The organism is Alcaligenes sp. LTN-3 (genome assembly GCF_059735605.1).
The window spans coordinates 857,872-973,214 of record NZ_JCAPDN010000002.1 but is presented as its reverse complement, the minus strand read 5'-3'; the positions used below and the strand labels follow the sequence as shown (position 1 = coordinate 973,214).

96 protein-coding genes and 3 tRNA genes (1 of these 99 running past the window's edge) are annotated in these 115,343 nt (G+C 56.4%); 37 read left to right on the top strand and 62 right to left on the bottom strand.

Features of this window, described 5'->3' with window-relative positions:
- The 11 genes from AC6I6N_RS12735 to AC6I6N_RS12685 form a co-directional block, all read right to left on the bottom strand.
- Window positions 1-1,136, bottom strand: partial view of a replicative DNA helicase gene (locus tag AC6I6N_RS12735; protein WP_094196007.1) — the 5' portion only. 235 nt of this gene lie to the left of the window's left edge; 1,136 of the gene's 1,371 nt are visible here — the first part of the coding sequence; its start codon is at window positions 1,134-1,136; its stop codon lies beyond the left edge, outside the window.
- A gap of 270 nt (window positions 1,137-1,406) precedes the next feature.
- A complete protein-coding gene (rplI, locus tag AC6I6N_RS12730) occupies window positions 1,407-1,862 on the bottom strand; it encodes a 50S ribosomal protein L9 (RefSeq protein WP_094196006.1) in 456 nt (151 codons plus the stop codon).
- Between the two features lie 18 nt (window positions 1,863-1,880).
- Complete coding sequence (gene rpsR, locus AC6I6N_RS12725) at window positions 1,881-2,153, bottom strand: 30S ribosomal protein S18 (RefSeq protein ID WP_003802444.1); 273 nt, start codon at window positions 2,151-2,153, stop codon at window positions 1,881-1,883.
- Between the two features lie 89 nt (window positions 2,154-2,242).
- A complete protein-coding gene (gene priB, locus AC6I6N_RS12720) occupies window positions 2,243-2,560 on the bottom strand; it encodes a primosomal replication protein N (RefSeq protein WP_094196005.1) in 318 nt (105 codons plus the stop codon).
- Window positions 2,561-2,573: 13 nt separating this feature from the next.
- Complete coding sequence (rpsF, locus tag AC6I6N_RS12715) at window positions 2,574-2,972, bottom strand: 30S ribosomal protein S6 (RefSeq protein WP_003802446.1); 399 nt, start codon at window positions 2,970-2,972, stop codon at window positions 2,574-2,576.
- 143 nt (window positions 2,973-3,115) lie between these two features.
- Window positions 3,116-3,919: a GTP cyclohydrolase FolE2 gene (gene folE2 / locus AC6I6N_RS12710; protein ID WP_094198287.1), complete on the bottom strand. Its 804-nt coding sequence runs from the start codon at window positions 3,917-3,919 to the stop codon at window positions 3,116-3,118.
- Window positions 3,920-4,068: 149 nt separating this feature from the next.
- Entirely contained in the window at window positions 4,069-5,934 is a 1,866-nt protein-coding gene (dxs, locus tag AC6I6N_RS12705) for a 1-deoxy-D-xylulose-5-phosphate synthase (RefSeq protein WP_094196004.1), read from the bottom strand.
- Window positions 5,935-6,047: 113 nt separating this feature from the next.
- On the bottom strand, window positions 6,048-6,956 hold the full coding sequence (locus AC6I6N_RS12700; protein ID WP_108727901.1) for a polyprenyl synthetase family protein: 909 nt from the start codon (window positions 6,954-6,956) through the stop codon (window positions 6,048-6,050).
- Window position 6,957: 1 nt separating this feature from the next.
- Window positions 6,958-7,224, bottom strand: a complete 267-nt coding sequence (locus tag AC6I6N_RS12695) for an exodeoxyribonuclease VII small subunit (RefSeq protein WP_094196002.1) — start codon at window positions 7,222-7,224, stop codon at window positions 6,958-6,960.
- 194 nt (window positions 7,225-7,418) lie between these two features.
- A complete protein-coding gene (locus AC6I6N_RS12690) occupies window positions 7,419-8,270 on the bottom strand; it encodes a sulfurtransferase (RefSeq protein ID WP_094196001.1) in 852 nt (283 codons plus the stop codon).
- The gene (locus tag AC6I6N_RS12685; protein ID WP_094196000.1) at window positions 8,263-9,171 is read right to left on the bottom strand and encodes a DMT family transporter; all 909 of its coding nucleotides are present in this window, start codon (window positions 9,169-9,171) and stop codon (window positions 8,263-8,265) included. Before AC6I6N_RS12685 ends, AC6I6N_RS12690 begins: the two co-directional genes overlap by 8 nt.
- A gap of 245 nt (window positions 9,172-9,416) precedes the next feature.
- Here AC6I6N_RS12685 and htpX point away from each other — a divergent pair, with 245 nt between their 5' ends.
- Together htpX and AC6I6N_RS12675 are read left to right on the top strand one after the other, a co-directional pair.
- Window positions 9,417-10,298, top strand: coding sequence for a protease HtpX (htpX, locus tag AC6I6N_RS12680; protein ID WP_094195999.1), 882 nt, complete (start codon window positions 9,417-9,419; stop codon window positions 10,296-10,298).
- 243 nt (window positions 10,299-10,541) lie between these two features.
- Window positions 10,542-12,206 carry a Na/Pi cotransporter family protein gene (locus tag AC6I6N_RS12675; protein WP_094195998.1) on the top strand — a complete coding sequence of 555 codons (1,665 nt, stop codon included), beginning with the start codon at window positions 10,542-10,544 and terminating at the stop codon, window positions 12,204-12,206.
- Between the two features lie 104 nt (window positions 12,207-12,310).
- Here AC6I6N_RS12675 and polA read toward each other — a convergent pair whose 3' ends face one another.
- The gene (gene polA, locus AC6I6N_RS12670; RefSeq protein ID WP_497943552.1) at window positions 12,311-15,028 is read right to left on the bottom strand and encodes a DNA polymerase I; all 2,718 of its coding nucleotides are present in this window, start codon (window positions 15,026-15,028) and stop codon (window positions 12,311-12,313) included.
- Here polA and AC6I6N_RS12665 point away from each other — a divergent pair.
- From AC6I6N_RS12665 to hisM, 4 genes are all read left to right on the top strand, one after another.
- Window positions 15,027-15,695 (top strand): LOG family protein, encoded by a 669-nt coding sequence (locus AC6I6N_RS12665; RefSeq protein WP_094195996.1) that lies wholly within the window; start codon window positions 15,027-15,029, stop codon window positions 15,693-15,695. The genes polA and AC6I6N_RS12665 overlap by 2 nt on opposite strands.
- A 102-nt stretch (window positions 15,696-15,797) precedes the next feature.
- On the top strand, window positions 15,798-16,592 hold the full coding sequence (locus tag AC6I6N_RS12660) for an ABC transporter substrate-binding protein (protein WP_094195995.1): 795 nt from the start codon (window positions 15,798-15,800) through the stop codon (window positions 16,590-16,592).
- Window positions 16,593-16,608: 16 nt separating this feature from the next.
- Window positions 16,609-17,298: an ABC transporter permease gene (locus tag AC6I6N_RS12655; protein ID WP_042484236.1), complete on the top strand. Its 690-nt coding sequence runs from the start codon at window positions 16,609-16,611 to the stop codon at window positions 17,296-17,298.
- On the top strand, window positions 17,298-17,999 hold the full coding sequence (hisM, locus tag AC6I6N_RS12650; RefSeq protein WP_094195994.1) for a histidine ABC transporter permease HisM: 702 nt from the start codon (window positions 17,298-17,300) through the stop codon (window positions 17,997-17,999). Before AC6I6N_RS12655 ends, hisM begins: the two co-directional genes overlap by 1 nt.
- 83 nt (window positions 18,000-18,082) lie before the next feature.
- On the opposite strand, the gene AC6I6N_RS12645 is transcribed toward hisM, so the two are convergent.
- From AC6I6N_RS12645 to scpB, 10 genes are all read right to left on the bottom strand, one after another.
- Window positions 18,083-18,541: a DUF1641 domain-containing protein gene (locus tag AC6I6N_RS12645; RefSeq protein ID WP_203226718.1), complete on the bottom strand. Its 459-nt coding sequence runs from the start codon at window positions 18,539-18,541 to the stop codon at window positions 18,083-18,085.
- A 14-nt stretch (window positions 18,542-18,555) separates the two neighbouring features.
- Window positions 18,556-19,746, bottom strand: a complete 1,191-nt coding sequence (locus AC6I6N_RS12640; RefSeq protein ID WP_094195993.1) for an NAD(P)/FAD-dependent oxidoreductase — start codon at window positions 19,744-19,746, stop codon at window positions 18,556-18,558.
- A 363-nt stretch (window positions 19,747-20,109) separates the two neighbouring features.
- The gene (gene typA / locus AC6I6N_RS12635) at window positions 20,110-21,927 is read right to left on the bottom strand and encodes a translational GTPase TypA (RefSeq protein WP_094195992.1); all 1,818 of its coding nucleotides are present in this window, start codon (window positions 21,925-21,927) and stop codon (window positions 20,110-20,112) included.
- A gap of 3 nt (window positions 21,928-21,930) precedes the next feature.
- A complete protein-coding gene (gene truB, locus AC6I6N_RS12630; protein WP_022983561.1) occupies window positions 21,931-22,683 on the bottom strand; it encodes a tRNA pseudouridine(55) synthase TruB in 753 nt (250 codons plus the stop codon).
- A gap of 33 nt (window positions 22,684-22,716) precedes the next feature.
- On the bottom strand, window positions 22,717-23,130 hold the full coding sequence (gene rbfA / locus AC6I6N_RS12625) for a 30S ribosome-binding factor RbfA (RefSeq protein ID WP_094195991.1): 414 nt from the start codon (window positions 23,128-23,130) through the stop codon (window positions 22,717-22,719).
- Between the two features lie 3 nt (window positions 23,131-23,133).
- The gene (infB, locus tag AC6I6N_RS12620; protein ID WP_108727905.1) at window positions 23,134-26,190 is read right to left on the bottom strand and encodes a translation initiation factor IF-2; all 3,057 of its coding nucleotides are present in this window, start codon (window positions 26,188-26,190) and stop codon (window positions 23,134-23,136) included.
- Window positions 26,191-26,257: 67 nt separating this feature from the next.
- The gene (gene nusA / locus AC6I6N_RS12615; protein ID WP_108727906.1) at window positions 26,258-27,742 is read right to left on the bottom strand and encodes a transcription termination factor NusA; all 1,485 of its coding nucleotides are present in this window, start codon (window positions 27,740-27,742) and stop codon (window positions 26,258-26,260) included.
- Window positions 27,739-28,230 carry a ribosome maturation factor RimP gene (rimP, locus tag AC6I6N_RS12610; RefSeq protein WP_094195988.1) on the bottom strand — a complete coding sequence of 164 codons (492 nt, stop codon included), beginning with the start codon at window positions 28,228-28,230 and terminating at the stop codon, window positions 27,739-27,741. The genes nusA and rimP overlap by 4 nt, the downstream gene beginning before the upstream one ends.
- 324 nt (window positions 28,231-28,554) lie before the next feature.
- The gene (gene rluB, locus AC6I6N_RS12605) at window positions 28,555-30,381 is read right to left on the bottom strand and encodes a 23S rRNA pseudouridine(2605) synthase RluB (RefSeq protein WP_125278005.1); all 1,827 of its coding nucleotides are present in this window, start codon (window positions 30,379-30,381) and stop codon (window positions 28,555-28,557) included.
- Between the two features lie 2 nt (window positions 30,382-30,383).
- Entirely contained in the window at window positions 30,384-31,313 is a 930-nt protein-coding gene (gene scpB, locus AC6I6N_RS12600) for an SMC-Scp complex subunit ScpB (RefSeq protein ID WP_497943551.1), read from the bottom strand.
- A 132-nt stretch (window positions 31,314-31,445) separates the two neighbouring features.
- Between scpB and AC6I6N_RS12595 the strand changes: the two genes are divergently transcribed.
- Both AC6I6N_RS12595 and AC6I6N_RS12590 read left to right on the top strand, forming a co-directional pair.
- Window positions 31,446-31,522 (top strand) — tRNA-Met (locus tag AC6I6N_RS12595).
- A gap of 796 nt (window positions 31,523-32,318) precedes the next feature.
- Window positions 32,319-32,395: transfer RNA gene (locus AC6I6N_RS12590), tRNA-Met, on the top strand.
- A 216-nt stretch (window positions 32,396-32,611) separates the two neighbouring features.
- On the opposite strand, the gene AC6I6N_RS12585 is transcribed toward AC6I6N_RS12590, so the two are convergent.
- The gene (locus tag AC6I6N_RS12585) at window positions 32,612-33,577 is read right to left on the bottom strand and encodes a hypothetical protein (protein WP_497943550.1); all 966 of its coding nucleotides are present in this window, start codon (window positions 33,575-33,577) and stop codon (window positions 32,612-32,614) included.
- 129 nt (window positions 33,578-33,706) lie between these two features.
- Between AC6I6N_RS12585 and AC6I6N_RS12580 the strand changes: the two genes are divergently transcribed.
- Window positions 33,707-34,849 (top strand): GNAT family N-acetyltransferase, encoded by a 1,143-nt coding sequence (locus tag AC6I6N_RS12580; protein ID WP_346549125.1) that lies wholly within the window; start codon window positions 33,707-33,709, stop codon window positions 34,847-34,849.
- Between the two features lie 5 nt (window positions 34,850-34,854).
- On the opposite strand, the gene phaR is transcribed toward AC6I6N_RS12580, so the two are convergent.
- The 5 genes from phaR to AC6I6N_RS12555 all read right to left on the bottom strand — a co-directional run bounded on the left by phaR (window position 34,855) and on the right by AC6I6N_RS12555 (window position 39,810).
- Window positions 34,855-35,397 carry a polyhydroxyalkanoate synthesis repressor PhaR gene (gene phaR, locus AC6I6N_RS12575; protein WP_094195972.1) on the bottom strand — a complete coding sequence of 181 codons (543 nt, stop codon included), beginning with the start codon at window positions 35,395-35,397 and terminating at the stop codon, window positions 34,855-34,857.
- A gap of 59 nt (window positions 35,398-35,456) precedes the next feature.
- The gene (phbB, locus tag AC6I6N_RS12570; protein WP_009457629.1) at window positions 35,457-36,194 is read right to left on the bottom strand and encodes an acetoacetyl-CoA reductase; all 738 of its coding nucleotides are present in this window, start codon (window positions 36,192-36,194) and stop codon (window positions 35,457-35,459) included.
- Between the two features lie 126 nt (window positions 36,195-36,320).
- On the bottom strand, window positions 36,321-37,952 hold the full coding sequence (locus AC6I6N_RS12565) for a PHA/PHB synthase family protein (RefSeq protein WP_108727909.1): 1,632 nt from the start codon (window positions 37,950-37,952) through the stop codon (window positions 36,321-36,323).
- Window positions 37,953-38,095: 143 nt separating this feature from the next.
- The gene (gene pgeF, locus AC6I6N_RS12560; protein WP_230019156.1) at window positions 38,096-38,863 is read right to left on the bottom strand and encodes a peptidoglycan editing factor PgeF; all 768 of its coding nucleotides are present in this window, start codon (window positions 38,861-38,863) and stop codon (window positions 38,096-38,098) included.
- A complete protein-coding gene (locus AC6I6N_RS12555) occupies window positions 38,845-39,810 on the bottom strand; it encodes an RluA family pseudouridine synthase (protein WP_497943549.1) in 966 nt (321 codons plus the stop codon). Before AC6I6N_RS12555 ends, pgeF begins: the two co-directional genes overlap by 19 nt.
- Window positions 39,811-39,905: 95 nt before the next feature.
- Here AC6I6N_RS12555 and AC6I6N_RS12550 point away from each other — a divergent pair, with 95 nt between their 5' ends.
- On the top strand, window positions 39,906-40,703 hold the full coding sequence (locus tag AC6I6N_RS12550; RefSeq protein WP_199827906.1) for an outer membrane protein assembly factor BamD: 798 nt from the start codon (window positions 39,906-39,908) through the stop codon (window positions 40,701-40,703).
- A 253-nt stretch (window positions 40,704-40,956) separates the two neighbouring features.
- On the opposite strand, the gene AC6I6N_RS12545 is transcribed toward AC6I6N_RS12550, so the two are convergent.
- From AC6I6N_RS12545 to yoaA, 8 genes are all read right to left on the bottom strand, one after another.
- The gene (locus AC6I6N_RS12545) at window positions 40,957-41,640 is read right to left on the bottom strand and encodes a TetR/AcrR family transcriptional regulator (protein ID WP_108727911.1); all 684 of its coding nucleotides are present in this window, start codon (window positions 41,638-41,640) and stop codon (window positions 40,957-40,959) included.
- 51 nt (window positions 41,641-41,691) lie between these two features.
- The gene (locus AC6I6N_RS12540) at window positions 41,692-42,987 is read right to left on the bottom strand and encodes a TRAP transporter large permease (protein WP_429646269.1); all 1,296 of its coding nucleotides are present in this window, start codon (window positions 42,985-42,987) and stop codon (window positions 41,692-41,694) included.
- Window positions 42,988-42,989: 2 nt separating this feature from the next.
- The gene (locus AC6I6N_RS12535) at window positions 42,990-43,496 is read right to left on the bottom strand and encodes a TRAP transporter small permease (RefSeq protein ID WP_497943548.1); all 507 of its coding nucleotides are present in this window, start codon (window positions 43,494-43,496) and stop codon (window positions 42,990-42,992) included.
- A gap of 20 nt (window positions 43,497-43,516) precedes the next feature.
- Window positions 43,517-44,509, bottom strand: a complete 993-nt coding sequence (gene dctP / locus AC6I6N_RS12530; RefSeq protein ID WP_094195964.1) for a TRAP transporter substrate-binding protein DctP — start codon at window positions 44,507-44,509, stop codon at window positions 43,517-43,519.
- A gap of 48 nt (window positions 44,510-44,557) precedes the next feature.
- Complete coding sequence (locus AC6I6N_RS12525) at window positions 44,558-45,883, bottom strand: NAD(P)/FAD-dependent oxidoreductase (protein WP_497943547.1); 1,326 nt, start codon at window positions 45,881-45,883, stop codon at window positions 44,558-44,560.
- A complete protein-coding gene (locus AC6I6N_RS12520; RefSeq protein WP_230019153.1) occupies window positions 45,880-46,245 on the bottom strand; it encodes a EutQ-related cupin domain-containing protein in 366 nt (121 codons plus the stop codon). The genes AC6I6N_RS12525 and AC6I6N_RS12520 overlap by 4 nt, the downstream gene beginning before the upstream one ends.
- A gap of 263 nt (window positions 46,246-46,508) precedes the next feature.
- A complete protein-coding gene (locus AC6I6N_RS12515; protein WP_094195962.1) occupies window positions 46,509-47,990 on the bottom strand; it encodes a SulP family inorganic anion transporter in 1,482 nt (493 codons plus the stop codon).
- Window positions 47,991-48,364: 374 nt separating this feature from the next.
- Window positions 48,365-50,419, bottom strand: a complete 2,055-nt coding sequence (yoaA, locus tag AC6I6N_RS12510; RefSeq protein ID WP_108727915.1) for a DNA repair helicase YoaA — start codon at window positions 50,417-50,419, stop codon at window positions 48,365-48,367.
- A gap of 160 nt (window positions 50,420-50,579) precedes the next feature.
- Here yoaA and AC6I6N_RS12505 point away from each other — a divergent pair, with 160 nt between their 5' ends.
- The 3 genes from AC6I6N_RS12505 (at window position 50,580) to AC6I6N_RS12495 (ending at window position 54,331) form a co-directional block, all read left to right on the top strand.
- A complete protein-coding gene (locus AC6I6N_RS12505; RefSeq protein ID WP_094195960.1) occupies window positions 50,580-52,928 on the top strand; it encodes a Tex family protein in 2,349 nt (782 codons plus the stop codon).
- A 3-nt stretch (window positions 52,929-52,931) separates the two neighbouring features.
- The gene (locus tag AC6I6N_RS12500; protein WP_094195959.1) at window positions 52,932-53,444 is read left to right on the top strand and encodes a hypothetical protein; all 513 of its coding nucleotides are present in this window, start codon (window positions 52,932-52,934) and stop codon (window positions 53,442-53,444) included.
- Between the two features lie 236 nt (window positions 53,445-53,680).
- Entirely contained in the window at window positions 53,681-54,331 is a 651-nt protein-coding gene (locus tag AC6I6N_RS12495) for a CatB-related O-acetyltransferase (RefSeq protein WP_094195958.1), read from the top strand.
- Window positions 54,332-54,620: 289 nt separating this feature from the next.
- On the opposite strand, the gene AC6I6N_RS12490 is transcribed toward AC6I6N_RS12495, so the two are convergent.
- From AC6I6N_RS12490 to AC6I6N_RS12470, 5 genes are all read right to left on the bottom strand, one after another.
- Window positions 54,621-55,943, bottom strand: coding sequence for a tryptophan--tRNA ligase (locus tag AC6I6N_RS12490; RefSeq protein WP_230019149.1), 1,323 nt, complete (start codon window positions 55,941-55,943; stop codon window positions 54,621-54,623).
- Window positions 55,944-56,018: 75 nt separating this feature from the next.
- Window positions 56,019-57,110, bottom strand: coding sequence for a cell division protein ZapE (gene zapE / locus AC6I6N_RS12485; RefSeq protein WP_162496938.1), 1,092 nt, complete (start codon window positions 57,108-57,110; stop codon window positions 56,019-56,021).
- Between the two features lie 217 nt (window positions 57,111-57,327).
- Window positions 57,328-58,755, bottom strand: a complete 1,428-nt coding sequence (gene lpdA / locus AC6I6N_RS12480; protein ID WP_094195955.1) for a dihydrolipoyl dehydrogenase — start codon at window positions 58,753-58,755, stop codon at window positions 57,328-57,330.
- A 161-nt stretch (window positions 58,756-58,916) separates the two neighbouring features.
- Window positions 58,917-60,134, bottom strand: a complete 1,218-nt coding sequence (gene odhB, locus AC6I6N_RS12475) for a 2-oxoglutarate dehydrogenase complex dihydrolipoyllysine-residue succinyltransferase (protein ID WP_094195954.1) — start codon at window positions 60,132-60,134, stop codon at window positions 58,917-58,919.
- A gap of 34 nt (window positions 60,135-60,168) precedes the next feature.
- A complete protein-coding gene (locus AC6I6N_RS12470) occupies window positions 60,169-63,036 on the bottom strand; it encodes a 2-oxoglutarate dehydrogenase E1 component (protein WP_108727918.1) in 2,868 nt (955 codons plus the stop codon).
- 520 nt (window positions 63,037-63,556) lie between these two features.
- Here AC6I6N_RS12470 and AC6I6N_RS12465 point away from each other — a divergent pair.
- Window positions 63,557-65,851, top strand: a complete 2,295-nt coding sequence (locus AC6I6N_RS12465) for an NADP-dependent malic enzyme (protein WP_108727919.1) — start codon at window positions 63,557-63,559, stop codon at window positions 65,849-65,851.
- A gap of 95 nt (window positions 65,852-65,946) precedes the next feature.
- On the opposite strand, the gene AC6I6N_RS12460 is transcribed toward AC6I6N_RS12465, so the two are convergent.
- The gene (locus AC6I6N_RS12460) at window positions 65,947-67,710 is read right to left on the bottom strand and encodes an L-lactate permease (RefSeq protein ID WP_094195951.1); all 1,764 of its coding nucleotides are present in this window, start codon (window positions 67,708-67,710) and stop codon (window positions 65,947-65,949) included.
- A 220-nt stretch (window positions 67,711-67,930) separates the two neighbouring features.
- On the opposite strand from AC6I6N_RS12460, the gene lldR reads away from it, so the two are divergent.
- A complete protein-coding gene (gene lldR / locus AC6I6N_RS12455) occupies window positions 67,931-68,710 on the top strand; it encodes a transcriptional regulator LldR (RefSeq protein ID WP_094195950.1) in 780 nt (259 codons plus the stop codon).
- 178 nt (window positions 68,711-68,888) lie between these two features.
- Here lldR and gltA read toward each other — a convergent pair whose 3' ends face one another.
- The 7 genes from gltA to AC6I6N_RS12420 form a co-directional block, all read right to left on the bottom strand.
- A complete protein-coding gene (gene gltA / locus AC6I6N_RS12450) occupies window positions 68,889-70,193 on the bottom strand; it encodes a citrate synthase (RefSeq protein ID WP_094195949.1) in 1,305 nt (434 codons plus the stop codon).
- Window positions 70,194-70,211: 18 nt separating this feature from the next.
- Window positions 70,212-70,472 (bottom strand): FAD assembly factor SdhE, encoded by a 261-nt coding sequence (locus AC6I6N_RS12445; RefSeq protein ID WP_003802528.1) that lies wholly within the window; start codon window positions 70,470-70,472, stop codon window positions 70,212-70,214.
- Between the two features lie 18 nt (window positions 70,473-70,490).
- The gene (locus tag AC6I6N_RS12440; protein WP_094195948.1) at window positions 70,491-71,207 is read right to left on the bottom strand and encodes a succinate dehydrogenase iron-sulfur subunit; all 717 of its coding nucleotides are present in this window, start codon (window positions 71,205-71,207) and stop codon (window positions 70,491-70,493) included.
- A gap of 13 nt (window positions 71,208-71,220) precedes the next feature.
- Window positions 71,221-72,999 carry a succinate dehydrogenase flavoprotein subunit gene (gene sdhA / locus AC6I6N_RS12435; RefSeq protein WP_094195947.1) on the bottom strand — a complete coding sequence of 593 codons (1,779 nt, stop codon included), beginning with the start codon at window positions 72,997-72,999 and terminating at the stop codon, window positions 71,221-71,223.
- 3 nt (window positions 73,000-73,002) lie between these two features.
- Window positions 73,003-73,386 carry a succinate dehydrogenase, hydrophobic membrane anchor protein gene (gene sdhD / locus AC6I6N_RS12430; RefSeq protein WP_094195946.1) on the bottom strand — a complete coding sequence of 128 codons (384 nt, stop codon included), beginning with the start codon at window positions 73,384-73,386 and terminating at the stop codon, window positions 73,003-73,005.
- The gene (gene sdhC, locus AC6I6N_RS12425; RefSeq protein WP_094195945.1) at window positions 73,386-73,799 is read right to left on the bottom strand and encodes a succinate dehydrogenase, cytochrome b556 subunit; all 414 of its coding nucleotides are present in this window, start codon (window positions 73,797-73,799) and stop codon (window positions 73,386-73,388) included. Before sdhC ends, sdhD begins: the two co-directional genes overlap by 1 nt.
- Before the next feature lie 102 nt (window positions 73,800-73,901).
- On the bottom strand, window positions 73,902-74,672 hold the full coding sequence (locus AC6I6N_RS12420; protein WP_094198283.1) for a GntR family transcriptional regulator: 771 nt from the start codon (window positions 74,670-74,672) through the stop codon (window positions 73,902-73,904).
- A gap of 289 nt (window positions 74,673-74,961) precedes the next feature.
- On the opposite strand from AC6I6N_RS12420, the gene AC6I6N_RS12415 reads away from it, so the two are divergent.
- Complete coding sequence (locus AC6I6N_RS12415; protein WP_022983546.1) at window positions 74,962-75,951, top strand: malate dehydrogenase; 990 nt, start codon at window positions 74,962-74,964, stop codon at window positions 75,949-75,951.
- Window positions 75,952-76,151: 200 nt separating this feature from the next.
- On the opposite strand, the gene AC6I6N_RS12410 is transcribed toward AC6I6N_RS12415, so the two are convergent.
- Window positions 76,152-76,967 (bottom strand): helix-turn-helix transcriptional regulator, encoded by an 816-nt coding sequence (locus AC6I6N_RS12410; RefSeq protein WP_094198282.1) that lies wholly within the window; start codon window positions 76,965-76,967, stop codon window positions 76,152-76,154.
- A 100-nt stretch (window positions 76,968-77,067) separates the two neighbouring features.
- Between AC6I6N_RS12410 and AC6I6N_RS12405 the strand changes: the two genes are divergently transcribed.
- Complete coding sequence (locus tag AC6I6N_RS12405; RefSeq protein WP_497943546.1) at window positions 77,068-78,528, top strand: MFS transporter; 1,461 nt, start codon at window positions 77,068-77,070, stop codon at window positions 78,526-78,528.
- 44 nt (window positions 78,529-78,572) lie between these two features.
- On the opposite strand, the gene prpR is transcribed toward AC6I6N_RS12405, so the two are convergent.
- Window positions 78,573-80,486, bottom strand: coding sequence for a propionate catabolism operon regulatory protein PrpR (gene prpR, locus AC6I6N_RS12400; protein ID WP_497943545.1), 1,914 nt, complete (start codon window positions 80,484-80,486; stop codon window positions 78,573-78,575).
- A 254-nt stretch (window positions 80,487-80,740) separates the two neighbouring features.
- Here prpR and prpB point away from each other — a divergent pair, with 254 nt between their 5' ends.
- The 11 genes from prpB (at window position 80,741) to efp (ending at window position 93,719) form a co-directional block, all read left to right on the top strand.
- Window positions 80,741-81,640, top strand: coding sequence for a methylisocitrate lyase (gene prpB / locus AC6I6N_RS12395; protein WP_026484284.1), 900 nt, complete (start codon window positions 80,741-80,743; stop codon window positions 81,638-81,640).
- 104 nt (window positions 81,641-81,744) lie between these two features.
- Window positions 81,745-82,908 (top strand): bifunctional 2-methylcitrate synthase/citrate synthase, encoded by a 1,164-nt coding sequence (gene prpC / locus AC6I6N_RS12390; RefSeq protein WP_094195942.1) that lies wholly within the window; start codon window positions 81,745-81,747, stop codon window positions 82,906-82,908.
- An 88-nt stretch (window positions 82,909-82,996) separates the two neighbouring features.
- Window positions 82,997-83,398 carry a hypothetical protein gene (locus tag AC6I6N_RS12385; RefSeq protein ID WP_094195941.1) on the top strand — a complete coding sequence of 134 codons (402 nt, stop codon included), beginning with the start codon at window positions 82,997-82,999 and terminating at the stop codon, window positions 83,396-83,398.
- Between the two features lie 11 nt (window positions 83,399-83,409).
- Entirely contained in the window at window positions 83,410-83,685 is a 276-nt protein-coding gene (locus AC6I6N_RS12380) for a GNAT family N-acetyltransferase (RefSeq protein WP_094198281.1), read from the top strand.
- 139 nt (window positions 83,686-83,824) lie between these two features.
- Entirely contained in the window at window positions 83,825-86,410 is a 2,586-nt protein-coding gene (gene acnB, locus AC6I6N_RS12375; protein WP_094195940.1) for a bifunctional aconitate hydratase 2/2-methylisocitrate dehydratase, read from the top strand.
- A 316-nt stretch (window positions 86,411-86,726) separates the two neighbouring features.
- Window positions 86,727-87,887: a TRAP transporter substrate-binding protein gene (locus AC6I6N_RS12370; protein WP_094195939.1), complete on the top strand. Its 1,161-nt coding sequence runs from the start codon at window positions 86,727-86,729 to the stop codon at window positions 87,885-87,887.
- A 144-nt stretch (window positions 87,888-88,031) separates the two neighbouring features.
- Window positions 88,032-88,664 (top strand): TRAP transporter small permease subunit, encoded by a 633-nt coding sequence (locus AC6I6N_RS12365; protein WP_094195938.1) that lies wholly within the window; start codon window positions 88,032-88,034, stop codon window positions 88,662-88,664.
- Complete coding sequence (locus AC6I6N_RS12360; RefSeq protein WP_346549118.1) at window positions 88,661-90,583, top strand: TRAP transporter large permease; 1,923 nt, start codon at window positions 88,661-88,663, stop codon at window positions 90,581-90,583. Before AC6I6N_RS12365 ends, AC6I6N_RS12360 begins: the two co-directional genes overlap by 4 nt.
- A 153-nt stretch (window positions 90,584-90,736) precedes the next feature.
- Window positions 90,737-91,948 (top strand): DUF2863 family protein, encoded by a 1,212-nt coding sequence (locus tag AC6I6N_RS12355; RefSeq protein WP_230019144.1) that lies wholly within the window; start codon window positions 90,737-90,739, stop codon window positions 91,946-91,948.
- Between the two features lies 1 nt (window position 91,949).
- Entirely contained in the window at window positions 91,950-93,089 is a 1,140-nt protein-coding gene (gene earP / locus AC6I6N_RS12350; RefSeq protein ID WP_264672572.1) for an elongation factor P maturation arginine rhamnosyltransferase EarP, read from the top strand.
- A gap of 72 nt (window positions 93,090-93,161) precedes the next feature.
- Window positions 93,162-93,719 carry an elongation factor P gene (efp, locus tag AC6I6N_RS12345; protein WP_003802564.1) on the top strand — a complete coding sequence of 186 codons (558 nt, stop codon included), beginning with the start codon at window positions 93,162-93,164 and terminating at the stop codon, window positions 93,717-93,719.
- Window positions 93,720-93,881: 162 nt separating this feature from the next.
- Here the strand turns inward: efp and AC6I6N_RS12340 are convergent, their stop codons facing one another.
- Window positions 93,882-95,030 carry an iron-containing alcohol dehydrogenase gene (locus AC6I6N_RS12340; RefSeq protein ID WP_125276948.1) on the bottom strand — a complete coding sequence of 383 codons (1,149 nt, stop codon included), beginning with the start codon at window positions 95,028-95,030 and terminating at the stop codon, window positions 93,882-93,884.
- Between the two features lie 134 nt (window positions 95,031-95,164).
- Window positions 95,165-96,691 carry an acetaldehyde dehydrogenase ExaC gene (gene exaC / locus AC6I6N_RS12335; RefSeq protein WP_094195934.1) on the bottom strand — a complete coding sequence of 509 codons (1,527 nt, stop codon included), beginning with the start codon at window positions 96,689-96,691 and terminating at the stop codon, window positions 95,165-95,167.
- Window positions 96,692-96,933: 242 nt separating this feature from the next.
- Here exaC and AC6I6N_RS12330 point away from each other — a divergent pair, with 242 nt between their 5' ends.
- The gene (locus tag AC6I6N_RS12330) at window positions 96,934-98,811 is read left to right on the top strand and encodes a sigma-54-dependent Fis family transcriptional regulator (RefSeq protein WP_497943544.1); all 1,878 of its coding nucleotides are present in this window, start codon (window positions 96,934-96,936) and stop codon (window positions 98,809-98,811) included.
- On the opposite strand, the gene AC6I6N_RS12325 is transcribed toward AC6I6N_RS12330, so the two are convergent.
- The 8 genes from AC6I6N_RS12325 to AC6I6N_RS12290 all read right to left on the bottom strand — a co-directional run bounded on the left by AC6I6N_RS12325 (window position 98,762) and on the right by AC6I6N_RS12290 (window position 108,946).
- Complete coding sequence (locus AC6I6N_RS12325; RefSeq protein ID WP_108727927.1) at window positions 98,762-99,238, bottom strand: DUF1178 family protein; 477 nt, start codon at window positions 99,236-99,238, stop codon at window positions 98,762-98,764. The two genes, AC6I6N_RS12330 and AC6I6N_RS12325, sit on opposite strands and share 50 nt — an antisense overlap.
- 84 nt (window positions 99,239-99,322) lie before the next feature.
- A complete protein-coding gene (locus AC6I6N_RS12320; RefSeq protein WP_321268111.1) occupies window positions 99,323-101,008 on the bottom strand; it encodes an ABC transporter ATP-binding protein in 1,686 nt (561 codons plus the stop codon).
- Window positions 101,005-102,459: an ABC transporter permease gene (locus tag AC6I6N_RS12315; RefSeq protein ID WP_094195930.1), complete on the bottom strand. Its 1,455-nt coding sequence runs from the start codon at window positions 102,457-102,459 to the stop codon at window positions 101,005-101,007. The genes AC6I6N_RS12320 and AC6I6N_RS12315 overlap by 4 nt, the downstream gene beginning before the upstream one ends.
- Before the next feature lie 7 nt (window positions 102,460-102,466).
- Window positions 102,467-103,444 (bottom strand): ABC transporter permease, encoded by a 978-nt coding sequence (locus AC6I6N_RS12310; RefSeq protein WP_497943543.1) that lies wholly within the window; start codon window positions 103,442-103,444, stop codon window positions 102,467-102,469.
- Window positions 103,444-105,630 carry an ABC transporter substrate-binding protein gene (locus AC6I6N_RS12305; protein WP_427954837.1) on the bottom strand — a complete coding sequence of 729 codons (2,187 nt, stop codon included), beginning with the start codon at window positions 105,628-105,630 and terminating at the stop codon, window positions 103,444-103,446. Before AC6I6N_RS12305 ends, AC6I6N_RS12310 begins: the two co-directional genes overlap by 1 nt.
- Window positions 105,624-106,196, bottom strand: coding sequence for a thermonuclease family protein (locus AC6I6N_RS12300; protein ID WP_497943542.1), 573 nt, complete (start codon window positions 106,194-106,196; stop codon window positions 105,624-105,626). The genes AC6I6N_RS12305 and AC6I6N_RS12300 overlap by 7 nt, the downstream gene beginning before the upstream one ends.
- 102 nt (window positions 106,197-106,298) lie before the next feature.
- Complete coding sequence (locus AC6I6N_RS12295) at window positions 106,299-107,900, bottom strand: acyl-CoA dehydrogenase family protein (RefSeq protein WP_321268106.1); 1,602 nt, start codon at window positions 107,898-107,900, stop codon at window positions 106,299-106,301.
- Between the two features lie 41 nt (window positions 107,901-107,941).
- The gene (locus AC6I6N_RS12290) at window positions 107,942-108,946 is read right to left on the bottom strand and encodes a magnesium and cobalt transport protein CorA (protein WP_094195926.1); all 1,005 of its coding nucleotides are present in this window, start codon (window positions 108,944-108,946) and stop codon (window positions 107,942-107,944) included.
- Window positions 108,947-109,038: 92 nt separating this feature from the next.
- Between AC6I6N_RS12290 and AC6I6N_RS12285 the strand changes: the two genes are divergently transcribed.
- The 7 genes from AC6I6N_RS12285 to AC6I6N_RS12255 all read left to right on the top strand — a co-directional run bounded on the left by AC6I6N_RS12285 (window position 109,039) and on the right by AC6I6N_RS12255 (window position 113,719).
- Entirely contained in the window at window positions 109,039-109,419 is a 381-nt protein-coding gene (locus AC6I6N_RS12285) for a DUF423 domain-containing protein (RefSeq protein WP_497943541.1), read from the top strand.
- 58 nt (window positions 109,420-109,477) lie between these two features.
- The gene (locus AC6I6N_RS12280; RefSeq protein WP_497943540.1) at window positions 109,478-110,515 is read left to right on the top strand and encodes an adenosine deaminase; all 1,038 of its coding nucleotides are present in this window, start codon (window positions 109,478-109,480) and stop codon (window positions 110,513-110,515) included.
- Window positions 110,508-111,125 (top strand): DNA-3-methyladenine glycosylase, encoded by a 618-nt coding sequence (locus AC6I6N_RS12275; RefSeq protein ID WP_108727935.1) that lies wholly within the window; start codon window positions 110,508-110,510, stop codon window positions 111,123-111,125. Before AC6I6N_RS12280 ends, AC6I6N_RS12275 begins: the two co-directional genes overlap by 8 nt.
- 58 nt (window positions 111,126-111,183) lie before the next feature.
- Complete coding sequence (locus AC6I6N_RS12270; RefSeq protein WP_094195922.1) at window positions 111,184-111,498, top strand: I78 family peptidase inhibitor; 315 nt, start codon at window positions 111,184-111,186, stop codon at window positions 111,496-111,498.
- A gap of 6 nt (window positions 111,499-111,504) precedes the next feature.
- Window positions 111,505-111,912, top strand: a complete 408-nt coding sequence (locus AC6I6N_RS12265) for a PaaI family thioesterase (protein WP_108727936.1) — start codon at window positions 111,505-111,507, stop codon at window positions 111,910-111,912.
- 179 nt (window positions 111,913-112,091) lie between these two features.
- A complete protein-coding gene (wrbA, locus tag AC6I6N_RS12260) occupies window positions 112,092-112,691 on the top strand; it encodes an NAD(P)H:quinone oxidoreductase (protein WP_094195920.1) in 600 nt (199 codons plus the stop codon).
- A gap of 14 nt (window positions 112,692-112,705) precedes the next feature.
- The gene (locus tag AC6I6N_RS12255) at window positions 112,706-113,719 is read left to right on the top strand and encodes a glutathione S-transferase family protein (RefSeq protein WP_230019133.1); all 1,014 of its coding nucleotides are present in this window, start codon (window positions 112,706-112,708) and stop codon (window positions 113,717-113,719) included.
- On the opposite strand, the gene AC6I6N_RS12250 is transcribed toward AC6I6N_RS12255, so the two are convergent.
- The gene (locus tag AC6I6N_RS12250; protein WP_094195918.1) at window positions 113,713-114,882 is read right to left on the bottom strand and encodes an alpha-hydroxy acid oxidase; all 1,170 of its coding nucleotides are present in this window, start codon (window positions 114,880-114,882) and stop codon (window positions 113,713-113,715) included. The two genes, AC6I6N_RS12255 and AC6I6N_RS12250, sit on opposite strands and share 7 nt — an antisense overlap.
- Window positions 114,883-115,150: 268 nt before the next feature.
- Between AC6I6N_RS12250 and AC6I6N_RS12245 the strand changes: the two genes are divergently transcribed.
- Window positions 115,151-115,227 (top strand) — tRNA-Arg (locus tag AC6I6N_RS12245).
- Window positions 115,228-115,343: the final 116 nt, after the last annotated feature.

The window sequence follows — 115,343 nt, the reverse complement described above, 5'->3', positions numbered from 1 at the left end:
AGACTTCGGTTCAACTGCGACAAGGCAATCAAGGGACAGTTCAGCTCTTTGGCCAAGCCTTTCAAGGAACGACTGATTTCAGAAATTTCCGTTGCCCGGTTTTCGCCACCGCTTGAGGACATCAGCTGCAAATAGTCGATGATGATCAAGCCAAGCTGGCCACACTGCCGCGCCAATCGTCGAGCCCGCGCCCGCACTTCCATGGAGGACAGACCGGGCGTTTCATCAATGTAAATCTGGGCTTCCTGCACCTGCTGCACCGCGTGCGTCAAGCGCGGCCAATCATCGGCAGTCAGCTTGCCGGTACGCATGCGGTGCTGGTCCAGCAAACCGACCGAGCCCACCATACGCATAGCCAACTGCACCGCGCCCATTTCCATGGAAAACACGGCCACCGGCAAACCCTGGGCAATGGCTACGTGTTCGCCAATGTTCATGGAGAACGAGGTTTTACCCATGGAAGGACGACCCGCCACAATCACCAGGTCACCGGCTTGCAGGCCCGAGGTCATCTTGTCCAGATCCACAAAACCCGTAGGCACCCCGGTCACTTCCGAGTCGCCTTCACGATGGTAGAGCTCGTCAATACGCTCTACCACTTGGCTGAGCAAAGGCTGGATTTCCAGAAAACCCTGAGAGCCGCGCGCCCCTTCCTGAGCGATCTGAAACACGCGGGTTTCCGCTTCATCCAGAATCTGGCGGGCTTCCTTGCCCTGAGGGTTAAACGCAGCTGAGGAAATATCATCAGCTACTGTGACCAGCTTGCGCAGCGTGGAGCGCTCGCGCACGATTTCGGCGTAGCGACGAATGTTGGCAGCCGATGGCGTGTTGTGGGCCAGGGCATTCAGATACGCCAGGCCGCCCACCTCTTCCTGCTTGCCCGCAACCGACAGGGACTCGAACACCGTGACCACGTCGGCAGGACGAGCCAGACCAATCAAACGGGTAATGTGTTGCCAGATCAGCTTGTGATCAAAACGATAAAAGTCCTCGTCGGTGACAATGTCGGCCACTCGGTCAAACGCGGCATTATCGAGCAACAAGCCACCGAGCACCGACTGCTCCGCCTCAATGGAATGAGGCGGGACCCTCAGGTAATCCAATGTTGAATCGGATTTGGCTGACTTGCTTTCCATGCATATACCTTCAAATCAAGGAAAAAAATCGACGCCGCAGCCAACAGGATCTGTTGTGCGGTCTTAAACGTGTATCTGGGGGCAGAACAGTCAGGCTCAACAGCGTAGTGGGCTGACAAGACCGAAGACGAGGACACAGCCACGCGGCAGGCGTGCTGGCGCTACTCGGACTGAACGAAGAGAAAACAAAAAAGCCGGCTTGCACCGGCTTTTTCTTAGCTTGGCAGATACACCCCATGAAGGAATGTACCATGCGTCAACGCACTAGTCTTAGGCTACGTCGCCTTGAACCACAACGTTGATTTCAGCAGTCACGTCAGGGTGCAGAGCAACCTGAACGGAGTACTCGCCAACGGCTTTCAGGTGGCCGTCGGGCAGACGAACCTGAGTCTTGACCAGGTCGGCAAAGCCCGCATTTTGCAATGCATTGGCGATGTCCATGGTGGTCACGGAACCGAACAGACGACCGTCCACGCCGGCTTTTTGAACCAGGGTGAAAGTTTGGCCGTTCAGCTTTTCGTTTTGAGCCTGAGCAGCGGCCAGCTTTTCAGCTTGCAGCTTCTCCAGTTCGGCACGACGTGCTTCGAACTCTTGCAGAGCAGCAGCCGTAGCACGGCGGGCAACTTTGCGTGGCAGCAGGAAATTACGGGCGTAACCATCACGTACGCGCACAACGTCACCCAGATTACCCAGGTTGGCGACTTTTTCGAGCAAAATAACTTGCATGACTAAGGTTCCTCTGGATTATTTGTGGTTGTCGGTGTACGGCAACAGAGCCAGGAAACGAGCGCGCTTGACAGCGGTGTCCAGCTGACGCTGGTAGTGGGCTTTGGTGCCCGTCAAACGTGCAGGGATGATCTTGCCATTTTCCTGGATGAAATCACGCAGGGTGTCCAGATCTTTGTAATCAATTTCTTCAACGCCAGCGACGGTGAAGCGGCAGAACTTGCGGCGTTTGAACAGTGGGTTCTGTTGTGCAAATTTGCGTTTTTTGTCTTTGCCTCTACGGAAAGCCATTTTGTGCCTCGTTAGTAACCGGGCTATACCCGGAAGAATTCAGTGTGAAGCGAGGTGTTGAACACTTCGCGACGATCGAGCCAGACCAGTCAAACCGTAACAGAGCCTTGTCCCGGAAAGTGGCGCTGGTAGTGCTGTATATGCAGCACCAGACGCGTCGAGCCTTTACGGGCGGGGGCAATAAAACCTTGTAGTTGCAAACGGGCTCCCAAAGGAGTGTCTGCCAGACCCAATGCATTATTTCCCAGAGCCACTGCCTGCATCGTCAAAGCGATTTGCCGGGAGTGACCGGCTTCCATTACGGAAGATTCGTGTTCCAGAACCAACTCCAGAGCTGGGACACCCGCCGGCGTATAACGCAAGGGCTTGATGTCGATAAGCTGACCGGCAAGAGAGAACTGGTTCACGCAGTCGGAGCTATTACTCTTCAGCTTGAGCTTCAGCGTCAGCGGCTGCAGGAGCGCTGGCTTCAGTACTTGCTTTACGTGCTTCTTCGCGTTCGACGGACTTCATCATGACCGAAGCGCCTTCAGGGGCTTTCTTCGTGCCAGCGACGAGGTAACGCAAGATAGCGTCGTTGTAGCGGAAGGAATGCTCCAGTTCGTCCAAGGTGGACTGACCGCATTCGATGTTCAGGCACACGTAGTGAGCCTTGACCAGTTTCTGGATTGGGTAAGCCAGTTGACGGCGGCCCCAGTCTTCCAGACGATGAATAGCACCGCCTTCGGAAGTAACAATCGCCGAATAGCGCTCGATCATGGCGGGCACTTGCTCGCTTTGATCGGGATGCACAATGAACACTACTTCGTAGTGACGCATGGAACAACTCCTTGTGGATATCGCCTACTACCTACTGCAAACACAGTCAGGCACCAAGCGCGACAGCCCGCCCATTCAATCCGGGTCGAGCAAGAAACCATAGATATTAGCACCAAGAAAGGCTGGCTGACAAGCCAAAAGCCTTAACCCTGCACGCTTGCGTAGGCAGAGTGATTATGAATCGACTCAAAATTCTCGGCTTCGATGCTATAACGCAACACTCCGGGCAGGCTACGCACACTGACGGCCACATCACGCACCAGGTCTTCGACAAACTTAGGATTGTCGTAAGCGTATTCGGTGACGTATTTTTCGTCAGTGCGCTTGAGCAAGCCCCACAGCTGACAGGACGCCTGTTCTTCAACCGACTTGATCAGCGTAGGCAAATCCAGCGCAGCCGGATCCGCAAACACGGCCTGCACAGTGACGTGCGAGCGTTGATTATGGGCACCGTACTCTGAAATTGCCTTGGAGCACGGGCACAGGCTGGTGACGGGAACCAGCACAGATAATTCAAATTCGGGCTGGGCATCCACACCGACGCGCGCCGTCCAGCTAACGGTGTAATCCATCAGGCTGGCTACTCCCGATACGGGCGCCACTTTTTCCAGAAACACGGGGAAGGTGGCCGTCATGTCACCACGCCCGGCACCGAGCAAGGGCAACATGGTCTGGGCCATCTGCACAAAACCGGCAGGCGTCATGGCTTGACGACGATACTCTTCCAGCAAAGCCACAAAGCGCGACATATGGGTGCCTTTTTCTTCGGGCGGCAAGGCCACCGTCAACTCCCATTGCGCCACGGTGGGCACGGCCTGCCCCTGCAGGTCCAGCATCATCGGATGCCGCACCCCGCGCACACCCACGCGCTGAATCGCAACACGGCGTGTATCCATGCTGCTTTGCACATCTGGCATGGCCAAAGGCGATTCCGACACTGTATTCATATCCATCAGGTTCAGCCACGACAAAGCCGCAACCGCAAATAAAAACAATAATGAATTATTATCTTACGCTTATAGCAAGCGAGCTTCGATAACCTTAGCAAGAACACGCATATTGGGGTATTTAACACCTCAAATACGTCGCAATTGCCTTACACCTCAAACAAACTTGAGAAACGCTCACGAATTGAACGCTCGATGCCTGCGGCATCCAGACCCAGATCCTGAGCTATTTTCTTCTGATCACCGTGGTCAATGAACTCGTCAGGGTAGCCCAGTTGCAGCACGGGCATCACCAGCGCATCACGGCTGACAAACTCCAGTACCGCGCTGCCTGCGCCACCCATCAAACAGCCTTCTTCCACCGTCACAAAAGCCTGATGGCTTTGTGCCAGCTCTTGCAGCAAGGCTTCGTCCATGGGTTTCACAAAACGCATATCCACCACGGTAGCGTCCAGAACCTCGGCCGCTTTCAGGGCCTCGTGCAACACGGGTCCGAAAGCCAAAATGGCCAGATTCTTGCCTTGGCGACGCAAATTGGCCTTGCCCAGCGGCACAGTGTTCAGCGCCTGGTCTACTTCAGCACCGATACCTGCTCCACGAGGATAGCGCACCGAGCTGGGGCCTGGATGCTGGTAGCAACAGGTCAGCAACAAGCGGGTTTCGTTCTCGTCCGACGGGGCGGCGACCACCATGTTTGGAATGCAGCGCAAAAAGGCGATGTCGTAATTACCGGCGTGCGTTGCCCCGTCTGCGCCCACAATACCGGCACGGTCCAACGCAAACGTAACATCCAGATTCTGCAAAGCCACGTCGTGAATCAGTTGATCGTAGCCACGCTGCAAGAAAGTGGAGTAAATCGCCACAACAGGTTTTTGTCCTTCACAGGCCAAGCCACCCGCAAACGTAACGGCGTGCTGTTCGGCGATACCCACATCAAAATAACGACGGGGAAACTGCTGCTCGAACTCCACCATGCCACTGCCTTCACGCATGGCAGGGGTAATACCGTATAGGCGCTGGTCCTGCTTGGCCATATCGCACAACCACTGGCCAAAGATCTGCGTAAACGTCGGGCGCGGCTTGGTCGTTGGCTTAACCAAACCCACCGAAGGATCGAACTTGCCAGGGCCGTGGTAGAGCACCGGGTCTGCCTCGGCCAGCTTGTAACCCTGCCCTTTACGGGTCACCACATGCAGGAACTGCAAACCACCCAGATCACGCAGATTGCTCAAGGTAGAGACCAGCGCGTCCAGATCATGGCCGTCAATCGGGCCTACGTAATTAAAGCCCAGCTCTTCAAATAGCGTGGCCGGAGACAAAATCCCCTTGGCATGGCCTTCAAACTTGCGAGCCAGATCCAGAACGGGCGGCACATGCTGCAAGACAGCACGGCCCACATTCTTGGCAGCGGCGTAAAAGCGGCCCGACATCAGGCGAGCCAGATAATGGTTCAGGGCACCTACCGGCGGGGAGATCGACATGTCATTGTCGTTCAGCACCACCAGCACATTCACATCGGGGGTGACACCGGCATTGTTCAGGGCTTCAAAGGCCATGCCAGCGGTCATCGCCCCATCGCCGATCACGGCAATGTGCTGACGCTCGATCCCGGCATTGCGCGAGGCCACGGCCATACCCAATACCGCGGAAATCGAGGTCGAGGAATGTGCGGTGCCAAAGTCGTCGTACTCAGACTCGGAACGCTTGGGGAAACCGGAGATGCCATCTTGCTGACGCAAGCTTCCCATCTGATCGCGCCGGCCAGTCAGAATCTTGTGCGGATAGGACTGATGACCCACATCCCACACGATACGGTCATGGGGCGTCTCGAACACATAGTGCAAGGCGGTGGTCAATTCAACCGTGCCCAGATTGGACGACAAATGCCCACCGGTTTTGGATACGGACTGCAGAACAAACTCGCGCAGTTGTCGTGCCAGCTCGGGAAGATCACGTTGATCAAGCTGGCGCAAGTCGGCGGGAGACTGAATCTGCTCTAGGGAAACGGTTGTCATACTAAAGACGTCTATCCGGGCAAATAAGTGAAACGACTGTCCAAAGACAATCGCCAATCGGCTATTGTAAAACGCTTCGCGGCCTGTGCCAAAGTAGCACAGGCCCACGTCGCTTAATGATTGCGGCCCACGATATAGTCAGCCAGTTGCATCAGGCGCGCAGCGGCAGGCCCCAAGGGACGCAAAGCCAACTGAGCCTGCTCATTCAGGGCACCGAGCAACTCGCGCGATCCGTCCATACCCAGGATGGAGACATAGGTAGGCTTGTTATCGGCCGCATCTTTACCGGCTGTCTTGCCCAGCGTGGCGGTATCGGCTGTCACATCCAGAATATCGTCCACGACCTGGAAAGCCAGACCGACGGCCTGGGCATACTCTTCCAAACCATTACGTACAGTGGATGAGGCACCCGCCACAATACCACCCAACAACACGCTGGCCTGCAACATGGCGCCGGTTTTCATGCTGTGCATTTCTTGCAGTTGATCGCGGTCCAGGGCAATGCCCACGCTTTCACAATCAATCGCCTGACCACCAGCCATGCCGGCACTGCCCGCAGCCTGAGCCAATTGGGTAATGGCTTGCACGATCAAGGCAGGGGCAATCGGCATTTGCGCCAACAGCTCGAAGGCCAAGGGCTGTAAGGCATCGCCTGCCAGCATGGCGCAGGCTTCATCAAACTGGACATGGGTAGTTGGGCGACCACGACGCAATTTATCGTCGTCCATGCAAGGCAAATCATCATGAACCAGCGAGTAGGCGTGAATCAACTCCACCGCCGCCGCAGCCAGCTCCAATGCTTTCAGTTGGGCAGCCGCCATAGGCTTGCCTTGCAGGGCGGCCTCGCCTGCGGCATAGACCAAGGCAGCACGCACACGCTTGCCACCACCCAGCACACTATAGCGCATGGCTTCGTGCAAACGAGCAGGTTCCTGGCTGACAGGGGGCAAGGACTGATCCAGTACGGTCTCAGTTTGCTCAACCCGCGCCTGCAGCCAATCAGAAAAACTGGTAGAACTCATCTTAACTATCTCCAACAGCCTCATCCCCCGACAAGGGACGCAGCAGATTGCCCTGCAATACACTGACCTGTTCCTGGGCAAGGTCTAGTTTGCGCTGACACAATTGGGCTAACTCCACACCCTGCTCGTAAGCCTGCAAAGCCTGCTCCAGCGGCAGCGCCCCGCTTTCCATGCGAGCGACCAGCGCTTCCAATTGCGCCAGAGCGGACTCAAAATCCTGCTGGTCTGGCGCCTGGGCACTTTGATTATCATCGCGAGATTTAACCATAACTATTCCTGATCAATGAGGGCCGTCCGGACTACCTGAGGCCACAATTGGATGTGGCATTGTACGGGAGCCTGTGGCTTGCCGCCCTCCCACGAGGACGCTTTTTACCGGGGGCGCCGAGCCTTAGAGTCACCTGACAGTAAAAAAGCCGCTTTGGGGCGGCTTTCTCAGCACCAGAAGTCTCTTGCCTTTGACTAGCTGCGCGCAACAGGCCGGCTGGCGTCACTGACCCATTCACTCCAGGAGCCTGGATAAATGCGAGAGCCAGACAGCCCTGCCAATTCCATGGCAAAAAGATTGTGACAAGCCGTAATACCCGAACCACACTGATGGACCACCATCTCTGCCGAAATCGTCCCCAGCAAGTCCTGATACTCCTGACGTAGCTGCTCAGCCGGCTTGAAGCGCCCTTGTTCATCCAGATTATTAAGGTGCGAACGGTTCAACGCGTCGGGGATATGACCCGCGACCGGGTCCATCGGTTCCACATCTCCGCGATATCGTTCGGCAGCGCGCGCATCCAGCACGGTGAAAATAGGTTTGGACAGGTTCTTCAGTACCTGATCCGTTTGCACGGTAGGCATGGCCGCCTGTTCAGGGATGCTCAATTCAGCCGCTGCCGGGGCGGGCCTAGCCGGGCCGCTTTCTTGGGCTCCGCCCAGTTGTTGCCAGGCCTGCCAGCCACCATCCAGAATGGCGACCTGGGGATGCCCCAACCAACGCAGCATCCACCACATATGGCTGGCAAACAAGGAACCCTGGGCATCGTAGACCACAACCTGCATGCCGTCACGCAAGCCGCTTTGCTGCAAAAGCTGGGCCAGCACCTGACGACTGGGCAAAGGATGACGGCCATTCAGCCCGGTCTTGGGAGCAGCCAGATCAACCTCGTGATCCAGAAACACCGCACCTGGAATATGCCCCTGCTCATAAGCGCGTCGTCCTGCTTGATGGTCGATCAAGTCATGGCGTACATCCAGAATCAAGCACTCTGAGTTATTCAGATTGGCCTGGACTTGTTCTGCGCTAATCAGAAATTCAAACACGTTCTGCCTCCTTGACGGGAGCCCGCTCGGCTGCCGCGGCCTGACCTCGCAAGATACGATCCTCGCTGTAGGTGCGCCAGGCTGACAACAGGCCAGACCCGATAATCAATGCCATACCTGCCCAGGCTACCCCGTCAGGCACATCCCCCCAGAAAGCGATACCAATCAGGGCGGCGAAAATAATGGTGGTGTATTGCAAGGCTGCGGTCAACAAGGCCGAACCCAGTCCAAAAGCACGCGTCATGGTCAGTTGCCCAAACAAACCAGACAAGCCTACGCCCAACAGGGACAGCCAGGCGCGCCAGCTCAGTTCGCGCCAACCTTCCCACAAAAGGCCAACCAGACTGGAGCATACGACAAAACAGGAAAACAGCAGCACGGTGCGCCATTCAGGCTCACCTGAACGTCCTAGAGCACGTACCTGCATCATGGCCACCGCGCTCAAAGCGCCGGCGCATAGGCCCAGCATGGCAGCCCACCATTGATCGGGCGTAATACTGGGACGCAGCACACCGATCACACCCAAAAAACCCAAGAGCACCGCAATCAGACGCACAGGGTCGCGCTGGGTGCCACCCCAGGCCAGCATCCAGAAAGCAATAAATAAGGGAGCGGTGTAATTCAGGCTGACGGCCGTGGACAAGGGCAGATTTGCCAGGGCCAGAAAACCCAACCACATGGAACTGACCCCGGAAACGTTACGCCGGATATGCAGCTTCCAACTTTGAGGGGCCAGCCGCAAACCACGGCTCTTGGCCCAGAACACTAACAGCAGGACCGAGGGCACACCCCGGAACAAAACGATTTGTGCCATCGACGCCCCAGCATCGGCGGACACTTTGACACAGGCCCCCATAATGGCAAACATGGCGCAGGCTACCAGCATCCACAATGACTGCATGTGATCAGACCAAATCAGTAATAAGGGAAAGCCACTACTATACTCTCCGCCTTGCAAAAGTGGCTCGGTAACCCCATATCCAGACCAGTTAGACCACAGCTTGAAAGACAGCTCAAGAAACTATCTTGATCAAAAGCTGACTAAAGGCTGAATCTTTTATTATCACGCCTGGAATCAAGGCTAAAATTCGGGCCGATCGTCTTTCCACGGTCACGATTTCTTTTGTCATACCGGAATCCGCATTCATGAAACGAATTGTCCTTTTTTTAATAACCAACTTGGCCGTCATGCTGGTGCTCAGCGCCTCCATGAATATTTTGGGTGTGGGACGTTACCTGAACGCGCAAGGTCTGGATCTGACTCAATTGCTGATTTTCTCGGCCTTGGTCGGTTTCACCGGCGCCATCATTTCCTTGCTGATGAGCAAGTGGATGGCCAAGCAAAGCGTGAACGCGCGTGTCATTGATCCCAACGCCCCCGCCAACGCGGAAGAAGCGTGGCTGGTCGATACCGTGCACCAACTGGCGGACCGCGCCGGTATTGGCCGCCCAGAAGTGGCTATTTACGACGGCGAGCCCAACGCGTTTGCCACTGGCGCCTTCAAGAACGATGCTCTGGTCGCCGTGTCCACAGGCTTGTTGCGCGGCATGACCGAAGAAGAAGTCATGGCGGTGCTCGGTCATGAGGTTGCCCACATTGCCAACGGCGACATGGTCACCCTGACCTTGATCCAGGGCGTGGTGAATACCTTTGTGATCTTCCTGGCCCGTCTGGCTGGCTACTTTGTGGACCGCGTGCTGTTGCGCAACGATCGCGACGTGGGCATGGGTTACTACGCCTCGGTTTTTGTGTTTGAGCTGATTTTTGGCGTGCTGGCCTCCATCATCGTGGCCTGGTTCTCCCGTCAGCGTGAATACCGCGCCGATGCCGGTTCCGCCCAGTTGCTGGGTTCGCGCCAGCCCATGATCCATGCTCTGGCCCGTCTGGGTGGCATGGCTCCTGGTGAGCTGCCCAAGAACTTTGAGGCCTCCGGTATTTCGGGTGGTCGTTCGATCAGCGCGATCTTTGCATCCCACCCTCCTATCGCGGCACGTATCCAGGCTTTGCAAAACGCCCAATCGGTCTAAGCACACCGGCAGCCTGAACGGCACAACCCAACAAAACGCCCCAAAAGCACATAGGCTTTTGGGGCGTTTTCATTTCTTAGTGCAAACTGCCTCCTTGCCATGCATAGCTCCCCTGAAAATATTAGACCAACCAGAGTCGGCCAGCCCCTACAGTCCAAGCGCGGCATAAGCCCCAAGACCTGAGTGTGCTCCCCCTAATTCTGAGACTCACGCTTGTAAGATGCGCTGGGCTATTATTTAGCCATGAAAGAAATCTTCGCACTTCTCGATTTCGGGGGATATATCGCTTTGCTCCTGTGGGGTATCCACATGGTGCAAAGCGGTGTGCAACGCGCCTTCGGTGCCGAACTGGGCATCTGGATGGGTCACGCATTGGGTCGCCCCCGTCGCGCCTTTTTTGCGGGTGCGGCCATTACCGCCGCCATTCAAAGCAGTACCGCCACCGGTCTGATGATTACCAGCTTTGCCGCCACCGGCATGGTTGCCCTGGTTCCGGCCCTGGCCGCCATGTTGGGCGCCAATGTGGGCACGACGCTGATCGTGCAACTGCTGTCCTTCAAGATGACCGCGCTGGCTCCTGCCCTGATTCTTCTGGGTGTTTGGTTGTTCCGCTCGCAAGAGCCTGGACGCCGACGCGACCTGGGCCGCGTCTTTATTGGCCTGGGCCTTTTGCTGCTGTCCTTGCATGAGTTAGTGGGCCTGTTCTCGCCCATTCAGGACGCCCCCCTGCTGCAAACCATTCTGGAAGCTCTGGCAGGCAGTCCCATGACGGGTATGTTGCTGGCGGCACTGCTGACCTGGGCCGCGCACTCCAGTGTGGCTATTGTGGTGCTGATCATCTCGCTGGCCAGCCATCAGCATATGGACCCGCAGCTAACCTACGCGCTGGTGCTGGGTGCTAACGTGGGTACCGCCATCAACCCGATTCTGGAAGGGGCTGGCAGCACGAAAGACCCAGCCAACAAACGTGTGCCCATAGGCAACTTAGGCACACGTGTGTTTGGCTGTCTGATTGGCATGATTGTGTTGCCCTGGATTCCGGATTTGATGAGCTGGTTCACCGATGAACCCGCCCGTGCCGTGGCCAACTTCCACACCTTCTTCAATCTGGCCGTGGCGGCCTTGTTCCTGCCTTTGCTCAAACCCTATTCGCGCCTGCTGAGCCGTTATCTGCCCCGTCGCACCGACCCGGATGATCCTGGCCTGCCTTTGTATCTGGACCAATCTGCCCAGGAAGTCCCTGCGGTGGCCCTGGGCAATGCGGCGCGGGAAGCACTGCGCCTGTCTGATATGTTGCAAGAGATCCTGGACACGGCCCGCCAGAACATGCTGAGCAATAGTGCCCAAAGCATTAACCATGCGCGCTATATCAGCAATGCCGTCAACCGTCTGGAGCCATTGATCACTACATATCTGGCCAGCATGGATCAGGAAAACCTGAACAAGAAAGATACGCGTCGCCTGAACGATATTCTGACTTTTTCCACCAATATCTCGCACGCCGCCACCATCAGCGTCAATGGCTTGCTCAGCCATACGGCCAAGCTGCGCAAACAGGGCTGGATACTGCAAACGGAAGAGCAAGCCGAGATCGGCAAGGTCATGGACAGGCTAATTCGCAACCAACGTCAGGCCGCAGCCCTGTTTGTAGCCGAGGACGTCAAAACGGCCCGCTTCCTGGCGTTTGAAAAAGACTTTTTCCGCGAACTGGAAGTTGCAGCTGCGGACCGTCATCTTCGCCAGATCAAGGCCGGTCAGTTGGACGTTGCCGAGCAAGGCTCCTTGTATCTGGAGATCTTGCGTGACGTGCGCACCATTAACTCCTATCTGGTCAGCGCGGCAGCCTATCCGATTCTAGCCAAGCACGACGAGCTGCTTCCCAACCGGGTACGCTCCAACGAGGACTAGATACATCATCAAAGCGTGCCACACCCGGCCCGCGAAACTCCAGCGACTCGAAAACAAGCAAGGCGACCATCAGGTCGCCTTGCTGTTGAGTCCATAAGAAGCCTTTAGTGCGCCTGTTCCCAGTTATCGCCCACCCCCACCTCGGCAACCAGTGGGACATCCAGCTTGGCCACATTGCACATCAGGCCAGGCAGGTTTTCACGCAAAATATCCAGCTCGTCCTCAGGTACATCGAATACCAGTTCGTCATGGACCTGCATCACCATCTGCGTGCGCAGGCCCTTTTCTTCCAGCCAACGCTGCACAGCCACCATGGCCATCTTGATCAGGTCAGCCGACGTGCCCTGCATCGGTGCATTAATGGCGGCACGCTCTGCACCGGCCATGCGCGGCCCTTTTGCACCTTTCAGTTCCGGCAGCCATAGGCGGCGACCAAACACGGTTTCCACATAACCTTGCTCATGAGCCTGGGCTTTGATGCGAGTCATATAGCTGGCCACGCCAGGATAGCGAGCGAAGTAGCGATCAATATAAGCACGGGCAGCATCACGGGTAATGCCCAGGTTGCTGGCCAGACCAAACTCACCCATGCCGTAGATCAGACCAAAGTTAATCGCCTTGGCGGCACGGCGCTGGTCAGAGCTAACATCTTTGGCATCCACACCAAAAATCTCGGCAGCGGTCGCTGTGTGCACGTCCCCACCCTGCTCAAAGACCTGCTGCAAATTGGCGTCACCCGATACATGCGCCATCACACGCAATTCGATCTGGGAATAGTCAGCCGAGACCACTTTGCCCAACTCGGACACGAAGGCGGCACGAACACGACGCCCTTCTGCCGTACGCACCGGAATGTTCTGCAAGTTAGGATCGGAGGAGGCCAGACGCCCGGTTATCACGGCAGCCTGTGCATAACGGGTATGCACACGGCCACTGTCCGGATTCACCATTTTGGGCAGCTTGTCCGTATAAGTGGACTTGAGCTTGGCCAGACCACGGTACTCCAGCAGCACCTGCGGCAAGGGGTAATCCTGAGCCAAGCGGGTCAAGACGTCCTCGTCAGTAGACGGAGCACCACTGGCCGTTTTACGAACCACCGGAATACCGAGCTTGCCGAACAGAATCTCGCCCACTTGCTTGGGGGAGTTCATGTTGAAAGGCTGGTCGGCCAACTCGTAAGCCTTGTTTTCCAGCTCCAGCATTTTTTGGCCCAGCTCGTGGCTTTGACGCGCCAAGGTAGGCACATCAATCTTGACGCCATTGCGCTCCACAATCGTCAGCACATCCGAAGCCTGCACTTCCAGCAAATAAATACGCTCCAGACCTTCTTGCTTGGCCACTTGAGGACGCAGGCACTGATGCAAACGCAAGGTGTAGTCCGCATCTTCACAGGCATAGTGAGACGCAACAGGGATGTCCACCTCGTCAAAACCGATCTGCTTGGCACCCTTGCCGCAAATATCCTCGTAAGACGTGCCTTTCAAACCCAGCCATTGCAAGGCCAGCTCATCCATGCTGACGCGCTTGTGCGACTGCAAGACATACGCCTGCAACATGGTGTCCTCGCGGATACCGCGCAAGCTGACTTTTTCATTGAGCAGGACATGCGTATCGTATTTGGCATTGTGCAGGACCTTGGCCGCCTCTGCGTTTTCCAGCCAGGGACGTAGAGTTTCCAGCACATCGTCTTTATTCAACTGCTCTACATCCAGCGAACCACGGTGAGCAACCGGCACATAAAAAGCCTGACCCGCCTTGACCGATACAGACAAGCCCACCAGACGCGCCATCAAAGGGTCCAAGGACGTGGTTTCCGTATCCAGCGCCACCAGCTCGGCCTTCTCCAGCAGGCTTAGCAAGGACTGCAATTGCTCTTTCGTCGTGACGGTCTGATAATCCAGCTCAGCGGGTGCCGCAGGCGTTTCAGCCTGGACGCGGGCATCCTGGGCAGGCACGCGCTTGGGATCATCCGTCAATTCACGCAACCAGCTGCGGAAACCATAGGTTTCATAGATATCCTGCAACACAGCATTGTCACGGGGCTCCGGCTCCAGCGCACCGAAGTCACCCGTAAAACCAGGCACCTCACAATCGAGCTTGACCGTCACCAGCTTGCGCGTCATTTCAAAGTTAGCGCTGAAATCGCGCAGATTCTGGCCAGCCACACCCTTGATTTTGTCGGCATGCTGCAACAACTCATCCAGGCTGCCATATTCACCTAACCACTTGGCGGCTGTCTTGGGGCCCACCTTGGGTACGCCCGGAATATTGTCCGAGGTGTCGCCAATCAGCATCAAATAATCGATAATCTGATCTGGGCGTACTCCGTACTTATTGGTGACCCCCTCTATATCCAGCTTTTCGTTACTCATGGTGTTGACCAGCTGCACATGCTCATTGACCAGCTGGGCCAGGTCCTTATCTCCGGTAGAGACTACCGTCTCGATACCGTTTTCGGCCGCCAGACGAGAAAGTGTGCCGATGATATCGTCAGCCTCCACGCCGGACTGACAAATCAGATGCCAGCCCATGGCGCGTACCGCTTTGTGAATAGGCTCTATTTGCTCCGCCATATCTTCGGGCATGGGGGGCCGGTTAGCCTTGTATTGATCGTACAGATCGTCCCGGAAGGTGCGGCCCTTGGCATCGAAAACGCATACCATATAGTCGGCCTGATAATCCTGTAGCAGGCGGCGCAACATATTGATGACCCCGTACAAGGCGCCTGTAGGCTGGCCTTGCGCGTTTCGCAGATCAGGCATCGCATGGTACGCTCGGTACAGATAGCTGGAACCATCAACGAGCAACAAGGTTTTTTTCATGTCTAACAATAAAATCGTCCGTTTACCGGCCTCTGAGCAGATTCCTACCATCATGAAGGAGCTGCAAACTGCGGTCGATACATTAAAAGAAATGGGTGCTGGCGTAAGTGTTTTCGGCAGCGCACGCATCAAACCCGGCCATCCTTACTACGAACTGGCCCAGAAACTGGGCCGTCGGCTGGCCGAAGCGGGCGTCACCCTGATTGCGGGCGGCGGCCCTGGCCTGATGGAAGCCGCCAATAAAGGCGCATACGAAGCAGGCGGGCAAAGTGTTGGCCTGAATATACGCTTGCCCCACGAAACCACCAACAATCCTTACCAGACGCACAGTCTTCAGTTCGAATACTTCTACTCGCGCAAGGCGACCTTTTTCATGCACAGCTGGGCCTACATTGCCCTGCCTGGCGGCTTTGGCACCCTGGACGAGCTGTTTGAAGTCATGACCCTGGTTCAAACAGGCAAAGTCCCACCCGCCCCCATTGTACTGATCGGCACTTCCTTTTGGTCCGGCCTGATCGACTGGATTGGTGAGCATTTAATGGAGATGGGGCTGATTGGCCCCAAAGACCTGAATTTACTGGTCCTGACCGACGATTTGGACGAGGTCATGGGCTACATCAACCAATGCTGCGTGCTGCCTAGGGCGGAACCCGCATTGCCCCAGTAAGGCGTACGGGTTAAATTTGCAGTCTTTCTTCGGCCCTCCATCAGCAGGGCCGAATTTGTATTGAATGCCACAAGCTAGTCGATATTTGCCGGAGTCCTTCACATGAACAAAATGCTTGCCCGCCTCCTGATGGTGGCTTTTTGCAGTGCTTTAGTACCCGCTGCCGCTCACGCAGACGAACCATCCGAAATCCGTTTTGCCACGGAAGCGGGCTATCCCCCTTTCGAGTTTCTGGACCCCAGTGGCGAGCTGCAAGGCTTTGATATCGATATCGGCAACGAAATCTGTAAACGCCTGCAGGCCAAGTGCGTGTGGATCGACCAGTCTTTTGACAGCTTGATCCCCGGCCTGCAAGCCCGCAAGTTCGATCTGGCCAACTCCACCATGACAGCTACAGAGGCGCGCGCCAGGGTCATCGACTTTAGCGAGCCCATGTACATCGTGCCGGTGCGCCTGGCCGCACGCAAAGGCAGCGGCCTGGAGCCCACCGCCGAATCCCTGAAAGGCAAGCGTGTGGGCGTGCAGCAAGGCACCACCATGGAAACCTATGCGCGCCAGAACTGGGCCAATAACGGTGTCACCATTGTGGCTTACCCCAGCTATACCGATGCCTTCAATGACCTGGCCGGCGGCCGTGTTGACGCCACTTTCCAGGAAGCCCAGAACGCCATCGAAGGCTTTTTGAGCAAACCGGCCGGCGCCGATTTTGAGCTGACCGGCAGTACCGTGGACGACAGCCCCATTTTGAACGAACCCATTGCTATGGGCATTCGCAAAGGCAACAAAAAACTCAAGAAAACCATTGATGAAGTTCTGCGCGAAATGAAGGCCGATGGCACCATGCAGACCTTTGCCGACAAATACTTCCAAAAAGAAAACATTCGCATTGCGCCCTGACCTGGATACCTGAACCATGTTGCTTTACGGTTATGGGCCACAGTTGCTGGTCGGCACCTGGGAAACCATCAAACTGGCTGTGCTCTCGCTGCTGGTTTCCCTGGTGCTCGGTCTGGTCGCTGCCCTGATGAAACTGTCTCGCGCTTCGCTGCTGCGTTGGGTGGGCGGTTTGTATACCACCTTGATTCGGGGCGTCCCGGACCTGGTGCTCTTGATGTTGTTCTTTTTCAGCCTGCAAATCTGGTTGAACGAACTGACAGACTGGCTGGAATGGGACATGATCGAGATCGATCCCTTCGGTGCCGGTGTGGTCACCCTGGGCTTTATTTATGGTGCCTACTTTGCCGAGACCTTTCGCGGTGCCCTGATGGCCATCCCCAAAGGCCAGATGGAGGCGGGCAAAGCCTGTGGCTGGAGCGCCTGGCAAGTTCTGCACCGCATCCAGATCCCGCAAATGATGCGCTACGCGCTGCCCGGACTGGGCAATAACTGGCAAATCCTGCTCAAATCCACCGCACTGGTGTCCTTGATCGGCCTGAGCGATGTGGTCAAGATTGCCCAAAACGCGGGGAACGCGACCTTCAATTCCTTCTTGTTTGTGGGTATCACCGCCCTGATCTATCTGGGCCTGACCGCTGTGAGCAATATCGGGCTGGGCTACCTGGAACGACGCTACAACATTGGCGTGAAAGGAGCGCAGTTCTAATGGATGTTCTGAACGAATTCTGGCGCGCCTATCTGTACCAAAGCAATGGTCAGCTCTCGGGCCTGGCCATGACCCTGTGGCTGCTGGTGATTTCAGTCGTGATCGGCTTTTTCCTGTCGATTTTCATGGCCATTGGCCGCGTTTCCGGTAAAGCCTGGCTGTCGCGCCCTATCGGTGCCTTCACTTATTTTTTCCGTGGTACGCCCTTGTATGTGCAGATCCTGCTGATCTACACCGCCATGTACAAGCTGGCCATTGTCAAATCGGTGCCTGCACTGGAAGCTTTCTTCATGAGCGGCTTTAACTGCATGATTCTGGCGCTGACCTTGAATACAGTCGGCTACACCACCGAAATTTTTGCCGGTGCCATCCGCTCCATGCCTTCTGGTGAAGTCGAGTCGGCCCGTGCCTATGGCATGTCCGGCTGGACCTTGTACCGCCGCGTGATCTTGCCGCAAGCCCTGCGTCGTGTCCTACCGGCTTACAGCAATGAAGTGGTCCTGATGCTGCATGCCACCTCACTGGCCTTTACCGCCACGGTTCCCGACCTGCTCAAGATCGCGCGTGATGCCAATGCAGCCACCTATCAGACCTTCACCTCCTACGGGATTGCCGCATTGATTTACCTGTGCGTGTCTTTCATTCTGGTCGGTGCATTCCGAATTGTGGAAAAACGCCAAATGGCGTTCCTGAATCACTAAACGCTGAGGTGCTGAGGTGCTGAGCAAAAAAATGGGCCGCTTGCAAAAGCGGCCCATTTTTCTTTAGCGACACAAGCGCCCTGTCAATCGCCCGTATGATCCAGGTTCTGATAGCGCATCTGACGTCCCATCACACCGGCCATCATCAAAAAGAAAGTCAGACCGCGACGCACTTCTGGCTCCTTGGCCAGGCGTATCAGGCCCATCAGAGTCGGGGTCGTCTCCGTGGCTCGCACTTGATCCGCAGCCATACGGGCCGCGTTTCCAACTGACCAGGCGGCTCCTACGCCCTCCTCAAAGCCCTTCATGAGCTTCTCAAGCATATAGTCGTCCGTCATATCCACCAGATCGGCCAGCAGGGACACGGCATCCACCACCCGATTCAAACGACCACCGGCCAATAAGGGTTCTATCTTGCCGATCAACTCATCCAGACCCTTGATGCCCGGATCCTCTCCAAGCAGGCTTTCCAGGGCAGAGGGGGACTTCTGAGCCGCACCCGCATCGCCGGGGTTCAAGGATTTATCCGATACCGAATTCATCTGTCTCTCCTGACTTAGACCAAGCCACGGGCCACGGCCCAGTAAATACCCCGATTAAAGCCCTTGCGCAGCAGGCCACCCAGCTTGGTGGGCGGCGTAGGATGCACATCCTCCTTGTAGTCATACCAGAGCGGCATCCCCCCCTCCAGACCCATTTGGGCTACCGCCACCACACGGCCGTCGTATTCGTCACAAGTACGCCCGAATCGCAGCTCGGAGGCCAGATTATTGACCACCACAGGCGACTGGTTGTGACATGAGCCACCTGCTTTACTGATGGGCAGGTCCACCGTGTCACCCAGCACGTACACATTGTCCAGGCCCAGCACCTTCATGGTTTGATGATCGGTGGGGACCCAGCCCTCGTTGTCGGCGGCTTGAGAGATCCCCGAATCACGAACCGCTGCAACTGCCGTAATTGGCGGTGTTGCCATCAAAAGGTCAAATGGCTCTTCTGCCCCTTCCTCGGAATACGCAATCTTGCGTTCAGGGTCCACTCGGCTCAAGGTAAAACCACGTTGATGCTTGATATCCCTATCCTCAAAAATTGGCGGCAAGACCTGGCAAACCTCGTTCTGCATGAACAGGCAATTACGCAGGAGCTGGGAGGTGGTGGGATAGGTATAGGCAATCTCCACCTTGTCCCGTACGCCACGACGACGCAGGTATTCATCCAGCATCAAGGTAGTTTCTACCGGCGCGATGCCGCACTGATGCGGAACATTATGGGTTTTGGGGAAGGTGACGGTAACCAGCACGCGGCCTTTCTCCAGCCTGCTCAGGCGGTCAGCCAACTGACGGGCAGGGGCGTGCTGATAGAAATGATCACCGCCCTCTTTCAGGCCCTCAATTTTTTCCGGCGATGGCACGCAACCCGTAGACAGCACCAGATAGTCGTAATCGATCTTCTTACCGCTGGCGCAGTGCAAACGGCTGGCTGAGAAATCAAAGCCACTGACCTCCTCCAGCTGGAAATCAATTTCAGGGCGTAAAAGGGAAATTTGCGGTCGCCGCAGCTCGTCCCGAAAAAAGGCATCAAAAGCCACATACATAAAAGCGGGCTTGTAATAATGCCAGGGGGAATTGGACAACAGAGTAACGCGGACTTTGCCCGAACGAATTTCCGGGTATAGCTTGGTCACCAGATGATTGGCGGTCATCGTACCGCCAATACCACCACCTACAATCACAATATGCTGCACCATCAGTATTCTCCTTAATGGGGGAAACTGTGAAGCGCACCCTGATTCACAAAAAAATCAAGCAAAAACAGGATGGTACACAGCAATCACTAAGACTATGCAAAGCGAGCTTGGTAATGTGTCCAGCCAATTTGTATCAAATAAGTATTAAGCAGAAATTAAAACGGCCGTTTCTTTTTTGATGAGTTATCCAATCAAATTTATTTATCTCACACCCTTTGCCGATTTAAAAAACAAGCCGGGGCGATTATGCATACACCCCAGCCTCTTAATAACTTTCTCACATATGGCCCAACCCTGCCAATATAGAATAAAAAAAACGCCTGCATCAAGCAGGCGTTTTCTCCTATCGCAAAACCCGAAGAATTAACTTTCGCGTTGACTGCGACGACGCTCGTGTTCTTTCAGGTAACGCTTGCGCAGGCGAATGGACTTGGGAGTCACTTCAACCAGCTCATCGTCATCCAGGAAGTCCACGGCGTATTCCAGGCTCAAGCGGATAGGTGGAACCAGATCAATGTGCTCGTCCTTGCCGGAAGCACGCACGTTGGTCAGTTTCTTTTCCTTGATGGGGTTAACCACCAGGTCGTTGTCGCGGCTGTGAATACCAATGATCATGCCTTCGTACAGGGCATCACCGGGAGACACAAACATGCGACCGCGATCCTGCAGTTTCCACAAGGCGTAGGCCACGGCATCACCGTCGTCCTGGCTGATCAGCACGCCGTTACGACGCTCGCCAACCGCGCCTTCACGCATGGGGCGGAACTCGTCAAAGGTGTGGCTCATCAGGCCAGTACCACGTGTCAGCGTCATGAACTCGCCCTGAAAGCCAATCAGGCCACGAGCAGGAATACGGTACTCCAGACGGGTACGACCACGGCCATCGGCAACCATATCCTGCAAGTCACCACGACGGCGACCCAGCTCTTCCATCACGCCACCTTGGTGGCCGTCTTCGACGTCCACGGTCAGTTGCTCGTAGGGCTCCATCTTGACGCCGTTTTCTTCACGAATCAGCACGCGTGGACGCGATACGGCCATTTCGTAGCCTTCACGACGCATGTTTTCGATCAGAATGGTCAGGTGCAACTCACCACGACCGCACACTTCAAACACGGTATCGTCGTCGGTTTCGTTAACGCGCAGCGCCACGTTGGATTTCAGCTCGCGATCCAGACGGTCGCGCAGCTGACGGCTGGTCACGAACTTGCCTTCACGGCCAGCCAATGGCGAGGTGTTCACCATGAAATTCATGGTCAGGGTAGGCTCGTCAATGCGCAGCAAAGGCAAGGCGTCCTGGTGAGCAGGATCGGTTACCGTGCAACCAATGCCCAACTCTTCAATACCGTTGATCAGCACGATGTCACCGGCTTCGGCTTCATCTACCGACACACGCTCCAGACCCTTGAACTTCAGAACCTGGTTGATGCGGCCCTTGATGACTTCGCCATCAGGACCAAATTTCACGACTACATCCTGAGCAGCGCGCACACGGCCACGGTTCACACGGCCTACACCGATCTTGCCCACGTAGGAGCTGTAATCCAGGGAACAGATCTGCAGTTGCAGGGGTGCGTTGACGTCGTCTTCACGTTGGGGCACGTGTTCCAAAATAGCGTCGAACAAAGGACGCATATCGCCTTCGCGCACGTCTTCGGTCAAACCGGCGTAGCCCGACAGACCCGATGCGTAAATGATGGGGAAGTCCAGCTGTTCGTCGGTAGCGCCCAATTTGTCGAACAAATCAAAGGTGGCGTTGATCGCGAAGTCAGGACGGGCGCCAGGGCGGTCAACTTTGTTGACCACCACAATCGGACGCAAACCCAGTTCCAGCGCTTTACGAGTCACGAAACGGGTTTGAGGCATAGGGCCTTCCACCGCGTCCACCAGCAACAGCACGCCATCAACCATGGACAGCACGCGCTCGACCTCACCACCGAAGTCAGCGTGACCGGGGGTGTCGATAATGTTGATGTGGGTGCCTTCGTATTCGACGGCACAGTTCTTCGCCAGAATGGTAATACCGCGTTCTTTCTCGATATCGCCCGAGTCCATGACACGTTCGGAGATATGTTCGTTGTCACGGAACGTACCTGCCTGTCTCAACAATTGATCGACCAGGGTGGTCTTCCCGTGGTCAACGTGGGCAATAATGGCCACATTGCGCAATGCGCGTCTCATAACTCATCCTTCTGATTGAAGTTTTTTGGGCAAAATCTCGGTAGGCAAGCTCTCGATGGCCAGCAAGGCCGACATCGGGTCTTCCATCGCCTGCAACCCATCCAGGGTGTAGGCGTCGTCGATATGAAAAGGTCCTAATTCTGTCCGGCGCAAGGCCGTCAGATGGGCAAAACACCCCAGAGCACGTCCAATGTCTTGCGCCAGGGTCCGGATATAGGTTCCCTTGCTGCAACGTACAAACAAACGCGCCGATTGCGGCGTAAAGTCTTGCACCTGCAAATCGTGAATCACGAGATGTCGTGCCTCACGTTCCAGCTCTATACCCTGACGGGCATATTCATACAGGGGCTTGCCATCGCGCTTGAGCGCGGAATACATGGGCGGCACCTGCGTAATGGGTCCTCGGAAAGCAGGCAATACTGCTTCCAGCGCCTCGAGGGTGACGCCGGCAAAATCTGCCGGAGCCTGAGACACCACATTGCCGGTCAAGTCGCCTGAATCGGTTTCTTGTCCAAACTGCAAGGTAGCTTCATAGGCTTTGTCTGCTTCCAGCATCGTGGCAGAAATTTTGGTAGCCCGGCCAAAACAGCAAACCAGCAGACCCGTCGCAAACGGGTCCAAGGTTCCGGTATGGCCAGCTTTGCGGGCATCCAGAGTGCGGCGGGCACGCTGCAAAGCGTGGTTGCTGGACATTCCGTCGGACTTGTCCAGTAGCAGCACACCATCAATCAACTGCCCGCGTTTTCGCGTAGCCATTGTGTGTCAATCCGTGAAGAAACAACAGCCGCGTCAGGGCTGTTCGTCTGGTTCGTCCGACTTGGACGCGGAGCCAGTCAATTGGCTATCGGCCTGGTTGGCGCTGTCGATGAGCTTGGAGAGCTCCATGCCGCGTTCCAACTGTCGGTCGTGATGAAAATGCAAAGTTGGAACGGTATGGATGTGCAGCAGCTTGAACAGCAGCGAGTGCAACCAACCGGCCTTCTCGGTCAAAGCCGCCTGAGCGACTTCGGGCTCGGCGCCCAGCACCGAGTAATACACTTTGGCGTGTGCGTAGTCAGGAGACAGCTCCACGCCGGTCAAGGTAATCAAACCAGCGCGGGTCATGTCGATCTCGCGCTGGATCAGGACCGCCAGATCCTTCTGGATCTGGTCGGCCAGGCGCAGGTTGCGCCCTGGGTTTGGTTTGGACTTGTGTCGTGCCATAAATTACAGTGTCCGGGCGATCTCTTTGATCTCGAAGATCTCAAGCTGGTCGCCCACTTGGATGTCGTTGTTGCCACGCAGTGTGATACCGCAATCGAAGCCGGAACGCACTTCCTTGACATCGTCCTTGAAGCGGCGCAGGGAATCCAGGTAGCCACTCCAATGCACCACGTTGTTGCGCAGCAAGCGAACTTGCGAGTCGCGACGGACCACGCCTTCGGTAACCATACACCCGGCGATGTTACCAATACGTGACACGTTGTAGACTTCGCGAATTTCAACCATGCCGATGACTTCTTCGCGCTGCTCGGGAGCCAGCATGCCGGACAGAGCCGCTTTGACCTCGTCCACCGCATCGTAAATGATGTTGTAGTAACGCAGATCAATGCCGTTGGCTTCGGCCAGTTTCTTGGCGCTTTGCTCGGCACGGACGTTAAAGCCGATTACCACCGCGTTCGATGCAATAGCCAGGTTGACGTCGCTCTCGGAGATGCCACCCACAGCCGCGTGTACCACCACCACGCGCACTTCGTCGGTAGACAACTTGACCAGCGACTGCACCAGAGCTTCTTGCGAACCTTGCACGTCGGTTTTGATGATCAGCGACAGGGTTTGCGTACCTTCACCCAGGTTGTCGAACATGGACTCCAGCTTGGCGGCCTGTTGACGCGACAGTTTCACATCACGGAACTTGCCTTGACGGAACAGGGCGATCTCACGGGCCTTACGCTCGTCAGCCATCACAACCAGTTCGTCACCCGCTGCTGGCACTTCGGTCAGACCCTGGATTTCCACTGGAATCGATGGGCCAGCCGAGTTCAGCGACTTGCCGGTTTCGTTCAACATGGCGCGAACGCGACCAAAGGAAGCGCCAACCAGTACGCTGTCACCGCGGTTCAAGGTACCGCTTTGCACCAGAATGGTGGCCACTGGACCGCGACCCTTGTCCAGACGGGCCTCGATCACTGTACCCTTGGCAGGCGCATCAATCGGAGCCTTCAACTCCAGCATTTCCGCTTGCAACAGGACGTTTTCCAGCAACTCGTCGATGCCCTGGCCGCTCTTGGCCGACACAGGAATAAAGGGCACATCGCCACCGTATTCTTCGGGCACCACTTCCTCGGCTACCAGCTCTTGCTTGACGCGCTCTGGGTTAGCTTCGGGCTTGTCGATCTTGTTGATCGCCACCACCAGTGGCACGCCAGCGGCGCGAGCGTGGTGAATGGCTTCACGAGTCTGAGGCATCACGCCGTCATCTGCAGCCACCACCAAAATCACGATGTCCGTAGCCTTGGTACCGCGAGCACGCATGGCCGTAAAGGCTTCGTGACCGGGGGTATCCAGGAAAGTGGCGGTGCCGCGATCCGTTTTCACGTTGTAAGCACCGATGTGCTGCGTAATACCACCGGCTTCGCCCGACGCGATCTTGGCGCGACGGATGTAGTCCAGCAGCGACGTTTTACCGTGGTCAACGTGACCCATCACGGTTACCACTGGAGCACGAGGCTTCAGTTCAGCATCGTTTTGGGCATCCGTATCCACCAGGAAGGCTTCAGGATCGTCCAGCTTGGCGGCAATGGCCTTGTGACCCAGCTCTTCGACCAAAATCATGGCCGTTTCCTGATCCAGCACCTGGTTGATGGTGACCATCTGACCCAGTTTCATCAGGTGCTTGATCACCTCGGCTGCCTTGACGGCCATACGGTGAGCCAGGTCGCTGACCGAAATGGTTTCAGGCACGTGTACTTCACGGGCAATGAATTCTGCCACTTGTGGTTCGCGACGCTCGGCCTGAGCATTGCGGCCACCACGGCCACCCTTGCCACGGCCTGCCTTGGCGTTGGCTTTCCAGCCTTCACGACCACCACCGGCACCGGCGGAGGCCACATCAGCCTTGGAAGGCTGCTTCTTACGGCTGGCATCGCTGGTCCAGCCAGGCGTACTGTCAGTCTTGACGGGTTTGCCTGGAACCTTCTCAGCCTTGGCGCCTTTGACCTCTTTTTTCTGAGCGCCCTTGGCACCTGCCTTGCTGTCAGCCTCTGGCTCGGGAGCACGCAAGACTTTACGAGGACGGTTCAACATATCGCGCAACGCAGCGGCTTCCGCCTCTGCTGCCTTACGGGCGCGATCACGATCCTGGTCTTGCTCCACATCGGCGGCAACAGGAGGAATCACCGGGCCACGCACGGCACGGCGCTGGCTATTGGTGGCCATATCCCGAGGTTTTCCAGTCGAAGTGGGCGTTTTTGTCCCTTGAGGGTGCTGATTTTTATTCACAGAGTTAGCTTGACGGGCGTCGTTCACAGATTTAGTAGGTTCCACAGGCTTTTCTTGGGCCGTAGGAGAGGGAGCCGATTCGACCCTTTCCTGAACAGGCTCTGCAGCGGCTTCGGAGGGTTCCGATGCCGCAGGGGCGTGTTCCTGAGGCTGGGGCTCGGGTTGGCTTGGGTTTTCCTGCGCAGCCACAACGGGCTCTGCAGGAGCAGCAGGTTCGGGCGCGGGCTCAACAACAGGAGTCGGCTCAGGAGCGGCGACCACCTCGGGCTCAGGCTCTGGCTTGGGCTCAGGCTTAGACTCAACAGGGGCTTGCTCTTGCACAGGAGTCTCGGGAGCGGCGGCCACAGGAGCCACGGGCTCGCTGACAGGCGCGGCGGGCGCCTGTTCAACAGCCGGCTTTTCCTGACTGGCCGCTTGGGCCTGAGCAGCTTGCTCCTTTGCATTTTCCTGTGCCAATGCCGCATTGGCTTCTGCCACCAGCTCGGAGGGATCACGCTTTACAAACACACGTTTTTTGCGTGTTTCCACCTGAATCGTGCGGGAACGACCCGACCCGTCATCCTGACGGATCTCCGATGTTTGACGACGAGTCAGGGTGATCTTCTGACCTTCCTGACTGCCGTGCGAGCGGCGCAACGATTCAAGCAGCTTCGCCTTATCCGAATCAGTGATGGCGTCATCAACTGATTTGAGCTCAATACCTGCGCTACGCAACTGCTCCAGCAGAACATTCGCAGGCATTTTCAGTTCTTGAGCGAACTGGGCGACAGTGTTACTCGACATTCGACTCTCTCTTGCTTTACTACAACTATTCTTAATGAATACAACGCGCGGGACCTAGCTAGACATATCAGGCCTCGTCGTCAAACCAGTGGGCACGGGCACGCATGATCAGGTCGCTGGCTGCATCTTGCGCCAGGCCGGTCATCTCGGACAGTTCGTCTGTTGCCAGTTCCGCCAGTTCATCCAGCGTTGTAATCTCGTTTTCAGCCAGTACGGCGATCAGCTCGGGCGTCATGCCCTCGATTCCTGCCAGTTCCTTGACCGCGGTCTGTACCAATTCTTCCTTGGCAATGGCCTCGCTCAGCAGTGCATTGCGGGCGCGGGCACGCAGCTCGTTGACGGTTTCCTCGTCAAAGGCCTCGATATCCTGCAATTCCTGCATAGGCACGTAAGCGATTTCCTCCAAACCGGTAAACCCTTCGTCGATCAGAATATCGGCCACGGCTTCGTCCACATCCAGACGGGACATGAACATGGCGCGCAATTCTTCGCGCTCTTCGTCCTGTCGGTTGCGGCTTTCTTCCGGTGTCATGATGTTGATCTGCCAGCCGGTCAACTCCGATGCCAGACGCACGTTCTGACCACGCGAACCAATCGCCTTGGGCAGATTTTCTTCGTCTACCACCACGTCCATGGCGTGTTTGTCTTCGTCCACCAAAATGGATTCGACATGTGCCGGAGCCAAGGCACCGATCACAAACTCGGCCGGATCATCGGCCCACAACACGATATCGACCTGTTCGCCGCCCAGCTCGTTACGCACGGCAGTAACGCGCGAACCTCGCATGCCCACGCAAGTACCGATAGGATCGATACGCTTGTCGTAAGCAATAACGGCGATCTTGGCACGCACACCCGCATCACGGGCAGCGGCCTTGATTTCCAGCAGACCCTGTTCGATCTCGGGTACTTCGTTCTCGAACAGTTCTTTAATAAAGTCAGGAGCGGTACGCGACAAGATGACCTGTTGGCCACGAGCGGCGTAATCCACTTTCTGTACCCAGGCACGAACGCGATCGCCCACACGGATATTTTCCTTGGGGATCATTTCCGAACGAGGCAAACGCGCCTCGATCTTGCCCATTTCGATAATGGCATCGCCCTTATCCATGCGCTTGACCGTACCGGAAACAATCGTTTCACCGCGCTCCAGGAAGTCGTTCAGAACCTGCTCGCGCTCGGCGTCGCGGATTTTTTGCAAAATGGCCTGTTTGGCCGCCTGGGCACCGATACGACCGAACTCGATAGGTTCGAGCGGCTCTTCGATGTAATCGTCCACTTGCAGCTCGGGATCGATTTCCTGGGCGTCCGACAACATTTCCTGTTTATCGGGCTCTTGCAGGCCGGCCTCGTCGGGCACGACCAACCAACGCCGGAACCCTTCGTGGGCGCCGGTCTCCCTGTCGATTTCCACACGGATATCGACATCCTCTTTGAAGCGCTTTTTCATGGCCGAGGCCAGGGCGCTTTCGAGCGCGGTGAACACGACATCACGCGCTACGGATTTTTCACGCGCCAGCGCATCGACCAGCAATAGAATTTCGCGACTCATCGCTTCTTACCCTTGAAATCAAGAACGGGATCCAATTTGGCACGATCCACCTGGTCATAGGTGAATTCGACCTGCGTCAGCTTGCCCGATGCTTCGTCCAGTTCCAGCCTAAAAACGGTATCCAGCGGAACACTAGTCGGTAGCGCCCCTTCAGGAGCGTGGAGCGTACCCACAAACACTTTCCGATTATCGAGTGCTTCGTGCAGGCGCACCTGCACCCGACTGCCCGCAAAACGCACGTAATCACCAATGCGCAGCAAGGGGCGATCTATCCCCGGCGAAGTCACTTCCATGCGGTTATAGTCCACGTTTTCCACTTCGAAAACGCGCGATAATTGTTTAGACACCCATTCACAGTGTTCGATACGCACCCCTTCCGGGTGATCAATGACGATGCGTAACAAGCCTAGCGGCGCACGCTCCACGTCCACCAGTTCGTACTCGGTACCCGCCAGGGTCTCTTGTGCCAAAGCCAGAATGTCTGCCATAAAATCCAAAAAAAATGGGCTGTACGCCAGCCCATGGTCACCATGCTCACTTGAGGGTCAAGCGGGCCCTGGTCTTGCGCATTGCCAACGTCAAACTCGGGATAGTTGCAGGCGCAACCGAACCGGATGATCCACGCGGTCTTTTCTTTGAAAGACCGCCCTATTCGCTGGCGCGCAGCATCAAAAAAGACCCAGCCGACACAAACGTCTCTGAGCCAAGTTCTATATTCTACCAGAAAACCGGAAAATACGTGCATTCACACGGCCTTACAGGCCCAAACCGCAGGGTTTGGGCCACAAACTCAAAGTCCGCGCGACTTGGCTTTACCGACGCCCGCGTCCCAGGTGGGACTCATGAGCGGCCGAGCCGGCTGGCTGCCAGTCATCATCACGACGGCTGACACGGCGCACCACTGTTGTTTTCTTCACATGTGCCTTAGGCGCTTGCCCGGCACCGGCGCGATCGGAAGCACTGCGGCGGGCCGAAGGCGCACGCCCCTCCTGGCCTCCACGAGCCTGGCCACGGGCTTGCTCATTACGCCCCGGTTCACCGCGCGCCTGATCGCCACGCGCTGGGCGGCGGCCATTGTGTACGCGCGCACCTTCCTGCGAACGCCCCTCGCGACCGCGGCCTTCGTGTGTACGCCCCTCTGAAGAGCGCCCTTCTGCCGAACGACCGCGCTGCTGACCACGAACACCCTGCCCGCTGCGCGCAGTACCACGCCCTTGACCACCGTGCTCACGACGACCACCATCGGGATGGCCATTGGCCAAACCACCGCTGATGAACAAGGCGCCGCTGACGGACTCATTCACACGTACATTGTTCGAGGAGCGACCGCGACCTGCCACACGACCACCACGGCCCATGCGGGCACCGCTCAGGCCGTTATGCTCCAGCGTACCGAAGCCGGGGGGCAAGGCACTGTCATGAGACAGAGGCTGACGCTCACGACGCTGGTGACCACCCTCGTCATCCGATTCTTTCACCAAACCCAGACGCAGCATAAATGCCATCACCACATCAGCGTCCAGCTCCTCCCAACGACCACGGCGCAAGTTCTTAGGCAGGCCCACATCACCAAAACGTGTCCGGATCAAACGGCTAACCGTCACACCCATCGCCTCAAACATACGGCGCACTTCGCGGTTACGACCTTCGTGGATCGTGACGCGATACCAACGATTGCTGCCCTCGCCTCCCAGGAACTCGATCAGGCCGAACTTGGCCACGCCGTCTTCCAACTGCACGCCATCGCGCATGGACTGCATTTGCTCTTCGCTGAGTTCGCCCAGAACACGTACTGCGTATTCACGTTCGGCGCCGTAGCGTGGATGCATCATGCGGTTAGCAATATCGCCCGAGGTAGTAAAAATCAACAAACCCTCAGTATTCAGATCCAGACGACCGACGGACAACCACTTGCCCACTTTCAGAGACGGCAGGCGACCGAACACCGTGGCGCGACCTTCGGGATCATCGTGCGTCACGATTTCCCCAGCAGGCTTGTGATACAGAATCACGCGTGGGGGGCGCTTGGTGTTGGCACGATTGATCAACTGACCATTAATACGCACTTTGTCGTCTGCGCTGACACGTTGCCCGATATGAGCAGGCTCGCCATTGACAGAGACACGGCCCGCAACAATCAGCTCTTCCATATCGCGGCGCGAACCGATACCAGCCTCAGCCAGCACTTTGTGCAATTTGGGCTGCACCAAATCGCTACCCATGTATTTACCCAGACGCTGCGACAGACGATTTTGCTTGTCCAGGTGGCTGAATGCGATGTCATCATCACCATCCAGAATCACAACTGGTGCCTCGTCAGCCGCGTTTGAATAGCGAGCATCCTGAGCGCTGCCAGGGCGCTTGCCGGCGCCACCGCGTGCATCTTGGCGACGACCCGCCGGCGCAGGTTTGCGTCGATTATTCTGTGGGCGGGCAGGACGGGCTTTGGCCTCGTCAGGAGCGGCAGCCAAAGCCTGTTCATTCTGGCGAGGGGCCGACTCTTGTGCAGCATCGCCACGACGGCGGCGAAACGGGGTGCGCAACTTACGCCCTTGGCCTTTCGCGCGGGGATTCTTGGGGTCGGCCGCGCCTGAGGCGTCCGACGTAGAGGCTGTGTTCGTCTCGTGCGAATCAGTCATTTTTAATCATTTACTCCAGAGTTTTTTATTTCATCCGGTACCTGTACATCCGATAGGCCAGCCGCAGCCTGGGCCTCATCCACGGGGTCCGGTGTCGTATTCACTTCAGCTTGTTCAATTTGTGGCAGCTCCGCTTCTGAAACTGCCCCAAGCAAATTGTCCTGACTGCCTGACTTGGAATCCGCTTCGGACCCCAGCTCAAGCTGAGCAACAGAAGCCTGCAGCGGCTCCATGCCCACTTCCAAAGCAGCGTCTTGTTCTGCTTCTTGTTCTATTTCTTGCCCTGCCTCAGAACCAGCCTGCTGCGTTGCCACAGATGCAAACGCTTGCTCTGCAGCCTGCTGTGCCGCCTGCTCCCGGCTCTGATCCTGATGATCTTCACCCTGCTGATGACCCAGCCCTTGATCCGATGCATTGCCCTGCTCTGCCGACGCAGCCGCTTGCTCGCTGGGCAAGGACGACAGCACATCCAGGGAATCCAGAGCTTCAACTGCGGGCAACTCATCCAAAGAACGCAGCCCCAGATCATTCAAAAACTGACGGGTCGTTCCCAGCAATGCCGGGCGTCCGGGTGCGTCACGATAGCCAAGAACTTCAATCCAGCCCCGATCTTCCAGGGTACGCACAATTTGAGTCGACACACTAACACCACGTATGTCCTCAATGTCCCCACGGGTAACAGGTTGCCGCCAAGCAATAATCGCCAAGGTTTCCAGCACGGCCCGCGAATACTTGGGCGCGCGCTCCAGACTAAGACGGGACAAAAATACTTGCATGGCCGGGCGACTTTGAAAGCGCCAACCCGAGGCAACCTGAACCAATTCCAGGCCACGCTCTTTCCAATCCAATTGCAAGATAGCCAGATAACGGCGCAGATCATCCGCGCTCAGCGGCGGGGAGACAAACATTTTGCGCAACTCGGCGCTGTTCATGGGCTGCTGCGCACACAGCAAAGCCGTCTCCAGGACTCGGATTATTTCACTTTCAGTCACTACTGGGAAGCCTCACTTTCTGGCGATACTTGCATAAAACAAAAATTCCATGTTAGTATTTATCTTTTCCGGCGCGGGGTGGAGCAGCATGGTAGCTCGTCGGGCTCATAACCCGAAGGTCGTAGGTTCAAATCCTGCCCCCGCAACCATCATCCGGAACTGCTTAGCAGAATCAAACAAGCCAGCCAATTCGCGCTGGCTTTTTTGTTGCCCGCCGTTTTGGTCTTCAATCTTGCGCTCGGCGCAGTCCAGCGCCAGAACACGCAGACCAGCCTTCAACACCGTAGCAAAAATCACAAACACTGCATGCATCCGAATCGCCACCGAGCTTTGTACCGGAGCGGACGCGCACGCAAACACACCGCCCTGGCCAACGCCAGAAACAGCAGCATTAAACGCAATTAAAAATTTTGTGTAAGCACACATGCTGATGATGAGTATGTCCGCAAGCCCTATCGGACTGGATTTGAATTGGCGCTTCTGAGATTTACAGGGCGCGAAAACAGCACAACAACATTTGGGGCAATAACTGATCGGGGCAATGCAGGTCTATAGTGTCAAATGCCAACATCAAGGCACCAACAGACCACCGCAGGGGTTATCGATTGCCTAAACCTGAAGCAAAGCCAGAAACAGAGAAATTCGTTTTGCCGGGACATCCCGCCTAGTAGGGGAGCCGACTGCTATCACAGCTAGATGCCAGCCAATACGAGCTGGTCGCTATACAGGGAGCCGCTTGCGCGTTTGAGCTTTTAGAAATGCCAGTCCGGCTGAACCTGTAAGCACAGTCTGTATTACACCATTGCGACCGGCAAGACGCAAGAAAATTGAGGGCCGTTTTATCCTGCCCTCATGCCCTTCCCAGTAGCCATCGACAAATATTAATGAAATAAACACGCCACACTATGTACATAATCAAAAACTATGTTATAGTTACTTTTCTGACGCGGGGTGGAGCAGCATGGTAGCTCGTCGGGCTCATAACCCGAAGGTCGTAGGTTCAAATCCTGCCCCCGCAACCAAATTTAAAAAACCGTCGCTTATGCGGCGGTTTTTTTTCGTCCTGCTCCAAGGTGCTCGCCTTATCAGGCGTTGCTGCTTGCGACACGTTAAGCGACATGGCCTGGATACGTTCAGTCCTCCCAAGCCATACCTATAGCTTGAACAGCGCTCACACGGCTAATCACAAAAGCCGGAAGAGAACCTCCGGCCCCTAAAAACCCCGTGCTTGACGTCAACTAATTCGATGCCTCTGCTCGGCCAAGGCTGAACAAATGCAAACCATAGCGCAAATGATCACGCAACCAGACATAGGCTGCAGGAACCTGTCCTGTATCAAATCTGGCTTGCAAGCTCAGGCCAGCTAATAATTTACGCGCTTGATCAACAGACACGCCAGGCTCCAGGCGTACCACTGGCCAGGAGGGATCCATGTTCATCTCCAACGACAAGCGCCCATGGGGTGCGGGCAGTTGGGCGATGAATGCCAGCAAGGCATCACGACTGTCTCGATCCGCCACCGAATCGGGCATCAGTTGTACCGCACTGCGTGCTGCCAACAAGGCCTTTTCAATAGCGGGGCGCGGGTCCTCGTGCATACTCATGCTCAAGACCACTGCGGGCATGACCATGGACTGGATCAGATTTTGATTATCCAGATACAGATTCAGGCTTTTAAGCTCCGCCTGTTCAAGATCGTCTGCCCCCAAGGCGCGCCCTACTGCGGACTCAACACCAAACTGAGCCTGAACACGAACCTCCCTAAGGTGCTGGCTACGCAATCGCGCTTGCTCCAGAGACAATTGCGCCGACGCTGAGTCCCACTTGTAGGCAAGGGAGAAATCCATCGGCTTTGCCTGTAGACGCATAATGTAATCTTGCCCCGGCAGCAGCCCGGTCAGAACATAGATCCCGCTTATTCTTAAATCCATGGAGTCAGGAATCTCTTGCTGCTCAGAATAGGAGGTCAATCCCTCATCGCGCAACACCAGCTCGTCAAAAGCCAACAGCATGGACGAAAAACCAGCCGACCACTGCCCATTCTGAACTCGACAAGCTCCATCCTCATCCTGCATCTGCAACTCATCACCAGATTGCGGCTGCAAAGCGACATAATTACGCAAATACTCACAAGCCGGCCCCGCTTGAACCGAACTGGCCAGCACCATCGCGCTGCCCAACATCAAGGCAATCTTTTTCTTCATGAACCCCTCGTAGCGGGCAAGCGCCGGCAACCCTGCCAAACAAGCCTTCCCTTTGCATGAAACGCTGGCTAGTATACAAAGCCGTCAGGGCCTATGCCCTACCCCTGTTTCAAGATAGGCCCCACTGCTATGGTCAGCACTGAACCGATCCAGTTTTCACTTTGCACCCAACTGAACAAGCTCGACTCAGCAAGCTGGGATGCGCTATCGGGTCATCACCTCTTGCTCCGCCATGCCTTTCTAAGGTCGTTGGACGACGCTGGCTGCGTTACCCCACAAACAGGCTGGTCACCGCATTACCTGTTGATGCATCGTGGACAGACGCTGTGTGGCGCCGTGCCCCTGTATCTGAAACACCATTCCCGGGGAGAATATGTGTTTGACCAAGGCTGGGCTCAGGCCTATCAACGTCACGGCCTGGACTATTACCCCAAGCTCTTGTGCGCCATCCCTTTTACGCCCGTCAGCGGCCCGCGTCTTTTGGCTCACTCTCATGAAGATCGGGTTCTGCTGGCCCGACAACTGATTCAACTGACACAGAGCAATCAGTTGTCCTCCGTACATGTGCTCTTTCCCAATCCGGACGACAGGCAAGCTCTGGAGCAGGCTGGCTTCATGATTCGCCATGATGTGCAATTTCACTGGCAGAACCAGGACTACGCCAGCTACGAGGACTTTCTGGCTTCGCTGACCCAGCAAAAGCGAAAAAAAATGCGACAGGACAGCCGCAAGGTTTACGAACAAGGCCTGTCCTTTGAACACAAGCAGGGTCAAGAAATTAGCGAACAAAATCTGGACTACTTTTACCAGTGCTACGCCAACACCTACCAAGAGCGCGGGCAACATCCTTATCTAAACCGGGATTTCTTTGCCCGCCTGCACGAGCAGTTGCCCGAATCCCTGGTATTGATTCTGGCACAACAACATGGACAAGAAGTCGCCTGCGCCCTGTCGCTACAAGACGGACACACGCTTTATGGACGTTACTGGGGCTGTACCCGCTACGTGCCTGGCCTGCACTTTGAGACCTGCTACAACCAGGCAATCCAGTTTTGCATTGCACAGCAACTGCGTGTTTTTGAAGGTGGCGCTCAAGGCGAGCACAAGCTCTCGCGTGGCTTGTTGCCCACGCCCACCAGCTCGGCACACTGGATTGCAGATCCTCGCTTTGCCCACGCCATTGAAGCGTTTGTGCATGAAGAAGCGGGCCATGTGGCCCGCTATCAGGAAACTCTCAGCAGCCATACCCCGTTTAAAACGCTGGCAGGCTAAAAAAATCAGTCTTTCTTGTCTTTGCCCGGTGGCACAAAGGGAAAGACCGAGAACATCTGCCGAGTCTGATCCTGCATCTGGTCCTGCATTTGCACGAACAGATTCTTGCTTTGGTCGATGTAGCTGTTCATGACGGTTTGCATCACAGGGGCCTGTAGGCTCATGAATTGCGCCCAGGCCTCGGGGCCGAACTGCCCGCCATACACGCCCTTGGACTGTTCGGTCATGCGCTCCTGAATTTCCATGAAAGCCTGAATGTTTTTTTCCAGATACGAGCCCATGACCCCCTGCATGGCATTGCCATAAAAGCGGATGATCTGCATCAGCACCGGAGTGGAAAACATCGGGATACCCCCGCTTTCTTCCTCAAGAATGATCTGCAGCAAAATACTGCGCGTCAGGTCCTCGCCGCTTTTGGCATCGACGACCGCGAACTCCTCGCCTGACAGAACCAGTTGCTTGACATCGACCATCGTGATGTAAGCACTGGCCTGTGTATCGTACAAGCGACGATTGGGGTATTTCTTGATGAGTCGAGGGGATCCCATGCTGGTGCTTACTTCCTAATCAATAAAACAAAAACACGCGCTATACACTGCAACAAGCCTTAGCTCATGTGCAAGCCACCGTTCAGGGAGAAATCCGCGCCAGTGGCAAAGCCGGAATCACCCGAGGCCAGCCAAGCGACCATAGACCCGATTTCATCGGGCGTGCCCAAGCGCCCCACCGGAATGGTAGCCACGATTTTCTCCAGCACATCGGGACGAATCGCGCGGACCATGTCCGTACCAATATAACCGGGGGAAATAGTATTGACCGTCACCCCCTTATTGGCAACCTCCTGAGCCAGGGCCATGGTAAAGCCGTGGATCCCGGCTTTGGCCGTCGAGTAGTTGGTCTGGCCAAATTGCCCTTTTTGCCCGTTCACCGAACTGATGTTGATGATGCGGCCCCATTGGCGCTCTACCATGCCATCAATCACTTGTTTGGTCACGTTGAACAAGCTATTCAGGTTGGTGTCGATCACTGCGCGCCAATCTTCCTGGCTCATTTTACGGAAGGTTCCGTCGCGTGTAATCCCGGCATTATTGACCAGCACATCGACACGGCCAAAATCGGCAAATACTTTCTTAAAGGTCTCGACGGTCGAATCCCAGTCTGCCACGTTGCCCACCGAAGCATGAAATGTGTAGCCCAGCTCGGCTTGCTCGCCCAACCATTTCTGAAAATCACGGTTGGGGCCACAACCTGCAATTACGGTAAACCCGTCTTTGGCCAGGCGCTGACAAATGACTGTCCCTATCCCTCCCATACCACCAGTTACGTAAGCTACTTTGCTGCTCATATCCATCTCCTGAAAGGGGTGACAACGCTCGAATCCCTGTGCCGGCCCGGGCAATGAAAAAGCCTGGCGTCGGGATCAAGGAAGCAGGCTGATTACCCTGCTCCCGAAACCTGAAAAACTGAAGAATTAACTGGCGCGCACTTTCACATAACTGCCGGGCGCCTCTTCCAGCACGGGATAACGCGCATGGCCCAATCGACGTTTTGCGCGACGCCGTGAGCCCGACAAGGGCGCAAGCCAAGCAATCCAGTCCGACCACCAGCTACCGGGTACGGACTGAGCCCGTTCCATATACTGCTGGGCATCCAGCGTGGCGACCGGCTCGCCGTCTTGCAGCACCCAATAATTACGACGCTGCTTGGCAGGCGGATTGATCACGCCCGCAATATGGCCAGACGCTCCCAACACAAACCGATGCTGGGCCGCCGGCAATGCCCGCAAGGACGCATAGGCAGACTGCCAGGGCACGATATGGTCATCTTTGGAGCCATACAGGTACACAGGCAAATCGAGCTGACTCAGATCGGCACGGTGCTCTCCCACGGGGACGCCCCCCTTCTGAATCAGGCGATTTTCCAGATAGGTATTACGCAAATACCAGGTAAAGAAAGGACCGGGCAAATGGGTGCCGTCGGAATTCCAGTACAGCAGATCAAATGCAGGCGGTTTTTTGCCCTGCAAGTAATTGCTGTTCACATAGTTCCAAACCAGCTCGGCGGGGCGCAAGAAAGAAAAGGTACTGGCCAGTTCGCGGGCATTGAGCAAACCGCCCTGCCCCAACTGCCACTCCCGAAACGCGACCTGTGCCTCGTCGATGAAGACGTTCAGCATACCCACGTCAGTAAAGTCCAACATGGTGGTCAACAAGGTCATGGAAGCGGCCGGATCCTGGCCTTTATTGCGCGCCAGTGCCAAGGCACTGGCCAGCAAGGTGCCGCCAATACAAAAGCCCAGCGTATTGATTTTTTCCTGTCCCGACAGTTCCTGGCTGACGCGAATCGCCTCCAGCACGCCTTGCTCCAGATAGTCCTGCCAGCTCAGGGCATGGATATGGGCTGCATCGTTCGGCTGGGGATTGCGCCAGGACATCAGATACACCGTCAGCCCCTGATCCAGGGCATGGCGTACGAACGAGTTCTCGGGTTGCAAGTCCAGAATGTAGAACTTGTTAATACACGGGGGCACGATCAGCAAAGGCACGGCATGCACCATGCTGGTGGTGGGTGAGTACTGAATCAGCTGGAAAATATCATTCTGGAACACCACGGCACCTGCAGTGGTGCCCACGTTTTGCCCCAACTGAAACTGGCTTTCATCCGTTTGGGTCATGCGCCCCTTTTGCCAGTCATCCATAAAGTTGGACATGCCTTCCAGCACCGACTGGCCGCCCGTGTCCATCATGGTTTGTAGAGCCTGGGGGTTGAGCATCAAGTAATTGCTGGGCGACATGGCCTCGGCCCACTGCATCATGGAAAAGCTCAGACGCTCCCGCTGTGCGGTGTCCAGCTCCATCAGGTCCAGCATCTCGTTCATGGCCTGAACGCTAAGCTGCCAGACATGGGCATTGAACAAGGCGGTAGGATTACGCTGCCAGGCGGCATCCGCAAACCGACGATCCTGCGGGGCAGGCAAGGCTCCCCGTTGAGCCTGGTCCCACAGCTCCTGCCACTGCTGCATGTAACGAGCCTGGAGTTCAGCACAGCCGGTAGCATCCATCGGTTTGCCAAAACCTTGAAAAGCACTGTTATTACTCGACATCTGCCACCTGTAAACGAATTGCAAATACGCTTAGAGCATGACGTTCGTCACAAAGGCAGTCAATTGGGGTAATTAATTAGGCTGGCGCGCCAATAGACGGAATTAAAAATTCCATATGGTATTTAAAAACGAGCAAAAAACCGTTAACGCGGGTTCAGGCGAGCAATCGTGGCTTGTCGGCCAGTCAAGGGCGAGCGCCGATAAGAATAAAACAAATCATTATCTTGAAACGTGCACAGGCCACTTAAATGCACAGTTATTTTTCCGAGGCTCAATTTTTCCAATCGGTGGCGTGCAATACCGGGCAAATCCGCCTGCCATTTTCCAGGGCGCTTTCCCCGAATAAAAAAGGCGGCCAATTCAGGCTCGTCCAGAACATAGGCATCAAAGACCTCCTGCCCGACCTCGAAGTGCTCCTGGCTAATCGCCGGCCCAATCCAGGCTTGCCAGGATTGCGCTTGGGGACAACGGGCGGCCATCGCCTGCCAGGTATTTTCCAAGACTCCGGCTTGCAGCCCACGCCAACCGGCATGGGCCACACCGAGCACCTGGGCATGCTCATCCCAAATGACAACCGGCAGGCAATCCGCCGTCAAGATGGCCAAAGTGCGATCCCGGCGCGTGGTGATAGCGGCATCAAACTGCCTGGGCACAGCAGGCAGGACCTCCTGATCCGCATCCAGCACGTCTGTACCATGTACCTGTGCCAACCAGATGGGCTCCGCACTCAAAAAGTCCGCAAGCCGCTGCCGATTGACCTGCACCCGCTGCGGATCGTCGCCGGTATTCAAGCCCAGGTTCAGGCTGTCGCGCTCGTCCTGACTGACGCCACCGGCCCGAGTCGTACAAAAATAAAGCAGCCCCGCTTGTGCGGGGCCGCTAACCGTAGAAATCAACGTTGAGTGTGCCATTCAATAGACTCTACAACAGACTGATAATCAGCCGGTGGCTCTGCCGAGAAGCTGCGGCGCTCGCCCGTATCGGGATCGTCAAACTCCAGCACGTGCGCATGCAGCATTTGACGCTGTGCCCCCGCAACGACGCGGCCACCATAGAGGGTATCGGCCAGCAGGGGATGCTTGATCGAACTGAGATGGACACGAATCTGGTGGGTACGCCCTGTCTCCAGTCGGCAAGCCACTTCGGTCACCGCTTCTTCACCCACATAACCCTGACGCAACATTTGATAATGCGTTACGGCATGCTTGGGGGCAACGGATGGTCCAGTGCTCATGCGCACTGGCACGCGCAAATCGCGTCCAATTGGCTCATCTACCGAGCCCTGGCCCGGCAAGACACCATGGACCAACGCCAGATACTGGCGTCCCATGCTACGCTCTTGCAGTTGTCGGACAAAGTGAGTTTGTGCGACTTCTGTGCGAGCCACCACCAGCAAGCCGGAAGTGTCTTTGTCCAGCCGGTGTACAACACCGGCACGGGGCACCTGTCGCAAAGTGGGAAAGCGAAACAGCAAACCATTGAGCAAGGTGCCGCGCCAGTTACCCGCGCCAGGGTGCGTGACCAGACCGACTGGCTTGTTTACCACCAGCCAGGAGTCACTTTGAGCCACAATCTCGAAGTCCACGTCATCGGGCTCAAAAGCCATGTCTTCTGGGGCCTGTTGCTCCCAGACCAGCACGGTATCACCGGGGTAAACCGTATGCTTGACCTTGACGGCCTGGCCGTTGACGAGAACATGCCCGCTCTCGACCCAGGACTGTAGACGGCTGCGCGAATGCTGAGGCAGTAACCGCGCTAAAGTCTTGTCCAGACGATCGGGAGACGCAGTGATGGGAAGGATAAAACGCAGTGCGTCGGAAGAAACAACACTATCTTTTTCAGTATCTGTGTCAGGCATGGCGACAAATCATATAATTGAGCAGCAATGCTAACACCAAGGACGCTTTTGTGACTCGCCTGAACCTGAACTTGCCACGTATTCGTGGTACCAAGCTGGCCCAAGTAGCCGCATTAATGCTGGCTGCCACTTTGCTTGCTGGCTGCGGCACTACCAAAAAAGAAGTTGACCCCACCTCGGGTTGGACCGCCGAGCGTTTGTATAAAGACGCCCGTGAAGAAATGTCGGCCGGCAACTGGAAAGACGCGCGTACCCGCCTGGAAGCCGTCGAGTCCCGCTACCCCTTCGGCACATATGCACAGCAATCGCTGATCGACCAGGCTTACATTAACTGGAAAGACGAAGAGCCTGGCAAAGCCCTGGCCGCTATTGACCGCTTCCAGAAGCAATACCCCAGCCACCCTGGCACCGACTATATGCTGTACCTGAAAGGACTGATCTCCTTTACGCCTCCTAGCGCTGCCCTGTCCAACATTACCCAGCAGGACCCCAGCGAGCGTGACCCTAAAGGTCTGCGTGAATCCTACGAAGCCTTTAACGATCTGCTGCAACGCTACCCCGACAGCCGATACGCACCCGATGCCGCCAAACGTTTAACCTGGCTGGTCAGCACCATCGCTCAGAACGAAGTACATGTGGCCGAGTACTACTACAAACGTGGCGCCTACGTTGCCGCTGTTAACCGTGCCCAAACCGTTATTACGGACTTCAAGGGTGTGCCCATCGCCGAACGTGCGCTGTACCTGATGTACCTGTCTTACGACAAGATGGGCCAGACCGAGTTGCGCGACACCACCAAACGCGTGATGGACCAAAACTTCCCTGACTCAAAATACTTCACGGAAGGCTTGGATACCAAGGTTAACTATTGGAACCCCATCAACTGGTTCTAAGCCTTGCAGCAAAGCAGCACAAGATGATACGGACTGCCTTTGTGAAGCGGCAATAAAACGTCTCACTGAACGCAGTCCCAAAAAGGGCCGAATCCTCTTCAGGATTCGGCCCTTTTAGTTTCCCGACTTCAAACTGATATTCCTTGGCAACTCGCTTTGCCCTGCTCCTCAGAGCAAGAACTATCAGTCAGGACGCTCCTTCCTCTGTGGCCCCCTAGGCACGCCTGACGCCCACCGGCTCCAGAGCATCCAACTATCCCACCACTTTCTTGGCATTGTCCTTTTGCACGCTATACATGCGCTCTGCAAAAGCCTTGGCCTTGGCCGGATCCAAAGGCTGGCCACCCAAGATCTTCATGGTGTCATTCAAATACACCATACGATCTTCCAGATTTTCCTGCAGGCCAATCAAGTAATAGCCAATCTGACAAAAGTACGTTGTCCGTGCTCGGGTCTGAGCTTCTATCTGTTCCAACCCCATACGCTGAAAGAAATTAGCCAAGGCATTCATGCAAGCCTTGTCCGCCCGCGCTACCGCCTGACGCACCCGCTCGGAGCGCCTTGCCCAATCACGCATGGCCATATCCAGACCCGGTTCGAAACGGGACACGTCCAGCCAGGTGGAGAACAGGGACAACATGCCATCTTGCAAATTGTCCACATTCTCTAGCGCCAGCATGGTAGAGCGCATATTCTTTTGCTCCCAAAAACCGACCAGCCCATCAAGCAGATCGTCCCTGTCCTTGAAATGCCAATAAAAACTTCCCCGTGTGACGGCCATGACCTGGGCCAGACGGGTGATGCGCACCGCCTCCACACCTTCTTGCATAAACAAGCGAATGGCGGCCTCCAGCCAATCCGCCCGCGTCAAATGCACATTAGGCTCGCTCAACGCCCCGGCTTGGGCCACACGTTCAATCAATTCCTTATCGCTCATATCGCCTGCTTGTAGAGTCGCTTTAATCGCCAAAGTATACCGGCGCTCCTCTTACAACAGGCCCAGCATTCGTGGAAACGCCAAGGAAACGGCGGGCACAAAGGTGGTAATCAACTGAACCGGAATGGCTACAAACACAATCATGGCAATGGCCGGACTAAAAGAGCGGTGTACCGCTACTTTACTGATACGGCAGGACATATACAGCACAGGTGCCATCGGCGGACTGTTGGAACCTACGATTACTGCACATGCCACAATCGCGGCAAACTGTACCGGGTTGATCTCTGCCGCCCCCACCAACGGCAGCAGCAAGGGAGCCACCACCACGGTCAAGGACACGTCATCGATAATCATGCCCACCAGAACCAGAAAGATATTCACCATCAAAAGAATTCCGATGGGACTATCGACCAGACCGGTCACAAAAGTGGCCAGGTCCTGTGGCACGCCTTGCGCAACCAGAATTCGGCCAATCAGGAAAGAGAACAGCAAGATCAGGATGACCGTCCCCGTGGTCTCTGCCGTACGTACAAAACTGTCGCACAGCTTGCGCAAGGTCAGCTCACGGTACACAAAGCAGCCAATACCGATGACCAGCACAACAGCTACCGCAGCCGCTTCTGTAGGCGTGAAGACTCCCCCATAAATCCCGCCCAGAATCAAGGCAGGAATACATAAGGCGGGGATGGCATAGAACAAGGTTTTGAGCGAGTAACGCCCTTGAGTTTCGTGCGCAGGCTGAGCAGGCGACTCCTTGAACCAGCGTCCAGCCACGACGTAATTGAACAAAATCAAACCAAACATCAAGAGCAAGCCCGGTCCGATCGTCGCTGCAAAGCAGGCCACCACGGATTGCTGGGTCACCACCGCAAACAAAATCATGGTAATGGACGGCGGGATCAGAATGCCCAGCAAGGAGGAAATACCCAACAAGGCCGCCGAGTACTGACGAGGATAACCACGTTGTTCCATGGGGTCGACCAAGATGGTGCCAATGGAAGCCACTGCCGCCGAGGCAGTCCCCGAAATCGCCCCGAACACCCCGGAAGCCAGAACCATGCTGGCCCCCATGCCACCACGACGATTCTTGACCAGCATTTCGGCAAAACCCACCAAACGATGAGCAATCCCGCCTGCCTGCATCAAATAACCTGCCATGATGAACAAGGGCAAGGCCAGCAGAACCAGGGAGTTCAAGGAACGGAATCCTTGCAGCATCAAGGTGTTCAAATTGACGTCATAGACCAAGGTCAACATTAACAACGTGCCAGCAAAGGACCAGGCCACCGGCACCCCCACCCCCAGCAGGAACAGCAGCAAGAGAACAGAAAATCCAGCATGCATAATCAATCGTCTCCCTGGCGCAAGGCCATCAAAGACTGATAAACATCGCGCAAGGCATACAACAGGCTACCGACTGCGTTCAGGCCAATTGCAGACTGAGGCACCCAGACAGGAATCGACAGCTCCGCCATGGTGGCGGAGAAGCGGGAGCCCCACATGAACATGCGCAAGGTCCAATAAGCGAAGGCCACCACAATAATCAGTACCAGTACCGACACAATAAAACGGTGAATGGCACGCGCTTGTGGCGTTTTCAAACGATGTGACAGATAGTCCACCACCAGATGCTGACGGGACTGACTGGCGATCAGCGCCCCGGTCATGTACAGCCAGATCGCCGCCACCATCACAATGGTGTGCACTCCTGTTGCCGGCCAGTTCAGGTAGTAACGTGCTGCCACCACATAGGCCAAACCTGCCGCCACCACGATGCTTGACACAATGGCCAGCCATTCCAGGGCAGCCAGGGTCGGCCCGCGCTTCATTGGGATACCCTCACTCACGCTCATACTCCCTTGATCCAAGGTGTTCACTTGAGAGCCGAGGCGTTTTTCTCGATATGCGCCATGATGTTCTCGCCTACTTCAGCGTGCATCGATGGCCAGACTTTGGCGCGGACATGCGTACCCAATGCGGCCAGCTGATCCTTGTCGAGTTCAATGTAGTTTTTGCCCAGCGCCTTCCACTTCTCCACAATAGCCGCGTCCGCTAGCTGGGCCTTGGCAAACTGCTCTTGCATGATGCTGGTGGCGGAGGCTTGAATCACTTCCTGTTGTTCGGGTTTCAGGGCCTCCCAAGCTTCCAGGTTCATGGACAGCACACCAGTAATGAATTGCTGCTTGCTGCGCACGTAATAATCCAAGGTGTCGCGGAAATACTCGTAGTCGTAATAAATGACATTGGCCGCGTCGCCATCGACCACGCCAGTTTGAATGGAAGTGAACACCTCCCCCCAATCAATGGCGGCCGTTTGGTAACCCATGGCTTGCACAGACTGCTGCATTATGGAGATTGGAGGTACCCGTACCTTGATGCTCTTGGCATCCTCCACCGTCAACGCATGTTTGCCTTTGGTAGCAACGCCATTAAAGCCTTCAGGCCAGGCACCAAAGAACTTCAGACCATTTTCCTTGTAAACACTATCCAGCGTTTCATTCAGCCAGCCACCAGGCTGGTAAGCAGCCAGGGCTTCTTCCCAGGTGGTGAACATATAAGGCGTATAGATCACCGCAATGCGCTTGTCATAGGAAGTCATGGGCCAGTTCAACATCAACTGCACATCCCCCGCTATGTGCTGATCGAACACCTCTTCCTGACCTCCTAACTGGTTCTGATAAAAAACGCGTGGCGACAAAGCGCCTTGCGTGCCCTCTTTAATCAACGCGGCCCATTTTTCGATAGCGTCACCGCTAGGCGAACCCTGCGCGCCCGAGTCTGTTGCAATGCGCATGGTTTGTGCGGACACGGTGGCCACACTCAGGCTGAACATCACCGTCAGCAAAGTCTTGCTCAAAAGCGTCATAACTCCTCCTGGGTATCTCTTTTAAATTTGTTGTTCAAACTTCACTTGTCAGGCTTCTGCTCGGTGTCGCCACAACTCCCAGCCCAAACGGGCCCGGACCCCCACATCCAGAAACGGCCGTGGCGGCAAAGCATCGGGTTGCCCCAGAGCCTGCATGTCAGCAATCAAAGGGTTATCCACGCCACAGGCCAGATCCGCCACCAACATGCCGGAGATCGTGCCTTTGGTCAGCCCCACCCCGTTCTGACACACCGCGCAGTACACATGTGGCGCCACCTGCCCAAAGCCGGGCGAGCCGTTACGGGACAAGCAGATAAAGCCCGTCCAGGTGTGCTCCATTTCCACGCTCTTCAGATTCGGGAAACGCTCATCAAACAGGGCTTTGTGCTCGATGCGAACACGGCGACGGCTCTGGTCATCGCTACGCAAATTAGGGGCGTACGTCATGTGCTGGCGAATCAGAATGCGCTGGTCATTGGTGCGGCGCATGGTGATACCTACAAACGCATTGGCGGGCGTCAAACCCCAGCTGGGCAAACCGCCCAATTCACGCTGTTCGCTTTCGGTCAGGCAACGAGTCAAGCTGGCATGAGCGGCCATCGGCATCAGCTTGCCGCTATAAAACCCAAACTGCTCCGCGAACACGTTCACGGCCAGAATCATCTTTCCTGCACGAACTTTGCCGCCGGGGGTGTCCAGCGTGACGCCATCACCTTGCTGCAAAGACAACACCGGCGTTTTTTCGTAGACGGTGACGTTGGGAGGCATATTGTCAGCCAGGCCACGCGATAAAGCAGCCGGGTTCAGCAGCACCGTGCCTGGGGTGTAAATACCTGTACGGAAATGCTTGAATCCCAGCTTATCGTGCAAAGCCTTCCCGTCCAGCCACTCATGCGGTTCCTTCAAGGACTCCAGCACCTGAAGCGTAGGCTTCAGGGTTGTGCGTACGCCTTCCTCGGAAACCGCCGCATGGAATTTCCCGATGGGGCTCCAGTCGCACTCGATACCGTAACGCTCGACCTGGGTTCTTAGATAAGCAATTGCCGTACGCGCCAAGCGCACGTGCGAGCGGGCGGCGTCCAGTTCGCCCATGGAACTGCCAACGTTATGAGGGCTATCAATCGCAAAGCCGGAGTTTCGGCCTTGAGCCCCTTCACCCACCTGATCCGCTTCCAGCACCACGATGCTGTCATCGGGACGATTCTCTGCCAGGCGACGAGCTGCGGCCAAACCGGCCAGACCACCGCCAACAATCACCCAATCGGCTTGTATATCTTTACCTAAGGCTGGCTTGGCCATGCGAGGCGCCAGAAGCCGACTCCACCCATTGGTCTTGTCGTTCTCCGGCAGGCGCGTAATTTTCTTGGTGCTCATGCGGCCGTCCGTGCGCTGGCCCAGTTGCTGGGATGCAGGCAATAATGGATCAGAGCAGACTCTGCTTCGTAGATCAGGGGAGTACCTGCGGGTAGCCAAACGCAGTCAAGGGGCCCTGCTTTCAAAACACCTTGCGGGGTATGAATATTGATGCTGCCTTCAATTACCGTGACCACTTCGTCGTAAAGCACAGTCCATTCAATTCGCGCCTTGCTCAGACGGGCATAACCAGCACTGAGAGGCGTGCCATCTTGTTCACCCACAATCTCCGCCAACTGCGCCATCTCGGGCTTTTCCTGTCGAGGCTGGAACGCCAAATCATTGAAACGCATCACCCGCGGCATCGTTTTTTCTGTCGTCATTCGCTTCACCAAACATAAGTGGATTCATAACATACATATCTGTATGTTGTGATGGTAGTTAGCTTGATGTAGAGCGTCAATGTCTTGAAGGATGGGGATTACCCTGCGTCGCACCCAGATTCTTGTTTAAGCTTGAATTATTATTTCCAGGCAATTGCGTGGGGCTGGAGGTGCACGACCGGGACTGAAATGTCCCCTTCAGAACCCAGGAAGGAGCAGACGATGGCAGTTAAGGCCGGCGCATCCAGCGCCGGCCACGCTATTTAATGAGGGTTTACGGGACTCGCACCGTCACTGCTGGGGTAACGAGCAAACTGTTCGATCATTGTCGTGCTACTGGCATCGAGCCCCTGCACCTGCACCTGGGCACCGCCACGACGCAACTTCAACACAACCCGATCCAAGGCCGCAACCGAGCTTAAGTCCCAAAATCGTGTCTGGCTCACATCAATACAGATATGCGGCACTTTCTCTTGATAGTCGAACTTTGAAAAAAAGTTCTCTGCCGAGGCAAAAAACACCTGCCCGAAAACAATATAAGTACGTGTCTGGCCATCTTGGCTAAGGCTTGAGGTGATGTGCAAAATACGGCGCACCTTGTGTGCAAAGAATACCCCGGAGAACAGGACACCTGTCAGCACTCCTTTGGCCAGGTCGTGGGTGGCAACAGTGACCACCACCGTCGCCAACATGACAACACTGGATGTTCTGGGATGCACGACCAGGTCTTTGATTGAACGCCAATTGAATGTGCTGATGGACACCATCACCATCACGGCAACCAAGGCAGCCATCGGTATCTGCTTGACCCACTCCCCCAGAAAGACAACCAGTATCAACAGCACAACGCCCGCTGTTAAGGTGGACAGTCGGCCACGCCCACCTGATTTCACATTGATCACCGATTGCCCAATCATGGCACAGCCAGCCATCCCTCCTACAAAGCCCGTGGCGATATTGGCAATACCCTGTCCTACACACTCTCTGTCTTTGTTGCTCGTGGTATCGGTCATATCGTCCACGATAGTGGCCGTCATCAAGGATTCCAATAGACCCACAACACATAAGGTGACAGAGTAAGGAAAAATGATTTGCAGTGTTTCCCATGTCCAAGGAACCTGCGGGATCAAAAAGCTGGGCAGGCTGTCAGGCAAGGCCCCCATATCACCCACGGTGCGGATATCCAGCTCAAAAACCATATAGACAATGCTTAGAACGACAATGGCCACCAAGGGCGAAGGCACTGCCCTGGTGATATAAGGCAATCCATAAATGATGACCAGCCCAGCCGCCGTCATGGCATAAACGGGCCAGGTGACATTCGTCAACTCCGGCAATTGAGCCATAAAAATCAAGATCGCCAGGGCATTGACAAAGCCAGTGATGACCGAGCGCGAGACAAACTGCATAAGCTGCCCAAGGCGAAAAAAGCCAGCCAACATTTGCAGCATCCCTGCAAGAATGGTTGCCGCCAACAAATAGTCGAGCCCATGCTCTTTCACCAGCGTCACCATCACTAAGGCCATCGCCCCGGTCGCAGCCGAAATCATGCCTGGTCGGCCACCGACAAAAGCGATGAGCGTCGCGATAGAAAAAGAGGCATACAGGCCGACTTTAGGATCCACACCGGCAATAATGGAGAACGCAATGGCTTCCGGAATCAAGGCTAATGCCACCACCAGGCCAGCCAGCAAATCACCCCGAACGTTGGAGAACCATTCCGTTCTGATTTTTTCAATAAACATAAACACCGCATTTAGCAAAGAAGAGAGACGCGCTTACCGTATCCAGCTAAACAGTCACCGTCTGGACACGCAAGGCAAAAACATGGGCACGCCCGTCGCGGCAAACAGCGACAGACAGAGAAAAGGACAAAGCAAGGAAAGAGCGCTCTTGCCGCGCTAGTGCACCCTAAGGGGGTGTGACGGAATGAAAGTGTCCGCGAGGCATGGCTGCGCCCCGGTAATTAACCGGTTTCAGTGTGAGGTAAGCAAGGTTAGCCATGGCCGTGATTGTACTCAGAAAACAAAACGCATTCCCTGCCCTTGGACACAGACACCTCACCAGGATTGGCCTGGACTATGTTTGGGGGCAAGAAACCAGTCGGTCGACTGTCTCCTTACGGCTGCTCCAGGCCGTCCTCCATCGTCACTTGCCCTGCTTCATCGCTCTGCCGCTTGGCCTTTTGCTCCCGCAAAAACGCCAGCGCACGAGCAGGATCACGAGTCCGAGCGAAAGGTGGCAAACCACGCCACAGCAATTTGCCGTAGGGTTTCTCGACAATGCGGGTATCGCCCACCATCAGCACGCCCCAGTCGCGCTCGGTACGGATCAGGCGCCCAGCCCCTTGTTTCAAAGCAATGGCCGCTTCGGGCAACTGGTATTCCATAAAGGGATTACCGCCTCTGTCCTTGCATTCTTTGATACGGGCCTCCAGCACCGGATCATCCGGCGGAGCAAAGGGCAGCTTGTCGATCGCAACCAGTGTCAAGGCATCACCAGGCAGGTCAATCCCTTCCCAGAAGCTGGCACTGCCCACCAACACCGCATTGCCACGCGCACGGAACTCGTCCAGCAGAACCTGGCGCGAACGCTCCCCTTGGCGTAGCACATTGCGCTCTATGTCTTCCCGATCAAATCGGTCTCGCAGCATATCCGCAATCCGCTCTACCGAGCGCAAGGTGGTACAGAGCACCAACACACCGCCCTGACCCGCCTTGATCAGCGGAATGAGCGCATCCACGAAAGCCTGATTGAAATTCGGATGGCTGGGAAGCGGCAAGGTGCTGGGCACATAGAACAGTGCCTGATTCGGATAGTCGAACGGTGAAGCCCAGGCTTCGGTGCGGGCATCGAACAAGCCCAGTTGCCGCTTGAAATGATTGAAATCCCCATGCACCGACAAGGTCGCCGAGGTCAGCACCCAGGACTGCTCCTTGCCTCTGTAACGCGAGAAAATCTTGGCCACCGATAAAGGCGCACTGTGCAAACGCAAATAGTGCTGGCCACTTTCTACCCAACGCACGAACTCGTCGGGCTGGTCTTCATCTTTTTCACTTTCAGGCAGATAGGCGTGGCGGCCCTGGCGATCTGGCTGACTCCACTGGAACAAGCGTGCACGTATCTCCAAGGCACTTTTATGCGCTGCTGCCAGATCAGGATGGCGCTCAGCCACCATAGCCAGCATCTTGATGACCTTATCGAAGGTCTCCAGCAAATGCTCCAGCGCCTCATCAAAAAGCTCAGGCTCGGGCAAGGCCTGGAAAGTGGCGCGGCCACCTTGAGCCGCCAGCGACGCGGTTCGCAAATGCAAATCCCGAGCCGCTTGCTCCAGCTTGCGGGCAACCTGGCTCCAGTCCACGGTCTCACGGGCCTGGGCCAGACCCGCCGCTTCTATCTGCCGACACAAATCCGTCAGTTGATACAAGGACACGCTGCTACCCAAAAAACGGGTGGCCACGTCGGGCAGTTGGTGCGCTTCGTCAAACACCACCAGATCCACGCTGGGCAGCAAATCCGTCACGCCCTCTTCGCGCAAGGCCAAATCGGCCATGAACAAGGCGTGGTTCACCACCACCACATCGGCATCCTGAGCATGACGGCGGGCCTTCATCACAAAGCAGTCGCGCACAAAGGGACAGTCCTGCCCCAGGCAGTTATCCCGCGTTGAGGTGACCCGGTGCCAAATATCCGCATCTTCGGGGACTTCGGCCAGCTCACCCTTGTCGCCGCTACGGCTGCGCTCTGTAAAGAGCTGGATAGCACGCAGATAAGCGATTTCCGCACGAGACTTCAGAGCCCGGTCATCCTGCCCCAACCGTTCCAAATGGTAATGACAGACGTAATTACTTCTGCCCTTGAGCAAGGCCACATCGACCGGCAAAGCCAGCGCTTTACGCAGGTGGGGAATATCCCGACGGAACAATTGGTCCTGCAAGGTACGCGTTCCGGTCGAGACCAGCGCTTTACCGCCTTGCATGAACACCGGAACCAGGTAGGCCCAGGTCTTGCCTGTGCCTGTGCCCGCCTCGGCGATCAGTACGCCAGAATCGGCGACCGTCTCGCTGATGGCTTGGGCCAGCTCCAACTGAGCCTGCCGCGGACGATAGTGCGGGACAGACTCTGCCAGAGGGCCTTGGGGAGAAAAGATATCGGAATAATCCTGCAACAACATGGGGCAAAACCGCTCAGGGAGAGGTGACGAATGACAGAACTGTCTACAATCACAGTGGAATACATACAAGATGATACCTGCCAATTCTGGGTCGCTGCCGGTCTTTATGGCAAAATGCGGCGCTTGCAGACCCTTTTACAACGATGGACCCATAACTGAAATGACTGTGGAAACCCTCGCCCAGCAACAGGATCACCAACAGATTCTGGCGCTACTGGCCTCTGAACTGAACATCCGCATCCAACAAGCCGCCTCGACGGTTGAGCTCTTGGACAACGGGGCCACGGTCCCTTTTATTGCCCGTTACCGCAAGGAAGCCACCGGTGGCCTGGACGATAATGTCCTGCGCGATCTGGAAGTGCGCCTGATCTATTTGCGCGATATGCAATCGCGTCGTCATGCCATTCTGGAATCGATCCGCCAGCAAGAAAAACTGACGCCCGAGCTGGAGCAAGCCATTTTGGCGGCGGACACCAAGCAGCGTCTGGAAGACTTGTACGCGCCGTACAAGCCCAAGCGTCGTACCCGTGCCCAGATTGCCCGCGAGGCCGGTCTGGAGCCGCTGGCGGACGCCATTCTGGCCCAGAAGGATGCCGACCCTCTGGCACTGGCCGAAGGCTATCTGAATGCCGAAGCCAAGATCGACACGACCAAAGCTGCTCTGGACGGTGCCCGCGACATTCTGGCCGAACGCTTTGCCGAGCAGGCCGACCTGCTGGAAGCCATGCGCGACTATCTGTGGAAGTCCGCCCACCTGTACTCCAAGGTTGCCGAAGGCAAGGAACAGGAAGGTGACAAATTCCGCGACTGGTTCGACTTTAACGAAGCGCTGCGCCAACTGCCTTCTCACCGCGTGCTGGCTTTGTTGCGCGGCCGTCAGCAAGGTGCGCTGGACCTGCGCCTGGGCCTGAACCCCGAACAGGATCAGCTCTTGCCCCACCCTTGTGTGCTGAAAGTGGCAGAGCTGACCGATATTGGCGCTGACTTTTCCGCCGACGCCAGCCCACGTGATCACTGGTTGGCCGAGGTCTGCCGCTGGACTTGGCGCGTCAAGTTGCTGACGGCGTTTGAATCCGAGCTGATTGGTCGTCTGCGCGAACAAGCTGAGCAGGAATCCACCCGCGTGTTTGCCGCCAATCTGCGCGATTTGCTGCTAGCGGCCCCCGCTGGCAATAAAGCCGTTCTGGGCCTAGACCCAGGCATTCGTACCGGCGTGAAAGCCGCTGTGATCGATGCAACCGGCAAGGTGCTGGATACGGCCACCGTCTACCCCTTTGAGCCCCGTCGTGACCGCGAAGGCGCGATTCGTACCTTGGCCGGTCTGGCTACTCGCCACCAAGTTGAACTGGTCGCGATTGGTAACGGCACAGCGTCGCGCGAAACCGAGAAACTGGTGGCTGACCTGCAGTCGGCCTTCCCGCAACTGCCGCTGACCCGCGTCGTCGTGTCCGAGGCAGGTGCATCGGTGTACTCTGCTTCGGAAATGGCTGCCCAGGAATTTCCTGATATGGATGTCAGCCTGCGTGGTGCCGTCTCCATCGCCCGCCGCCTGCAAGATCCGTTGGCCGAACTGGTCAAGATCGACCCCAAATCCATTGGCGTTGGCCAATACCAGCACGACGTGAACCAGCGCGAACTGGCTCGCAGCCTGGATGCCGTGGTCGAAGATTGTGTTAACGCGGTGGGTGTGGACGTCAACACCGCTTCTGCTCCCCTGCTGGCGCGCGTCTCCGGCCTGAACAACACGCTGGCCAAAAACATCGTCACCTGGCGTGACGAAAATGGTGCCTTCCAAAGCCGCAAGCAGTTGCGTGACGTGCCCCGCTTTGGTGAAAAAGCCTTTGAGCAGGCAGCGGGCTTTTTGCGTATTCCCGGCGCAGCCAACCCTCTGGACGCCTCGGCGGTTCACCCCGAAGCCTATCCGGTTGCCGCCCGTATTCTGGAGCGTCTACAGACCGAAGCCAGCGATGTCATGGGTAAATCCGGCGCACTGAAAGGTTTGTCCCCTTCAGACTTCACGGATGAACGCTTTGGCTTGCCCACCGTGCGTGATATTTTTAACGAAATTGAAAAGCCCGGTCGCGACCCTCGCCCTGAATTTACGACGGCCAAGTTCCAGGAAGGCATCAACTCCCTGAACGATTTGACGCCCGGCATGATTCTGGAAGGCGTGGTCACCAACGTAGCCAACTTTGGTGCCTTTGTGGACGTAGGGGTACACCAGGACGGTCTGGTGCATATCTCGGCTCTGTCTGATACCTTTGTGAAAGATCCGCGTGATGTGGTTCGCGTGGGTCAGACGGTTAAGGTTAAAGTCCAGGAAGTGGATGTCGCCCGCAAGCGTATCGGTTTGACCATGCGCCTGAACGACGACAGCGCCCCAGTGCGTGGTTCCAACAGCACGAGCAACGCTCCCCAACGCCGCTCTGGAAACAATCGCCCCAACCGGCAAGCTGAACCAGCACCAACCGGTGCCATGGCAGCGGCCTTTAGCAAACTTCGGAGATAAGCCATGACTGAGACCGAGCGCCTTTCCCAACTGACGCGTCTGCTCAATCTGCTGACCGGATTTGATCAGAAGGAAGAGGATATTGCAGCCATCAGCCGGTCCGTGCTGACTGCAAGCGCCAGCCCGGCAGCGATGGGTGAGGCGTATGGAAAGCACGCGCAGAACCTGATGGAACACGATCCGGATGGTGCTCTGATCCTGGCCATCAGCTACGAACTGGATGATTATCTGGCCCTGGCCGATACCGTCGATGAACTGTGGGAAGAAATTCTGGCCGCGTTTGAAAATCAGGACCTGCCCGCCTTTCCTTACGACGACATGCCTTTTCAGGACGTAGATGGCTTTTTCCAATGGGCGAACGAGCAGTTGCAGGAGTTTCACCCCTCCTACTGTCTGCTAGAGTTTGCCCAAAGCTATGACGAGGAGTTTCAACTGATCGTGGTCAAACGCGAGAGCCTGGAAGAAATTCTGAGCCTGTGTGAAAAGCTGGATATTCCGGCGCAGCCAGCCGAATAAGGCGGCTATTCCTGCCGGCCCAAGCCCATCATCAAGCCCTGCATGAATGTTTACGCAGGGCTTGATGCTTTATGGCTGGTTTGAATACAAAGCGCCTCAACGCGCACTGAACGAGTCGCGCCATCAAGGTCAACCAAGCGAGCCTCCTAGCCTCGCTTGGCTTCAATACGAACAGCCCACTTTGCCCTTACTGGCGCAAAGCCAGAACCAGCACGGCAAGGTCCAGAAGGAGAAGCATGGTGCAAAAGCACTGGTCGCAGGTCGAACTCCTGCACGAAACCGTATCCAATCCCAATATCCATATACGTGGCACACACAGCTACTACAGCCATGCCTGGACCGGCAGTTTTGAAGAAAGCGTGGTGCGTTACTTGTACGGGGACGAATACAGCCGCAAGACCTGGGACTCTCAATGGCCGGTGGACCAGCTACATATTGGCGACTACGTATGTATCGGTGCCGAGGCCGTGATTCTGATGGGCGGCAACCATACCCATCGCATGGACTGGTTCAGCCTGTATCCCTTCGTGGACAAGATTACGGACGCCTATGTGGGCAAAGGTGACACCCACATCCAGGACGGTGCCTGGATCGGTATGCGGGCCATGATCATGCCCGGTGTCGAGGTTGGTGAAGGCGCTGTGGTGGCCTCGGGGGCGATTGTGACCAAGAGCGTGGCACCGTATACCATCGTGGCCGGGAATCCGGCTGTGCCCGTGCGAAAACGCTTTGATGAGGCAAGCATTGAGCGGCTGCTGGCCTTGAGAATATATGACTGGCCAGAGGAAAAATTCACGGCCTTGCGCGACGTGATCTGTGCAGAAGATATTGCAGCATTGGAGCTGGCCAGCCAGAACTGGGATCAGCGGTCTACGACTCAGACCTGAACCCTTGCCTTAGGGAACTGCAAATGCAGAGTAGCCTTTGTAGCTGAAGCCAATACCCAAGATATCTCTGCCACAGGTTTTATCCTCAACCACCTTTCAAGGTATTGATAAAAAAGTAAAAAACAAAACAGCCCCAAACGTGAGATGAACATCTCGTTTTTGGGGCTGTTTATTTTCAAACGTGCTTCAAGGTAGGGTGCGGTGGCACAAAGAGACTTACTGCATCCAACCTAGGATCAATCCTGGGCAAGTTCTTTGCAAAGAATCAATCCTGCCACCGGCACACGACTTAGTCTCGCATCGAATCCAAAGCGGCTTCGAGTGCATCACGCAGATCTGCCGATACGCGAGCGACTTCCTCTCCGGCACAATGGATTTGCAGTTCCGAGCCATCTTGTTTGACGACCTCGGCGAACGCCTCAGTCTGCAAACCTTTGATTGCCACGCCCGCCTGTTTGGGATCAGCGTAGGAACGCGACAGGAACAACTCATGTCCGGCCGCATCCTGCAGGCGGAAACGGAACGTGCCGTCTTCGTCGCGGAAATTCACAAACCGGGCTTTACGGGCCTTGGTTTCAGTCTTGGTAGCCGCCACGCTGATCGGGTCACGCAGGCCCACAGCAGCCTTCAGTTCGTGAATAAAAGGCGTTGCATAGGCACGAGCCTTGCGGGCACCCACTTGCAGCAGTTCTTCAATGTCCTGAGGGCGAGCCATCAGAGATTCATAACGCTCGCGCATGGGGGCGATCATGGTTTCCAGAATCTGATGCAAAGCTTCTTTGGCCTCGCCCCAGGCCATCCCTTCGATCAGTTGTTGGCGGAAGATCTGAGTCTGCTCTGGCGTCGCAAAGGCCTTGTACAAGGCGGTCAGGTGGGAGTCATCCGGGTTCTTGGGTTCACCCGGGCCTTTGGAGTCCGTCACAATGCGGGCGATGGCGGACTTCAGCGCTTTGGCACCACCTTCAAACAGGGGAATCGTGTTGTCATAGCTCTTGGACATCTTGCGACCGTCCAGGCCCGGCAACAGAGCCACATCTTCCTCGACCTGCACCTCAGGCAGTACAAACAGCTCTTTGCCGCGACCATACAAATGGTTGAAGCTCTTGGCGATATCACGCGCCATTTCCAGATGCTGAACCTGATCACGGCCCACAGGCACTTTATGCGCGTTGAACATCAAGATGTCAGCCGCCATCAACACGGGATAGCTGAACAAGCCCATGGTCACGCCGTCATCCGGCTCCATGCCAGCCGCCTCGTTTTTATCCACGGAGGCTTTATACGCGTGCGCACGGTTCATCAAACCCTTGCCCGTCACGCAGCCCAGCATCCAGGACAGTTCGGGAATTTCAGGAATATCAGATTGGCGATAAAACGTTACTTTTTCCACATCCAGGCCGCAGGCTATCCAGGTGGCGGCAATCGCACGGCGCGAAATGGCTACGCGCTCCGGGTCGTCACATTTGATCAGGGCGTGGTAGTCCGCCATGAAGAAAAATGCGTCGACATCGGCTTGCTGGCTAGCACGGATAGCAGGACGAATCGCCCCGGCATAGTTACCCAAGTGTGGAATACCGGTCGTTGTAACGCCGGTCAGTACTCGTGTCGTCATGATAAAAAATACGCTTATAAAACTACGTGTCAGGGTCAGGTATCAGGTGCATTGGCCACCGGCCGCGCCCAAGACCTACAAAATAACTGCCTGGCGCCGTTCTGACTCCAGGTACTCGCGCGATTGCATTTCCATCAACCGCGAGACAGTACGGTGGAACTCATTGGCCATGGGGCCATCTACATACAACTCTTCCTCGGGCACCGCCGCGGACATAATAAATTTGACTTTGTGATCGTAAAAAACGTCCACCAGCCAGGTGAAGCGCCGTGCAGCAGAAGCATCACGGGCTGTCATACGGGGAACGTCGGACAGGATCACGGTCTGGAAACGGTTGGCCAGTTCCAGATAATCGTTCTGCGAACGTGCGCTAACGCACAGGGTCTCGAAATCAAACCACACAGCCGAGCCTGACAAGGCCACCGCTTTCACATCACGGTTCTCGATGCTAAGTACAGGCTCTTGGGGGGCGGTGTCCGATAAGGCCGTAAACATGGATTGCAGCTCGGCGGTGGTCTCTGGCCCCAATGGCGTCAGATAGGTTTTCACCTGCTCCAGCGCACGGCGGCGGTAATCCACACCGGTATCCACGTTCATGATGTCCATATTCTTCTGGATCAGCGCAATGGCGGGCAAAATGCGGTCGCGATGCAAACCTTCCGGATACAGCGTGGAGGGCTCGTAGTTGGACGTCATCACAAAGGACGTACCGCGCTCGAACAGGCCCAGCAACAGCTTGTACAGAATCATGGCATCGGCCACATCCGAGACATGGAACTCGTCAAAACAGATCAGACGATAACGCTTGGCGATACGCTTGGCGACCTCATCCAATGGGTCACTCATGCCTTTGACCTGATTCAGCTCCTTGTGTACGCCGCGCATGAACTCGTGGAAGTGAATCCGGGTTTTGCGCTTGAGTGGCACCGTCAGGTAGAAGGCGTCCATCAGGAAGCTCTTGCCGCGCCCTACGCCACCCCACAGGTACACACCACGCGGCACTTCCGGGCGGGAAAACATACGACGCAAGGCACCGGAGCGCATTTTGCGAAACTCCACCCACTCGTCGTAATAGCGTTGCAACCGGTCTATAGCTTGCTCCTGTGCCTGGTCGGCACGATAGCCTTTTTCCGCTAAAGCCTGATGGTAATACTCGCGAACATTCATATCACTGAAAATAAAAGAACCTGTCCTGGACAGGTGGTGGTCTGCCAGCATGCACTGCGATCCACTGCAGCACTGCTTTTGATGCAGGGCCTGAGCATACTGCGCGGTCAATTATCTCACGCATCACAGCCTGTACAGACTGCTTTGATCAGCCTTTCGTGACGAAAAAAAGGGCGAGCCTGTGCCCGCCCTTTTCCAACAACACCCTGAAAGTCTATCAGAAGTTCAGAGCGCGTTTGTCCACTGCCAAGGCCGCTTCTTTCAGGGCTTCGGACAGGGTTGGGTGAGCATGGCAAATACGGGCGATATCTTCAGACGCACCACGGAATTCCATGATTGCTACGGCTTCAGCCACCAGCTCAGAAGCCACAGGGCCCACAAAATGTACGCCCAGGACTTCGTCAGTCTTGGCATCAGCCAGAACCTTCACAAAGCCGGTGGTGTCACCCAGTGCGCGGGCACGGCCGTTGGCCAGGAAGGGGAAGCTGCCCGCACGGTATGCACGGCCTTCGGTCTTCAACTGCTGCTCGGTCTTGCCAACCCAAGCAATTTCGGGGGAGGTGTAGATAACCCAAGGCACGGTGTCAAAGTTGACGTGAGGTTGCTGACCAGCCAGACGCTCGGCCACCGCCACACCTTCTTCTTCGGCTTTGTGAGCCAGCATAGGACCACGCACCACGTCACCCACCGCCCAGATACCTGGCAGGCTGGTGGCGCAATCGTCGTCCACAACCACGAAACCACGCTCATCCAGTTTCAGACCAATAGTATCTGCACCCAGACCGGCGGTATTGGGCACACGGCCAATGGAGACGATCAGCTTGTCGGCTTCCAGCTTGTGCTCGGCACCAGCGGCGTCCACGTAATTGATGGTGACCTGTTTGGCCGTCTTTTTGATTTCGCCAACTTTCACGCCCACATTGATCTTCAGACCTTGCTTGGTGAACGCTTTCAGGGCTTCCTTGGCAACATCGCGATCCACAGCGGACAGGAACTCGGGAGCCCCTTCCAGAATGGTGACTTCGGCACCCAGGCGACGCCACACGCTACCCAGTTCCAGACCAATCACACCGGCGCCGATAACGGCCAGCTTCTTGGGAACCTTGGGCAGACGCAGAGCGCCGTCGTTGGACAGAATCTGCTCTTCGTCGAACTCGGCGCCCGGCAAGGCACGAGCCGAACTACCCGTAGCGATGATGACGTTCTTGGCAACCAGCTCTTCGGCGTTGGCACCGGCCACGTTCACCGACCAGCCGCCGTCAACCTTGCCGCCAAAGGAGGCGGTACCGTGGAAGAAGTTAACTTTGTTCTTTTTGAACAGGTACAAGATACCGTCGTTGTTTTGCTTGACGACGACATCTTTGCGACCGACCAGCTTGTCCAGGTTCAGTGACACACCTTTGACATCCACGCCGTGCTCGGCCAGATGCAGATTGGCATGCTCGAAGTGCTCGGACGACTGCAACAAGGCTTTGGAAGGAATGCAACCTACGTTGGTGCATGTACCGCCAGGAGCAGGTTTGCCTTCAGCGGTGGACCAGGCGTCCACGCAAGCGACGCTCATACCCAGTTGAGCAGCACGGATAGCGGCGATGTAGCCACCAGGGCCGGCACCAATTACGACAACATCAAATTGCTTAGCCATAAAAATTCCATAAATGTGAAAAAGGCAGACTGGACCGTCCAGAAGTCAGGCGGGAAAGAATCAGGCGGTGTAAATCCGCCCCCAGGGCCTTAAACAAAGCCGGCCAAGGCTTAGAAACAAGCACTTGGCCGTAAACATACTAGACTGAAACGACCACGTGCTTAGACGTTCAGCAACAAACGCTGAGGATCTTCCAGCGCTTCTTTCATGGCTACCAGACCCAGAACGGCTTCGCGGCCGTCGATGATGCGGTGATCGTAGGACATAGCCAGATAGTTCATGGGGCGAACCACGATCTGACCGTTCTCAACCACAGCACGGTCCTTGGTGGCGTGAATGCCCAGGATGGCGGACTGAGGTGGGTTGATGATCGGGGTGGACAGCATGGAGCCGAACACACCACCGTTGGAGATCGAGAAGGTACCGCCTGTCATTTCTTCCAGGGTCAGTTTGCCGTCACGAGCACGGGCACCGAAATCAGCGATTTGCTTTTCGATGTCAGCAATCGACATTTGATCAGCGTTACGCAGGATAGGCACCACCAGACCGCGTGGGCTACCAACGGCCACACCGATGTCGAAGTAACCGTGGTAGATCACATCTTTGCCATCGACCGAAGCGTTCAGCACGGGGTATTTCTTCAAAGCGGCCACAGCGGCTTTCACGAAGAAGGACATGAAGCCCAGCTTGACGCCGTGCTCTTTCTCGAACTGATCCTTGTACTTCTTGCGCAAATCCAGCACCGCTTGCATGTTCACTTCGTTGAACGTGGTCAGCATGGCGTTTTCGGATTGCGATTGCAGCAAACGCTCGGCGATACGAGCACGCAGACGGCTCATGGGCACGCGCTGCTCTGGGCGGCCGTCCAGGGACAACGTAGCAGGAGCAACAGGAGCGGCAGCAGGCTTGCTAGCAGCAGCGGCGTTGGCTTCCAGAGCGTCACCCTTGGTGATGCGACCGCCACGACCGGAACCTTCCACGGAGCTGGCTTCCACACCTTTCTCAGCCAGGATCTTGGCAGCGGCAGGCGAAGCAACCGAGGAAGCGGCGGAGCTGGCAGCAGGAGCAGCAGCGGCTGGGGCAGCCGCAGGAGCAGCTTCTTCAGCGGCAGCGGCAGGAGCAGCAGCGCTGGCCTTGCCTTCGGAGTCGATACGAGCCAGTACGTCGCCGGAGGTAACGGTGCTGCCGTTGGCCTTGACGATTTCGCTCAGCACGCCCGAGGCAGGAGCGGGAACTTCCAGGACAACCTTGTCGGTTTCGACTTCGATCAGGATTTCATCAGCCTGAACCATTTCGCCAGGTTGTTTTTTCCACTCCAGCAAGGTTGCTTCGGAGATGGATTCAGAAAGTTGGGGAACCAGAACGTCAGTAATTGCCATGATTATATTTTCCGTATTTAAAATTTGGGGTGCGTTATTTGGTCAGCATGAAGCCTTTGCGAGCGCCGAAAGCCTGCTCCAGCAGTGCTTTGTGCTGTTCCTGGTGTTTGGCCAGGTAACCAACAGCGGGCGAAGCGGACGCGGCGCGGCCGGCGTAACCCAACTTCTGACCTTCGGTCATGTTCTCGTAGATGTGATGCTGAACGTAGAACCATGCACCTTGGTTTTGAGGTTCGTCCTGAACCCAGATAACTTCCTTGGCGTTGCTGTACTTGGCCAGCTCAGCCTGGAAGGCTTTGTGGGCAAATGGATACAACTGCTCCACACGGATAATGGCAATATCGTTGCGCTCCAGCTCTTTGCGGTGGTTCACCAGATCGTAGTAAACCTTGCCCGAGCAAGCCAGAACACGTTTGACAGCGGCTGCATCAATCGCCTGATCCGTTTCACCGATCACAGGCATGAAGTGGCCTTCAGCCAGATCGCTCAAGGGCGAAGTAGCATCTTTATTACGCAGCAAGGACTTGGGCGTCATGATGACCAAGGGCTTGCGGAAAGGACGGATCATCTGACGACGCAGAACGTGGAAGATCTGGGCGCCGTTGGTGGGCTGAACAACCTGGATATTGTTGTCTGCGCACAGTTGCAAGAAACGCTCGATACGGGCCGAGGAGTGCTCAGGACCCTGACCTTCGTAGCCGTGTGGCAGCATCAGAGTCAGACCGCAATGACGGCCCCACTTGGCTTCACCCGACGTAATGAACTGGTCAATAACAACCTGGGCACCGTTGGCAAAGTCGCCGAACTGGGCTTCCCAGATAGTCAAAATATTAGGTTCTGCCGAAGCATAACCGTATTCAAAGGCCAGCACGGCTTCTTCGGACAAGACCGAGTCGATCACCGTGAAGGTGGCTTGACCTTCGGAGACGTTTTGCAAAGGAATGTAGGTACCGTCGTTCCAGCGCTCACGTTTTTGATCGTGCAGCACAGCGTGACGGTGCGTGAACGTACCACGGCCCGAGTCCTGGCCGGTAATACGGATGGCGTAGCCATTGTTCACCAAGGTTGCAAAGGCCAAGTGCTCGCCCATGCCCCAGTCCACTTGAGCTTCACCGCGTGCCATGGCACGACGATCGTTCAGCATGCGGTTAACCAGTGGGTGAACAGTAAAGCCCTCTGGCACGGTAGTCAGTTTTTCACCGATGCGTGTCAGCTCGGACATCGGCAAGGCGGTGTCAGCCTGGTCAGTCCATTTGGCGCCCAGGAAAGCGGACCAGTCGGTGGCGTACTTGTTCTTGTAGTCTGTCAGAACAGGTTCAACCGTGCGCTTGCCGTCTTCCATCAATTGACGGTAGCTCTTGACCAGATCTTCAGGCTCGTTCTCGGACAGAATGCCTTGAGCAACCAGCTTGTCGGCGTACAGCTTGCGCGTACCGTTGTGCTGACCAATTTTCTTGTACATCAGCGGCTGGGTCATCGAGGGAGTGTCTTGCTCGTTGTGGCCCAGTTTACGGAAGCAGACGATATCAACCACGACGTCGTGCTTGAACTCGCGGCGGAAATCCAGAGCCAGCTGAGTCACGAACACCACGGCTTCTGGATCGTCGCCGTTGACGTGGAAGACAGGGGCTTCAATCATCTTGACCACATCCGTGCAATACAATGTGGAACGTGTATCGCGTGGGTCAGAGGTGGTGAAACCGATCTGGTTGTTAATCACGATGTGCAGCGTGCCACCGGTACCGTAGCCACGGGTCTGGGCCAGGTTCAGTGTTTCCATGACCACACCCTGACCGGCAAAAGCCGCGTCGCCGTGAACCAGCACAGGCAGAACCTGGCTGCCGTCCTCGTCGCTACGACGATCCTGACGGGCACGAACCGAACCTTCGACCACTGGGTTAACAATTTCCAGGTGGGAGGGGTTAAAGGCCAAGGACAAGTGAACCGGACCGCCACGGGTGGACAAGTCACTGGAGAAACCGTTGTGGTATTTCACGTCGCCGTCGGTCAGACCTTCAGCGTGACGGCCTTCAAATTCGGCAAACAGATCACCGGGCATTTTGCCCATGATGTTGACCAACATGTTCAGACGACCACGGTGAGCCATACCCACGATGATTTCCTGAACGCCGTTCTCGCCTGCGTGGTTGACGACCTCATCCATACAAGCGATGAAGCTTTCACCCCCTTCCAGGGAGAAGCGTTTCTGACCTACGTATTTGGTGTGCAGGAAGCGCTCCAGGCCTTCGGCCTCGGTCAGCTGCTTCAAGATATTGCGTTTTTGCTCAACGTTGAAAGAGCCTGTGCCATGCACTGACTCCAGGCGCTGCTGGATCCAACGCTTGACCACCGGGTCGGTGATATACATGAACTCTGCGCCCACCGAACGGGAATACGTGTCACGCAAGGCCTTGAGCATGTCGCGCAGCGTCATGGTGTCGGCTTTGGTGAAGTAGGTGTTGGTGGCGGAGTAGACCTGGTCCAGATCTGCTTCGGTCAAGCCGTAGAAAGCAGGATCCAGTTCAGGGATGCTGGGGCGTTCGGAGCGCTTCAGAGGATCCAGATCAGCAATGCGTGCACCCAGGGAGCGGTAAGCAGCAATCATGGACTGAATCGACACTTGCTTCATGGCAACTGTCAGGTCCGGTGCTTGCGCGCTGGTCAGGAAGGCATTGGCTTTGGCTCGTTGGGCGAAGGACTCGACAATAGGCGCGTGAGCTTGATCGCGGGTGCTGTCGCGGCCGTCAGTAGCTGGCTGATGCTGTAGTTGATCGAAGTACTCGCGCCATTGGTCGGCGACAGAGCCTGGGTTGTCGAGGTAGGACTCGTAGAGTTCTTCGACGTAAGGAGCATTGCTCCCGAACAGATAAGAGTTACTGAGCAGTTCTTTTTGCGATGACATTATTACGCTTCACCTATCCGAGTGTTTCACTCGTGTTGAGATGCAGGAAAACCTTCCGCGACACGGACCTCGCCGGTTAGCGGATAGCAGGAGCAGAAGGCAACGTAGGACGCCTTATACAAGCCGTATCGATCTAGTATAACGCCGCACACAAAAGGCGCAATTAATGACATCTAAAATGCTTAGGGACTACATCAGACCGTTGGCATTAACAAACACATCGATCTATCACAGGGGCGAATTCTTACAAAAGAAGCGCCTCAAATCATGATTGACTCCTCTGGCCCGCCCCACATGAAGGAAAAATTCCGATATGCTAAACGGGTGCAGCAAGTACGCGCTTCGCGGGCCCCTTTTCCACCAAACTGAGCCCTGCCTGCCCTTGGTCACCTTGAGGCAGGCAGCCAGCGTTGCCATCACATATGCTGTCTATAACAAATCAGCACCTACCTGGTGACTGTATTTCTTATAAATTAGATTCACTTTTACACTAGAAAATCCTATCAGGAGCTTTACCAACATGGATGCCAACGCCGATCTGGCCAAACTTGCGCTGGACTATCACGCGTATCCCACGCCCGGGAAAATCTCGGTGGTCCCCACCAAGACCCTAGCCAATCAAGATGACCTCTCGCTAGCCTACTCCCCCGGCGTCGCATCTGCTTGCATGGCCATCCACGCCGAAGGCGAAGAAGCCGCCGCCAAGTACACCTCGCGCGCCAACCTGGTTGCCGTGGTCACCAACGGTACCGCCGTGCTGGGTCTGGGCAATATCGGCCCGCTGGCCGCCAAGCCCGTCATGGAAGGCAAAGGCTGCCTGTTCAAGAAATTCGCTGGCATCGATGTGTTCGATATCGAACTGAATGAAACCGATCCGGACAAGCTGGTCGACATCATTGCTGCGCTGGAGCCCACCCTCGGTGGTGTGAACCTGGAAGATATCAAGGCCCCCGAGTGCTTCTATATTGAGAAGAAGCTGCGCGAGCGCATGAGCATTCCCGTGTTCCACGACGACCAGCACGGTACAGCCATCATCTCGTCCTCCGCTGTCCTGAACGGCCTGAAGGTCGTCAACAAGAGCATCGCCGACATCAAGCTGGTTTGCTCGGGTGCGGGCGCTGCTGCCATTGCCTGCCTGGACCTGCTGGTGGCCCTGGGCGTGAAACAAAGCAACATTTTCGTGGCTGACTCGCGCGGCATCATCTGGAAAGGTCGCGACGAAAACATGGAGCCCAACAAGGCTCGTTACGCTCAAGAAACCGATGCCCGCACACTGGCCGATGCCATGGTGGATGCTGACGTGTTCCTGGGTTGCTCGGCTCCTGGCGTTCTGAGCGCCGATATGGTCAAGACCATGGCCGACAAGCCGCTGATTCTGGCCCTGGCCAACCCCGAGCCTGAAATTCGCCCTGAAGTGGCCAAGGCTGCCCGCCCTGACTGCATCATCGCGACCGGCCGTTCGGACTACCCGAACCAGGTCAACAACGTGCTGTGCTTTCCCTTCATCTTCCGTGGTGCCCTGGACGTTGGTGCCAGCGTGATCAACGAGGAAATGAAGCTGGCTTGCGTGAAAGCCATTGCCGAGCTGGCCCAGGTCGAGCAAAGCGACGATATGGCAACCGCTTATGGCGGCGAAGATCTGCGTTTTGGTCCTGAGTACATCATCCCCAAACCGTTTGATTCCCGTCTGATCGTTCAGATCGCTCCGGCCGTGGCCCAAGCGGCGATGGACTCCGGCGTTGCCGCCCGTCCTATCGAAGACATGGATGCCTACCGTCAGAAACTGATCGCCATGACCTACCACACCGGCCCGCTGATGCGTCCGTTGTACATGCAGGCCAAGGCCGCGCCCAAGCGCATCATTTACGCTGACGGCGAAGACGAGCGCGTATTGCGTGCCGTGCAAACCGTGGTGGACGAAAAGCTGGCTCAGCCAATTTTGGTTGGCCGCCCCAGCGTGATCGACATGCGCGTCAAGAAAGCAGGCCTGCGCCTGGAAGCGGGCAAGAACGTGCAAATCGTGGACCCGGAAGACGACGATCGCTTCACCGAAACCTGGACCGCCTACTACAAGCTCAAAGCACGTGAAGGCGTCACTCCAGACATCGCCAAGGCCATGATTCGCAAGCACAACTCGCTGATCGGCGTGATGCTGCTGCAACGCGGTGACGCCGACGGCATGATCTGCGGCGTGGCCAGCAACTACGACAGCCAACTGAACTATGTCGAACAAGTCATTGGTCTGAAAAAAGAAGCCCAAACCTTCGCAGCCATGAACGTGCTGATGCTGCCTACACAAACCCTGTTTGTGTGCGACACCCACGTGAACGAGAACCCTACCGCCGAGCAAATCGCCGACATGACGATCCAGGCTGCCGAGGAAGTTCGCCGTTTTGGCGTGGTGCCTCGCGTTGCGCTTTTGTCGCACTCGAACTTTGGCAGCCGCCAGACCGAGTCCTCGCGCAAGATGGCCAAGGCTCGTCAGATCCTGGCTGAACGCGCTCCCGACCTGGAAGTGGACGGTGAAATGCACGCTGACTCCGCCTTGTCCGAGAAGATCCGCCTGAAAGCCTTCCCCGACAGCACGCTGCGCGGTTCGGCCAACCTGCTGATCACGCCTAACCTGGACGCCGGCAACATCACCTACAACATGCTGAAGATGACCGGTAGCAACGGTGTGGCCATGGGCCCCATCCTGCTGGGTGCAGCTCGCCCCATCCACATCCTGACCACCAGCGCTACGGTGCGTCGCATCATCAACATGACAGCCCTGGCTGTTGTGGATGCCCAGCAAGAAGCCCAGCAAAACAGCTAATCCTGTCTAGCTATAAAAAAACCGGATGTCGCTTTATGCGACATCCGGTTTTTTATTCCTCATTCAAGCCCTGTTATGTACGACAGGCGCTCGCGTTACGCCATCGCCGGAGCCATTTGACGGCCCCGAGACAAGCTCAAACCACCGATGGTCACGGCCAGGAAAACAGCGGCAGCCAGCCACCAGCCTACGGCACCTGTAATCAAAGCCTGCCCAATCAAGCCGGCCTGAATAACGTAATAAACCATGGGAATCAGGGTCTTGCGCACAATTTCCCCTTCTCGTCCCAACATGCCAACCACGGCGCCCGCCGCCACGACGTTATGCACACAAATCATATTGCCAGCCGCGCCGCCGACTGCTTGCAGAGCCACAACGATGGCGGACTGATCCACACTCAAACCAATTTGCTGGGCTGTCGAGAACTGGAAGTACGAGAACATCATATTACTGACTGTATTGGAGCCAGCGATAAAGGCCCCCAAGCCACCTACCCAGGGTGAAATCGTTGGCCACGCTTGACCGGCAGCAGCAGCCGCACCTTGGGCCAGGACCAAGGGCATGCTGGCAATCGAGCCATCGGCAGCAGCCGAATTGATGAACACTTGCACCATAGGCACAGCCAGCAACAAGGCAGGCGCAGCACTGCCCATGGTGCGCAGCGATTGCGTGACCCCTTGCATATACTGCTGTCCATTCATGCGAAAGATGGCGATACATGCCAGGGACACCAGAATCAAGATCGCACCTGGTGAAAACAACAGTTGTACCGACGTTGTAATATTCGTACCAAACAACGCTTCAATCTTGATCGTCGCAGACGGACCGGTCAGCCAGGCTTTCACAGCAGGGACAGTCCGGGTAAAAATCAGCAGCAACACAACCAGCACATAGGGCGAGAAGGCTCGCAGCACAGAAAACGTCTGCTTGCTTTCAACATTGTCCATGGCAACCGTACCCAGCCAATGGGAAGGCCACTGACTGCGATCGGGGAAGTCAAAGGTCTTGGATGGCGCAAACCAGCCCTTGCGTGCTGCCGTCACGACAATCACCAGCCCTACCATCGCGCCCAGCATGGACGGAAACTCTGGCCCCAAAACCACTGCGATCAAGTAATAAGGAACAGTGAAGGCCACGCCGGCAAACAAGGCAAATTTCCAGGCGCCCAAGCCTTCCGCGAAGGACCGACGCTCACCAAAGAAACGCGTCAACAAGCCGCACAGCAACAAAGGAATCACAAAGCCGGTCAAGGCATGAATCAGTGCCACGTTCTCGACAATCTGCTGCAAATACTCCATCGGCTGCATAGGAGCGATGGCCGCGGCTACATCAAGCTTGTTATCGACCCCCGAGCGCACACCGACCAGCATGGGTGTGCCAACCGCGCCAAACGAAACCGGTGTGGACTGAATGACCAGAACCGACATCACGGCCGCCATCGCGGGAAATCCCAAAGCCAGCAGCAAAGGGGCACCGACAGCAGACGGTGTTCCAAAACCCGATGAGCCCTCAATCAGGGATCCAAATAACCACGCCACAATAATGACCTGCACACGACGGTCAGGTGAAATATCCATAAAGCCCTGGCGAATGGCTGCTAGCGCGCCGCCCACCTTGAGGGTGTTCAGCAGCAGGATGGCTCCAAAGACAATGAACAGCAAGGTCAGAGCGATCATCACCCCGTTGAGCGTGGCTGCAGCAACAACCTCGGCCTGGCTGCCCCACGCGAACAAAGCCAGCAAGGCTGTCACAATATAGGCCGTACCCATAGACAGTTTCGCTGAGCGCCCCAGCACCACCATCAACAAAAACACAACCAACAATGGCGCCAGGGCCATCAGGGTGTATAAAAGATTCATCTCCAGTTCTCCTTCGTATTGATCGCACGTTGTGTGGAAAGCGCCCTAAGACCATGGTGTCAGCCTCGGCTTGGTGCAGCCCCCCTCTTGTTGTCGCTTGGAGAATGATAGAGGTATTACCACTTTTTATTTACCGGCATAAACCCTGATATTTTTAGCCTTTTTCACCCCTATACTGGCACTAAAAACAATAATTGGTCTTACCACTTAGAATTGATTTATGACTACACACGCTAAAACACGTCTCTCAGACCAGATTACGGAAAAAATTATCCAGCTCATCCAGCAAGAGCAACTGCAGCCTGGTGACCGGATTCCCTCCGAGCGCCAGTTAGCCGACCAACTGAATGTGTCCCGCGTACCCATACGGGAAGCGCTACGCACACTCAGTTCACAGGGTGTCTTGTTTACGCGTCGAGGAGGCGGCACCTTCGTGCAGAAAAGCGAATTGATCAATTGGCCCGCCCAAGCCATCGCTCCTTTGGAGCAACTCCTTAGCCAGGACCCCTTATATCGCTACGATGTGCTGGAGGCACGGCGAGCCTTGGAGGCCAGTACGGTTTGGCACGCTGCCATGCGGGCCACACAAGAGGATAAAAAACGGATCAAACAGTGCTTTGACATCATGGTTGAGCACCAACAAAATCAGGATACCGAGCTATCAGCCCGCGCTGATGCACATTTTCACTTGGCTATTGCCCAAGCCTCTCACAACGTGGTGCTTTTGCAGATCATGAATGGCCTGTTCCAACTGGTCTTTTCCACCGTCAAGGAAAACCGCCGTGCCATGTTCGAGTTCGACAATGCACGCGAAGTAGAGATACTGACCCAACAGCATGAAGCCGTAATGAACGCTATTTTGGAAGGCAATGCTGATCTGGCCCGAGACCAGATCAACAGGCATCTGGATCATGTGCAGGCCAAAGTCCGGCAGTCGGAAGAAAATAGTGCCCGCGAGCAGCGGCTCTCCCGTTTCAACCACCAGCTCCTGCAGCCCTGAACCCTGGTCTGTACTGGATTCGTTGTATCAAGAGCATGTCTGAACAGTGGCCTAATAAAGAAAAAAAGGGCGAAAAAAAAGTGCACCACATATTGGTGCACTTGCGTAAAACCAGGGGCTCAGTTAGCACAATGACTACTGATACCTGGATTGATCCAGGCCTCTGAGCCCACCGTGATTAACGCTGATCAGGTACGTCGCGCTGGGTTGGGCCCACGTACAGCTGACGTGGACGACCGATCTTGTAATCTGGATCGGACAACATTTCGTTCCACTGAGCGATCCAGCCTACGGTACGAGCCAGGGCGAAGATAGCGGTGAACAAGGATGTTGGAATACCAATAGCACGCTGAACAATACCCGAGTAGAAGTCTACGTTGGGGTACAGCTTGCGTTCGACGAAGTACGGATCTTCCAGAGCAATACGCTCCAGTTCCATGGCCAGTTTGAACAGAGGATCGTTCTCCAGGCCCAGGGCCTCCAGAACTTCCTTGCAAGTCTCTTGCATCAGCTTGGCGCGTGGGTCGTAGTTCTTGTAGACACGGTGACCAAAGCCCATCAAGCGAACGCCCGAGTTCTTGTCCTTGACCTTCTCCATGAACTCGCCAACCTTGTCGATGCCGCCGTTGGCTTGCAACTCTTCGAGCATGTTCAGGCAAGCTTCGTTTGCACCACCGTGGGCAGGACCCCACAAGCAGGCAACACCCGCAGCAATCGCAGCGAAAGGATTGGTGCCAGACGAACCGCACAGACGCACGGTGGAAGTCGAGGCGTTTTGCTCGTGATCTGCATGCAGGATGAAGATACGATCCAGAGCACGCTCAACCACTTCGTTGACCTTGTAGTCTTCGCAAGGGGTAGCGAACATCATGCGCAAGAAGTTGCCGGTGTAGGACAAATCATTCTTGGGATAGATGAAAGGCTGTCCCAAAGAATACTTGTACGCCATCGCAACCAAAGTAGGCAGCTTGGCGATCAAGCGGATAGCCGACACATGACGGTGATGAGGATTGGTGATGTCTGTGGAGTCATGGTAGAACGCCGACAGGGCACCGACCAGGCCAGTCAGTATTGCCATGGGGTGGGCGTCCGGACGGAAGCCACGCAGGAAATGCTGCATCTGTTCCTGAACCATGGTGTGGTTCGTGACCAGGGAATCAAACTCCTGCTTCTGATCTGCGTTTGGCAAGTCGCCGTTCAGGATCAGGTAGCACACATCCATGAAATCGCACTTTTGTGCCAACTGGTCGATCGGGTAACCACGGTACATCAACTGGCCTTTGTCGCCGTCAATGTAGGTGATACCGGATTCGCAAGCCGCCGTTGCCATAAAGCCGGGGTCATAGGTAAACATACCTGTCTGACCGTAGAGCTTACGGATATCGATCACGTCCGGACCTACGGTGCCCTTGTGTACAGGGAACTCAACCGAAGGGCTACCGTCGGAGAAGGATAGCGTGGCTTTTTTATCTGACAATTCCATCACTTTTTTCCTCAATGGTTATAGCTTTCGCATAATGTCTACTAGTCGCTGAATGTCCGGTGTGGCGTACTGCCCTTCTGGCTCGGAGCGAGCCAGAAGGACATCCAGCAAAACTGTATCGTCCATTTCGAACAAGCGGGTCAGGGCCGAGACGTCCTGATCAGTCAGCTCGTTTTCGTATTGATCCAGAAAACGGGTGATCATCAAGTCGTTTTCAAGCAAGCCCCGGCGCGCACGCCAACGCAGGCGCGCACGCTCCAATTCCGTCAATGTTCTCATCGGTACATACCCACCTTTTTAGATACCGCGACGCACCAGCATTTCTTTGATCTTGCCGATGGCATGCGATGGGTTCAGTCCTTTTGGACAGACGTCCGTGCAATTCATGATCGTGTGGCAGCGGAACAAGCGGTATGGATCTTCCAGATTATCCAGACGCTCACCCGTTGCTTCGTCACGCGAGTCAGCAATGAAACGATAGGCTTGCAACAAACCAGCAGGACCGACGAACTTGTCAGGATTCCACCAGAACGATGGGCAAGAGGTCGAGCAGCAGGCGCACAGAATGCACTCGTACAGACCATCAAGCTCCTCGCGGGCTTCAGGCGTTTGCAAACGCTCTTTCTCTGGAGGAGGCGCATCGTTGATCAGGAACGGCTTGACCGAATGGTACTGATCGAAAAAGTGGGTCATGTCCACGATCAGGTCACGGATAACCGGCAGACCTGGCAGTGGGCGCAAGACCACAGGTTCTTTCAAGTCGCGCATGTTGGTGGTGCAGGCCAGACCGTTCTTGCCATTGATGTTCATGGCATCGGAACCGCACACACCTTCACGGCAGGAACGACGCAGCGCCAGGCTGTCGTCCATGTCGTTTTTAATGCGCAGGATCGCATCGAGCAGCATCTTGTCGGTAGGTTCCAGCTCGACTTCGATTTTCTGCATGTAGGGACGCTCGTCCTTATCAGGATCGTAGCGATAGATTTCAAATTTGACCTTACGTTTTTGGCTCATGTCAGTATCCTGCTTAGAAAGTCCGGGCCTTGGGCGGAATCGTTTCGGCTGTCAGAGGCTTCATCTGGACAGGCTTGTACTCCAGACGGCTGCCTTCCGAGAACCACAAGGTGTGACGCAGCCAGTTTTCGTCGTCACGTTCTGGGTGGTCGTTCAGGGCATGAGCACCGCGACTTTCCGTACGATTGGCGGCCGACTTCGTCGTAGCGCGAGCCACTTCGATCATGTTGGCCACTTCCAGCGCTTCAATACGGGCGGTATTGAACACCTTGGACTTGTCTTTGAAGTAGATATCCTTGACTTCGGGAACCAGGGAATCGATCTGGTCGACCCCCTTGTGCAGCAGATCCAGAGTACGGAACACGCCGCAGTGGGCCTGCATGGCCACACGGATCTTGTTGCCCACGTCCTGCGCCTTTTCGCCCGACGTACGGGACTCCAGACGGTTGACGCGCTCCAGCGAGAACTCGATAGAGGACTCGTTGATTTCCTGGTGGGAGTGATCTTTCTCGGGGTGCGAATCCACAATATGGTTGCCCGCAGCACGACCGAACACGATCAGGTCCAGCAGGGAGTTCGTACCCAGACGGTTGGCACCGTGCACGGAAGTCGCGGCACATTCACCGATAGCGTACAGACCGTTGACGATCTTGCTCTCGCCTGTAGGTGTCTGGGTTACAACCTGACCGTAATAGTTCGTGGGGATACCGCCCATCTGGTAGTGGATGGTTGGAACCACGGGGATCGGGTCTTTGATGGGGTCCACATTACCGAACTTGATCGCGATTTCGCGAATCGAGGGCAGACGTTTCTTGATGACGTCGGCACCCAAGTGATCCAGTTTCAGAACCACGTAGCTGCCATCGCCACAACCGCGGCCTTCCTTGATTTCCTGGTCCATGGAACGGGACACGAAGTCACGTGGGGCCAAGTCTTTCAGGGTGGGAGCGTAACGCTCCATGAAGCGCTCGCCGTCTTTGTTCAGCAAGATACCGCCTTCACCACGCACACCTTCGGTAATCAGCACACCTGCACCGGCAACGCCAGTGGGGTGGAATTGCCAGAATTCCATGTCTTGCAAAGGCAGGCCGGCACGAGCAGCCATACCCAGGCCGTCACCGGTGTTGATGAAGGCGTTGGTGGAAGCCGCCCAGATACGGCCAGCGCCACCGGTCGCCAGCACCACGCGCTTGCCTTCCAGAATGTAGATTTCGCCGGTTTCCATTTCCAGAGCGGTCACGCCCAGAACGTCGCCAGCTTCGTTACGCAGCAGATCCAGCGCCATCCATTCCACGAAGAACTGGGTACGGGCAGCCACGTTACGCTGATACAGGGTGTGCAACATGGCGTGACCGGTACGGTCAGCAGCGGCACAGGCACGTTGAACCGGTTTTTCACCGAAGTTGGCAGTGTGACCACCAAATGGACGCTGGTAAATCGTACCGTCCTGGTTACGGTCAAACGGCATACCGAAGTGCTCGAGCTCGTACACAGCGTGAGGAGCTTCACGGCACATGAATTCGATGGCGTCTTGGTCGCCCAGCCAGTCCGAACCCTTAACGGTGTCGTACATGTGCCAGTACCAGTGGTCCTCGCTCATGTTACCCAAAGAGGCACTGACACCACCTTGAGCCGCCACGGTGTGGGAGCGGGTTGGGAACACCTTGCTGAGCACGGCAACGGACAAGCCGGCCTGAGCCAATTGCAGGGAACAACGCATACCGGCGCCACCGGCACCGACCACCACTACGTCAAACTGACGGCGGGGCAAAGATTTTGTGATGGAAGCCACGGTTTAGAGACTCCAGATAATTTTTGCAAAAAAGACGACACTGGCGACCAGCCACAGCAAGGTCAACACTTGCAGAAACAAGCGCAGGCCAGCGGGCTTGACGTAATCCATCCAGATGTCACGCACACCGATCCAGGCGTGCCAGGACAAGGACAGAAAGAACAAGGTTGCCAGCAACTGACCCAGAGGCAGGGAGCCGACCGTGAACGAGAACAGGCCGCGCCAGGTCTCGAAATTCAGTTCACTGCTAAACAGAATGCCGCCGATGATGACCACGGTGTAGATGGCCATGATGACTGCGGTGACACGCTGCGCCAGAAAGTCCAAGGTACCGTAGTGGGCACCCACTACCAGGCGGTTTACGCCAATGCGCTCACGATTAGCCATTACCACACCCCAAACAGTTTCAAACCAAACACAACGGTCAGCGCCAAGCTAACCCCGAACACCAGACCGGCCGATTTCTTGGCGGACTCTTTGTCGTTACCCAGGTGCAGGTCCAAGGTCAGATAGCGGATACCGGCACAGAAGTGGTGCAGGTAACCCCAGATGAGGACCAGAAGAATCAGCTTACAGACAGGGTTGTCGACGTAGCTGCGCAAGGTCTCGAAAGACTCTGGAGAGCTGACGCTCAAAGAGAACAGTGGCAATAAAACGAGCGGCAGGCAAAGAAACAGCAATGCACCACTGACACGATGCAAAATCGACGATTTTGCAGCCAGGGGCATGCGGTAGCTCAATATCTGCGGCAAGCTGACATTGCGATACTGCGGACGCTGCTTGGGTGCGGTATCAGACATGATGGCCTCGAAGTAGATAAAAAAAAGTCATAAAATTTTTAACCTTGGTATTTTCACCTATTTGACACTACGGTGCAGTATCAAATACCGTATGCCGCCGAACTAGCTAAGCGTGTTTCGGTAATGAAAGCGCTCGGTCAGGTACAAACCCCGGCGCAATTCCATCGGTCGATCACCATAGGTATAGGACACGCGTTCCACGTGCAGGAGCGGCGAGCCGACAGCGACCTGCAGGACCGAGGCGGCCTCTGCGGTCGCACTGACAGCACCAATCTTTTCATCGGCGCGCACCATGCTCACGCCAAACTTGCTCTCGAACCAGGCATACATCGGGCCCCTGTTCTGCTCAACAGCTTCCAGGGTCAGCCCCTTAAAGACAGAGCCGGGAAGCCAGATATCGTCAAAAATAGTCGGGGCCTGATCAAAGGACAGGACACGACGCAGGTTCACCACCATATCGGAGGTGCGCAAATCCAGCAGCACAGCCACATCCGTGGGCGCTTTCATGCGGCGAACATCCAGAATACGGCTTTGGGAAGCAACGGGTTTGCCATCGTCCGGGGCCAGGCGCAAAAAGCGAAAGCGCACGCGGGCCTCGTGATGGGTGGCCACAAAAGTACCCTTGCCCTGGCGACGAATCAGGAGATTGTCAGCCGCCAATTCGTCAATGGCCTTGCGTACCGTCCCTTGGCTGACCTGAAAACGGGCGGCCAGCTCCAGCTCGCTGGGGATGGCCTCGCCGGGCTTCCATTCGCCACGATCCAGCCCCTGCAGCAACAAAGCCTTGATCTGTTGGTACAGAGGGCTATAGGCCGCGCTAGGAGCGGATTTTTCGATTTCCTGGGCGCGTAGCGGCGGCACGTTATCAGACATGGGGCTCATAAAAAATGCGCGATCAATACAGCCTGCAGCGCGCATTTGTTCATAAAATAGACAGTGCACTAATTTTCGCATGACCGGCCCCGAATGTCTAACGCTCTTATGTCTTATATAAGATATAAGACGTTTGACGCCGCTATCGTTTTGGTCTAGTCTGCGCAGTGAAAAAAGAGGCTTTTCCTCTTGCGAAAAACCATTTTCCACGCCAGCCGTCCGGTCTGCAAAAGATTTAAACTGTGTTTTTCGTCACCGTCTTCAAACCCAAAAACGGAGTCTCACTCTCATGTCCAAACCCGCAATGCGCGTCGCCGTTACCGGCGCTGCTGGCCAGATTGGCTACGCCCTGCTGTTTCGCATCGCTTCTGGCGAAATGCTGGGCAAAGACCAGCCTGTAATCTTGCAGTTGCTGGAACTCGCCGACGAGAAAGCCCAAAAGGCCCTGAAGGGCGTCATGATGGAACTGGACGATTGCGCCTTCCCGCTGCTGCAAGGCATGTCCGCCCACAGCGACCCTGAAACCGCATTCAAAGATGCTGATATCGCCCTGCTGGTCGGTGCCCGTCCTCGCGGCCCAGGTATGGAGCGTAAAGACCTGCTGGCCTTCAACGCCCAGATCTTCACCGCCCAAGGCCGTGCCCTGAACAAAGTGGCCAGCCGCGACGTCAAGGTTCTGGTTGTCGGCAACCCTGCCAACACCAACGCCTACATCGCCATGAAGTCCGCTCCTGATCTGCCAGCGAAGAACTTCACCGCCATGCTGCGTCTGGACCACAACCGCGCCCTGTCGCAGTTGGCCACCAAATCCGGCAAGGCTGTTGCTGACATCGAAAACCTGATTGTTTGGGGCAACCACTCGCCCACCATGTACCCTGACACCCGCTTTGCCACGGTGAACGGTGAGAAGATTGACGCCATCATCAACGATCAGGCCTGGAACCGCGAAACCTTCATCCCCACCGTGGGCAAACGCGGCGCTGCCATTATCGAAGCCCGTGGCCTGTCCTCGGCTGCTTCGGCTGCCAACGCGGCCATCGACCACGTGCGTGACTGGGTCCTGGGCTCCAACGGCAAATGGGTCACCATGGGTGTTCCTTCGGACGGCTCCTACGGTATTCCTGAAGGCATCATCTACGGCGTCCCTGTCACCACCGAAAACGGTGAGTACAAGCGTGTTGAAGGTCTAGAAATCGACGCCTTCTCGCGTGAGCGCATGGACCACACCCTGAACGAGCTGCTGGAAGAGCGTGACGGTGTGAAAGACCTGCTGGGCTAATTAAGCCGTCAGTGTCTGCAATCCCCGCCTGATCGGCGGGGATTTTTTTTGCCTGATGCCTGCTGCCCGCTATCTGATGCTCGATGCCAAGTCCTTGGTGCCAAGTGCTTGAAACCCGGCACGTACGGTCAGTGCCCTGCCATCACTATCAGAGCACGACTGAGCACTTACGGCTTGCACTTTACAAGCCCTATACAACACTAGCCTGGACCGCTTCCATCGCCTTTACCGTCCTGCAAAGCGGGTACATACACCACCAGACGCAAATGGCGGCTCTCATCAATGATGAGCGAGGTTTGCTCAAACTCGCGCCGCTCTCCTTGCACCGTCAAGCAAAGCCGTCCACCGCAAGGCGGCTGCACATCATGCTGCTCCCATCCCATTTTGAACTCGGGTGACACACGCTTGAGCTCATCGGCCAGCTCATGAATATCCGTGCCTTCCGTTGCGCGGGCAAAATCGCGGCGAAAACTAGACAACATCGCCAAAGCCTGTGCCTCCCAGGGTACAAAGCGTGCGTGCAAAGCGGGGTTCGTAAACATCTGCCACAGCAGATTGCGCTGCCCCTGCGGATACGCCCCCAAGCCCAGCACCTCATCGGCCAAAGAATTAGAACCCAGGACATCCCAGCGCAGATTCAAAACAAACGCTGGATGAGGCAAATCATGCATCAAGCGTCGCACCAAGGGCGGCAAAACACACCAGGTGACTCCTGGCTCGGCAGGCAGGCGCTCATGCGCCAGCAAAAACAAGTGGCGCCGTTCGGCGGCGTCCAGTTTCAAGACACGAGCCAGATTATCCAAAAAGCGGGCCGACACTCCGATATCACGCCCTTGTTCCAGCCAGGTGTACCAGGTCAGCCCGACCCCTGCCAACGCGGCGACTTCCTCACGACGCAGCCCCGGAGTCCGACGGCGCCCGCCGCTGGGCAAGCCCACCTCCTCGGGCAAAAGCCGTTCACGACAAGCCCGCAAAAAGGCTGACAGGTCCGGGCGCGTTCGTTCCAGCGTTCTCATGACCAGAACCCCATTGCTTTCAGTAATAGCATAAGCAGTTAAATTGTAATGGCTTAAAAAGAGTTCAAGAATACACAGGTTTTTACCTGAAGCACACATCATGAACTCCAAGACTCACTCTCCACACTCCCCCTCCGGCGCCTCCCACACTCCTGCCTGGCTGGGCCTGTCGGTATTACTTCTGGCGGGCTTCGTCACCATTTTTGATCTATTCGTCGTCAATGTCGCTATCCCCAATATTCAGAGCCAACTGGGCGCCAGCTTTAGCCAGATCGGCTTTATCGTGGCGGGCTACGAACTGGCTTTTGGCGTGCTGCTCATTACAGGCGGACGGCTGGGCGATCTATTTGGCCGACGCAGACTCTTTATCATCGGCATGGCGAGTTTTACGCTGGCGTCGGCCCTATGCGGTCTGGCACCCACCGCTTTTTTATTGATCATCGCCAGGGTATTGCAGGGCCTGGCTGCCGCCCTACTCTTTCCCCAGGTCTATGCTTCCATTCGGGTCAACTTTGAGGGAGATCACAGCCGCCGCGCCTTTGGCTTGCTGGGCATGACCCTGGGGCTAGCCGCCATTGCCGGGCAAATACTGGGAGGCTGGCTAATTCATGCCGACCTGTTCGGCCTGGGTTGGCGCAGCATTTTCCTGATCAATATCCCCATAGGGCTGCTGGCCATTGCCTTGGCCCGCTATATCCCTGAAACCCGAGCCCCGCACGGCCAAGGGCTAGATAGTACAGGCGTAGTCCTGATCAGCCTTGCCCTGGGCCTGCTACTGATCCCCCTGATCCAAAGTTCGGAGCACGGCTGGCCTGTCTCCAGCCTAGCCGCTCTGGCCGCAGCCGGCTTGTTATTCGTCATTTTTTACAAGCAACAAGAAAGGCGCCGATGCGCAGGACACCCACCCTTGGTGGATATGCAGCTTCTGGCACAGCCCCGTTTTGCCTTGGGAGCCCTACTGGTCTTGTTGGTGTACTCCACCGCCAGCTCTTTCTTTCTCTGCTTTGCTCTTTTACTGCAAAGTGGGCTGGGCTTAAGTCCGTTCCACGCGGGCAGTATTTTCGCCCCCGCCAGCGTGGGCTTTGTTGCAGCCTCTCTCAGTGCACCACGACTTGTTACACGCTACGGCACCCGTGTGATTACGCTTGGCGCTGCTGGCTACGCCGTCTCGTTTGCCTGGCTGATCGGCCAAGTTGCCTGGGCAGGCGCACAGACAGAACCTGTCCACCTGATTCCGGCCTTAATTTTTTTAGGAGCCTGCCAAGGTTTGATCATGACCCCCTTGTTGAATCTGGTTCTGGGTTTTGTAAACGAGGCCCAGGCAGGCATGGCATCAGGCGTCATTTCCAGCATCCAGCAGGTGGGAGCCGCCCTTGGGGTTGCCGTCGTTGGACTACTCTTTAATGCAGGACAAAACGCTAGCAGCGCTGCCTCATCCCAGGCGGAACAATATGCCTCTGCCTTTGTAATCGGCCTGAGCTACAACCTGCTGGCCTCCGTACTGATCAGTTTTCTATTACTGGCCTTAAGCAGGGCTCATCAAGACGTGCAACAGACCTAAAAAACGGCCTTCTGTGTCCCCCCTCTGGCACACAGGGGCCGACATCACATTTTGTGCAACTTCCGCCACAAAGTGCTGCGACTGATCCCTAGTTGCTGGGCGGCCAGGGCGCGATTCCCACCACACTCTTCCAGCACCTTGGCCAGATGCTCCTGTTCGCTGCGCTCTTGCTGATCGCGCAGCGCTGGCATGGCAGGCTCGGCCACCACCGCCCGCAACTCCGGCGCAATATCTTCCAGCACCACAGCCTGATCGCCTTGCACTGTGCCCAGGACCATCAAACGTTCGATCAGGTTTTCCAGCTCGCGGATATTGCCGGGCCAGGAGTAGTGACGACCCAGCTCCAACAACTCAGCCAGCCAATCCGGATTCAGTGTTACAGCCCCACCCAGACGCTGGGCCACTTTTGCCAAGAGATGCTCCACCAGTTCCGGCAAATCCTGGGTACGCCGACGCAAGGGCGGCAAACGCAGCACCAGAATATTCAAACGATAAAACAGGTCCTGACGGAACACGCCTTCTTTAACTTGCGCGGCCAGATCCCGGTGAGTGGCCGCAATCACACGTACATCCACCGGCGTGGGTTCAATCGCCCCAATACGCAGGACTTCTTTTTCTTGCAGCACACGCAGCAAACGAGTTTGCAAGGGCAAGGGCATTTCCCCGATCTCGTCCAGAAACAGGGTGCCAGTGTGAGCCGCTTCCACCAGCCCGACTTTGCCGCCCCGGCTGGAGCCTGTGAATGCGCCTTCCACATAGCCGAACAGCTCGCTTTCCAGCAGGCTGTCGGGGAAAGCGGCACAGTTCACCGCTACAAAGGGCTGTGCGCGTCTGGCACTGGCACTATGAATCCCTTGAGCCAGCAGCTCCTTACCTGTACCACTCTCGCCGATAATCAGGGTGGTCGCCGTGCTTTGTGCACACGCCTGAGCCTGGGCACGCAGCTTGTACATGGGCGAACTTTGCCCCACCAGATCGGATAACTCGTACCGGGCATGACGCGATGCCACTTGCTGACTGCGTGAACGCAAACTGCGGTCCAATCGCTGAATCGCAGCCGGGTCCTGGCATAGCAGCACGGCCCCGCTCAACCGCCCCTGCTCCAAAATCGGCATACGGGTCACAATCGCGGTGCGACCAGCCACTTGCTGCACCGTATCCAGTTGCACTTCCAGGCTGCGCAGCGTACCGGCCAGATCCAGTTCGGGGTACAAGGAACCCAAGCGGCGGCCAATCACAGCTTGGGCGGGTTGGCCCAACCAGGCCTCCATGGCCGGGTTAACGGTTTCAATCCGCTCGTCCCTGTCCACTGACACCACACCGTCACGCAACTGCGCCAGAATCGTATTCAAGCGATCCCGACGGGCCGCTTCAGCGCGCGCAACACGGGCCAGTTCGATAGCGGATTCCAGCGCCTGGCGAACGGCTCCTTGTGAATACAGCAGCACGCCCTCCATTTGATTCTCACGCGCCAGATCCACCACCAGACCGGGTGCCAGCACCCACTCCACGCCCAGCTCTTTCAAATCCTGAACACAGCTACGTGCATCAGCCTCGCTGCGATAGCTGCGTAGCTCCACGGGCAGATCAAAACGCTGCACGAACTCCATTAGTTCCAGCGGCATTTCGCCATAGGTCACCACGGCTTTACGCTCGGCCTGTGCCGAGGCCAGACTGCCCATAATGTCAAAGCCACCCGGATGCACCAGCACCACCGGCAAGTCCAGATGCTCACGCAAATAACTGCCGTTGGAACCAGCGGACACCAGAACGTCGATTGCACCGGTTTGTCGCAAAACCTGCACGGCTTGCACAGCCTCGCCATAGGCTTTGTCCACGATCAGGATTTCGGCCTGGGCGCGGAACTGCGGCACCAACTCTTCCAAGAGAGAACGCAGTCCATGCAGGCCAAAAGCCACCAGACGCAGCCGAGCAGGAAGGGGGGAAGGATAAGGCATGTGATTTCACCCAGGCATCAACAATGCGACATTGTTTCAAATTACGTTTCAGTATTGAAACACAAAACAATGAAATACCGTATTTGCAAAAAAGAGGGACACCTGCGAGCGATCAAGACATTCCCGCCTCGTCTGGCTTCAGAGCTTTCATCATCTTCACCGGCTGAACTTGGCACAGCATTTGCTTTAGTAGCAACAACCCATCGCAGCATCACGCTGACGACATTTTCTTATCTTGTGATCTGGAGCCCCAAATGAGCCAAAACCAACTGACATCGGCAGGCGCCCGTTTTCGCCAGGCCCTGCGTGAAGAACAGCCTTTGCAAATCATCGGCGCCATCAACGCCAACCACGCTTTGTTGGCCCAACGCGCCGGCTACCGCGCCATCTACTTGTCGGGTGGCGGTGTAGCGGCTGGCTCTTTGGGCTTGCCTGATCTGGGCATCAACACCCTGGATGACGTGCTGACTGACATTCGCCGCATCACCGATGTATGCGATCTGCCATTGATGGTGGACATTGATACCGGCTTTGGTGCTTCGGCCTTTAACATCGCCCGCACGATCAAAAGCCTGATCAAGTTCGGCGCCGCCGCTTGCCACATCGAGGACCAGGTGGGTGCCAAGCGTTGCGGTCACCGCCCCGGCAAAGAAATCGTCAGCACCGGCGAAATGGCAGACCGTGTAAAGGCCGCTGTTGACGCCCGTACCGACCCAGAATTTTTCATCATGGCTCGTACCGACGCGATTGCGGTTGAAGGTGTGGACGCCGCCCTGGAACGTGCCCAGGCTTGTGTGGAAGCCGGTGCTGACGGCATTTTTGCTGAAGCCTGCTACGATCTGGACACCTACCGTCGCTTTACCGAAACCCTGAATGTGCCTGTGCTGGCCAACATTACCGAGTTCGGTCAGACCCCCTTGTTCACCGTGGAAGAACTGGCGTCGGCCAATGTCGCCATGGTGCTCTACCCCCTGTCCGCCTTCCGCGCCATGAACAAGGCCGCCGAAACTGTCTACCAGGCGATCCGTCGTGACGGACATCAAAAAAATGTCATCGATTTGATGCAGACTCGTGAAGAACTGTACGATCGTATCGGCTACCATGCTTACGAGCAAAGCCTCGACAAGCTGTTCCAGAAAAACAAGAAGTCCTGAGCCCCCACAGGCTCCCGCCCGGCCCTTTGACAGGGCCTTTGCGCGGGTAAAACCCCATTTAGCAGCCAGCCTCGTGCTGGCTGCCCAGCAACCAGGAGACCTTTATGAGCAGTACTGAGAACACCCCTAGCACTGGCTTCAAGCCCAAGAAATCTGTTGCCCTGTCTGGCGTTGTGGCAGGCAATACCGCCTTGTGCACGGTCGGTCGCAGTGGCAATGATCTGCACTACCGCGGCTACGATATCTTGGATCTGGCCCAGGCTTGCGAATTTGAGGAAGTGGCGCATTTGCTGATTCACGGCAAATTGCCCAACCGCGACGAACTGCGCGCGTACAAGCAAAAGCTCAAGCGCCTGCGCGGCCTGCCCCTGGCCCTGCAAACCGCTCTGGAAACCCTGCCTGCCCACAGCCACCCCATGGACGTGATGCGCACCGCCGTATCGGTTCTGGGCTGCGTACTGCCTGAAAAAGACGACCACAACCTGCCCGACGCGCGCGACATTGCCGACCGTCTGATGGCTTGCCTGGGTTCAGCCCTGCTGTACTGGTACCACTACAGCCACAACGGCGAAATGATTGATGTGCAAACCGACGATGACAGCATCGGCGCGCACTTCCTGCACCTGCTGCATGGCGAAAAGCCCTCGGCCGAGTGGGAAAAAGCCATGCATGTGTCGCTGAACCTGTACGCCGAGCACGAGTTCAACGCCTCCACCTTTACCAGCCGCGTGATCGCCGGTACAGGTTCGGACTTCTACTCCGCGATTGCCGGTGCGATCGGCGCTCTGCGCGGTCCCAAGCACGGCGGTGCCAACGAAGTGGCTTTTGAAATCCAGAAGCGCTACGAGACACCTGACCAGGCTGAAGAAGACATCCGCAAGCGCGTGGAAAACAAGGAAGTCATTATTGGCTTCGGTCACCCCGTCTACACCATCTCCGACCCACGCAACGAAGTCATCAAATCGGTGGCCAAAGAGCTGGCCGTGGCCGATGGCAACACCCGCATGTACGACATTGCCGAACGTCTGGAAAGCGTGATGTGGGAAGTGAAAAAAATGTTCCCCAACCTGGACTGGTTCTCGGCCGTGTCCTACCACACCATGGGCGTGCCTACCGCCATGTTCACGCCTTTGTTCGTGATCGCGCGTACGGCTGGCTGGGCGGCTCACGTGATTGAGCAGCGCGTGGACAACAAGATTATTCGTCCTACCGCCAACTACATTGGCCCTGAAAACCAAAGCTTTGTGCCTCTGGACCAGCGCCCATAAGTCACAGATCCTGGGCTATTATTCGCCTGTGATCTAACTCACGGCCCCGCTGCATTACGCACGCGGGGCCGTCTTGCTGGTGACTTCCATGCTCTCTGAATTTGTACGCTACGCCCTGCCGCTAGCCGGCACTCTGATGATTGCCTGTGCCCTGACCACACTAGTGTCCGGTGCTTATTTATTGCTGTTCAATCTGCGCCGCAGCAACCAGGTGCTACGCCACCCTTATCTGGACCAGTACCCCTGGGAAAAACTCAGTTTCCCCCTGAAGGCCGGCATACTGCTGGATTATTTTTTACGGCTGAATTTTCCCAAACGCCAAAGCTCGCTGTTTGGCAATGCCAACCGTTTGCTCAGGCACGTCCAGCCCGACGAGGTTCCCATGGGCGTCAAATGGCCCCTGATGGGACTGTGGGGCGGCTGCTTTCTGGGCATGATCAGCATGCTGGCCGTTTGGATTCTAATCGCCCTGCACTCCAACCCCACTTGAAGGAGCCCGCCTTGACCACCGAGATCCACCACGACCCGCAAGCACATCTGTTTTACTGCGATGTTGAAAACCTGCGCAGCGTGATCGAATACGAACTGGATGATGCCATCATGAGCATCACCCATACGCGCGTGCCGCCCGAACTGGAAGGCCGCGGCATTGCAGGGCAACTGACCCGCTTTGCACTGGAGACGGCGAAAAACCAACAGTGGAAAGTACGCCCGATTTGCAGCTATGCCGTGGTCTATCTACGCCGCCACCCTGAATACGCCGACTTGCAGGCCTGAACCCAGCAATATTCAGCCTTTCGCAAGTCTTATATAAGATATAAGACCATTGCTTCGCTGTGCGCTTCAAATTACAATTGGGGCAACACGCGATTTATTGCATTTTCATATCAACCATTTACCGATAGGCACCCGCACTATGCTGGACTCTTACCGCGAACATGTTGCCGAGCGCGCTGCTCTGGGCATTCCCCCGCTGCCTTTGTCAGCTCAGCAGACCGCCGAGCTGATCGAGCTCATCAAGAACCCACCTGCCGGTGAGGAAGCATTTCTGGTCGACCTGCTGACGCACCGCGTCCCCGCCGGTGTAGACGATGCTGCCAAAGTCAAAGCCTCTTACCTGGCCGCTATCGCGCTGGGCACAGAAACCTGTGCCTTGATCAGCCGCGAGCGTGCCACTGAGCTGCTGGGAACCATGCTGGGTGGCTACAACATCAGCCCTCTGATCGATCTGCTGGATTCGCCCGAACTGGGCCAGATCGCTGCCAACGGTCTGAAAAACACCCTGTTGATGTTTGACTCGTTCCACGACGTTCAGGAAAAAGCCGAAAAGGGCAATGCCTTTGCAAAAGAAGTGCTGCAAAGCTGGGCCGACGGCGAGTGGTTCACCAGCCGTCCTGAAGTCCCCGAAAGCCTGACCGTCACTGTTTTCAAAGTCACCGGCGAGACCAACACGGACGATCTGTCCCCCGCTCCTGACGCCTGGAGCCGCCCGGACATTCCGCTGCACGCGCTGGCCATGCTGAAGAACCCACGCCCAGGTATCGAACCTGAAGAGCCCGGCAAGAAAGGCCCTGTCAGCTTTATCGAATCCCTGAAAGAAAAGGGCCACCTGGTTGCCTACGTAGGCGACGTGGTCGGTACCGGCTCTTCGCGTAAATCGGCTACCAACTCCGTGTTGTGGTTCACCGGCCAAGACATTCCTTTCGTTCCCAACAAGCGCTTTGGTGGCGTGTGTCTGGGCAGCAAGATTGCTCCTATCTTCTACAACACCATGGAAGATGCCGGTGCCTTGCCTATCGAGCTGGACGTTTCCAACATGGAAATGGGCGACGTGGTTGAGCTGCGTCCCTACGAAGGCAAAGCCTTCAAAAATGGCGAACTGATCTCCGAATTCCAGGTCAAGTCCGACGTGCTGTTCGACGAAGTGCGTGCTGGTGGCCGTATTCCCCTGATTATTGGCCGTGGCCTGACCACCCGTGCTCGTGAAGCACTGGGTCTGCCCCCAACCACCCTGTTCCGCCTGCCACAAAGCCCTGCCGACTCCGGTAAAGGCTTCTCCCTGGCCCAGAAGATGGTTGGCCGTGCTTGCGGCCTGCCTGAAGGTCAAGGCGTGCGCCCCGGTACTTACTGCGAACCACGCATGACCACCGTTGGCAGCCAGGACACCACAGGCCCAATGACTCGCGACGAACTGAAAGACCTGGCTTGCCTGGGCTTCTCGTCCGATCTGGTGATGCAGTCCTTCTGCCACACCGCCGCTTACCCCAAACCTGTGGACGTTAAAACTCACCACGAACTGCCTGCTTTCATCAGCACACGCGGTGGTGTTTCCCTGCGTCCAGGCGACGGTATCATCCACTCCTGGCTGAACCGCATGTTGTTGCCCGATACCGTGGGTACCGGTGGCGACTCGCACACCCGTTTCCCTATCGGCATCAGCTTCCCCGCCGGTTCCGGTCTGGTGGCCTTTGCTGCGGCTACCGGTGTGATGCCTCTGGACATGCCAGAATCCGTACTGGTGCGCTTCAAGGGCGAAATGCAGCCCGGCGTCACGCTGCGTGACCTGGTTAACGCCATTCCTCTGTACGCCATCAAGCAAGGCTTGCTGACCGTGGAAAAAGCCGGCAAGAAGAACATCTTCTCCGGTCGCATCCTGGAAATCGAAGGTCTGCCTAACCTGAAGATCGAACAGGCTTTCGAGCTGTCCGACGCGTCGGCTGAGCGTTCCGCCGCTGCATGTACCGTTCGTCTGAACAAAGAGCCCATCATCGAATACCTGAACAGCAACATCACGCTGCTCAAGTGGATGATTGCCAATGGCTACGAGGACGAGCGCACTATCTCGCGTCGTATCAAGAACATGGAAGCCTGGCTGGCCAACCCTGAGCTGCTGGAACCCGATGCAGACGCTGAGTACGCGGCTGTTATCGACATCGATCTGGCTGAAATCCACGAACCTATCGTCGCTTGCCCCAACGACCCTGATGACGTGAAAACCATGTCCGACGTGTCCGGCACCGTGATCGACGAAGTGTTTATCGGTAGCTGCATGACCAACATCGGTCACTTCCGTGCTGCCTCCAAGCTGCTGGAAGGCAAGCGCGACATTCCAACCCGTCTGTGGGTCGCTCCTCCGACCAAGATGGACCAGCAACAGTTGAGCGAAGAAGGCCACTACGGCGTTCTGGGCGTGGCTGGTGCTCGTATGGAAATGCCCGGTTGCTCGCTGTGCATGGGTAACCAGGCACAGGTTCGCGAAGGCGCCACCGTCATGTCCACCAGTACCCGTAACTTCCCCAACCGTCTGGGCAAGAACACCAATGTGTTCCTGGGTTCGGCTGAACTGGCCGCCATCTGCTCGCGTCTGGGTCGCATCCCGACCCGCGAAGAGTACCTGGCCGACATGGGTGTCCTGCAAGCCAATAGCGAAGACATCTATCGCTACATGAACTTCGACCAGATCGAAGAGTTCAAGGAAATTGCTGACTCCGTAGGTCTGTAAGCCCTAGCGCTTGCAAAAAACGCCTTCGCCGCTTCATGCGGCGAAGGCGTTTTTCTTTGCCCCTTTGAAATGATCCACCTGTCAAGACACAGACAAAAAAGCCTGGGTATCAAGCGTCAGCCGACGTTGGCCGTGCACATATGCACGATTGGCTGCCCACGGGTATACCCCTACTATCATTGTGGTTACTCCTTATGTACGTCTGGCGTTTGAATCGCCTATAAAGCTGAAAGCAAACTGAAGAAAAGCTGAAAAACAGTATCGGATTGCTGCAGTTTGCTCTCGAACGCTTACAGCCACTTCGGAGACACACCTCATGAGAAACAGGATCAAAAAAAGCACCGCGCCACACGAACACACTGGCGCATCTCGGCGCAAGTTCCTGGGCGGTGCGGCAGTCGGCACCGCGGCTGCAGCAACGATGGGCTTTCCTGCCATCGCTCGCGCGCAGGGTCCCATCAACTTCCGCTTTCAAAGCACTTGGCCCACCGTCGACATCTTCCACGAATTCGCCCTCGATTTTGCCAAGAAAATCAATGATATGACCGGTGGAGACCTGAAAATCGAAGTCTTGCCCGCCGGGGCAGTGGTACCGGCCTTTGGCCTGCTGGATGCCGTCTCCAAGGGAACGCTGGACGGCGGCCACGGCGTACTGGGTTACAACTACGGCAAGCAAAATGCCCTGGCTTTATTTTCGTCTGGTCCGGCCTTCGGCATGGACGCCAATATGGTGCTGGCATGGCACAAATACGGTGGCGGCAAGGAGTTGCTGGCCAAGCTGTACGACGCCATCGGTGGCAATGTCGTCTCGTTCCTGACCGGCCCGATGCCCACACAACCGTTCGGCTGGTTCAAAAAACCCATCGCCAAGACCGAAGACCTCAAGGGCCTGAAATTCCGTACCAATGGCCTGGCTATCGACCTGTTCACCGAAATGGGGGCTGCCGTCAACGCGCTGCCAGGCGGTGAAATTGTCCCCGCCCTGGACCGCGGCCTGCTCGATGGTGCCGAGTTCAACAACGCCACATCAGACCGCGCCCTGGGTTTTCCGGACGTGTCCAAGGTCTGCATGCTGCAAAGCTTTCACCAGGCCTCCGAAACCTTCGAGATCATGTTCAACAAGGACAAATACAACGCCTTGCCGACACAACTGAAAGCCATTGTCGACAACGCGGTCGAGGCCTCATCGGCCGACATGTCCTGGAAGGCGGTTGACCGTTACTCGCAAGACTACCAGCGCCTGCAAAAGGAAGACGGCGTCAAATTCTACAAAACGCCCGACGCCATCTTGCAGCAACAACTGGTTGTTTGGGACCAGATCATCGCCAAAAAGGCGGAGACCAACCCCCTCTTCAAGGAAATCGACGCGTCGCAACGCGCATTCGCGGCACGTGCCATGGCGTGGGACATGGACACCAACAATAACCGTCGTATGGCCTACAACCACTACTTCGGCCGCAAGGCCCCCCAAGCCTAAAGCTAGCTCCTATCGGCAATCGTACCGCGTCATCCCGTCTACTCGGATGTGGATGACGTCTCCTCCCTGACTCCAGGCCGGCCGCGCCCAAAGCCGCAGTCGACACACATCAGACCCTTTCCGCGCCAGCAAGGTGACCCGACCATGCAGAAAATCCTGGCCTTCATCGACCGGTTCAATACGTGGATAGGCCAGTTGTTCGGCTGGCTAATCCTGGCATTGACCCTGTTCGTTTCCTTCGAGGTTTTCTCTCGATACGTTTTATCCAACCCGCACGCCTGGGCCTTTGACATGATGAACATGCTGTATGGCAGCCTGTTCATGATGGCCGGTGCCTATACGCTCTCCAAGAACGGCCATGTCCGTGGGGATGTGCTGTACGGTTTTTTCCCGCCCCGCCTGCAGGCGGGCCTGGACTTGGTCCTGTACATCCTGTTTTTTATTCCCGGTGTGGTCGCCATGTTCTGGGCCGGCTACTACTTCGCTGCCGAGTCGTGGGCCATCATGGAGCACTCGAACATTACGGCCAACGGACCGCCCATCTACCCGTTCAAAGCCATCATCCCGCTGGCAGGCTTGTGCCTTCTACTGCAAAGCTTTGTGGAAATGGTGTACTGCGTACGCTGTCTGCGGGACGGGAAATGGCCTTCGCGCGACAAGGACGTTGAAGAAGTCGATGTGGACAAGCTCATGGACATGGTGGACGTCAACAGCGACGATATTAAAAAACTGGATGCCTTTGTCAAAGTCGGCGGCAAAAAAGGGAGTCCGACATGAGAAAAGAAATCTGGTTCGGGCTTACCATCCTGATCGGCATTGTTCTGAGCATTGCCGTGTTCATGCCGGCACCTGCGGACATGACCAATGGTCATTTGGGCCTGCTCATGCTGGCCCTGATTGTCGTCACCATCATGCTGGGCTTTCCCACAGCCTTTACGCTGATGGGGATGGGAGTGATCTTTACCTGGCTTGCGTACCGCAACATGGGCACACAGCAAGCTATCCAGCAGACCCTGGACCTAATGGTTCTGCGCACCTACGCCGTCATGACCAACGATGTCCTGATTGCGGTGCCCCTGTTCATCTTCATGGGCTATCTGGTTGAACGCGCAAATCTGATCCAGAGCCTGTTCCAGGGCATGCACCTGGCCATGGCACGAATCCCTGGTTCGCTGGCGGTGGCCACTATTGCCACCTGCGCCATCTTTGCCACAGCCACTGGCATTGTAGGTGCGGTGGTGACTCTGATGGGGTTGCTGGCCATGCCCGCGATGCTGCGGGCGGGCTACAGCGTACAACTGACAGCCGGCTCCATTACTGCGGGAGGCTGCCTGGGTATTTTGCTGCCCCCCTCCGTGCTGCTAATCCTGTATGGCGCTGTCGCCGGTGTCTCGGTCGTGAAACTGTATGCTGGAGCCTTCTTCCCAGGCCTCTTGCTGGCCGTAATGTACGTGCTGTACGTGATCATCCTGGCCAAGCTCAAGCCCAACGTCGCGCCCCCTCTTTCGGCGGAAGACCGCATTGTGCCACTGCCCGCCTTCGCGCAAACCATCAAGGAAACCATCACGGACCGTGCTGTGCCCGGCCTGATCAGCGCCATGAAGGGGCCTCGCAATGTCGATGTACCCATGAAGCTGCTGTTAAAAAATCTGGCAGTCGCCCTGCTGCCCGCTGCAATCTTCCTCGCTGTCATGGGCTTTAGCTATCAATCGGTCACCGCGCCCAAGACCGCCGAGCACTACGAACTGCAGGAAATGGGCGGCGGTTTCAGTAGTTTCGACAATGACTACAGTGGCGGCGGGCTGGCAGAACCTCCGGGGGCTGGCGGTCTGTCCGAACCCGAAGGTAGTGAGCCACTCGTTTCGCTGGGTACAAACGAGCTGGGTACAGAGGCTCCCGCCCCGCAGGCAGCAGCCACCGAAGAAGCCAGGACAGCAGAGCGCCAGGCTGCGCCGATGACCTTCTGGATCTTTCTGATCGTGGGCAGTCTGGCCTTGCTGTTCTACTACGCCATGCTGAATTTCGCTCGGCTGGAAATCTTCAAGATGCTGCTCAGCTCCTTCTTTCCGCTGACCATGCTGATTCTTGCCGTGCTGGGCAGTATCATCGTCGGCCTTTGTACCCCCACCGAGGCGGCGGCCTTGGGTGCCTTGGGCGGCATCCTGCTGGCCTTCGCCTATCGCCGCTTGAACTTTTCCATGGTGCGCGAATCGGTGTACCTCAGCGCCAAGACCAGTGCCATGGTCTGCTGGCTGTTCGTCGGCTCCAGTATCTTCTCGGCCGCCTTCGCCTTGCTGGGCGGCCAAGAACTGATCAATAACTGGGTGCTGTCGATGGATCTGACGCCCATCCAGTTCATGATCCTGGCTCAAGTTGTTATTTTCCTGCTGGGCTGGCCACTGGAATGGACGGAGATCATCATTATCTTCATGCCCATTTTCCTGCCGCTGCTGGCGCACTACCAGATCGATCCGCTGTTCTTCGGTCTGCTGGTCGCACTGAACCTGCAGACGGCATTCCTGTCGCCGCCGGTTGCCATGTCGGCCTTCTACCTGAAAGGCGTCTCGCCACCCCATGTCACCCTGAACCAGATTTTCCTGGGCATGCTGCCCTTCATGGGGATCCAGATCCTGGCAATTATCGTCCTGTACCTGTTCCCTGACATCGGCCTCTGGCTGCCCAGGGTACTGTACTGATCTCAGCCAAGTCGCATCACAACAGAAGCCGCCGCATTTCCGGATGCGGCGGTTTTTTGCCTCACGCTCCTTTCTAGGGAGCTTCCCTCATTCACACACCCCGGTCGTAGCAAAGGGTAAACTAAGCTGTCCCTCTACCGGTTTTGTATGTCCATGTCGCAACTCAACTCCAAACTGCTCGCCCAACAACCCAAAGAAATCCAGCGGCTGCTCAATTACACGGACGCGCTGGTTCGTTCTGGCTCGCAGATCGAAGACCGCTACTGGCAAGGGCTGACCGCCAAATTGCTGGACAAGCTCTATAGCGGACGACGTAATACGGCTGTTGAACAGACGCTGGAACTGCTGGGCAGCCAACAGCAAAGTCAGCATTACGAAATTTTAATGGAACTGGCCGAGTCCCACGCCGAATGTCAGCAAATCGAGCATGAAGGCGTGTTGTACGACGCCTTGCTGTTTTCAGCTCCGCTGACCGCCTGGACACGCTATCAATTACCCCAAGGCGAACTCAAGCCCCAACAGCACAAGGAACTGGAAGAGTCCTTACGCGCCACCGTTCTGGCCGAAGGCACGATGTGCGCCCTGCTGCCCAATCTGGTCAATTACGACGAGATGCCGCAAACCTATCAGCAAGCCTACGCCTGGACGCGCAGCCTGACCGCGCAAGCCTTGGGCCGCAGCCAAGACCCTGCCCCTGTAAACAAGCCAGAAGAAGCCAGCAGCCTGCTGGCCGACGCCCGCTTTCTGATTGGCGTAGTCATGGCTCCGGTAGGCCAAGCCCTGTTTCGCTGGCAGCAATCCAGCGACAATCTGCAAGCTGAGCACCTGCGTTGCGTCGAACAATGGGTAGCGCGTTATTCCGCCATCGTCACGCCTTTGTTTACCGGCTGCCAACTGCAGTTTCTGGCTCCTAACGCGTATTACATGAACAACCGCGAGTCGGACCGTGAGATTCGCCCACTGGCTCTGAAGGCTGGCATCACCTGGCTGCAAACGGCGGTCAAGCTCTCGCCCGACCAACTGCGTGCCGTCATCGTCGCCTGCGGTGAAGAGCAGATTGAAGAGTACCGCGTGGGCTTTAGCACCATTTCCTCGCCTACCGTCATTTATGGTTGTATCTGGCCTGTATTAAGTCAGGAAGAGGCCGAGTCCTCTTTCCACAGCGATGACCATGTCGACATCCCGGACGTCATTGCTGCCCTGCTCAGTACCCTGGGCCTGGTCCAGATTCAGCGCCTGCCGGGCCTACACTCCACCGAGACCTGCGACGATTGCAACGCGCCTTTCTTTCCGGACATTAACGGCGAGATGCAGCACCCGGAACTGCCGGACGAAATCGATCTGGACCCCGTACAACTGCACTAAATTGAACACCGCTACTGTTTCCCAGCCTGTATCCATAGACCTGTTTTGCCGTGTTATCGACAATCTGGGGGATATAGGCGTGTGCTGGCGGCTGGCCCGTCAGTTGGCTGCCAGACCCGAGGTCGCCCAGCTACGCCTGTGGGTGGATGATCTGCACAGCTTTAGCCGCATCCAGTCCGAAATCCAAAGCAGCCTGCAAAGCCAGCGTCTACAAGGTGTAGATATCGAACATTGGCACAACGCGCGCCAAGACTACCCCGCGCCACACCCCTTCGTCATCGAGGCCTTTGCCTGCGAGCCGCCCGAGACCATGACTCGGCAACTGAAGGCCGACAGCCATGTGTGGATCAATCTGGATTACCTAAGCGCCGAGCCCTGGGTACAGGGCTGCCACGGCCTGCCCTCCCCGCAAGCAGGTGGGGCGAACAAATATTTCTTCTTTCCCGGCTTTGTCCCGCAAACAGGGGGCCTGCTGCGTGAAAGCGATCTGCTGGCCCGCCGCGACACCTTCTTGAAGGACGATACGGCCTATCAGGCCATGCTGAACCGTCTGGGCGTATCGCAGAAACACGTCCAAGCCCTGCTCCAGGGCGAGATGCAGCAAATGTTCCTGTTCTGCTATCCCGATGCACCCGTGCTGGCTCTGCCCGAAGTGCTGTCCTCGCTACAGCAGAAAACCCTGCTGCTGGTGCCCGAGTCCGTTGCCCAGCACCTCCCGGAATTAGCCAAAGGCCACCTGCTGATCCAACGCATCCCCGCTGTGAATCAGGCCGACTTTGATGCCTTGCTCTGGCGCAGTGCGCTCAATATCGTGCGCGGCGAGGACTCTCTGGTGCGTGCCATCTGGGCCGGGCAACCCATGCTGTGGCAGCCCTACGTACAGGAAGAACAGGCCCATCTGGACAAGCTGCAAGCCTGGCTGGATACCGGCAATCTACCCGAGCCGGTTCAAGCCCTGCATCTGGCCTGGAGCAGTGCGGATCAGGCCGGCGCTGCCGCCGCCTTGCGCCGCAGTCTGGAACCGCAGGTGTTGCGTCTATGGCAACAAGAAGCCCGTGCATATAGTACAAAACTGGCTGAACAAGCCGATTTGGCCAGCAGTTTGCTGAGTTTTTACACCCAAGTCGCCCGAAAACGCTAAAATAACAGATTACTTCTTAAAAGCTCCCTGACACTGCGTTTGGCGGAGCCTGTCCCATTCGGAGTTTTTTTAATGAAAACCGCACAAGAACTGCGCGTTGGTAACGTCGCGATGGTCAATGGCGACCCTCTGGTCGTTCAGAAAACGGAATACAACAAATCCGGTCGCAACTCCGCCGTTGTCAAACTGAAGTTCAAGAACCTGCTGACCGGCTCGAACAGCGAAGCCGTGCACAAAGCTGACGAAAAATTTGAAGTTGTCCAGCTTGAAAAGCGCGAATGCACTTACTCCTACTTCGCTGACCCCATGTACGTCTTCATGGACGAAGAGTACAACCAGTACGAAATCGAAGCCGAAAGCATGGGCGACGCCCTGGACTACCTGGAAGAAAACATGTCCGTTGAGGCCGTTTTCTACGAAGGCCGTGCCATCTCGGTTGAGCTGCCCACCATCATCGTGCGCGAAATCACCTACACCGAACCTGCTGTGAAAGGCGATACCTCCGGTAAAGTGCTAAAGCCCGCCAAGATCAACACAGGCACCGAAATCAGCGTGCCTCTGTTCTGCAACATCGGCGACAAGATCGAAATCGATACTCGCACTGGCGAATACCGCAGCCGCGTGATGTAAGAAAGACGTCGTGCCGCCCAGTGCGGTACGCGCAAAAAAAAGGGGCTGTTTTTACAGCCCCTTTTTCCTGCCTGCCAGATTCACCGAGTGGCCTTCTGGGCAGGGCAACGGCAGACTTGATACCACTAACTTTAACGAACACAGTATTCAGTCCGCCAGCTCTTACCTCGCCCCAAACGCCTCTTCAAAAATACCCACAATCGTCTTCTTATCCGTCTGAATCGGATTAGTCGCTCCACACACATCCTTGAGTGCGTTCTCAGCCAGAACTGAGAAATCTTCCCGCTTCACTCCCAGCTCTTCCAGCGACTTCGGAATCCCCACGATATCCGCCAGCTTTTTAATTGCTGCAATCACATCCAGACCTTTGAGGTCAGGATTGTTGTCCGACAATATCTTACCCAGTTCGTCCAAACGCCCTTTTACCGCTTGCATATTGAAAGCCTGCACATGCGGCAGCAGCAGGGCATTGCAAACACCATGCGGCAGGTCGTAGAAACCACCTAACTGGTGAGCCATAGCATGCACATAGCCCAGCGACGCATTATTGAATGCCATCCCTCCCAAAAACTGGGCATACGCCATCTGTTCACGGGCTTTTTTGTTATGCGGCTCACGCACCGCGATAGGCAAGTATTTAGCAACCAGCTCGACAACTTTCACCGCACAGGCGTCGGTAATGGGAGTGGCAATGGTCGATACATAGGCTTCGACTGCGTGAGTCAGGGCATCCATGCCGGTGGCAGCGGTTAGCGAGGCGGGCATGCCTTCCATCAGTTCTGAGTCATTCACTGACAAGAACGGAGTAATGTGACGGTCGATGATCGCCATCTTCACGTGGCGGGTTTCGTCGGTAATGATGGTAAAGCGTGTCATCTCTGACGCTGTGCCAGCGGTGGTATTGATGGCTAGCAGCGGCAGTTGCGGCTTGGCGGATTTATCGACCCCTTCATAGTCGGCAATCTTGCCACCGTTACTGGCAACCAGGGCCACACCTTTGGCACAGTCGTGGGAGGAGCCGCCGCCCAGGGAGACAATCATATCTGCACCGTGTGCTTTCAGCGCTTCCAAGCCTGCATTGACGTTACCTACAGTGGGATTGGGCTGTACCTGATCAAAAATCGCTGTATCGATACCCTGCGCAATCAGCTTGTCTGCCACCAGTTTAGCCATACCCAATTTGGCCAGATCAGAGTCTGTGATGATCAAGGCCTTTTTGAAGCCCATCCTCCCAACAATCGGCATAGCCTGATCCAAGGCGCCGGGGCCCAGAACATTGTGTGGGGTCATGAAAAACTCAGAGACAGTCATTGTGCGTACTCCTAATTAACGATAGAAGAAGCTCCTTGCCGCTTCAAGGCAATACGCATTGAAAGCGCGCAAGGAAGGGATCCCCCCATATTGCATGGGGGGAGGTCTAACAGCACTACGAATAGATCAAGAGATCAGAAAAAGCCCAGGGCGTTCGGGCTGTAGCTGACCAGCAGGCACTTGGTTTGCTGGTAGTTATTGAGAGCCATCTTGTGAGTTTCGCGGCCGATGCCGGATTGCTTGTAGCCACCGAAAGCAGCGTGAGCAGGATACAGGTGATAGCAGTTGGTCCAGACTCGGCCAGCTTCAACGCCACGGCCTACGCGGTAGGCACGCGAGCCGTCACGGCTCCAGACGCCAGCGCCCAGGCCGAACTCGGTATCGTTGGCAATGGCGATAGCTTCTTCTTCGTCCTTGAAGGTGGTCACTGCGGCCACGGGTCCAAAGATTTCTTCCTGGAAGGTACGCATGCTGTTTTTACCCAGCAGCATCGTGGGGCTGATGTAATAGCCATTGTCCAGGCCCTGGCCCAGACGATTACGCTCACCACCGGTCAGGGCTTGTGCGCCCTCCTCACGACCGATATTGATGTAACCCAAAATGCGCTCCATCTGCTTCTCGGAAACCTGTGCACCCACCATCGTCCCGGCATTGAGTGGATTACCAGTCTGAATACGTTTGACTCGCTCAACGGCGCGTTCAATAAAGCGTTCGTAAATGGACTCCTGAATCAGAATGCGCGATGGACATGTGCAGATCTCGCCTTGATTCAGGGCGAACATGCTCAAGCCTTCCAGGGCTTTGTCCAGGAAAGCATCATCAGCCTGCATCACGTCTTCAAAGAAGATGTTGGGGCTCTTGCCGCCCAGCTCCACAGTCGCGGGGATCAGGCGATCAGCGGCGGCGTGCAGGATTTCTCGGCCTACAGGTGTAGAGCCGGTGAAGGCGATTTTGGCGATACGCTTGGAGTTGGCCAAGGCATGGCCGGCTTCTTTCCCGTAGCCGGTGACGACGTTCAGCACACCAGCCGGTAGCAGGTCACCAATGATTTCCATCAGCAGCAGGATGGAAGCGGGGGTTTGCTCGGCGGGTTTCAGGACAATGGGGCAACCGGCAGCCAGGGCCGGTGCCAGTTTCCAGGCAGCCATCAACAGCGGAAAGTTCCAGGGGATGATCTGACCGACGACGCCGATAGGCTCGTGAAAGTGGTAAGCAACCGTGGTGCCATCGATATCCGAGAGACTGCCTTCCTGAGCACGCAGGCAACCGGCAAAGTAGCGGAAATGGTCGACCGCCAAAGGCAAGTCAGCCGCGCGGGTTTCACGGATAGGTTTACCGTTGTCGATGGTTTCTGCCACCGCCAGACGTTCCAGGTTTTGTTCAATACGGTCGGCAATGCGCAGCAAAACAGCGGAGCGCTCGGCAGGCGCAGTATTGGCCCACTGGTGTCGTACCTTGTGCGCGGCATCCAGCGCCAGGTCGATATCGGCGGCACCCGAGCGGGCGACCTGGCAAAACACCTGCCCGGTAACGGGGGAGACGTTATCGAAATACTCACCCTCGACCGGCGGCACCCAACGTCCACCAATGTAGTTGTCGTAACGGGACTTGAAGGGAAATTCCAGATCCAGGCCCATGGATTTGAGATCGGACAGATTCATGATGTCTCCTTATTGATTTAGTTCGGTGTCACCAGACGTACACCGCAGGGAAAGGTTAGGGGTGCCTTTATCCTGATTTAACTAAAGCAAATAACGTGCCAAACTAGCTAGCGATTGTCCCGACTCGATCCTAAACCCGCCCGCCTCCATAATGGAACAACCTCCAGTCGCAGGCTGCGACAGCGACTGTCGCAAAAAGCGAGCACTGTCGCAGGATGCGACACCTCTCCCGGAGCACATTCATGACTTCTCTACACGCGTTTTGCCCGCAAACCAACGAAACCATGTGGCGTCAATCCTGGGAGCGCTGCCAAACGATGGAGTCGGACTTAAGTGCAGAGCCCAGAGACATGAGCCAAGGTGCGCTGCGACAGTTGCTGGAACAGCAGCATCACTTGTTGCATCACTCTTCGGCAGCCGTACAGGATCTGGCCGCGCTGGTGCATCCGCATCGCAGTCTGGTTTTATTGTGCGACGCCCAAGGCACGGTGTTACAACAAGCGGGCGATCCGCATTTTCTGCAACGGGCCGAGCAGGTTGCCTTGCGTGCGGGTGTAAGCTGGGCCGAGAACCATCGCGGCACCAATGCCATAGGCACCGCCCTGTTCTGCGCACAGCCCATCAAAATTCACGGCAGTCAGCACTATTTGCCTGACAACCGGATTCTAAGCTGCCACGCCGCCCCCATTTATGACCCTTATGGTCAGATTATTGGGGTGCTGGATATTTCCGGGCCTTCAGAGCTGGAGCATCACTACGCCCTGGATTTGGCGCAGTTGTACGCCCGCCAGATCAGCCGCCAAATGCTGGAGTCGCTGTGCACGCCATCCCGCCGCCTGCTGCATCTACATACCGACCCTGGCCTGCTCAATAGCGCTTTCAGTGGTCGACTGGTTCTGGAAGACGACATGATTGTGGCCGCCGATGAGCTGGCCGCCCGCATGTTGCGCCAGGACTGGCAGGAGCTGCCCGGCCAGGATTTACGTTCGGTACTGGAGCAGGCGAAAAGCACAAGTCAGCCTGTCACGCTACACCTGAGCACGGCAACTAAAGCCCCGGCCCCCGCCCGCGCGGTACACGTTCAAACGGAGACAGCAGACACAACTCAGTTGTCTCCACAGCAGGAAAAGGCGCTGGAACCAGCGTTGCGGGCCATGCAAATGGGCTTGTCCATCTTGCTAAGTGGCCCCAGTGGCTCCGGCAAGGAGCGTATGGCACGTGAACTGCATCGCCGCCGCCAGTCGCAGTCCGGCCCTTTTGTGGCAATTAACTGCGCCGCCCTGCCCGAAACCCTGATTGAAGCCGAGCTGTTTGGCTATGAAGCCGGTGCATTTACCGGTGCGCGCCGTCAGGGTTATGCCGGCAAACTGCGTCAAGCACACGGCGGTGTGCTGTTTCTGGATGAAATTGGTGATATGCCGGTCGCTTTGCAAAGCCGTCTGCTGCGGGTTCTGCAAGAACGCGAAGTTCAGGCACTGGGTTCGGAGCGCACACACCGTCTAGACTTCCAGTTGATCAGTGCCAGCCATCAGCCGCTGGAAAAACTGGTACGTGATGGCCGCTTCCGTGCTGACTTGTACTTCCGGCTGCAAGACTATGTCTGCACAGTCCCCAGTCTTAGAGAGCGCAACGATCTGGGCGATTATATTTCCAGAGAACTGGCCGTTCTGGCACAAGGCCAGATGGCACCCCAGCTCCATCCCGACGCCTTACAAACACTGCAGAACTACGACTGGCCGGGTAATTATCGCCAGCTGCGATCGGTACTGCTGCAAATCATTGTGCAAGATTCTCCTGGGCGTCTGTGGTTGGCTCAGGATCTGCCTGCCCTGCCATGTTTACATGTCGAGCATCCGCTGCTGGCTCAAGAGCCAGCCGCCCCAGCAGCCCGAAATATCACGAAAACAAGCCCCCCTGCCGTCCCCAAGCCACAAACCCTGAAGGAACAGGAATACGCCGCTGTGCAGCAGGCTTTGGAACAACATCAGGGAAATATTTCACAAGCGGCGCGCGCCTTGGGGCTGCATCGCAGCACCTTGCATCGCAGACTGAAAGAAATGTCGCCGCTCATTACTGCAGGCGGTCATCATCCAGAAAGTCAGGAATCGGCATGGCAATAATGCCGTCGTCGGCCAGTTCCTGATACTCCTGCGCCGTGGCCTGACCACGGATGGCACGCGGTTCAATATCGCCTTCGTGCATACGGCGCGCTTCCTGGGCAAACTGGGTGCCCACATTATCCGACTTGCGTATCACCGAGCGTAGCTCCTGCAAGAGCTGGCCTTGAATCACCCGCATTTGCTCTTCGGTGGGCATGGTTGAGGGCAAAGGCGGCGGAACGGGAGCAGAGTCAGAAGCGGTGCTGCTTTCTTGCGCACCCACATTGATACGTGGAGCCGACAGTTTGCGTTTGACCTCATGGCTGTTGCAGACGGGGCAACACAACAGCCCACGACTGATCTGCTCATCGTAACTTTCGCGTGAGCTAAACCAACCCTCGAACACATGGCCGTGTTCACACTCAAGATCAAAAACCTTCAAGCTCATAATGTGTATATCAATGGGCGAATAAACCGCCATATTGTGACATGGAAGTGGCGAACCAATTATGGCAAGTACGGCATGCGCGGCTTAACGGGGCACAGCGGCCAGCAGACGCTGCGTCAACTCTTCCTGTGGATGGAACAGAACCTGCTGCGCACTGCCCTGCTCTACGATACACCCCTTGGCCATAATAGCAATTCGATCGGCTAGATACTCCACAACCCCGAAATTATGGGTAATGAACAAATAAGCTAACCCCAGCTCCATTTGCAATTCACGCATCAAATCCAGAATCTGCGCCTGCACGGACACGTCCAGGGCCGAGGTCGGTTCATCGCAAATCAGAACAGCAGGTTCAACCGCCAAGGCGCGCGCAATCGCAATGCGCTGGCGTTGTCCACCAGAGAACTCATGCGCGTAACGATCCAGGGCGTTCTTGGGTAGACCGACTTGCTCCACCAACGTTTCAATTCGTTTGCGACGCGCCTTGGCATCCAGCTCGGGGCGCAAGGCAGTCAGGCCTTCCAAGAGAATATCGCCCACCATCATGCGCGGGTCCAACGATCCATATGGGTCCTGAAAAATAATCTGCAGACGTGAGCGCAATTGCCGCAAGGCCTTGCCTTTCACTTGCAGAATATTCTGCCCCTGCATGTGCACCTGACCACTGATCTGCGCCTGGTGATCCAGCAAACGCATCAAGGTACGTGCAACCGTGCTTTTACCGCAACCCGATTCACCAACCAAAGCCAGGGTTTCGCCCTTGTGCAGTTGCAGACTCAAGTCTTTGACCACGGGGATTACGGGCAAGCGTCGCCACCAGGAACCGGCCTGTTTGTAGGACACAGACAGGTTCTGAATATCCAGAACCAGCTCTTTGCCGCTACTGCGCGGCGCTACGGCTTCAATAGGCGCAATGGCGCGGGACAAGGGCCGCCCACGTTTTTCAAAAGTGGGAATGGCATCGAGCAATTCACGAGCATACGGATGGCTGGGACGCAGAAAGAACTGGCTGGCCAACCCGGCTTCCACAATTTGCCCGTGCCGCATCAAGGCCACATAGTCGGCGTATTGCTTCACCAGCAGCAAGTCGTGCGTAATCAGCAAAATAGCCAGGCCCATCTCTTTCTGTATATCGGCCAGCAACTGCAAAATCTGTGCCTGAACCGTCACATCCAGCGCAGTAGTTGGCTCATCGGCCACCAGCAAATCGGGCTCTGCCGCCAAGGCAATCGCAATCATGATGCGTTGCTTCTGGCCACCGGAAAACTGGAACGGAAAATCATCGTAGCGCTGGGCAGCACCGGGGATGCCGACACGCTCCAGCCATTGGATAGCCCTTGCCCTTTCCTGCCCCGCAGGAGCTACAGCATGACGACGAATCACCTCGCTGATCTGCCGGCCAATGGACATGACCGGATTCAGGCTGGTGGACGGCTCCTGAAAAATCACACTGATGCGTTTGCCGCGCACATCCTGCATGTGTTGCTCAGGCAAAGGCGGCAACTCCAGTCCATCCAAGGCAATGTGACCGGACTGCATCCAGGCAGCTTCCGGCAAGAGACGCAGGATCGCCATCGCTGTCATGCTTTTGCCGCAGCCGGACTCCCCCACCAAGGCAAAGGTTTCACCACGCTGCACAGCCAAAGACAGATTGCGTACCACGCTTTGCACACCGGCATCGGACTGCACGCGCAGTTCCAAACCCTCGATATTCAGCACGGCAGGCGTTGCAGAGGGCTTCACGGCGCAGTCGTTCTCAAGCTCACTCATACTTTGGCTCCTCCTGGGCGACGGACTCGCAACGTCTTGAATCGGCGGGTACGAGGATCAAAAGCCGTTTGCACCGCATCGGCAAAAATGTTCGCGGACAGAACCAGCCCCAGCATCATCACAAAAGCCCCGGCCAGACCCCACCAGATAATCGGGTCGCGGGACAGTTCGCTGCGGGCGGCATCAATCATGCGTCCAAAGGAAGGCATGCTGGGGTCCACGCCTATGCCCAGATAGGACAGCACCGCCTCGTACAGCACCAGACCGGAGAACTCCAGAATCAGAGTGATCAGCACAATGTGCATCACATTGGGCAGGAGGTGACGAAACATGATGCGCAAATGGCCTACGCCAAAAGCCTGAGCGGCCTGCACATAGTCCAGCTCGCGCAGTTTCAACACCTCGGCACGCAGCAGGCGGCACAGGCCCGCCCAGCCGGTCAGGCCCAGAATCAGACACAACATGAACAAACGCAGATCGGCACGGGCAGCCACGGTGTCGAAGCTATCGGGATGGGTGTCGATATAAACTTGCATCATCAACACGCAGGCGGCAATCAGCAAGACACCGGGAATGGAGGTCAGCGTGGTGTAAATGTATTGAATGACATCATCGACCCAGCCCCGGAAGTATCCGGCGGCCAAGCCCAGGATAATGGCAGGCGGCAGCATGGCAAAGGTGGTCAAGGTGCCAATCACCAACGCGGTACGCACGCTTTTCAAGGCTTGCCAGATGATGTCGTTACCTGTGCGGTCCGTGCCCAGCACGTAGTAATTCGTGCTCAGGCTCAGAACCAGACACAGCAGTATCACCAGTGCGCAAGCGCTGAACCAGACAAGCCGCCAATTCACCAAACCCTGCCCCTGCCACCAATAACGCCATGCCGCCCCCCAGCCTGCTTCCATCGATTGCTTGCGCCCCCAAAGCGTCAACAAGAAAGCCAGCACCACACTGGCCAGCAGCCCCCAAGACAGGCCTTTCAGACTGAGTCGGAGAAGGTCCTGTCGGTGCTCCTGAGGCGTGTCCATCCCAACCCCGGCATTGACCAGGCGCGGGAAGTCGCGCACGGGCTTGCCGTCAATCAACATGCTTTCCTTGGTCAACTGAAAGCGGGCCAAGGGAGCCGAATACGTCTTTTCAACTTTTGTCAGACCCGCCGCTTTCAAAACATCATCCAGTGCCGAACGAGCTACAGGCGCATAACTGGGTGTGCTGGCCTCCTGCCCCGGGGCCGCTGGCAAAAGCGGCCGATAGTGAATGGAGTCCAGCAGACCAAGCAGCAGAAAAAAGACCAGAAAAACAGCGGCACACATGGCCGATGGCGTACGTGCCACACTGGCCCAGGCCGAGCGCAAGGCGGGACGCTTGACGACACGCCAGGTATAGACCGCCATGGCCAGAAACAGTGCCAGCACAAAGGTATCGGTCCAGAGAAAGACGAACTGTGGCATGGCGGGCTCAGTTGAAACGAATGCGGGGGTCGACCAGGGTGTAGGAGATATCGGCCAGAATCAAACCGGCGATATAAAGCATCGATCCTAAAAACACCATGGCACGCACAATGGAAAAGTCCTGGGCATTGATGGCATCAATGGTGAAACTACCCAGACCCGGAATACCAAAAAAAGACTCGGAAATCAGACTACCCATGAACAACAAAGGCAAGGCCGATACGGTGCCCGTCAAAATGGGCAATAGCGCATTGGGCAACACGTGACGGAACAAAACTGTAGATTCGGTCAAGCCCTTGGAGCGCGCCGTACGAACATAGTCACGGCTGGCCTCCTCCAGGAACAGGCTGCGATAAAAACGCGATTCCGCCCCGATGCGTGACAAAATTCCCACCAGTACCGGCAAGACCAAAAAGCGCCAGTTATCCATCCCTTGCACCCAACCCGAGAACGGCACCCAACGGAGCACCCGCGCAAACAGCCACTGCCCGGCAATGATGTAGAACAGCCCTGAAATGGACATCAGTACTACGCACAGCACGACGGCTGAAAAGTCCAGTCGGGTTCCCCGGAAAAACACCATCAGCAAGGCAAAGCTGATGCACACCCATAAACCTAAAAAGAAGGTGGGCAGGGCCAAGGCCAGACTGGGGCCCATGCGCTGTTTGATCTGATAGGCAATATCCTGCCCTTGATCCGACAAGCCAAAGTCCAGACGCAGCAAGGGAACCGAGCGTTCGTAGAAGATCGTGTCGGTCAACGCTTTGCTGCCCTCGGCTTGAGCGTTATAAAACAGCGGCTTGTTATATCCGCGCTCTGCCTTCCAGTTTTCAATCGCCGTCTGGCTGACGCGCTGCCCGCCAATGGACAAACGGGCCATATAATCGGGCGTATTCACGGCAAAAAACAGCACAAAGGTCAGCAGATTGACCCCGATCAGAATCAGCACGCCATACAGAATGCGCCGCAGCATATAGGAAAACATCAGTCTTTCTCCTTGCGCAAAGCCACACGGCGACGACGCGCCTGAGCCTGCGAGCGCACCACCCACGCCAGAATCAACGCCAGCAAGCCCAATGGAATAGCAGGCCACCAGACGGGGCGATTCCAAAGGTCAATGCGCTCGACGCGCTGTTCAGGGTCGATACGGTAATACTGGATGCTGTCGCGCACCATCATGGACGGCTTGGCATTGCGTACCCAGCTTTGGTATGCACCGCCCGCATTGGGGACATAGCCAAACATCCAGGGAGCATCGTGCTGAACCAAATGAATCATCTGCTGCACCACCGCCTGCTTGTCCGGGCCGTCATTCAAAAAACGCATTTGCTCGTACAGACGATCAAACTCTGCACTTTGATAATTGGCAGCGTTTTCACCCCCAAAATCTTTCTTGGCTTGAGGGCCGTACAACAAGGTGAAAAAGTTTTCGGCATCCGGGTAGTCGGCTACCCAACCCCACAGGAATATCTGCGCCGCGCCACGCTTCATCTTGTCCTGAAAACGGTTGTAGTCGGTGGCACGTACTTCCAATTGCAGGCCCACTTGGGCTAATTGACGGCGCATCCAGTCCACCGTGGCATCCGAACCCATCCCCATCATGGAGTCGTAATACAGGATCAAGGGTTTACCGGTTCGACTGTCCCGTCCATCGGGATAACCGGCCTGCCGCAACAAATCACGGGCTTCGTCCAGGCTGCGGCGTTTCACCACACCATTGTCCCTGGTGTAGACATAAGGGTTGGCGCCCTGGGGCAAGGGCTGATAACCCGGCACGCCCGGCGGCAAGGGGCCATGCGCGGCTTGCCCTTGGTCATTCATGAAAATGGAGACGTACTGCTCCCAGTCGAACACAATGCTGATAGCCAAACGCAGCTTGCGGTTTTTCTCGAACTGCTCGGGTGTGTCGCCCTGGCCGACCACTGGGTCGTGCCAGTTAAAGCCCATATAAAACAATTGCGCTTCGGGAGCCGTACGCAATTGCAAACCGCGCTCCTGATACAGATTGGCTTTGTCGACGGAATCCTGTGCCGCTACGGTCATGGCCACGCCATACTCGCCCCGCTCCACCTGCGGAATGTCGTAATAACCTTGCAGGAACTTGCCCATCAAAGGTACGCCCTCTTTTTCCAAAGAGAACACCACTTTGTCCAGGAAAGGCATGGGTTTACCACAATCTTCCAGCAAACCGGCTGCTTGATCACCCGGCTCGCCCACGCACGGGTAGGGCTCACCCCGGTAATTGGGGTTGCGGCTCAACACATGGCGGCGGTTGGTCAGGGACTCCGTCAGCATGAATGGGCCCGTACCCACCGGCCAACTATCCAGCGTCAGGTTGTGCTGTGCCATGCGTGGCTGGCTATAGAAACGCTCGGCCTCCCAAGCCATAGGAGCAGTGAAAGTCATGGCTAGCCAGTACTTGAACTGCGGATACTTGCCATTGACCTCAATACGCAGCGTGTGCTTGTCCAGGGCACGCACACCCGGCAAGGTAAAGGGGCGCAAATCCAGCCATTGAGGACGCGGCTCCTGCTTGTCAATACGGGCCAGTTCTTCACTGAATTCCTTGAAGCCCCGGATATGCTCGGCCATCACCCCCAAGGCAGGCGAGGCCAAACGCGGACTGGCCAGACGCTTGAAGGCATAAACGTAATCGTGAGCCGTCAGCTCTCGCGAGCCGGTATGGGCAAAGTCGGCAATGCTAAAGGCGTCACTCAAATCCGGCGCCCGCATGGGGTAGTAACGGAACTCACCCTGCTCATCCAAGGCAAAGGCCGGATGTGGCTGAAAGCGAATGCCTTGCTTGATCGGAATGTCGTAACGGCTGATGGCCACCTGCTCACCCGGCGCATCGGCTGGCAGACGATGACCTTGCGCGTCCAGATACACCGGGTCTACCAGCTCGGCCGCCGTCTTGGGGATCAGGCGATACGGCCGATCCAGATAGTGGTAGCCGTACAGCGGCTCGTAAATCGAATAGGTAAATGGGGTCTCGTCACCGGAATAGGACAAAGCCGGATCCAGGTGATTGGGAGAACGAGTCGTGAATGCGCTGTACAGCGTGTTTTCCGCTGCGCTTTCTTCGTGATAAGGGCTGTTCACGGGCTTGGAGCAGGCTGCCAATCCGACACACAGCAGGGCCAGCCCGACCCACCGCCAAGGGCTTAACATTGCCCTTGCCGCCAGCAGTCATAGCGCCATTTCCATGGCGGCACAGGATTGGGTTCGGACCAGATGCCAACGCGCTCCTCTTGGGCTTCGCGCTCCAGCCCGTCAATGCGCGGGTCACGCAGGAAGCGGCCACGCTTTTCCCGGTTCGCCATTGCCATACCGGCACGCACCAGTTTCTGATTAGCGGTTTCACCATCGGCCAAGGGTACATCGCATACCGCACGACCATGGCGATCGCTCTCATAGCAAGACAGGGTCAATTGCTTGCCGGACACTAAATCCGACAAGAAGCGTCGCGAGGCCACCGCAAAGGGCTGGCCAGGGCGACGGCTGTCTTTCGTGGTTTCAGGGGCATCAATACTGGCCAGGCGCACACGCACCTGCTTGTTATTACTGGGCAGAATTGTCAGCGTATCGCCATCCGCCACCCGCACCACGCGCCCAGTCAACTCGAAGTTTTGAGCCTGAACAGGCAAGGCCCAGACAGCCATCACAGCCGCCATGCCAGCACAAACGGCTGTGCGCCGAGTCAAAGAAGAAAAGCCGGACAGGGAAAACACAGTCATGATGCGGACAACACTCCAGGCGAGTAGCAGAAACTAGGCTAACAAATTATAGATACTGCGCACCGCCTGTCCAGAGCAATGTCCCTAGTAGGCAGGCCCGCATCAAGACGCTTGCAGGCGGGGCCAGCTGCGGTGCAAATACCAGCAAGCCTGCTCCACGCCCTCCACCCCGAATACGGCAGCGGGCCCTTGTTGTAAACGATGAGTCGTGAACAAGTCTGCGACGGCATCGGGTGCTACTTGGCGCATCAAGCAGGATTGATACAGGGTAAGCAGTTTTTGCGTCCAGACACGGCCGCCAGCCTGGGAGACTGCGCTCAACACCTCCTGCGCCGCCTGCCCCAGTTCCGCATCATCCCCCGTGCGGGCACGCAAGTCCGCCTGCAAGGCCTCCCATACGCCTTCCTGACTCAAGGCGCGCTGCACATCCAGGCACATCACATTGCCTGAGCCTTCCCAAATGGAATTGACGGGAGCCTCGCGCAACAAGCGCGGCATGGGGCCATCCTCGATATAACCGTTGCCGCCCCAGGTTTCCATGGCTTCGGCACACAGGGCGATGGCCCGACGGCATACCCAGAACTTGGCGGCTGGAGCCAGGACACGCAACACGGACTGCGCGACAGGATCGTTGGCCCGCTCTTGCAGGTCCACCAGAAACAGGGCCAGATGGGTGGCGGCTTCGCTTTCCAGACTCATATCCAGCAGTACCGCCTGCATCATGGGCTGATCGATCAATTGTTTACCAAAGCAGCGTCGATGCTGGCAGTAGTGCAAGGATTGCACCAACGCCTGGCGCATCAGGGCCGCACTGCCCAGCACGCAATCAATACGGGTACGAGCTGCCATTGCGGCCAACAAAGCAATACCACGACCGGCCTGGCCCACACGCCAGGCCAGAGCGCCATCAAAATCAATCTCGGCACTGGCATTGGAACGATTACCCAACTTATCTTTCAGCCTGCGTATATAGCGGCGATTCAAACCGTCTTCGGTATAGCGCGGCATCAGGAAGCAGGAGAACTGCTCGTGCTCACGGGCCAGCACCAGATGTCCGTCCGCTTGTGGCACAGATAAAAACCATTTATGGCCATAAACACGAAAAGCCTGCCCATCGGGGTGCGCTTCGGTGGTGCAACCACGCAGATCAGAGCCGCCCTGCCTTTCTGTCATGCCCATGCCCAGCAGCACACTGCTCTTTTCTACCATCTGTTGGCTGGACGAATCGTACTGATTGATATCCAGCTTGGCCGCCCACTCCTGAAACGGGTCAGACTGCAATAAAGGCGCAGCGGCGCGCGTCATGGTCAAGGGACACAAAGTACCCGCCTCGATCTGACCATGCAGGTAAAAACCCATGGCCCGTAGCAGGTGCTGGCCGGGCTGGGGCTGATGGGGCCAGATATGCAAGCCCTGCTCCATGCCCAGGCTCAGCAAATGATGCCAGGCGGGATGAAAATCCACTTGATCAATTCGCTGCCCTTGAGCAGACCAACCTCGCCATTGCGGCGGCTGCCGATTGGCCAAGGCTCCTTGCTCACGCCAATAGGCAGAGCCCAGTTTCTGACCATAGTCGGCCAGACTTTGCCGGGCCTCTTGGCAGGCCAATTGAGATTGCCAATGTTGTAGGGCCGGATCCTCGCCAAACAGATCATCATCCATCAAATCCGGCACCTGATTCTGTAACTGCTGTTCCAGAGCCATCTCGCCTCCTTGATTTCGGCCTTGTCGCTCTTTGCTTCAGGCTAGAGCCATTTGGCCTTTTTGAATTTCCAGTACAAAAATCCGCACACGCTGCCCATCAAGCCCAAGGCCATGGGGTAACCCAGCGTCCACTCCAGTTCCGGCATGTACTTGAAGTTCATGCCATAAATCCCCGCCACGGCAGTTGGCACGGCCAGGATAGCGGCCCAAGCGGCCAGCTTGCGGGTGGTATCGGTTTGCTGCATCTGCCCGATCATCAACCCGCCTTCAAAGGCAAAAGCCAGGGCTTGTCGCTGACTATTAATAAACTCGGCCGTGCGCGCAATACGGTCTGAAACCTCAGCAAAATAGGCCCTGCTTTCCGCATCGACATATTCAAGTTCGATACGCGACAAGCGACGCGTCAACTCGGCCAGCGGCGACACTGCCGTATGGACACGCAGCAAGTCGCGCCGTAAGCGATAAATACGCCGTACATCGTTTTCCTTGAAACCTCGAATCAGGAATTGCTGCTCAATGGCTTCTACGGCTTTTTCAGTTTGCTCCAACGAAGTCTGATACTGGTCCACAATCAAGTCCAGCAGCTCCGAGGCCACAAAGTCGCTGCCCCGCGCCAGCAAAGCGGGCGTACTTTCCAGGCGGGCGCGCAAGGGCAGGTAATTGCTGTTGGAACCACGGCGCACCGTCAGCAACAAACCGTGGGCAATCAAAATCTGTGTCGTACCCAACAGCGGGCGCAAATCCTTCAGGCCCAGCGTCACCGCAACCACAATCAGGCAATTACTGAACTCCAGCAGCTTGGGACGGCGATGAGGAGCAATCAATTCTTCAACAGCATTGTCTGGCAGACCCAGTTGCGCCCCCACCTCGCGCAAGGTGGCCTCACTGGGGTCTTTCAAGCCAATCCAGATAAAACCATCCTGCAAGGGGTCATGCGCAGCAAGGTGATGAATATCCAAAACCTGAGCTGGCTGGCCAGACTGATAGCGATACGCGGCCACCACAACATCTTGTGCCTCTGGTGGGACCGGAGCTATTTCTTGCATGCTGTCTCCTTACAGACAAAGCCCGTTTTTTTGTTCGATAATAGCACTGGCCTGCCTGCGCGCTGCGACGGCAGCGACTTGCAAGGAAAGACATGAAATCACGATCCATCCTGTGCCTGGGCGCACTGATTCTGGCTCTGGGCGTCGGCCTGGGCGCGTTTGGTGCCCACGCCTTGCGTGCCATGGTTGACGCATCGGCCCTGGCGACCTGGCATACCGCCGTGCTGTATCAATTACTACATGGCCTGGGCCTGCTGCTGATTGCCGCGTTAGGCTCACAGCTAAATACAGCCTGGCAATCCCGCAGCGCCATTCTGATGCTGGCTGGCGTGCTGATTTTTAGCGGCAGCTTGTACATTCTGGTGCTCAGCGGCGTGAAATGGCTGGGGGCCATTACCCCTCTTGGCGGGGTGGCCATGATCCTGGCCTGGCTCTTTCTGGCAATAGCCGCCTGGCGTGGCAAGGACACCTGACCCCAGAGCCTACGCCTTCGTATAATGGGGCGCATAGTGTGCTTAACAGGAGCGCCCCGTGTCTGATTCCGCTTTTTCTTTACGCGAATTTACCCGCCAACTGCCCAAGGCTGAACTGCACCTTCATATTGAAGGCACGCTGGAACCGGACTTGATTTTCAAGCTGGCCCAGCGCAATCACATTACGCTGCCCTATCCCGATCAGGCCAGCCTGCAAGCCGCCTATCAGTTCACCGATCTACAGTCCTTTCTGGACCTGTATTACGCAGGGGCCGGCGTCCTGATCACCGAGCAGGATTTCTTTGACATGACTTGGGCCTACTTTCTACGCGCCCAGGCCGATGGCATTGTCCATACGGAAATCATGTTTGACCCGCAAACACACACCGCACGCGGGATTGCCATGGAAACCGTGTTTGCCGGAATTGCCCGCGCCGCCCGCCAGGCCAAGTCCGAGCTGGGTATCAATAGCTATCTGATCTTGAGTTTCCTGCGTCACCTGAGCCAAGCCGATGCTTTTGCCACGTTGGACGCCGCCCTGCCCTTACGTAATCAGTATTCCGACCTATGGATTGCGATTGGCCTGGACTCCTCGGAAAAAGGCAACCCGCCCGCCAAATTCGAGAAGGTCTATGCCCGTTGCCGAGATCTGGGTTTCCGGCTGGTCGCCCATGCCGGTGAAGAAGGCCCGGCCAGCTATGTCCGCGATGCCCTGCAACTGCTGAACGTGGAACGCATCGATCATGGCGTCCGCAGCCAGGACGACCCGGCCCTGATGCAATACTTGGCCGACCACGCCATTTCCTTGACAGTCTGTCCCCTGTCCAACATCAAGCTCAAGGTTTTTGACAGCCTGCACCAGCACAACTTGAAGCACTTGCTGGATCGCGGCCTGAATGTCTGCGTGAACTCGGACGACCCGGCCTATTTTGGCGGCTACCTACTGGACAACTATATGCAAAGCGCCCAGGCCCTGAATCTGCAGCAGGCTGATTTGCGTACCCTGGCAGCCAATAGCCTGCGCTCCTCCTTTTTACCCAAGGAGCAAAAACAGACCTGGTTAAACAAACTGGAGCAGATTCCCGGCAATGACTAAGTCCGCGCTGCATCTGCCAAGAGCCTTCTTTGCCCGCGATCCACGTTACGTCGCCCTGGAATTGCTGGGCAAAACCCTGGTTTTGAATGACGAACGCGGCAGGCGCTGTGCCACCATTGTGGAAACCGAGGCTTATTTGGGCCCTCAAGATCAGGCTGCCCACAGCCGGCGCGGCATTACCGAGCGCACACGGCTGATGTTTGGCCCGGCTGGCTATGCCTACGTGTATTTGATTTATGGCCTGCACCACTGCATGAATATCGTCAGTGGCATGCCGGGCGACGGCACAGCCGTCCTGCTGCGGGCAGCGCAATGGACCTGGCCCCAGGATGGCCCTTCCCTGTCTGGCCCGGGGCGTCTATGCAAAGGACTGGGCATCGACAAGGCCTATAACGGTGCCGATGCGTGCGCCCCTACCTTGCATCTACTGGACGCTCCTGCTCTGCCGCCAGAGCAAATCCTGATCGGCCCACGTATTGGCGTGGACTATGCAGGAACCTGGGCCAAGGCCCCCCTGCGCTACTCGATTGCCCGGCATCCGCAGGTATCGGTCAAACCGGGCAAAACCACCACAAAACGCAGTGTCAAAGGCCTTAAACGCCCCGCGTAGAACAGGTATTATTAATCCTTCACGCTGAATGCGTATCAGCTGCTTTTAAGGATTTCCCATGCGACTTTCCGTACTACTTAGCGTCCTTCCCGCCGTTTTGCTGGCAGCTTGCACGGCCACGGGTAATAGCGCACAAACAAGCTCGACCTCTTCGTTCAGCGACGCCCCTGTTGGCCTGTGCAATGCGGACGCCTTGAGCCCTGCTGGCCAGACCGCCAGCCAAAGCCAGGTCGAGCGCCTTGTTAAACAAGCCGGTGCTGCGAAAGCTCGCGTACTGGCCCCAGACCGCATGTACACCACCGACTACGACCCAAGCCGCCTGAACATCCGCGTAGACGAACAAAACAACATTATTTCTGTTTACTGCGGCTGATCCCCAATGACTCACGACCAAAGCCAACATTTGCTGGACACGCTGTTCGCCCCCTGGGTGCAAGCCCTGAAGCTGCGCGTAGAAAACCTGAGCGAAGACGGCGTTGTATTGCGCCTGCCTTTCTCGGATCAACTGACACACGTGGCCGGCGTGGTTTGCGGTCAGGTCTATATGGCTGCGGCCGATACCGCCATGGTGCTGGCCGTCAGTCAAAGCCTGGGGGAATTTCGCCCCATGACCACGGTTTCGCTGAACACCAGTTTTGTACGCCCGGTCAGCCAAGGGGATGTGCTGGTTCACGCCCAAGTACTGAAACGTGGCAAAAGCATGGTCTTTGGTGATATCAAGCTGCTGGACGATCAAGGCAAGCTGGTGGCTCACGCCACCACCACCTACGCCCTGTTACCAGGCTGACTTTGCCCGGAACTGCCGCTTGCTTAGCAAGACAGACTCTGACACAAAACAGTGCGCCCAACGGTTTGTCAGAGCAGGCTTTGCCCGACTATCATCGTCATAGCACATGTGTCCCAGCCTAGCCTTGGGGCCGTTACCCCGCCCGATTCCTTGTTGATCGCTTTACTGGAGAAGTTCAAATGGCAAAAGTCCTGGTTCTCTATTACTCCGCCTATGGCCACGTAGAAAAAATGGCTCAAGCGGTAGCCGAAGGTGCACAAAGCGCTGGCGCGACGGTGGACATCAAGCGTGTCCCCGAACTGGTCCCGGAAGCGGTGGCCCAAAAAGCGAATTTCAAGCTGGATCAAGACGCTCCGGTCGCCACCATTGCCGACCTGGAAAACTACGACGCCATTATTGTGGGCACCGGCACCCGTTTCGGACGCATCAGCTCGCAAATGGCCAGTTTTCTGGATCAGGCCGGTGGTCTGTGGGCGCGTGGCGCACTCAATGGCAAGGTAGGCGGTGCCTTTACCTCTACCGCCACCCAACACGGTGGGCAGGAGCTGACGCTGTTGTCCATTATTCATAACCTGATGCACTTTGGCATGATCGTGGTGGGCCTGCCCTACAGCTTTGCAGGCCAGACCCTGATCAATGAAGTCACTGGCGGCAGCCCTTACGGTGCCTCCACCATTGCCGGTGGCGATGGTTCGCGTCAGCCCAGCCAGAACGAACTGGACGGCGCGCGCTACCAGGGCCGCCATATCGCTGAAATTGCAATCAAGCTGAAAGGCTAAAACGGAGTACACAGATGGGCATGATGATAGATGGACAATGGCACAGCAACGAGCCTGTCAGCAGCACTCAGTCCGATACCTTTCAACGTGCCCAATCTGCCTTCCGGGACTGGATTACGGCCGATGGCGGCCCCGGCCCGGACGGCCAGGCAGCGCAGCCTGCCCAGGCCAACCGCTATCACCTGTATGTTTCGCTGGCCTGCCCCTGGGCACATCGCACCTTGATCATGCGCGAACTAAAGGGGCTGCAAAAGCTGATTTCGGTCTCGGTGGTAAACCCCATCATGGACAATCAAGGCTGGACCTTTGAACCGGCCGATGGCGTGGTGCCGGACCCAGTCATGGATGCTCAATTCCTGCATCAGCTCTATGCCAAGGCAGACCCACAATTTACCGGGCGCGTTACCGTGCCCGTGCTGTGGGACAAACAGCGCGGCACGATCATCAATAATGAGTCGGCCGAGATCATGCGCATTTTCAATAGCGCATTCGATACCTTGGGGGCGCGCAGTCTGGATATGGCACCTGCCGAGCTGCTGGGTGAAATCGACCAGATCAATGCCCATGTCTATGACACCGTCAATAACGGAGTCTACAAAGCAGGTTTTGCCCGCTCACAAGCGGCCTACGACACCGCGGTTCACGCCCTGTTTGACAGCCTGGATGGACTGGAAGCCCGCCTGAGCCAGCAACGCTATCTGGTCGGTACGCAACTGACCGAGGCTGACTGGCGACTGTTTACCACCTTGATTCGCTTTGATCCCGTTTATGTCGGCCACTTCAAATGTAATCTGCGCCGTCTGATTGATTATCCGAATCTATGGAATTACATGCTGGAGCTGTACCAAATGCCCGGCGTGGCCAGCACGTTCAACCTGGATCACATCAAGATCCACTACTACCGCAGCCATCATCAACTGAACCCGAGCGGTATCGTGCCGGCCGGCCCGGTGCTGGACCTGAACGGGCCCCACGGACGCGGTCATTTGCCGGTCCAGCCAGGGCCCTTGCATATCGGTCTTCAGTAACCGGGACGATCAAAAATATCGGGATTGAGCAAGATGGAGCGGTCTACCTGATTGATATCGGTACGACCGCAAAAAGCCATGGATACATCCAGCTCATTGGCCATCAGTTTCAGTAGGCGGGCCACCCCCGCCTGACCTGCTGCACCCAAGGCATACAGGAAAGCACGGCCAATCATGGCGCCTTGGGCACCCAGGGCTCGGGCGCGCAACACATCCTGACCACTGCGGATTCCCCCATCGACCAGCACCTCAATCTTGTCGCCCACCGCCTTGCTGATCGCAGGCAGGCAGGAAATTGATGACGGTGCGCCATCCAACTGACGGCCACCGTGATTGGACACGATCAAGGCATCGGCGCCGCTATCGACGGCGTAACGGGCATCGTCCGCATCCATAATGCCTTTCACAATCAGCTTTCCGCCCCAGGCATTCTTGATCCACTCAATGTCTTTCCAGTTCAAGGTCGGGTCGAACTGCTCGGCAGTCCAGGTCGACAAGGAGCGCAGATCCGACACGCCCTTGGCGTGACCGACGATATTGCCAAAGCTGCGACGGTGCGTACGCAACATATTGCGGCACCAATAAGGCTTGGTCGCCAGATTCAGCAAATTAGGAATGGTCAGACGCGGGGGTGTGGTCAGGCCATTTTTGATGTCCTTGTGACGCTGGCCCAGCACTTGCAAGTCCAAGGTCAACACCAAAGCCGAGCAATTGGCGGCTTTGGCACGCGCGATCAGGTTCTCAATAAAGCTGCGATCACGCATCACATAAAGCTGAAACCAGAACGGGGCGCGGGTCGCCTGAGCCACATCTTCCAGCGAGCACACGCTCATGGTGGACAGGGTGAAAGGAATGCCAAAATCCCGTGCGGCCAAGGCTGCCAGCATTTCGCCATCAGCATGCTGCATACCCGTCAGACCAGTGGGAGAAATTGCCACGGGCATGGCCACATCCTGACCCAAGAGCTTGGTCTTAAGGCTGCGATGGTCAATATCTACCGCCACGCGCTGTTTGAATTTCAGTTTGTGAAAATCCTGCTCGTTCGCATGATACGTTCCCTGCGTCCAGGAGCCGGAATCAGCGTAGTCATAAAACATCTTGGGCACGCGGCGTTTGGCCGCCAGGCGGAAATCTTCAGTGCAGGTAATTTTCGACAGATCCATGACATTGGGCTCCAAAACAATGGCGTAATAATGCGGCTTTGTTTCCTGTGGGGCAAGTCATCCGAAGCAGACTGTTCGAAGTTTCTTCCTTCTCTATTTTTCTGCGTGAGCCCAATCATGAACGTGACCAGTCCCGGGCAGGGCTACAAGCCAGGCGGCTTTCCAGCGTTTCCCTATATCGAGAAATCCAAAAAGAGACTATTTTGCTAAAAAGAACAGATATTTTGGTGACAAGTCAAAATGGTCGTGCTATAGTTCTACTTCTTTAGCGGCTGTAGCTCAGTTGGATAGAGTACTTGGCTACGAACCAAGGGGTCGTGGGTTCGAATCCTGCCAGCCGCGCCATATTCAGTAAAAAAGCCATTTCTTCGGAAATGGCTTTTTTGCTTTCTGCTCGGATATCAGGCGGCAAAAAGCTTCTCTACACGGCCGAACGGCACTCATGCCTGCACCCACAACAA

Coding starts and splice junctions, on each gene's coding strand:
- AC6I6N_RS12290 (WP_094195926.1), bottom strand. CDS start 108,946: ATGCAAGAAATAGCTCCGGTCCCACCAGAGGCACAAGATGTTGTGGTG.
- AC6I6N_RS12355 (WP_230019144.1), top strand. CDS start 90,737: ATGTCGCAACTCAACTCCAAACTGCTCGCCCAACAACCCAAAGAAATC.
- AC6I6N_RS12470 (WP_108727918.1), bottom strand. CDS start 63,036: ATGTCATCGCAAAAAGAACTGCTCAGTAACTCTTATCTGTTCGGGAGC.
- AC6I6N_RS12295 (WP_321268106.1), bottom strand. CDS start 107,900: ATGGCTCTGGAACAGCAGTTACAGAATCAGGTGCCGGATTTGATGGAT.
- AC6I6N_RS12555 (WP_497943549.1), bottom strand. CDS start 39,810: ATGCCTGACACAGATACTGAAAAAGATAGTGTTGTTTCTTCCGACGCA.
- AC6I6N_RS12520 (WP_230019153.1), bottom strand. CDS start 46,245: ATGACGACAGAAAAAACGATGCCGCGGGTGATGCGTTTCAATGATTTG.
- AC6I6N_RS12270 (WP_094195922.1), top strand. CDS start 111,184: ATGCGACTTTCCGTACTACTTAGCGTCCTTCCCGCCGTTTTGCTGGCA.
- rpsF (WP_003802446.1), bottom strand. CDS start 2,972: ATGCGTCACTACGAAGTAGTGTTCATTGTGCATCCCGATCAAAGCGAG.
- prpR (WP_497943545.1), bottom strand. CDS start 80,486: ATGCCTTATCCTTCCCCCCTTCCTGCTCGGCTGCGTCTGGTGGCTTTT.
- rplI (WP_094196006.1), bottom strand. CDS start 1,862: ATGCAAGTTATTTTGCTCGAAAAAGTCGCCAACCTGGGTAATCTGGGT.
- AC6I6N_RS12640 (WP_094195993.1), bottom strand. CDS start 19,746: ATGGTGCAGCATATTGTGATTGTAGGTGGTGGTATTGGCGGTACGATG.
- AC6I6N_RS12305 (WP_427954837.1), bottom strand. CDS start 105,630: ATGTTAAGCCCTTGGCGGTGGGTCGGGCTGGCCCTGCTGTGTGTCGGA.
- wrbA (WP_094195920.1), top strand. CDS start 112,092: ATGGCAAAAGTCCTGGTTCTCTATTACTCCGCCTATGGCCACGTAGAA.
- htpX (WP_094195999.1), top strand. CDS start 9,417: ATGAAACGAATTGTCCTTTTTTTAATAACCAACTTGGCCGTCATGCTG.
- prpB (WP_026484284.1), top strand. CDS start 80,741: ATGAGCCAAAACCAACTGACATCGGCAGGCGCCCGTTTTCGCCAGGCC.
- AC6I6N_RS12250 (WP_094195918.1), bottom strand. CDS start 114,882: ATGGATCTGTCGAAAATTACCTGCACTGAAGATTTCCGCCTGGCGGCC.
- AC6I6N_RS12275 (WP_108727935.1), top strand. CDS start 110,508: ATGACTAAGTCCGCGCTGCATCTGCCAAGAGCCTTCTTTGCCCGCGAT.
- AC6I6N_RS12515 (WP_094195962.1), bottom strand. CDS start 47,990: ATGTTTATTGAAAAAATCAGAACGGAATGGTTCTCCAACGTTCGGGGT.
- phbB (WP_009457629.1), bottom strand. CDS start 36,194: ATGAGCAGCAAAGTAGCTTACGTAACTGGTGGTATGGGAGGGATAGGG.
- AC6I6N_RS12700 (WP_108727901.1), bottom strand. CDS start 6,956: ATGAGTTCTACCAGTTTTTCTGATTGGCTGCAGGCGCGGGTTGAGCAA.
- rimP (WP_094195988.1), bottom strand. CDS start 28,230: ATGGCAGACATTCTGGCTTTGGCACAAGAGACCCTGGCGGGTACCGAG.
- truB (WP_022983561.1), bottom strand. CDS start 22,683: ATGGCTACGCGAAAACGCGGGCAGTTGATTGATGGTGTGCTGCTACTG.
- AC6I6N_RS12370 (WP_094195939.1), top strand. CDS start 86,727: ATGAGAAACAGGATCAAAAAAAGCACCGCGCCACACGAACACACTGGC.
- gltA (WP_094195949.1), bottom strand. CDS start 70,193: ATGGAATTGTCAGATAAAAAAGCCACGCTATCCTTCTCCGACGGTAGC.
- AC6I6N_RS12325 (WP_108727927.1), bottom strand. CDS start 99,238: ATGAGCTTGAAGGTTTTTGATCTTGAGTGTGAACACGGCCATGTGTTC.
- AC6I6N_RS12490 (WP_230019149.1), bottom strand. CDS start 55,943: ATGACGACACGAGTACTGACCGGCGTTACAACGACCGGTATTCCACAC.
- prpC (WP_094195942.1), top strand. CDS start 81,745: ATGAGCAGTACTGAGAACACCCCTAGCACTGGCTTCAAGCCCAAGAAA.
- AC6I6N_RS12535 (WP_497943548.1), bottom strand. CDS start 43,496: ATGAGCGTGAGTGAGGGTATCCCAATGAAGCGCGGGCCGACCCTGGCT.
- rbfA (WP_094195991.1), bottom strand. CDS start 23,130: ATGGCACGACACAAGTCCAAACCAAACCCAGGGCGCAACCTGCGCCTG.
- zapE (WP_162496938.1), bottom strand. CDS start 57,110: ATGAATGTTCGCGAGTATTACCATCAGGCTTTAGCGGAAAAAGGCTAT.
- dxs (WP_094196004.1), bottom strand. CDS start 5,934: ATGACAACCGTTTCCCTAGAGCAGATTCAGTCTCCCGCCGACTTGCGC.
- polA (WP_497943552.1), bottom strand. CDS start 15,028: ATGAAAAAAACCTTGTTGCTCGTTGATGGTTCCAGCTATCTGTACCGA.
- lldR (WP_094195950.1), top strand. CDS start 67,931: ATGACTACACACGCTAAAACACGTCTCTCAGACCAGATTACGGAAAAA.
- typA (WP_094195992.1), bottom strand. CDS start 21,927: ATGAGACGCGCATTGCGCAATGTGGCCATTATTGCCCACGTTGACCAC.
- sdhC (WP_094195945.1), bottom strand. CDS start 73,799: ATGTCTGATACCGCACCCAAGCAGCGTCCGCAGTATCGCAATGTCAGC.
- AC6I6N_RS12685 (WP_094196000.1), bottom strand. CDS start 9,171: ATGCAGTCATTGTGGATGCTGGTAGCCTGCGCCATGTTTGCCATTATG.
- rpsR (WP_003802444.1), bottom strand. CDS start 2,153: ATGGCTTTCCGTAGAGGCAAAGACAAAAAACGCAAATTTGCACAACAG.
- AC6I6N_RS12675 (WP_094195998.1), top strand. CDS start 10,542: ATGAAAGAAATCTTCGCACTTCTCGATTTCGGGGGATATATCGCTTTG.
- AC6I6N_RS12540 (WP_429646269.1), bottom strand. CDS start 42,987: ATGCATGCTGGATTTTCTGTTCTCTTGCTGCTGTTCCTGCTGGGGGTG.
- phaR (WP_094195972.1), bottom strand. CDS start 35,397: ATGGGATCCCCTCGACTCATCAAGAAATACCCCAATCGTCGCTTGTAC.
- dctP (WP_094195964.1), bottom strand. CDS start 44,509: ATGACGCTTTTGAGCAAGACTTTGCTGACGGTGATGTTCAGCCTGAGT.
- AC6I6N_RS12360 (WP_346549118.1), top strand. CDS start 88,661: ATGAGAAAAGAAATCTGGTTCGGGCTTACCATCCTGATCGGCATTGTT.
- hisM (WP_094195994.1), top strand. CDS start 17,298: ATGGATGTTCTGAACGAATTCTGGCGCGCCTATCTGTACCAAAGCAAT.
- yoaA (WP_108727915.1), bottom strand. CDS start 50,419: ATGTTGTTGCAGGATTATTCCGATATCTTTTCTCCCCAAGGCCCTCTG.
- AC6I6N_RS12545 (WP_108727911.1), bottom strand. CDS start 41,640: ATGAGCGATAAGGAATTGATTGAACGTGTGGCCCAAGCCGGGGCGTTG.
- infB (WP_108727905.1), bottom strand. CDS start 26,190: ATGTCGAGTAACACTGTCGCCCAGTTCGCTCAAGAACTGAAAATGCCT.
- AC6I6N_RS12655 (WP_042484236.1), top strand. CDS start 16,609: ATGTTGCTTTACGGTTATGGGCCACAGTTGCTGGTCGGCACCTGGGAA.
- AC6I6N_RS12580 (WP_346549125.1), top strand. CDS start 33,707: ATGGTCAGCACTGAACCGATCCAGTTTTCACTTTGCACCCAACTGAAC.
- lpdA (WP_094195955.1), bottom strand. CDS start 58,755: ATGGCTAAGCAATTTGATGTTGTCGTAATTGGTGCCGGCCCTGGTGGC.
- AC6I6N_RS12495 (WP_094195958.1), top strand. CDS start 53,681: ATGGTGCAAAAGCACTGGTCGCAGGTCGAACTCCTGCACGAAACCGTA.
- AC6I6N_RS12505 (WP_094195960.1), top strand. CDS start 50,580: ATGACTGTGGAAACCCTCGCCCAGCAACAGGATCACCAACAGATTCTG.
- AC6I6N_RS12365 (WP_094195938.1), top strand. CDS start 88,032: ATGCAGAAAATCCTGGCCTTCATCGACCGGTTCAATACGTGGATAGGC.
- AC6I6N_RS12420 (WP_094198283.1), bottom strand. CDS start 74,672: ATGTCTGATAACGTGCCGCCGCTACGCGCCCAGGAAATCGAAAAATCC.
- AC6I6N_RS12660 (WP_094195995.1), top strand. CDS start 15,798: ATGAACAAAATGCTTGCCCGCCTCCTGATGGTGGCTTTTTGCAGTGCT.
- odhB (WP_094195954.1), bottom strand. CDS start 60,134: ATGGCAATTACTGACGTTCTGGTTCCCCAACTTTCTGAATCCATCTCC.
- AC6I6N_RS12645 (WP_203226718.1), bottom strand. CDS start 18,541: ATGAATTCGGTATCGGATAAATCCTTGAACCCCGGCGATGCGGGTGCG.
- sdhD (WP_094195946.1), bottom strand. CDS start 73,386: ATGGCTAATCGTGAGCGCATTGGCGTAAACCGCCTGGTAGTGGGTGCC.
- folE2 (WP_094198287.1), bottom strand. CDS start 3,919: ATGAATACAGTGTCGGAATCGCCTTTGGCCATGCCAGATGTGCAAAGC.
- acnB (WP_094195940.1), top strand. CDS start 83,825: ATGCTGGACTCTTACCGCGAACATGTTGCCGAGCGCGCTGCTCTGGGC.
- AC6I6N_RS12265 (WP_108727936.1), top strand. CDS start 111,505: ATGACTCACGACCAAAGCCAACATTTGCTGGACACGCTGTTCGCCCCC.
- AC6I6N_RS12255 (WP_230019133.1), top strand. CDS start 112,706: ATGGGCATGATGATAGATGGACAATGGCACAGCAACGAGCCTGTCAGC.
- AC6I6N_RS12440 (WP_094195948.1), bottom strand. CDS start 71,207: ATGAGCCAAAAACGTAAGGTCAAATTTGAAATCTATCGCTACGATCCT.
- AC6I6N_RS12315 (WP_094195930.1), bottom strand. CDS start 102,459: ATGCCACAGTTCGTCTTTCTCTGGACCGATACCTTTGTGCTGGCACTG.
- AC6I6N_RS12500 (WP_094195959.1), top strand. CDS start 52,932: ATGACTGAGACCGAGCGCCTTTCCCAACTGACGCGTCTGCTCAATCTG.
- AC6I6N_RS12415 (WP_022983546.1), top strand. CDS start 74,962: ATGTCCAAACCCGCAATGCGCGTCGCCGTTACCGGCGCTGCTGGCCAG.
- AC6I6N_RS12665 (WP_094195996.1), top strand. CDS start 15,027: ATGTCTAACAATAAAATCGTCCGTTTACCGGCCTCTGAGCAGATTCCT.
- AC6I6N_RS12300 (WP_497943542.1), bottom strand. CDS start 106,196: ATGACTGTGTTTTCCCTGTCCGGCTTTTCTTCTTTGACTCGGCGCACA.
- efp (WP_003802564.1), top strand. CDS start 93,162: ATGAAAACCGCACAAGAACTGCGCGTTGGTAACGTCGCGATGGTCAAT.
- exaC (WP_094195934.1), bottom strand. CDS start 96,691: ATGAATCTGTCCGATCTCAAATCCATGGGCCTGGATCTGGAATTTCCC.
- AC6I6N_RS12695 (WP_094196002.1), bottom strand. CDS start 7,224: ATGGTTAAATCTCGCGATGATAATCAAAGTGCCCAGGCGCCAGACCAG.
- AC6I6N_RS12320 (WP_321268111.1), bottom strand. CDS start 101,008: ATGAGTGAGCTTGAGAACGACTGCGCCGTGAAGCCCTCTGCAACGCCT.
- AC6I6N_RS12405 (WP_497943546.1), top strand. CDS start 77,068: ATGAACTCCAAGACTCACTCTCCACACTCCCCCTCCGGCGCCTCCCAC.
- rluB (WP_125278005.1), bottom strand. CDS start 30,381: ATGACTGATTCGCACGAGACGAACACAGCCTCTACGTCGGACGCCTCA.
- nusA (WP_108727906.1), bottom strand. CDS start 27,742: ATGAGTCGCGAAATTCTATTGCTGGTCGATGCGCTGGCGCGTGAAAAA.
- AC6I6N_RS12285 (WP_497943541.1), top strand. CDS start 109,039: ATGAAATCACGATCCATCCTGTGCCTGGGCGCACTGATTCTGGCTCTG.
- AC6I6N_RS12525 (WP_497943547.1), bottom strand. CDS start 45,883: ATGAGCACCAAGAAAATTACGCGCCTGCCGGAGAACGACAAGACCAAT.
- AC6I6N_RS12340 (WP_125276948.1), bottom strand. CDS start 95,030: ATGACTGTCTCTGAGTTTTTCATGACCCCACACAATGTTCTGGGCCCC.
- AC6I6N_RS12310 (WP_497943543.1), bottom strand. CDS start 103,444: ATGTTTTCCTATATGCTGCGGCGCATTCTGTATGGCGTGCTGATTCTG.
- AC6I6N_RS12465 (WP_108727919.1), top strand. CDS start 63,557: ATGGATGCCAACGCCGATCTGGCCAAACTTGCGCTGGACTATCACGCG.
- AC6I6N_RS12565 (WP_108727909.1), bottom strand. CDS start 37,952: ATGTCGAGTAATAACAGTGCTTTTCAAGGTTTTGGCAAACCGATGGAT.
- AC6I6N_RS12460 (WP_094195951.1), bottom strand. CDS start 67,710: ATGAATCTTTTATACACCCTGATGGCCCTGGCGCCATTGTTGGTTGTG.
- pgeF (WP_230019156.1), bottom strand. CDS start 38,863: ATGGCACACTCAACGTTGATTTCTACGGTTAGCGGCCCCGCACAAGCG.
- AC6I6N_RS12445 (WP_003802528.1), bottom strand. CDS start 70,472: ATGAGAACATTGACGGAATTGGAGCGTGCGCGCCTGCGTTGGCGTGCG.
- scpB (WP_497943551.1), bottom strand. CDS start 31,313: ATGAACAGCGCCGAGTTGCGCAAAATGTTTGTCTCCCCGCCGCTGAGC.
- AC6I6N_RS12330 (WP_497943544.1), top strand. CDS start 96,934: ATGACTTCTCTACACGCGTTTTGCCCGCAAACCAACGAAACCATGTGG.
- AC6I6N_RS12585 (WP_497943550.1), bottom strand. CDS start 33,577: ATGAAGAAAAAGATTGCCTTGATGTTGGGCAGCGCGATGGTGCTGGCC.
- AC6I6N_RS12410 (WP_094198282.1), bottom strand. CDS start 76,967: ATGAGAACGCTGGAACGAACGCGCCCGGACCTGTCAGCCTTTTTGCGG.
- AC6I6N_RS12385 (WP_094195941.1), top strand. CDS start 82,997: ATGCTCTCTGAATTTGTACGCTACGCCCTGCCGCTAGCCGGCACTCTG.